Here is a 115,343-nt window from a genome sequence, read left to right as displayed (position 1 = left end):
AATTTCCTTTTCCCATTTCTTTTATATGCTCCGCTGCATATTTAATAGGCTGTGATATTTTATCAGATATAAATATACATACTAATACTGCAACTATGGAAAATATAATAGTGAAAATTAAAGTTATGAGACCTATACTATTTGCAGATCTTGTAAGCTCTGCCTTTTCTACAAAAGATATGTAATACCATCCTAATTTTTCATTAGAGGATTTTTTTACATTTATAAAATATTCTTTTCCATTACCCATTTTTGTACTAAAACTATTATTTTTATATTTTGATAAATTATTTAAATTCTCTACTTTAAGCTCCTTTATATTCTTGGAAACAAGACTTTCATCTTTACCGCTAGCTATTATTGTTCCTTTTTCATCCGTTACAATAAGATAACCATTTTCACCTATTTTAGTATTTTTACTCATTTCAGATAATTTTTTTAAGTTTATATCAAAGGTCATAACTCCTTTAAAATTGGAATTTAAATCTTTAACTGGATTTAGAACTGACATTACCATAGATCCTGATGAGGTTTTATAAACATCTGTAAAAGAAACCTTGTCCTTATTTTTCTTAGATTCATTGTACCAATCTCTTGTTCTAGGATCATATCCCTTTTTTCTTGAAATTGCTGGATACTGCATATATCCTCCATTGCTTTCTGAAGATATAGAAAGAGTTTCTATCCCATCGTGAGTTTTTGTAAAATTTTCGAACTCCTTATATAAAGAAGCTTCAAAACTTCCATTTTTTAGAGGAGTCATAGGTATTTCGTTTGATTGATATTTCTTATCAAGATATGAAGTTACTTGCTTATCTAAATTATTTAGTCCTTTAGAAAACATATTTATATTTTCCTCAAAGGCTACAATATAATTATTAAAGCTAGTATCCACTTGGGTAATTTGCTTTTCTATAGATTGAGCATAGTCTTCTTTTGTTTGATTGTATACTTTAGTGTAAACTATAGAGCCTAGTAAAACTAAGGATACTAAAATCAATGATACAAAAGAAATTATAAGTTTACTTTTTATACTAGAATTTTTTTTCATTGTACTGATACTCCTTTTTTATTTTGTCTATTTATACAGTAATTAATCGTAATTTTAATAGGTTAATTTATATGTATTAAATTTCTTTACAATAAATTAAAAAATAAAAACTATATTTAGTTGAATTTTACCTAAATATAGTGTTCCATTCTTTAATTAGTTCATTTAATAAAAAACTTACTCTTTTCATATTACAAATAAAAGAAACTTTTATTAAATGCATCTATCTTTTTTAAAAAAATATAAGGATTTCTTTTTATAATATCTAACTTTTTACCTTAATATTTCCTTAACTCTACCAACAATACCACTCTCAAGCATAACTTTAATACCACGAGGATGAATAGCTGACTTTGTAAGAAGCTTTTCAACCACACCTTCTGTTAATTTTCCAGAACGCTGATCTTGTTTTTGAACAACTCTCACTTTTGTACCTGGTCTTATATTTTCTCTTATAGTTCCATTCATATTATTACTCTCCTTCTTTACTTATAATAGGATAGCTACCTACTTACAGTATCTTGTGCTCTTTAAATTCACTATGCTCATTAACTGACACAATGTAATATAAATATATTTGTTGATTCTTTATAGATAATTTTTAACTTCAATTATAAATTAAAAAGCTAGAAATTGAAATAGTTATATTCCTAATTTTCTAGCCTTTACCTATTTAATTATTAAATTTTTAATAGATTTATCAAAATATTTTATCAAAATCCGTATATTGAAATACATTACATTCCAGACATTTTGTTACATTCTTCTGCGCAGGTAGTACATTCTTGTGCACATTTTTGACAATGTTCATCTTGAACCATTTTACACTCCTGAGCGCATTTATCACAAATAGTAGCACAAAGTTTACAATGATCCTTTGCAAATTGCCCATTCATTGCCATAAGTCCTACTGACATTTCGCACATTTTTGCACATTCCATAAGGATTTTTATACAATTTTTTCTTGGATTAGCATCTTGTTCATTTAGGCAAGCATTTAAGCATTCATAACATGCTTGAGCACATCTGCTACAGGCATATATACATGCTTGATATGGGTCCGCTGCTGTACTTACTATTGCCACATTAAACACTTCCTTCAATATATTTTTTATCTAAAATATATTATCACCGAAAAATATATTTATATTCTAAAACTATAAAATACTAAAAAACATAAAAGATACTTTTTAATAAAAAGATTTATTTAATACTTTTTCAATAAATATCCTTACAAGCTCTGGGTCAAATTGAGTGCCTGAATTTATTTTTAGTTCTTCTATAGCAATCTCCTCTTGTAAAGCATTACGATAACTTCTTTGACTAGTCATGGCATCATAAGCATCAACTATAGTTATTATTCTTGATTGAAGTGGTATCTCTTCCCCCTTTAGACCTTTAGGATATCCCTTCCCATCCCATCTTTCATGATGATACAATACATACTCTGCTATCTCTAACATATCATTTACTGTATTAAGTATTCTATATCCTATTTCTGGATGTCGTTTTATTTCTTGCCATTCATCCTCTGTAAGTTCTTCACGCTTGTTTAGTATATTTTCTTCTATAGCTATTTTCCCTATATCATGGAGTAAACCAATAGTTTTTAGTTCCTCTGTCTCACTTTCAGTTAACCCTAAAGCATGCCCCATATCCTGGCATAACATTGAAACTCTATGAGAGTGTTCCTCTTCTCTTTTATTTTTTTCATGAAGAGTATTAATTATAGCACCTATAGTTTTTCCTCTCATACTTGGGCTCTCAAAAAGCTTTTTCTTATACATATAATCTTCAGCTTTCTTTAAAATTTCTTCAATCTTTTCTCCTTCTTTCTTCTTAGTTCCATATCCAAAGGAGATGGATATGTTAACAGCACTTACTGTCTCCTTTAAAGCTAAAGCATTAATATTTTTAACAATTTGTTCTGTTTCATATATATCTGTTTTAGGCAGCAAAATTACAAATTCATCCCCGCCAAGTCTAGCAATAATATCATTAGATCTACATCCCTTTTTTATAACTTCTGATACTTTTTCTAATAGCTCATCTCCTGCAGCATGCCCAAAAGAATCATTTACAAGTTTTAGGCCATTAACATCTGCCATAACAATAGTCAAAGGTAAATTTTTTCCCACATCTAGTCTCTTTAACTCTTTTTCAAAAAACCTTCTATTATATAATCCTGTTAGTTGATCATGATAGCTTAAATATTCTAATTTATTTTCCATTTCTTTTCTTTCACGAATATCTCTGCATAGAGAATGAAAAACTTTTTTCCCATTATGTAATATAGTTGTCATCATAACCTCTACTGGCAATAAGGTACCATCAACTCTTTTGAACCACCATTCAAATTTATGTTTCCTATTTTTCATAGTAATCTTATATACCTGAAGAGCTTTTTCTTTAGAAGATTCTCCATTAGGCTGCTTCTCTGGCGAAAACTGAACTGGATTTTTATGAAGTATAGATGACTTTGAATCATAGCCTAATAATTCGATCATAGCTAGATTACAATCAATAATCTCATTATCCAGAGTTATAAGTATAGGATCTGAGGAGCTTTCAAAAATATTTCTAAAATTATATTCACTAGTCTTTAAAGCTTTCTCTGCAAGTTTCCTTTCAGTAATATCCGTTAAAATTGCTGCGAATTGTAATTTTTTAGGCCTATACACTATTGCTTCATAATATTTATCTTTTTCTTTTATATAACGTTGATAATGCACAGATTGTCCTGTTATTGCCACTCGTTGGATTTTTTTAATCAGACTCTTTTCCATATTAGGGAATATCTCATAAAGAGTTTTACCTAATATGTTTTCCTTTTTTAATCCTGTTAATCTCTCATAACTTGCATTTGAATCTAAAAGTTTATAGTTTATAATTTTTCCTTCCTCATTATCACTACCTTGAAAAAGCACTAATCCTTGCTGCATTTCACTTACAAGGGTTTTATACCTTTCTTCACTAATCTTAAACTCTAATTCACTTTGTTTTTTTAAAGTAATATCTCTAGAGATCGCTAATATTTCTTTTTCATTATTTTTTACCATTCTAAGTTCAAAATACAGTTCTTTATTAGAAATTTTAAGTTTGTACTCAAAGCTCTCTAACCCCCCATGTTTAAGTACTAATTTTATTTTTTCATAGGCTACTTTTGATATCTCTTTAGGAAGAACTTCCCAAAGTGATTTTCCAATAAAATTTTCCCTAGGCATTAACAAAAGACTTTCATCATTTACCACACAATCTATAAAGTATCCCTCATTATTAACTACAAATAATAAATCCGGTATTGCTTTTATAATAGCTTTATTTTTTTTTTCTGCTAAATAAACTTTTTTTAGAATACTTCTTATTACTAAATAAAGAATTGGTGCAGTTATAATAACATATAACCAACCTTTATATGTACTTATAATTATCAACATTTCTCTATCATTAACAAATTTCTTTATAATTTTATCTGAAAAATAAATCCAAATAAATCCACTAATTACATACATTAAACATATTTTAATAGATTCATATTTAAATGTATTCTTTTTTTTAGTTTCTAAAATTAATTGAATTTTTTTTATTATTGCTGCAAGCATGACACGCCTCCATTACTATTGTGTTTCATTAGCTTCCATTGAATTTATTATTCTTAATATTCATAATTCCATTTTATTACATATTCATAAATTACAAATAAAATAAATTTATATACTTTGTATCCTTAAATTACAAATAAAACAAATTTATATACTTTATATCCTTAAATTACAAATAACATTTATCTTTTATTTTATACTAATTTCGATTAAATTCAACAATAATTTATTAAAATACTAATTATATTTTTTATTTTCTATACCTATATCAAACTTTAGTAAGCTAAAGATAATCAACTATTATTGCAAATAGTTAAAATTAATATGTAAAATAAAAATATTTCTTAGTATAAAGATTACTATAATCTAGTGTTGCCTTGTTATTATATTCTACTCTGTTAATATTTAAAAATATAGAAACTATTGATAATAATATGATAGATGTGACTAATTTTTGTATAAAAAAGATAGTAACAAACTTAGCCATTCCCTTTTAAATCCTATTAAAAGGGAATGGCTAAAATTTATGCTTTTTTCGCATCAAAATACATGTTTAATTATTTCTTATGTTTAACTCTATTTTTGCATTTTATTTTTTTATAACATTTTTTAAAACCCCATACTTTAGTCTTTGTAAAACTCTTGTCTTCAGTCAAATTTTTATAACTCCTTATTAATTGCCCTTATTAATACTAATGCAATCATGTTTTTCAGGTAAAAGAAATTGAATATATCTAATTAATACATATAGTGTTATGGCAACAGCTAATACTTCCTGTAATTTCACTAAATATTTTAATAAAGGAATAGCTTGTCCAGACTTAGTTAAAAATCCATTTGTAAGTTTTATTGATATTCCGCTTATTACAAGTGGAAATGTAAATCCTGAATAACTTGGATAAAACTTTAATTTTAAAAGCTTAAATAACATAATAATAACTGCTATATACATAATAATGGATAACACCATTAAAAACCAAGCCATTGTCATGTTTTTTGTTTGAAATGATTTCATATATCCTGCTAATAATAAACTTGCAGGTGCTGCAAATATTGCGATAGTTGGCAATGTTTGCTCTGGCATTCCCTTTACTTTTACAACCCTATAGATAACTATTGGTAAAAGTATTAAATAAGTTACAAGCCCAAACCAAAAGGCTATTCTTCCTACATTTCCCATCTTATAAACTGGTGCTGTTACACTTGTAACTACTATACCAACATAAACTATAAACCAAGATGGGAATACTTGTTTAATCTTAAAATTAAAAACAAATTTCTTTGTAAACCATAATATTAATATAATATGTAAAACAATTCCTATAATCCACATTATATAAGCAAAGGATGCTGCATATGGAGTACAATAAGTTGATAATAACATAATTCCCATTGACAATGTTGGGAATACACTAGCTACCACTGGATTATCCAAACTTTCTGCTACACCTTTGGGATACTTCACAATCTTTACGAGCATTAAAATAAGTAATATAGCTGATATTATTCCAAATATACTACGATATATTTCTCCATAGGATTGAACAAGATTTCCTGTCGCTGCCAACCCTAACATAAGTCCCACAATAGGAACTGGATATTTCTTTAAAAATTCGTTCAATTAAGATCGCCTCCTTGTATTTTAAAGTTTTTATAAGTTTATTAAATGCACATAAAAGTATATCATAGCTCTAAATATGATTCTTTAGTTATTTGTTTTTTTTATAATTAATCATTTAATTATAATATTTATTTATTGGTAAGTTTAAAATACATAACTTATAATAAAAGTTGCGTATTTAATTTAAATTATAATATTAGTAAGTTTTTATAAGTATGTAGGAGGAATATGTGATGGATTTAATTAACACAAAAGAATTTACAAAAGAAGAACTTCTTGATAAAGTACAAGCTGTAGCTGAAAATTACTTTAGAAGCGGTACTTTTTTTTGCAGTGAGGCAGTAGTTCAAACAATTAATGAAGTATTAGGGAAACCATATGATGAAAGCATAGTTAAAATGGCAAGTGGATTTCCTATAGGCCTTGGTAAATCAGGATGTCTATGTGGTGCAGTATCAGGTGGACAAATGGCTCTAGGTATGATATATGGTAGAGTTGAAGGTGAGTCTATGGATGAAAAGATGTTTAAAAAATCTAGCAGCCTTCATGACTATATCAAAAATGAATACAAATCAACTTGTTGTAGAGTAATAACAAGAGAATGGGCTGGAGATAACTTTAAAAGTCCAGAAAGAAAAAATCACTGCATAACAATCACTGGAAAAGTTGCAAGATGGGTTGCAAATGAACTTATTGAAGACGAACATATTAAAGTAAAATAATAATATAAATTTCCAAATATACAAGCACTTATAAATTGTGAATAGCTTACATAGAATATAACTATCTTTACTTATTCTTATATTTTATGTATATTTTCTAAAACTAGCACCAATAATATACATGAGTAAGGAAAACAATAGAAAGAACTTTAATTTTAGCTATATGTTAAATTAGAGTTCTTTTTTTATTATGTTTTTAGTGAACTAACTTTTTTCTTTAAAATGAAAAAGCACTATATAATCCATAGTACTTTAAGTAATGATTTCTATTTCTTTTTTCATTTGGCTGTTAACGTATTGTAAGTGAGATAACATAGCTTTTTCAGCAGCTATTGGATCATGATCCTTTAATGCTGACAAAATATCCCTGTGCTGCTTTATAAGCATATCCGTATTTTCCTTTTTTGTTATTACATTCTTTCTTATGTCTTTAATAAAAGCTTCAATTAAAAATGATATAGCATTTAATATGCTTAGTATAAGAAAATTTTTAGAAGCTTGGGCTATCTTATAATGAAAAGCTATATCTACATCTACTAACTGATATTTAAAATCTGATTTTAAAGAATCTTCAACAAGAAGTTCCATTTCTTCTAATTCCTCATCAGTTATTCTTTCAGCAGCTAATACAACAGATCCTCTTTCAATAATTTGCCTAAGTTCTAATATTTCATCTGGATTACTTTCTTTTAATAAAAATATAGTGGACAATGGTTTTAATAAGTTATTTTCAAAACTACTTTTTACAAAGTTTCCGTCCCCTTGTCTTGATTCTATAAGTCCCATAATTTCTAACTCTCTAAGGGCTTCTCTTATAGAAGTTCTACTAATTTGTAGGCTTTCTGCCATTTCCCTCTCAGAAGGAAGTTTATCTCCCTTTTTAAAAGTACCTTCAACAATCATTTCTTTAATTTGTTCTATAGCTTTTTCGTAAACTCTTGTATTTTTTATAGGACTAAACATAATTATTCATCCCTTCTTAAAAGTAAAAATATAATAAGTTTTTTATAAACTTAACTATTGTATATTAAAATTTACATAACATTAACCTTGGTTACTACTTATTTGTGAACATATTCACAAAAATTCTAATATATTATAAAAATATAAACTTTATTTCAATCAAATATTAATTACTTTCATTAAGATTATACTCTAAGTTTCAATTTTATGTCAAGTATGACCAATTTCTTAACATTATTGTATATAACAAAATATTTTTAGAATTACGGCTACCATACAAATATATAAGTATATAATATTTAAGAAAATTAACCAATACTAATTACTATTTTTTATATTTAGCTGTAAATCATTATAATATCATATAATGTTAATTAATTAACTATCCTGGCAATCTATAATATTATATGATATTATAAACATGTGATTATTGGTACTACCACTAAACCAAAATACCATTAATCCACTAAAACTAATTTATATTAACTTAAAATTTTTAGGGGGTAATTTAAAATGATAAAAAAAAGAAATACTACTAAAATATCCGTTATAGGAGCAGGTTCAGTAGGTGCCACCACTGCTTATGCATTAATGCTATCAGGTGTTGCTACAGAAATAGTATTAGTAGATGTTAATAAAGCAAAAACTGAAGGGGAAGCTATGGATTTATCCCATGGAGCAGATTTTGTAAAACCTGTAAATATACTAAGTGGAGATTATAAAGATACTGAAGGTTCAGATATTGTTGTTATTACAGCTGGTGCAGCACAAAAAGTAGGTGAAACAAGACTTCAACTTATAAATAAAAATATTAATATATTTAAAGCAATAATTCCGGAAGTGGTAAAATATAATAAAGATGCTATTTTATTAGTAGTTTCAAATCCTGTAGATGTATTAAGTTATGTAACTTATAAACTATCAGGCTTCCCTAAAGAAAGAGTTATAGGTTCAGGTACAGTCTTAGATACATCAAGACTTAAACACGAAATAGGGAAAAGATATAATATAGATCCAAGAAACGTAAATACTTATATAATGGGGGAACATGGAGATTCAGAAATCGCCACTTGGAGTGTAACTAATATTCAAAATATCAAAATTGATGAATATGCTAATAAAGAAAATCTTGAATATAATAATAACTTTAGAAAAGAAGTTTATGAAAATGTTAAAAATGCTGCTTACGAAGTTATAAATAGAAAAGGTGCTACTTTCTATGCTATAGCTTTAGCAGTAACACGTATTGTAAAAGCTATATTAGGAGATGAAAAAACTATATTACCAGTTTCTACTTTAGTAGAAAATTACTATGGAATTGAAGATGTTTACTTAGGAATGCCATGTATCGTAGGTGGATCAGGTGTTGAAAAAGCATTAAGTATAGATTTAAGTAAAACAGAAGCAGATAAACTAATTAAATCTGCCAATACTTTAAAAGATACTTTAACTAATGCATCTGGTCTATAGTTTTTACATAAGATAAATATTAGTATTAAAATTACCCTATAGATAGGTTTTAATATATTCCCCTTTAAGATAGACAGATTTTTATTTTTTAGTATGTGTATCTTAAAGAGACTATATCATTATCCACTCTATAGGGTAAATTTTTAGAATTTATGATTTTTTATTATAATTTCTTCATTCTTTTATATTATCCAAAATAAGTACTATAACTGTTAATTTTTATGCCTATTTTCCAAAAGCTTTTTTAGCTTCATCTAACTCTTGTCTTGCTTTCTTTTCTGCATCACCTAAAGCTTGTTTTGAATCTTTCTTTCCATCTATTATCTCATCTAAAGCTTTAGCCATATTATCATGTATAGCATATCCATTTAATACTTTAGGATCACAGTAACCATAATCAAATTCTTTAACGGCTTCTCCCTTTGCTGGATTTTCTTTTTCTACATAATCTTTAAATTCTTTTGAATCTGCAACAGATTTTCTAAGTGGTAAATAACCTGACTTAGTAGCCCACTTTGTTTGACTTTCTTTTTCCATAAAGAATTTTAAATATTCAAAGGCTGCTAGTTTCTCTTCTGATGAAGGAGTATTAAATATTGCTACATCTGTACCTGAAAATAATGCTGCTTTTTTCTTTCCTTCTGGTAGCACTGCAGTTTTAAAGTTTATATTGTTTCCTTTACAAGCCTTTATTATATCTGGTAAGGCTGATATTGAAGAAATTCCCATAGCTGCTTCTCCTCTACTAAAAGCACCAGTCATATATTTTTCTTCAGTGGCTATTTTAGCATTACCTGATTTAACTAATCCTGATAAAAAATCAAAGGCTTCTACTCCCTCTTTTGAATTGAAAAGAAGTTTATCATTGGCTTCATCTATTAAATGTCCACCTGCTTGTTCTACCCAAAAACTTGAATCTATTCCTACAGATGAATTTAATCCTAAGCCGTATATATCATTTTTCCCATCACCATTAGTATCTACAGTTAATTTTTTAGAAGCTTCCTTTAACTCATCCCAATTAGTTGGAACTTTTACATTATATTTTTTTAGCAACTCTTCATTGTAAAAAAGAAGATATGTACCTTTATTAAATGGAAGTGAATAATGTTTATCATTCCACATGCCATTATCTCTTACAAATTCTGGAATATCATTCCATACATCCTTTTTAAATCCTATTTTTTCATTTTCAATATAAGGATTTAAATTTTCTACTAAATCATTCATAACATAAGCTGTCAATCTATTTGGATATATCATAGTTAATGCTGGTAATTTTTTAGATTTAGCAGCACCATCTAATTTTGAAAATAATTCTTTATAATGACCTTGGTATACTAATTTTACTGTTATCTTATCCTTATTTTTTTTATTAAATTCCTCTGTTATATCTTTTAGTGCAGCTTCGTTCTCACCATTCATAGCATGCCAAAATTCAATTGTAACAGGTTCTTTTATCTCTGTTGCTATTGTGGTTTTTGACTCTTCCTTTTTTGATGCATCTTCCTTATTGCTACCACAGGCTGCTAACCCAAAGGTTAATGTAACTACTGTGATAAGAGCTGTTAATTTTTTAAATTTCATTTTATCCCCTCCAACTTATTTATATTAAATTTATTTAAAAACAAATTATCCCTTTATTCCAGATTTGGTCATACCAGATATTATATATTTTTGTAGTACAAAATAAACTATAAGTATTGGAATTATTATCATAGTAGCTGCAGCCATTAATAAATGATAGTCCGCTCCAGCCTCTGATGTAAATGTCATAAGCCCTACTGGAAGTGTTCTCATATTTGGTATATTAGTTACAATAAGTGGCCATAAAAATTCATTCCAGCTGTTTATAATTCTAAGTAATGCTATAGTTATTAAAGCTGGCTTTGATAAAGGAACCATTATGGTCCACAAGAATTTAAAATCACTGCACCCATCTATTTTTGCTGCTCTATAAAGAGGTTCTGGTATAGTAAAGAAAAATTGTCTTAATAAAAATATAGAAAATACACTTACAATCCAGGGTATTATTAAGGCTTCATAGCTATTCATCCAACCTACCTTGGATATAGTTATGTAATTAGGTATTAATATAACCTCTCCTGGTATCATCATAGTTCCAATAAATATAGAAAATATTACATCCCTGCCCCAAAACTTAACTTTTGAAAAAGCAAATGCTGCTAAAATAGTAGTAATAAGAGTTCCTAAAGTTATACCTAAAGTTATAAACACACTATTTAAAAAATATTTTAGTAAAGGTATTTTACTTTGAACCTCTCCATAATTTTTCCACATTATTTTAGATGGTATCAATTTAGGTGGCATTAAAAATATTTCATTAAAGGGCTTTAATGATGTACTTATCATCCACAGGAAAGGTAACAAAGTAATAATACATCCTAATACTAATATAATATAAATCAAAGATTTCTTTAAAATATTTTTTGTCATAATATAATCTCCTTGCATAATATGCTCTAGATAATTTAATGATATTCTACTTTTTTCTTTCCTATATAAAATTGAATAAAATTAAATAGGCTTATTATTATAAAAAGAACAAATACTGCAGCAGATGCAATGCCATATTGATACTGATTATAAAATTTGTTGTATATGTAATATACCATAGTAAGACAGCTATTCAATGGTCCAGGTTGCTTATCAAACAAGGCAAATATTTCTCCAAAAATCTTAAAAGAGCTTATCAAAGTCATTATGCATACAAAAAATATAGTTGGTGATAAAAGCGGTACAGTTATATTTTTGATCCTTTCCCACTTATTAGCTCCATCTAATTTAGCTGCTAAATTATACTGCTCATCTATATTTTGAAGTCCTGCTAAAAATATGACTATATTATAACCAAGACTTTTCCATACACTTAATATAATTAAACTAGGCATAGCCCATTTAGGATCTGAAAGCCACTTAACAGGAGATAATCCTATTGCTTGTAATAGATAATTTATAATTCCATGATCTGCATGATACATCCATCTCCAAACCATAGATATGGCTACTGTTGATGTTATAAAGGGTATAAAATATACAGTTCTAAAAAAACCTCTAAATTTTATATTTGAATTTAGTAAAATAGCAATTATCAATGATAAAATAATAGATATAGGCATAACATAAAGCACATATATAAAAGTATTTTTCATAGCTGTTAAAAATTCTTTATCACTAAATATGTAATAAAAATTATCTAATCCCCTAGCATAAACTATATCCTTATAGTAGTTATAACGAGTATAAAAACTCATATCAAAGGATTTTATTATAGGATAAATATTAAAAATTAAGAGTAGTACAAAAGCTGGTGCTATATACATAATACCTTTTACAAAGGATTTTAAATTTTTATTATTATTCACTTTCTTCACCTTTAATTAATAGATTTTTTTCATCTTCAAAACTAAAAAAATGTATCTTATATTTTTTTATATTTAGATATACTGTTTTCTCATTTTTATTTAAATTTTCATAGGGTATTATGCATCTTATATAATCATTACCTACTTTTACTTTTATTATAGTATCTCTTCCTATCATTTCTGCCATTTCTATAGTGCCTTTTATAGTAGACCTATCCTTTTCTCCTAGTATAAAATCTTCACATCTTATGGCAATTTTATATGTACCATCTTCTATATTTTTATCTTTAATAAAATCATCTAAATGTAATATAGTTTTACCTTCAAAAACTTTTAAAAAATTACTATTTTTATCTACTTCACCATCTAAAATATTTATAGGAGGATTTCCTAAAAATTTAGCCACAAATAAATTATTAGGTTTTATATATAGGTTTTCTGGTTTATCATATTGTTGAAGTTCCCCTTTTTTTAATAAGGCAATTTTATCTGACATTGTCATAGCCTCTTCTTGATCATGGGTAACAAATATAGTAGTTATATTTAATTCTTTTTGTATTCTCCTTATTTCTTCCCTCATTTCAATCCTAAGCCTGGCATCTAAATTAGACAAAGGTTCATCTAACAATAGTATTTCTGGCTCTTTAACCAAAGCTCTTGCTATAGCCACTCTTTGTTGTTGTCCCCCTGATAGTTGTGAAGGTTTTCTTTCTAACAAATCTTCTATCTTAACCAATTTAGCTATACTTTCTACTTTTTCCTTTGCTTCTTTAGATTTAATCTTTTTCATTTTTAAAGGAAATTCTATATTCTTATATACAGTCATATGAGGATATAGAGCATAATTTTGAAAAACCATGCCTATATTTCTTTTTTCTGGCTCTAAATTATCTATAATCCTATCATTAAAATATATATTCCCTTTAGTAGGCTTGTACAATCCAGCTATAGTATATAATGTAGTGCTTTTACCACATCCACTTGGCCCTAATAATGTTACAATAGTCCCTTCCTCTATATCTAAATTTAAATTCTTTACAGCAGTAACCTCTTTGAATTTTATGGTAAGATTTTCAATTTTCAAATTCATTTTAACACCGTCCTACAGAAAGAGTTCATATATACCCTCTATATTTTTTTCGTCTAATCCTATGATATTAATATTTAACTGTTTTTCTTCTAATATTTTTTTTATTTCTTCCATAAATATTCCTCTTTCATTTACCCTTTTTATGGTTCCTATAATGCTTTGTAGCTCGTTATTAGACGAAAGTTCTCCTCCCCATTTACCTACACAGGTTTTATTTACACCACAGGTTGGACTTCCTTCTATTCCTACAATCCCTAAAATTTCATAATCATTATTAATATACTCTTCCATTTGCTCTAAATATATCGAAAATAATTCTCTACAATGTTTTCTAAAATGGGGGGTATCAAATTGATCTTTTACATGTCCCCATCTTTTAATCCCATAGCAAGTTAATTCAGGACAGGGAAGTTGAATAATTGATATATTATTATCCATAAGTAACTTTAGTAAATTTTTTATTTTCTCATCTTTTTCTCTATTCTTTTCTTCTCCATAATATTTCACTTTAGAACTTTTATTTAATATACAATGAGATAAAAATATTATTTTTTCTTTTTCCATTATATCTCCTTCTTATCCATATATACTATTTTGTATAAAAAATTACTAATATTCCATTTTAAATCAAACTTCATTATATAATAGTGGCATTTTCTAATCAAATAGATAAAATTTATAATTTTGTTTATAACTATTTGTTTTATTTATACTATTAAATGTTATTAAATTTCATATAAAAATAAATTATATAAGTTATATCTCGTATAACATAACAAAGGCTCTCTCAAAATAAAATAGATTTAATTTTAACACCTCAAATATAAAAAATTCAATCTATAAACTAACTCATTTCCTAATTTTTTATATTTGTTATATTAAAATTAAATCTATTTCTAGTCATCATTTTGTATAATTAATAAACTATCTATAAAAACCAGCCTTTAATATATCCACGTATTCTTCTATCTCTTTTCTAATATTATCCTTATTTATTTGTAATAGTGGCTTATTTATATTAAGAACTATATATTCTTCACCATATTTCTCTAATGTCCACATTAGTATTTTTAAACACTTCTGTATATCAATATTCTCTTTAAATTTGGAATAATCTATATTGGATAAAAAATTTTCATAGGCTTCTTTTGTTTCCTTTGATTGGATTTTTTCTAAAGTAGATTTTATATCTTTAGGCATATTCAATATAGATTTTATAAATAGCATAAATATACTAGGATACTTTTCTATAAGGTTCATTTTTATCATAGTCCATTTTTTTACTCGTTCTAGAATATCCCTTTCCTCTGTATCTACCTTCATATATAACTCTTCTTTCAAAAACTTAAAATAATAGTTATATACATATATAAATAATCCCTTTTTATTACAAAAGTAATGAAACAAAAGCCCCTTTGATACGCCTGCTTTTTCTACTATTTTATTTGTAGAAGCCTTTTCATATCCCCTTGTAGCAAACTCTTCTAAAGCAGCTTTTAGTATAGCTTCTTTTTTATCTTCCGGTATATTCTTTAAATTGTCATCCATAAAATCTTCTCCTATTCAGCCTTCATAAAATCTACCATAGATATAGTTAGAATTTTTTTCTTAGATAATATTTTTGATATTTCATAGGTTAAATATATTATTACAAAACCTATTATAGTATACTTTAATGAAATATTCATAGGTATTGAAAAATTAATATCCTTTGCTACCTTTTTCATAAGCTGTCCCATAGAAATTTTTAATATAGGTATAGAAAATAAATAACCTATTATAACAGGAATTTTTCCTGTATTTAATATTAAAGAATTTATTTCTTGCTCTTTATATCCTAATATTTTTAGCATAGATATATTACCTTTGTTTTCTTCTACGATTATAGAAGTTATAACATATATTACGATTAAAGCGATTATAATCGCAAAAACTGCCATAATAGTAAGGGAATATTTCATAGGCTCTGTCATAGATTTAAAGGCTTCTTCAATTTCTTTTTTACTTTCTACCTTAAATATTAAGTTTTCATCTATATCTAATTTTTCTTTTGAATATAATCCTATATAACTATTTTTTTCATAATTCATCATAGTATTAAATTCATCAAGAGGTATATATATACTTTTAGTAACATAATTATCTGCTATTTCATCTATATTTATAAAAAATCCTTTATCCTTATAAGTATTATATATTTTTATTCTATCCCCTTTATCAATATTTAATTTTTCTGCTAATGCTTTAGTTATTATAATTTTATTGAACTGTATTTTTTCTCCTTTCGAATCCTTTAAATTTATAAGTTGTGTATCTTTTTCTATACCATATATAGGTATAGGTTCTTTGTCATTATCTACTTTAAAAGAGGATAGATTATATTTTTCCCCAGTATAGTTTTTTTCACTTTGAATATTTTTCAAAATATAATTATACTCATATTGGTTTATATTTCTTTGAGCCTTTAGTAAAGAATCCATGGAATCTTTACTCATAAACCCCATAAGCAAAAACATGGAAGCTATTATTATACCCACTAATAATATAATAGTTCTTCCCACATTTCTTGTAATCTCTCTTATTTTAAACTTATTTTCAAATTTAAATCTATAAAGTTTTAAGCTTTTTTCTAATTTGTTTACTTTCCCTTTATTTTTGAAACCTTTCATAAGATTAACAGGAGACATTTTTAAAACTTTTAATAGTACAATAAGTGAGGTTGAACTCAAGAAGAATAAGGGTATTATTAGACTTAAAATAATATAACTTACACTATAATTTTCTTTTATTAAAGGTATATTGAAATAACTTAGCATAAACTGGCTTAGAGGTTTCGAAAAAAATAGCCCCAATATGGTACCTATTACTCCTCCTATAATAGCAATTATAATAGGATAATTCATATAATGCTTTAATATTTCACCTTTCTTATAACCTAAGGCATATAAAGTCCCTATCTGTTTTAAATCTATTTTTATCATTCTCCATATCACTATGGATAAAAGAACAGAGGTTAACAAAATTATAACCATAGGAAGAGTTATCGCCATGATTATAGAACTATCTAACTTAGTTTTTACAAAGGAATATCTTACATTATTTTCCCTTTCTATGTAGGATAATATATTATAGTTTTTTTCTATATATTTTCTAAATTGCTTTTCATTATTTTCTTTAAACACTGTGTGGTAAAAGGTTTTTATTCCCTTTAACTCTTCCATATTATTCTCTGACATAGAAGCTATGCCAAAATTTTTAGCGTTCCATATAAGATCTGTTTCAGATTTTAGAGGATAAATATAATCTGGCAATGCAAAAAATCCAACTACTTTAAACTCTTTTCCTTGTATTTTTATTTTATCTTTTAATTTTATATTTTTCTCCTTTGAAAAGGATGGATCTAAGAGTATCTCATTTTTATTTATTATATCTCTTCCCTGTATAATATAAGACTTATTTATTTTAGATGTTTTACTAAATATTCTTAAGGTAGTATTATCATCCAAGCTATAATCCATTTCATACCTTTTTTCAAGGTATATATTAAATTTTTCTTCTAATTTTTCTATATTATCTATAGATTTATTAACCATGATTTTAGCAGAATCTAAATTATAATCCTCAACAAACTCTTTAAAATTTTTATCTATATTTCTAAAAGCCACATTAAAAGAGGAAAAGAGTATACAACTTAGTAAAACTAATAAAGTACACCCTATATAAGAACCTCTATTGGATTTTATAACTCTTTTAATTCTTTTAGATAGAATCATCTACCACACCACCTTTTCCGCTGGAATTTTTTCTTTATTATTTATAAATTCAGAAATTCCTCCATCTCTAATCTTTATTATCTTGTCACTTATAGAAGCTATAGGTTCATTGTGAGTTACTATTAAAATTGTAGTCTTAAATTCCTTATTTATTTCCTCTAATAATTTTAGTATTTCCTTTGATGTTGTATAATCTAAAGCACCTGTAGGTTCATCACATAAAAGTAATTCTGGATTTTTTATAATAGCTCTAGCTATGGAAACCCTTTGTTGTTCTCCCCCACTTAATTCCTGTGGAAACTTATCTTTCTTATCATATAAATGAACTTTCTCTAATATTTCTTTAATATCCCTAGGATTATGGCTTATATTAGAGGCTACTTCTATATTTTCCCATACCGTAAGATTTGGTATTAAATTATAAAATTGAAACACAAATCCTAATTTTTCTCTTCTATATAAAGTAAGCTCCTGATCTTTAAGATCACTTATAATATTATCCTTTAAAATAAACTGACCCTTATCTGCCTTATCTATGCCACCTATTATATTTAATAAAGTAGATTTTCCTGACCCAGAAGGTCCCAAAATGGTAACAATATTCCCCTTTTCTATTTCTAAATTTATATCTTTAAGCACCCAAAATTCTCTACCTGCTATATTAAATTTTTTCCCTATATTCTTTAATGAAAGATACATAACTAACATCTCCCCTTTTTATTTTAACTACATATTACCACCTATTGACCACGGGGTCAATATTTTTTAGTTTTAATACAAATACATTAATTTAATAATTTTTAGTGATAAAACAAATTTAGTTCTCCTTAGAATTCAGAAAATATAAAATATAATGAAATTATTTCTAAAATACATTATAATAAAGTCTAAGCAATAAACATTTCAAAAAATAAATACTAAGGACTTTTACATAATCCTTAAGAAAATTTCATAGGAAGGTGAAATAAATGAACAAAGGTAAAGAAAAAATATACAATATTTTAGATGAGCTAAATATTAAATATATTAAGCATGAACATGAGGCAGTTTATACAATAAAAGAGGTAAATAATTTGCAATTAGATATAGAAGGGCAACATTGCAAAAACTTATTTCTTAGAAATAGAAAAGGAAATATACATTACCTTCTTATTTTGTGTGATGAAAAAATGGCAGATTTAAAGGCTTTGGCAAAGGAAATAGGAAGCACACCTCTTTCCATGGCATCAGAAGAAAGGCTTTATAAACATTTAGGGCTTACTCCTGGAAGTGTTACTCCATTTGGGCTTATGAATAATTCTGATAAAAAAGTAAAGGTACTTCTAGATAAGGATTTAAAGCATGATGGTAAAATTAATTTTCATCCTAATACAAATACAGCTACTCTTACTATTGATTATGAGGATTTTTATAAATTTTTACAATGGACTGGAAATGAAATTAAAGAGGTAAATATTTAAAAATAGAAGTGCTCTTAAAAAAAGTAACAAAGCAAGAACCTTAACAAATTGAAAACAATTTGTTAAGGTTCAAAGGTTTTAACCACTTCCTCTAACATATTTCTTATTTTAATATTCTGAGGACAGGCTTCTTCACATTTTCCACATTTCCTACAGTTTGAAGATTTTTCATTTTTATTTAAGTAACTTACATATTTTTTCTTTTGTTTTTTCACATCACTATAAATTGAAGCCATATTTAAGTACTTAAAGTTTTTAGGTATATTTACTCCAAAGGGACATGGCATACAGTATCTACAATTTGTACAATCAACCTTTATTCTACTTATATATATTTCTTTAACTTTATCAATTAATTCAAGCTCTTTTTCTGTTAAAGAATTTGCATATCCGTTGTTAGATTCTTTTATGTTTTCTTCTATGTGAGCCATTTTTTCCATACCACTTAAAACTACAGTTATTTCTGGATAATTCCATAAGAATCTAAATCCCCACTGAGCAGGACTTCTCTTAATACGAGCTTTATTCCATAGTTTCTTAACATCATCTGGAACTACTCTTGCTAAGTTTCCACCTCTTAAAGGTTCCATTATTACAACTGCAAGACCTTTTTGTGAAGCATATTTAAGCCCTTTTGTACCTGCTTGATAATTTTCATCTATAAAATTATATTGAATTTGACAAAAACTCCAATCATAAGCGTCTACTATTTCCTTAAACAAAGATAATTCATCATGAAAAGAAAAACCTGCATATTTTATTCTTCCATCTTCTATAGCTTTATCTAAAAACTCAAATACATTATGCTTCTTTAAATTTTCCCAATCTTCCTTATTGAGAGCATGCAAAAGATAAAAATCTATATGATCTGTTTGTAATTTTTCTAACTGCTCATTTAAATATTTATCCATATCCTCTCTACTTTTTATAAGCCAGGAAGGAAGTTTAGTAGCTAATTTTATCCTTTCTCTATATCCATCTTTAAGAGCCTTTCCTACTAAAAATTCACTGGCACCTTCATGATATGGATAAGCTGTATCTATATAGTTAACCCCTTTATCAATAGCATATCTTATTTGTCTTATAGCTTTCTTCTCATCAATTTTAGCTGGATCATCATCTATTACTGGAAGTCTCATACATCCAAATCCTAATATAGAAACCTCTTCATCGGTTTTTCCAAATTTTCTATATAACATTTTCATCCCCCTTTAGATTTTTTCAACTTGTCTATTAAAAATATATATTCTATATTATTAACATTATTACATTTTTAAGTTTTATTTTGAATTTAATATCCATTGGCAATATTACAAGATTATAATTACTATCATAAAAACTATATATAAAATTTCATCTATTATTAAACCCCATGCTGTTGGTACAGTAAATAGTGCATTTAATATAAGAAAGATAAAAAATACACTTCATAAGCACACTAATTGGTTTATGAAGTGTATTTTTGTCATTAAAATTAAATTTAATCTATTTTGAAACACCCTATTAGGTCTATTTTATTCTTCTAAAATCTCTATACCAACCATATTCATAAGATATTTAGCATTAGTCGTGGTAGACTGTCCTTTTTTTATTTTATAGTCAAAATATATTTCATTGTTCTTATAGTATTCTGAGAAATGATAATTTTTTATTCTTTCATCTTTATCTAAAACACAAAGTTCTAAATCATGAGTAGTTAATCCCCCTATTATCCAAGATTTATTTAGGTTAAACAATACATTTTTGGCTCCTATATATCTATCTTTAGAGTTTGTTCCTCTAAATATTTCATCTATTAGAAAAATCATAGGGCTCTTATTTTTTGAATGGTTAATTATATTTTTAATTTTTATAAGCTCTCTATAAAATGTAGATATACCACCCTTTAAATCGTCTGTTATTCTCATAGAAGTATATATGTCCATAAGGGAAGAGCTCATTTCTTCTGCACACACTGGTGCCCCACTATAAGCTAAAACTAAATTAATTCCTAGCGTTCTTAAAAAAGTAGTTTTTCCCGACATATTAGATCCAGTTATAAGGAGAATATTATTTTTCATAGTTAAATCATTGCATACTCTATCCTTTATATTAATTAAAGGATGCCCTATGTTTTTACATTCTATCTTTAAATTATCACCATATTCTAATTTTAAATTAGGATAACTATCTTTTTCAGATTTAAAATTCTCCTTATGTAAACTATTAGACTGAGTATTTTTATTTAAACTTGTTTTTTTATCGGAATCATATATATTAGGAAAAGAAATTTTGTTATTTATATGAGTTAAAACAGCTAAACTTGCAAAACTTTCTATTTCTCCTATGCCATTTAGCCATTTTTCTATTTTATCGCCATATTTTAATTTCCAAGACTCTAGGGAAAAAACACATTGGTAATCCCAAAGGAAAAATATATTTAAGACTATATATAAAATACCATTGTACCTTAAATTAACCTTCTCCGAAATTATATTTAATTCCTTTATAGCTTTAATAGAACTTTCTTTTTCATTAAAAAGTACTTTCTTTATGCTCTTTAATTTTTCACACTCTACTTCTTCCTTTTCTATTAACTTTAACACCTTACTATAGGTTTGAAAATTATATTTAAGTTTATCTATAGATTGCAGGATAGCATTAATTTTTAAAGCTTTTAACATCCATATTAAGCATTGAACAATACCTAAAACTCCTACTAAAGTATATAGATTCTTAAGCTTTAATATAATTATACCTAGTGATAAAGGCACTGTAATTAATGGCATTATGTACAATATATTTTTTATTACTTTACTTTTTATTAAAATACCATTTTCCCTTATATATTTCATAAGTTTTTCTGTGCTTTTTAGCTTTTCTTTATATTTTCCTGTTGTATATTCTAAGTTTTGGCAAAACTCTAATTTTTCTCCTAACTCCTTTACAGCTCTTTGGTTTAAAATTATTTCATCTTTATTTTTATTTGGCTCTAATAATAATTTTGCTAAATTATCTCTACCATCCTTGGTGTTAGTTGTGTTTATAAGTTGAAAAAGTGATTCTTTTCCCACTATATCCAAATCTCCTGAATAAGGATGATCTTCTGAAATAAATTCTTCTCCTCTATCCTGAAATTCTATCCATTGTCCATTGATTCTATCTACATATTTTTTATTTATATTTATCATTTCTTTGGAAAATTTAAGTTTATTCTTTATATTGCTATGCTTTATTATTAAAGCTATAAACATACATGCCATTAAAATGGATAACCCTAAATATTTACTATAAACACTTGAATTTAAAGCTTTATAAATAAAATATATAAGCCCTATCATAGATATCAATCTTAAAGTCCCCAATATACTATAGATATTGCTATACTCTTTAATATTTTTTCCCTGCTCTTTTATTTTAGTTAAAAATTTATCCTGTAGCATTTAAATCCCTCCTTTGTCATTAATATTATTTATTATTTTTAACTCTTGTATCACAAATTACATTTGATCTTATATTTTTTATTTTATTTACCCCATTTACAGTAAAATTAAATATTTCCTTTAGGAAATCTTCTCTTTTAAATTTTCCTTTTTCCATATCATATAATTTCTTTTCTAATTTTCCTGTATAATCTGTATCTAAAAGTTCTCTTATAGGAAAGGTTTCTATTAATTTAGTACCTTTATCTGTTATTAATAAGGATTTCCCCTTAGGAGTTATATAGCCTGCATATTTTAACTTGTTTATAGTTTCTGCTCTAGTAGCTGCTGTTCCTATGGAATATCCATATAATATGTTTGATTCTTCCTCATTATCTTCATTTTGTTTTGTGTTTTTACCACAGGTTTCCATAGCTTTAAGCAAAGTTTTTTCTGTATGATGAGCAGGTGGTTTAGTCTTTTTTGATATTATTTTTAAACTTTTCATTTCTACTTCATCATCTTTTTCTATAGGTGGTAAAAGTTCATCTTTCTTCTTTTCTTTATATAACTTTAGCCAACCTTTAGCTTTAAGTATTTTGCCCTTTGTCTTAAATAATCTTTCATAATTTTCTCCTAGTACAGTAGTTACTATTTCTGTATTTTCATACTGTGCTTCTTTCATAAATTGAGATATAAATCTATTTTTAACTGCATCATATACTAATCTTTCATCTGGAGTTAAATTTTTAGGTATTATGTAGGTTGGCATTATAGCACTGTGGCTTTCTACCTTAGCATTGTTAAACACCTTTTTTGAAGTGTTAAAAACTATTTCCTCTTTAAAAGGTAAATCATTTTTTAAAACCTCTAATACTTTTTTTGCTTTATCCTTAATACTTTCTTCTAAGGCTGTACTTTCAGTTCTTGGATAGGTTATATATTTTTTTTCATAAAGACTTTGGGATACCTTTAAAACTTTATCTGCAGTAAAACCTTTATATTTACTTGTAATATATCCTTGAAGATTACTTAAATTAAATAAACTTGGTGGATTTTCCTTTTTAATTTCTACAGTTTTTTCTGTTACTAATCCATTTTTGTCCTTTATTTCAGCTTTAAGCTTTTCCATAATTTTTTTATTTGGGAATTTTTCTTTTTTGCCATAAAAGAATTTACCTTTATATTCGCCTTTTTCATTTTTAAAAGTGGCTTCTAATTCATAAAACTCTTCTACCTTAAAATTTTTAATTTCCATTTCTCTGTCATATATAATCTTTAAAGTTGGCATTAATACTCTACCTATATTAAGAAGATTTCCTTTTCCTCTTGTATATTTCATAGTGGCTATAGATGTAAAATTTATACCTATAACCCAATCTGCTAATTGTCTACTTACTCCTGCATCTTGTAAGTTTATCATTTCTTCGTTCTTTTTCAAATCCTTAAGACCTTTTTTTATTTCTGTAGGTGTCCATTCATTTATAAGTATTCTATATATAGGTTTATTTGCTTTTAAATAATTAAATATTAAAAGTGCTATAAGTTCCCCTTCTCTATCATAGTCAGTAGCAGATATTATTTCTTCTACCTCTTCTCTATTTATAAGTTCCTTTATTATTTCAAGTTGTTTTTTTGCTCCTGGATCTACCACATTTCTATTCTTACCATCATTTTTTATTTTATATTTAAACTCTTTAGGTATATATGGAAAATTTTCAAAACTCCAAAGAGCTAATTTAGGATCGTAATCCTTGCAATCATATAAGGTTAATAAATGACCAAAGGCCCAGGTAACTATATATCCATTACCTTCTAAGTATCCGTTTTCCCTAGTTTTACACCCTAGTGCCTCTCCTATATTTCTAGCTACAGAGGGCTTTTCTGCTAATAATAATTTGCTCATTTTCTCACCATCACTATAATTTATTCGTTTTAATTATTCATTTAATGATTATATCATATTTTAGTAGAATTATTCTGTAAAAATAGGGTATAATTCATTCTTTTTAACTATATTAAATCTCAAAAATAGGAGACAGCTCTTTCTTTTTAGTTAAATTCAAACTTAAAAAATTTTGAATGTTTTCCTCTTTTTTTAAATTATCTTAACTAAAAATTTTAGAACTTTCTGCTCCTTTTCACTTTAAAGAAGTTACCATTATTAAATTAAGTCTTAGAATATTTCTTTATTAATTACAAAAGCTAACATATATATTGAAATCTATATATTACGAGTTAAAGAAAGGATAGATATTAATGAACAAATCATGTAATACCTGTGAAAATTTCGAAGGGGTTTTTAAATCTTATTGGTTAGACTCTACTCCAGAAACAGACTATCCTGTTTTAAATGAAGATATCACTGTGGATATAACTGTTATCGGTGCTGGTATAGTAGGAATTACTACTTCTCTTCTTCTAAAAAAAGAAGGTTTTAAAGTTGCACTGATAGATGCAGATAAAATATGCCAAGGTACTTCTGGCCATACTACGGCCAAAATAACCTCTCAACATCATTTAATATACGATAAGTTAATTACTGAAATGGGAATAGAAAAAGCACAAAAGTATGCAGATGCCAATGAATTTGCAATAAATTTCATAGAGAATATAGTTAATGAATATTCTATAGACTGTGATTTTCACAGACTCCCTGCTTATATTTATACTGAAGATGAAAACTTTGTATCTTCAATAAAAAAAGAAGCAGAGGCAGCTTTAAGCTTAGGATTAAAAGCAAAATTTTTAGATAGTATTCCTATTTCTTTGCCTGTAAAAGCTGCTTTATGTTTTGAAAATCAAGCTCAATTTCATCCACGAAAATATTTATTAGACCTAGCCAATAAAATACCTGGAGATGGAAGTCATATATTTGAAAATACAAAAATAGTAGACATTGATAGCGATAATAGCTGCGTATGTACTACTGATAATGAGAAGAAAATATCTTCTTCGAAAATTATTGTAGCTTCACACTTTCCTTGCTATGATGCTTTAGGATTATACTTTGCAAGACTTTCTCCAAAAAAATCTTATGTTTTAGCTGTAGAAACAAAGGAAGACTTTCCCAAAGGTGTGTTTATAAATGCTGAAGAACCTGGACGCTCTCTTCGTTGTCAAAATTATAAGGGCAGCAAAATTGTTCTTGTAGGCGGCGAGGGCCATAAGACAGCTCATGGAGAAAATACGTTAACTCATTATAAAAATTTAAAGTCCTTTGCAGAAAAAACTTTTAGTATAGATAATATATTATACTATTGGTCAACTCAAGATTACATGACTTTAGATGGAGTGCCTTACATAGGACATTTAACCTCTTCTACTAAAAATATTTATGTAGCTACGGGTTTTGGAGAATGGGGAATGACAAATGGTACTGCTGCTGCAATATTACTAAAGGATCTCATTACTAATAAAGAAAATTCCTGGAAGGATTTATATAATCCATCAAGACCTATGACCTCCAGTTCCATTAAAAACTTATTTACTTTAAATATAGATGTAGCCAAAGAACTTGTTAAAGGTAAGCTACAAGGTGCACCTAATACATTAGACCTTAATAATGACGAAGGAAAAGTTGTTACAATTGATGGACGAAAGTATGGAGCTTATAAAGATAATGCCGATACTATTCATTTAGTAGATAATACTTGTACTCACCTAGGTTGCGAACTCAAGTGGAATGATGCAGAAAAATCTTGGGATTGCCCTTGTCATGGCTCTAGATTTAGCTATGAAGGTGATATTATTGAAGGGCCTGCTATTAATAAATTAAATCATTATAAAGAAAATCCTAATAAAATTGATCCAAATATTTTATAATATTATAAAATAAAGATGGAGAGCTATTTTTCATAATAGAACTCCATCTAAACCTTAGAATCATTTAATAATTACTTAATTTATTCTATTGTTATACTATAGCAAGTTGATTTTTGCTTTTTCACAATCCTCTATCATTAAATCTGGCCATATGGATGCTTGAACTTCCCCTATATGTGCTTTTCTTAAAAAATACATACATATTCTTGACTGTCCAATTCCACCACCAACGGTATATGGCAATTTACCCTCTAAAAGCAATCTATGAAATTCTAGATTTTTTCTATCTTCACAACCTGCTATTTTAAGTTGTTTTTCTAGAGATTCTTCATCTACTCTTATACCCATAGAAGATAATTCAAAGGCTCTTTCTAATACTGGATTCCAAAATAATATATCTCCGTTCAATGTCCAGTCATCATAATCTGGAGCTCTTCCATCATGCTTTTCTCCTGAGGCTAAAACTCCCCCTATTTCCATTAAAAATACTGCTCCCTTTTCTTTAGTTATAGCATCTTCTCTTTCCTTTGAATCTAAATCCGGATAAGTATCTTCGAGTTCTTGAGAAGTTATAAAACATATTTCCTCTGGTAATATTTCATTGAATCCCTCATATTGGCTACAAATCTCTCTCTCTGTTTCCTTAAATACACTATATATTTTGTTAACTATAGACTTTAAAGTTTCTTTGTTTCTATCTTCTTTTTTAATAACTTTTTCCCAATCCCATTGATCCACATATATAGAATGAAGGTTATCTAAATCCTCATCTCTTCTTATGGCATTCATATCTGTATAAAGACCTTCACCAACTTTAAAATCATATCTGTGTAAAGCCATTCTTTTCCACTTAGCTAAAGAATGTACTATTTCTATCATTTCTTCCTTTAGATCTTTCATATCAAAAGCTACTGGTCTTTCTACTCCATTTAAGTTATCATTCATACCTGTATTTTTTCTTACAAATAAAGGTGCTGAAACTCTTGTAAGGTTCAACTTTTCTGCTAAAGTTCTTTCAAAAAAATCTTTAACCTTTTTTATTGCAACCTCTGTTTCTCTTATTCCTAATGTGGATTCATATCCTTCAGGTATCATTAATCTATCTTTAAATTTTATCATATGTTTCCCTCCTAAAACTTTCTTCAAAATTATTTTACATAAACCCTATAGTCTTATATCTAGGATTAAATAATTACCTATTAGTACTAACATTATGATTATTATATCCAAAATCAATTTATTAATTATATATTAGATATTATCGTAATTTTATCATTAAGTCAATATATTTTTTAATAAAATATCAATTTTTTATAGTATTTGTTTAATACTTTAGTAATTATCACCCTTTAGTTTTTAAAATATTAATTTGCTATGTTTTAAAATAATGTTTACATAAATAAAGGATGAAGAATTTCACTTGAATTCTCCATCCTTATATTTATTTTACATATTAAATATACATCTTATTCCATTTTCACCATAACATTTCCCACAGGATATACATTTAGCTTTTCTATTTTCATCTTTTTCAAATTTATTTATTAAATCTGGTTCCCTTATAAAAGGTCTAGCCATTGAAAAATATTCTATCTTACTATTGTTTAATATTTGATCCATATTATTATAACTTCTATTCATACCAACTAAAATTATAGGAGTATCTACTTGTTCTGCTATTTTGGAAGCATACTCTTTATATATAGATTCCTTTTTATTAGTTTCTGTCCAAATTGTTCCTCCACCGCTGATTTCTATAGAATCTATACCTTTCTTAGAAAGTTCCCTGCAAACAAATTCACATTCCTTAAAGGTTGCTCCTCCTTCTTCAAAATCAGAACAATTAATTTTTATGGATATATGAAAATCCTCTCCTACTGTTTTTCTTATCTTATCATAAACTTCTAGTATTAATGCACCTCTCTTTTCCACTGAACCACCGTATTTATCCTTTCTTTTATTAAAAAGAGGACTTAATGTTCTACTTAAAAAATATCCATGTGCTCCATGAATTTGAATTCCATCAAAACCTGACTCTTTAGCCCTTTTAGCTGCCTCAGCAAAAGATTTTACTATAGCCTTTATATCATCTTCTGGCATATTTTCACTTAATCCGTAAAATTCACTACCGGTTTCATTATTAATATAATTTTCTCCTAAGACTATTTGCATTAATACTTTAGCTCCATATTTATGAATTATATCTGTCAAAAGCTTATGTTCTTTAATAAAGCTATCATCATAAATTCCAAGGATTCTAAGACTTGGCTTATCATAATCAAATATAGTAGTGTAACTAGTTATTATTAATCCAACTCCACCCTTTGCTAATTCTTCATATAAATTAAGTAATCTCTCCGTGATATGTCCTTCTTCTGTGGCCATGCCCTCCCAGGTGGCTGAACGAACAAATCTATTTTTAAGTTCCATTGTTTTTATGCAGGTTTTATCAAATAAACTTTTCATAAAAGTTCCCCCTGTTTTATTTCAATTCTATATTATTATATTAGCATAGTTTGATTTAATGTTGAACTTTCAGCAAAGGAGTTAAAACAGATTTTTTAACTATCTCTTATATATTACTTTAAATATATTAACTCTTCCTCTATTTTTTAAAAGATTCTATTGTTAAAATTTATTTATTGTACCCAATATTAGAAATTATGATTATGATTAGCCTGTTTTCATATACAAAAATCTTAAATTATATTAATATTAATGAACTTAATTTTTACTTACTTATTAAAATAAAATAGCTTCTTAAAACAAACATACAGAATATATTAAATAAGATTTTCAGATACTAAAAAATCAATAAAATTATTGATTTTTAGTATCTTGTTTTCAGTATTTTATGATATAATATTTTATACTTGCTATTCATTATTAAATGAAATGAAAAATCATTTATATAAATATATTGAAAAATTAGATAAATATAACTAATATTAGAAAGGTAAGGTATATAATATGAATAAATTTAAAATAGAAAATCCTAAAAATCATGAATTGAATGTTATATGTGTTAAAGCTACAGCATCTGAAGCTGTTATTTCTAATGAACATCATCATAGTCATAGTGGAGTATATGAAGGTGAGAGAAAAGATGGGAAAATGCATGGTTTTGGTACATATACTTACACTAACGGAACTAAATATGTAGGTTACTGGAAAGAAAACATGATGCATGGTGAAGGTGTTTTAATTTGGGCTTCTGGTGAAAAATATACTGGTAGTTGGAAAGATGATGAAAAACATGGATATGGCATATATACTTGGCCTGATGGAGAAAGTTATGTTGGATATTGGGAAAATGATTTAAAATCCGGTCAGTGTATTTATACTTGGTCCGATGGTGATGTTTATACTGGTGATTGGATTTGTGATTTTCGTCATGGACATGGAGTTTATGTTTGCAACCATGGAGATAAATATATTGGTCAATGGGTAAATGATTTAAGACATGGAAAAGGTATGTACATTCACTCTAATGGTGAAATTTTCATTGGTGAATATAAAAATGATGAGAGAGTTGAAAATTCTAATATTTAAGAATCATTTAATTACATAATTTTTGCTATTTTAGACTATAAAAATAGTTTTACTTTTAACAAGTTATACACTTTTTTCTTAATATAAATTTATCATAAAAGATAAAAATAACTTTAAAATCCACTAAAAATAAGATACCTCTAAACTATAACAGTTCAGAGGTATCTTTGTATTTAACAATAGGAATTGTGATTATCCTAAAATATTTAGCCTAGAATAAAGGGGTTTTTGTTCCCTTTGTTTTCTCTTTTATAAATGTTTTAACCTCATTGCTAGTTAAAGCTTCTTCTACTTCCTTTGCCCATTCTTTGTCTTCTTTAAGTACTAAGACAATACCCTCTTCTTGAGCAAAAGCTAAAGCTTTTTCTGAATCCTTACCCGCTTTAAGCATAACATCCGCCATAACTATAGCCATATCAGTATCGTTTAATGCATTTGCTAAATTTAATCTTTCCATTTCGACAAATTTTAAATTATGTTTATTTTCAACAATATCTAAAGTGTTTGGTACTTCTACACCTTTTTTAAGTTTAATTATTCCTTCTTTATCTAATAATTTTAATGCTAAAGCTCTATTAGTATTATCATTAGATACTGCAACAGTCATTTTATCCTTAATATCATTTATTTTCTTAATTTTATTAGAATATAATCCTATTTGGAATGCAAAAACTGGCTTACCATATGCTTTTAATTTTGTTCCTCTATCCTTGTTGAAATTGTCCATATAATCTTGATATTGATAAAAGTTACCATCTATACTTCCATCATTAACTGCCATATTAGGTGTTATTGCATCATCAAATACTTTTACTTTCATTTCATATTTGCTACTTTTTTTGTTAAATACTTTTTGAGCTTCCTCTAAAACATCCTTTGATATAACTGATGTTCCTATAGTTATTACCTTTTTATCTCCTGATGTTTCAGTGGCTTTTTCCTTATCTTTAGATGAACTGTTTCCACAGGCTACCATTCCCAATGTTAATGTTATAGCTGCTAAAATACTGACTATTTTCTTCCCTTTCATTTTTAAATCCTCCTTAAATATGTAAAATTTATTAAATTATATGGACTGTTACTTTCTATGTATATATTTATTTAAAAATATAGTTAAGTTAACTATAGCTTTAAATTTTTTTAAATAGATTATTATGTATTTATTTTAATTTTTTATATATAATATTTCCCATAAATTGTATAATCCCAACTATTATTACTAATAAAACTAAAGTGGTATACATTATAGTATCATTAAAACTTTGGTACCCATAAGTAAGTCCAACGGCTCCCAAGCCTCCAGCTCCTACTGCTCCTGCCATAGCTGTTAATCCTAATATTGTTATTGTAGCTAAAGTTAAATTTAAATTTATAGATGGAATAGCTTCCTTTACCATTACTTTAAATATTATTTGAATATTTGAAGCTCCAAAGGATTTAGCTGCTTCTATTAAACTTGGATTTACTTCCTTTAAACTACTTTCTATTAATCTGGCTATAAAGGGTGCTGAAGCTATAATTAAGGGAACTATGGCTGCATCCTTTCCTATGGATGTTCCTACAACACTTCTTGTAAAAGGTATTATAGCTACTGCAAGAATAATAAAGGGTACTGATCTTAATACATTAATTATGGCACTTAATATACCATAAATTATTTTATTTGGCTTAATGCCTTTTTCATCTGTTACTACTAATACTATAGCTAATATAAACCCAATTACAGCAGATAAAATAGTTGCTATTATTATCATATATATGGTTTCCCATAAACTAGGAAGAATTATTTGTTTCATCAAAGTTGTAATCTCATTCACTCTATACTTCCCTCCACTCAATATGCTTTTCATTTAAGTAATTTATAATCTTTGATTTATCATCATTTTTTATATTTATAATAAAAGACCCTAATATTTTGTCTCTATACTTATCTGTTCCACCCCATATTAAAGAATATTTAACCTTTGTATCTATAGCCAAACTAGATAAAAGGGAACCCTTTTGAATGTTCTCTCTTTCTATTATTTCTATATTTATCCCTTTTTTTGGTATTACATTGTCTTTTAATTCCCCTAAGAGTTCTTCTAAAACTTTAGGCTTGTCCAAGAAAATATCCTCTACTTTTCCTTTTGCCTCTAAATTGCCCTTACTTAATATGGCCATTTTATTACACACCTGCTTTACTACATCCATTTGATGAGTAACTACTACAATAGTTATACCTAATTCTTTATTTATCTTCTTAAGCAATTCTAAAATAGAATTTGTTATACTAGGATCTAAAGCTGATGTAGCTTCATCACATAATAATATTTGTGGATCTAAGGTAAGAGCTCTTGCTATAGCAACTCTTTGTTTTTGTCCACCACTTAATTCTCTAGGTTTAGACTTTATCTTATCTCCTAATTCTACTAATTCCAATAATTCCTTTACTTTTTTATCTATATCTTGCTTTTTATATCCCCAACACTCCATAGGTAATGCTACATTTTCATATACAGTTTTTCTTTCAAGTAAAGAAAACTGTTGAAATATCATTCCTATATTTTTTCTAAAGGCTCTAAGTTCTTTTTCATTTAATTTTTTTACTTCTACATCATTTACTTTCAGACTTCCAGCTTCATAAGATTCAAGTCCATTTATACATCTTAAAAGCGTAGATTTTCCTGCTCCACTAACTCCTAAAAGGCCATATATATCTCCCTTATCTATTTCCACATTTATATCACGTAAAACTTCTGTATCACCATAAAATTTTTGTAAATTTGATATTTCTATCATTAATATTACATCTCCTCTTAAGTTAAATTCCTCTACCTATTCTAATACCCTTACTATACTTTTTAGTGGCTTCTATCATAGCCCTTATATTCTCCACTGGAGCTCCACCAGGTATATCACAACCAGATCCAACTACATATCCTTTAGGGCTGTCCGCAGCCTTTTCTATGCATAGTTTAACAGTATTGTATACATCTTCTACAGTTCCATTCCTTATGACAGAAACAGGATCCACATTTCCTACTATACATACTTTATCCCCTAGCAAATCTTTAAGTTCCCCTATATCCTCACAATTATCCACACTGAAAGTTGATATATTCATTCTACTCAAATTATTCCATATATGCTTTGTTTTTCCACATATATGCAAAGATGGTTTTTTACCTGTTATCTTATATATTCCATCTATGGTTTTTCTAAGATAAGGCTCCACAAATTTTTCAAACTGTTTACCACTTATTAAATTACCGCAGGACAAAGGATCACCTATGCCACATACTAATCCATATTCCTCATAGGCTGCCTTAATAAAAGCTAAATTACATTCAGTCATAAAATCTAATAATTTATGTATACCTTCTTTATTCTTAACAAAATCCCTCATAAGGTTATTTGTTCCCCTAACTGCAGAAGCTGCGCTAATAGGTCCTGAAACCCCACTACCTATATTTACTTCATTACCTAACTCTTTTTTTATTTTACCTAATGCTTTTAATATTATTGGTAACCTTCCATCCTTATAAGGATTTACTACCTCCATATTATCTAACATTTTATAATCCTTTAATACTGGATCAATTAAATAGGAGGCTCTATCACTAGGATAACCCATCTTACTACCAAGAGCTTCTCCCATACCTCTTAAGGTTACATTAATTCCTGCACTTTCTGCTCCTAGCTCTCTTACTTTAAATTTTTCTGCCTGTAGCATTTTATCCGCATCAAAATAATATTCCTTAGTACTTATACCCGCATATACCGCAGCTGTTTCCTCAAACATAATAACACAGGGCAATCTATCTACTTCTTCTCCTTTAAAATAAGCTTCTGATCTTTCCTTTGCGGTCATTTCATCTTTAAAAGTATCCATGGTTAACATACCTTTCTTTCAAATTTTATATATTAAATTTCTATTCTTTTTTTACTTATTTTATATTTATTTTTAATATATTTATATTTTAAAGTAGAATTTTTATTTTTTTAATTTAATATAATACTAAATTCGCCATTGTTCCTTCCATTTTTGTATTTTAGCATTGGAATAATAAATTTTCTACAATTATATAAAATTCTAATAGATGAATATTTTCCTATAAAAAATTCGTATAACACTCTTATTAAAGTGCAAAAGAAACTAAACAGAATACAGAGTATGACTTTTTAAATTATATATTCTCCACTATTTTTCTTTCAGTAGGAAATTATTATACCAACCTTTAAAGGTACTAAAACAAGAAATACTTTTAGTCAATAGATAGCTATAATGAGAATTTTTTATTATATTGAATTTGTTTACTAACGCAAATAGATTTAGGTGTAAATTTAATTCATATAAACATTATGAAAAATATAGTTCTTTGACATGCTACCGCATTAATTTTCTATCGAAAATTTTTTTTAAGTCCTTATTTGAAAAAATATAAATAACTAAAAATTTTTTATATACGTATAATGTATAAATATCTTAAAAAGGAAAATATAATTGTGTATTTTACAGAACGTAGTGGAGTAAAATCTTCCTTTTGTACCTCTTTACCACATAGGAAATTATTTTTAAAGAGTTATTCTAGCTTCCCGTGGTTTAAAAAATAGGGATATGTGGTGTAAAAGGCATTTGAACAAGATTAGAGATTCTTAGTTGTTTTTTCAAAATATATGTATGTTCCAAATTATTGTCTGAGTGTTCAGCGAGTTATAATTTGGAACCATATATTTTAAGAAAAAACAAGTTAGAATCTCTTATTGAAGTGAGTTGCCTTTCTAGCCACATATCCCTTTTTTAAACCATGGGTAGTATAACTTCCCTCTAAGTCGTAATTTCCTTATTTTACGTTTCTTTTTTTAGCTGCATCTACCATTGCCCTTACATTTTCTATAGGACTTTTGGTTCCTATGCCACAGGCTGGTGATAGTATATCCACTCCTAAATTCATGCAAGCATTAGCTAGTTTTTCTACCTCTTCTTTCGTACTATTTTGTATAGTTAATGTACTTACATTTCCCATTACAGCTTTATTTTGTACATTCTTAAGAACTTGAGTTACACTACTTATAGAATCAAAACTTACCACATCACTATGCAAATCATTTAATTCTTTGTATATACTTTTTAATCTTCCACAGATATGTATTATTGTTCCATCTGTGTAGTCTTTAAGTTCATCTACTATTCTATTTAGATAAGGTATTACAAATTCTTTAAACAATCTTGGTCCCAGAATTTCTCCTGTACCGCTTGGATCTGATATAGTTATAACATTAGCTCCTGCTAAAAGTTGAGCTTTTCCAAATTCTATTAAATTTTCTGTTACAAAATTTATAAATTTATGAGCTTCATCTTTTTTTCTAACTAATTCTTTATAAAAATACATAGGCTCCATTAAAGATGATGCTACACTTATAGGTCCTGTTAAATTTGCCATTATGGGTACTGGTAAATTTCTATCTTTTATAATTTTTATAGCATCTAAAACTACTTTTTCTCTTCCCTCATTTAAATTTACTTTTTTTAATTGTCTCCACTGCTCTACGGATTCTATGGGATACTTTATAACTCTAGGTTCAGTAGTTTTATCTCCTAAATCCACTGTAGCTCCCATAGCTTCTGCTTCTATGGTCATACAGAAAGGTACTCCAAAGTTTTCAAATCCTCCCTGTTCATACATTGATATAGCTAAATTAGCCATAATCTCTGGATTCACATGAGCTTCTGGCCATTTAAATCCGCTTATATCCATTAAATCTTCTATTATCATATTCATCATTCCGCCTGGACATATGCAGGGAGGCCTATCTACCTCTTTACTTTTCAATACTAAATTTAATCTTTCTTTTGGTGTTAACATTTGCTGCACCTCGTATGTTTTAAATTTTCCTTACATTAATTAAATATATTCTATAAAAACTTATTTATTGTTCTAAGTATAATTTTTACTAACATTTAACTTTTTCTGCTATTATTTTTTTAGCATATTTTGCTGCTTTTGAAGCATCTGTTGTATACACATCCGCTCCTATCTTATCTGCAAAATTTTGAGATATAGGACCTCCTCCTATCATTACCGTTACTTTTTCTCTTATTCCTTCTTCTTTTAATAATTTTATAACTTCTTCCATACCATCCATAGTTGTAGTCATAAGGGTAGACATACAAATTATATCTGCTTCTATTTCTTTAGCTTTATCTACGAAATCTCTTGGTGGCACGTCTCTTCCTAAGTCCACCACTTCAAATCCTTCTGTTTCCATCATTATTTTAACTAAATTTTTCCCTATGTCATGGGTATCTCCTTGTATTACTCCTATAACTATTTTATGCTTTTTCCCTAAATCATTCTTCTTTAAATGGGGTTTTAAAATTTCTAATCCTGAGTACATGGCATCAGAACACATCAATAATTCTGGAATATAATATTCTCCTTCTTCATATAGTTCACCTGCTCTATTCATCCCATTGGCAAGGCCCTTATCTATAGCTTCATAGGCACTAATATCTTTTTCTATACATTCCTTAGCTAGTTCTACTGTTTCCTCTTCTTCCATTTCTACTACTGATTCTGATAATTTTTTTATTAATTCTTCTGATACATTACTCATTTACTTTTCCTCCTTAATATTTTTATTATAATTATAATTTTATTTCCCAAACTACGGATTTGTTCATTGGTTTAGCGGTCTTTCTTAAACAATTATGACCTAATATTTTTACATCTTTATTTTCTTTTATAATATAGTTTAGTGCCTGACCATAAGTGATTCCTTCTGGTACTTCTATAGGATTTGACTTTATAAATCCTGCTCTATCTAATGAAGATGAAGTTATACCACAAAGATGAATTATAGAATCTTCTAGGTAATTTTTAGCTTCTTTTAAAACATTGTAGGTATATTTTCCACCTAATTCTTTATACATTTTTGGTCCTAATATATCTAAAGTTCCAGCAGAATCTCCAAAGGATATTATATCTACTCCTCTTTTTACTCCTTCCTTTATAAATTCCACTGAGCTCTTTTCTACTATTTCCATAAGTCTTTCTACTTCATCTTTATTTTTTCTTACTGCCTTATAAAAAATTCTTGGATCAATTAAAGAACTTATTATAGTAAAAGGTCCCTGTACATCCATTATTACAGTTTCTCCTTCTTTCTTTAATATCTCAACAGATTTTAAAACCTCTCCCATTCTTTTAGTTTCAAAATCTATTTCCTTTAATCCCTTAATATCCTCAATACTTTTAAAAGTATAAGTTGAAACTCTAGGGCCAGCCTTTTCATCTCCTAAATTTATTTCCCCTCCTAATGCTTCCGCTTCCACTGTCATACAAAAAGGTACTATAGAAAAAAGATCCTCATTATATTCTCTTATACTCTTAGAAAGTACTGCCATATCTTTTGCATTTTTATGTACATCAGGAAATTTTACTCCTGCCATTTTTACTGCTTCTTTAGGTATCTCTTCTCCTGTATCTAAAACACATTTAAAGTTCACATCATAATCCATTATCATTACTCCTTAAAAAATATTTATATCTTTTTTATTTTATATTTTTCTCTGAACAAAGATTTTATCTCATTTTTACATAGACCTTGTCCTATTATACAAATCTTTAATTCTTCTCTGCCTTTAACTGTTTCTATGTTATGAACCTTTTTAGTACAATTGATTTGAATTATTTCTTCTTTCCCTTTTAAAAACCCTTTTATTCTTATTACATTCCCATATTCCCTAGTAAATAACTTACTAATAATCTCATTTATTTCCTTCATTTCAAATATTTTATTAGTTTTTACCCCTAAACTCTCAAATCCATCCTCTGTAGATATCACAACCTCTACAGGCTCTCTTTCCATATCCTTTAATAAATCTTCATCTAAAAAATTTAGTATATATTCCTTATTAAATTCTTCAAAGGGCAATGTTATTATATGGGCTTTTTCATTAAACTCCCTTAAGGATTCTTTTACTTCTTTTAGAGTACTTTTATCAACTATTTGAGTTTTACTCACTATTAATGTTTTTGCATTTTTTACTTGATCCATATAAAATTCTCCAAAGGCATCCTTTTCCTCTAAATAGCTTGTACCATCTACTACAGTTATTACTGAGTTAATATTAATCCTGTCTTTAAAATTATCCTTTTCTAATATATCTAAAAGTTGACTTAGGGAACTTATCCCTGTAGGTTCTATTATTATTCTATCCGGTTTGTATTCTTCTATTACCTTTTGTAGAGAATCCTCAAAGTCTTGTTTCATCATGCAACAAATACATCCACTTCTTAATTCAAATACATCAAAATCCTCTTTTTTTATTAAGTCTCCATCTATAGCTACTTCCCCAAATTCATTTTCTATTATTATTACTTTTTCTTCCTTCACATTTCCCAAAATCTTTTTTATTAAAGTAGTTTTTCCCGCTCCTAAAAAACCTGAAATTAAATTTACTTTTATCATTTTAATCACTCCATTAAGATTTACCTAATGCTACAATTTTAATTATATTTTGTTTTTATTAGTAAAACACTATAAATTCTAAAATATCATTAAAAACTTAGAGCCTTTACAAAATAATCTTGAAAATCCTCCCTGGTGGAAAGTTCTATAACTTTTATGCTTTCTCTTATATCTACCATCTCTTTTGAAATATCCTTATTTAGTAAAGATAATCTTGCTCCTTCTATGGAGGAGTTTCCTACAAAAGTTATTTTACCTTTAAAACCTTTCGGTATTATTCCTAATATTTTTATACTTTCTGGATTTATATGATATCCAAAGGCTCCTGCAATTACTGCCTCTTCTATATCCTCAATATTAGCATCTATTTCTTTTAAGAGCATAGTAACTCCTGAAGATATTGCGCCTTTAGCCAGCTGCATTTGTCTTATATCATTTTGAGATATATAAACATTCTCTGTTATATAAAACTTCTTATCTTTTAATCTTTCTTTTAAATTATCTGGCATATTTTTATTAAATCTTCCACTAGTCATAACTACTTTACTTTTTATTAATGCTGCCATAACATCCATAAGTCCACTACCACAAATACTTTTAGCCTCTTCATTGCCAATAGTTGAATATTTAATGTTATATTCTTCATCTATAGAAAAACTATCTATAGCTCCTTCTTCAGCTCTTGAACCACAGGAGATATTCATCCCCTCAAAGGCAGGTCCAGCTGCGGTAGATGAAGCTGACATACTTCCCTTATAAATAGCTGCTAATTCACCATTAGTTCCTATATCTATAAATACGGCTGGATGTTTTTTATTTTGAAAATCTATAGCCACAATACCCGCCACAATATCGGCCCCTACATAGGAAGATAATGATGGTAATAATATAACATTTCCTTCCTCATTTATTTTTATATCCATATCCTTAGCTTTTATTTCTAATTGGTCTAAAAATATAGATCTATAGGGTGCTTTGGCTATGGTATTTGGACTAACTCCTGTGAAAAGATGAAGCATGGTAGTATTAGCTGCTATAGCTATTTCATATACACTTTTTCTTTTATAATTCTTACCTATTAATTCTTGTACCATGGAATCTATTTTTTTTCTTATACATTTAGATAAAACTTCTATGCCATCTTTATTTTCCATGCAATAAGTTATTCTAGATAATACATCTCCTCCGTATTCCGTCTGAGGATTTAAATCTGATATTTTATTTAAAATTTGTCCATTTTCTAAATTTAAAAGATAAGCAGATAAACCTGTAGTTCCTATATCCACAGCTACAGCTAAGACTTTATCCTCTTTATGTATTATATCTATCAGTTCTTCTTTATAAATTACCCCACAAAATTCTTTTTCCTTACTTTTTTCTATTTCCCCTATTCTCTTTAAAACACTTAACTTTTCTATGGTAAAATCTAAAGTATTTTTATAAGGTATATTAATCTTTTCGTCTACATTTTTTAGTTCTATTTTTTTTATTTTACTATCCAATTTTGTTTCTATAGAAAAACCCTTATTAATAGTTTTTAATTTTTTATTTTTATCTTTTTCTATTAATTCTATTTGGGCATCACCCTTTACTTCACAAATACACGCAAGCCTAATATTCTCTTCTTCTGTAAATTTTTCTTCCTCTTTTGTTTTAGGCGAAAGCTTACCTCTCGCTATAACTTTACATTTACCACATTTACCTTTTCCATTACAAGGTGCTTCAATATAAAGACCTGCTTTTCTTATACATTCTATAAGTTTTGTACCGTTTTCCACTTCTATTTCCAACTGTTTCTTTATAAAAGTAATCCTAGCCATAAAATTACCTCTTTCTATATCAAATTAATTGTATTTTCTTTGCTGAAATAAAAACTACAATTATAAACAGAGTTCTTGGTTTCAGAGGGAGTTTTTACTCCCACTAAAGCTTATTAACAGAATTCTTAGGAGTTTTACTCCTTAGAAGTCGTTATCCTTTAGGAAAAATCGTTATCCAGGGACATATCCGCTCTTTACTCCCACTTTAAATAAGATGGGAGTATTAGAGCGGGTAGTCATCGGATAAAATATTTATATGAAAAATAAGGGTATGAGGACAAACACATAAAAATTTATTCATGAGTTTGTCCTTTAAATCAATTTATGTTATGCCTTTTCTACAGGTTTACTATTTTCAAAACTCCCCTTTATCGCAGGTCTACTATTTTCAAAATCCCAAGGATGTTTCTTTAAATAACCATTCCCAAAAGGAGTTAATATGAAAATTATACCAAATATAGCTAATATAAATGGATACCACATATAAGGTACAATTTGAACTGGGCTAACTGAGCCTTTAGTAAAACTACCTGCTATCAATAATTGAGCTCCATATGGTATTATTCCTTGCATTGCCATTGAAAATGTACTTAGAAGAGAAGCCGTTTTTCTTGGATCTATTTTATATTCCTTTGATATTTCCTTTGACAATTCACCACAAACAATTATAGAAACCGTATTATTTGCTGTAGCTGCATCTGTTAATGCTACAAGTGAACTTATTCCTAATTCAGCAGATTTTTTACCTTTTATCATTTTATTTATCTTGTATAAAAGCCAGTCAAGACCACCACCTTTGGATACCATATTAGCAAGTCCTCCAGTTAACAGTGATAATGAAAAAATATCAAACATCCCTGTAAATCCCCCATAAACTTCCTTTGCAAATCCTAAAATTGTGAAGTCTCCATAACCAATCCCAATAGCTCCAGAAAGTATTATTCCACCCATTAATACTGCAAATACATTTTTCCCAGCTAAGGCTGCTATTAAAACAAACATATAAGGAATTATTTTTATTAAATTAAATGAATGACTTACCATTTTTGGCGTAGTTACTGGCTTTCCAAATATAAACAAAAAAACTATTGTAACTAAAGCTGCTACCGTAGCAAAGCCAAAGTTAACTCTAAATTTATCTTTCATATCTACACCTTGAGTCCTTGTAGCAGCTATAGTTGTATCGGATATAATTGATAAATTATCTCCATATAGAGCTCCCCCAACTAATGCTCCTAGTGCCAAGGGCATATTTAATCCTGCTTTTGCTACTAACTGAGCAGCTATAGGACCTACTGCAACAACAGTTCCTACTGATGTTCCTGTTGCAATAGAAATAAATGCAGATATTAAGAATATACCTACTACAATAAATTGAGGTGGTATTAAAGTTAATCCTAAATTTACTGTAGCATCAGCTCCACCCATTGCTTTAGAAACTGATGAAAATCCACCAGCTAAAAGATATATAATGCACATTATTATTATATTCTCGTCCCCACAACCTTTAACAAAGCTGTCCATTTTTTCATCTAAAGTTCCTTGTATTAGAATAAATGCAAATATTATTCCTATTACTACTGCAATTGGAGCTGGAAATTGATAGAATGCCATTTCTACTCCCATAATAGATAATATAATTCCTGAGCATAAATACACTAACACAAAAATAGCAAAAGGTATAAGAGCCTTTCCATTTCCTTTATTTTCATTTGTATTTCCCATTTGAAACTCTCCTCATCTTAATTTAAAGTTATTTTCTAAATTCTTTATTATAGATCTATAGGATATTTTCCATAAGTTTTTCCTGCTTCCATAAACATTTCAATATTTTCTATTGGTGTGTGCATTGGAATTTGACAGCCTGTACTTAAAATATAGCCTTTCTTAGAATCATGACCTTTTTTAATACATTCTTTAACGGATTTAAAAATAGCTTCTTTATTTCCTCTGTAGACTATATCTACAGGGGGAACGTTTCCAGTAATGACTACTCTATCTCCCATTATGTTTTTAGCTTCTTCTAAATCTTCTGCATTATCAATACTAAAATTAGAAATCCCCGCATTCACAACATCTTCCCATATTTCCTTACTATTGCCACAAATATGTATAGCAGGGGCTCCACCAGTCTTCTCTTTTATTTTATTAATATTTTTCTTTAGAGCTGGTAATGAAAATTCTCTAAATTGTTTTGGACTTATAAGACTAGTAGATGAAACTGGATCTGCAAATCCAATAGATACTCCAAGCTTGGCTACTTCCTCTATGTATCTATTATTAGATTCCGCTACTATATCCATTAAAGTGTGAACTTTTTTAGGATACTTAATCATCCATTTTAATAGGTTTTCTGTTCCAACTACAGAAGCTGCAACACTAAAAGGTCCAGACATAGCAGCACCAACATCTACTTTATCCATAAGTGCATCTCTAGTAAGTCTTATTGCTTCAAGTAAAGTTGGTAGATTCCCATCTTTTAAAGGATCCACAACTTTAAGAGATTCTATTTCATCTATAGAATTAATAGCTGGCTCTATTAAATAAGAAATTCCATATTCGGGATAACCAACTTTAGCGCCCATAGCCTCAGCAACTCCTCTAAGGCTAGTAGATATACTTACACCATCATGATGAAGCCTTTTAAACAAAGCTATTTCTAAATCTGCCATAAGCTGTGCTGAATGATAATAATCTCTAGCTGTAACTCCAATAAAAGGTGCCATAGTAACTCCCATATCCGGGATACATATTATTCTGTCAATTTCCTCCCCTTTAGAAAAAGCTACGACCCTCTCTTTTGGTGTCATTTCTTCTTTGATCAATTAAAACATTCCTTTCTAAATAAAAATATTTTTCAAATTATTATCCTTAATTTCTAATTATTACTTCCAACTGTGTATTTTAGCATTACAATAATAAATTTTCTACAATTATATGGAATTCAAATAAGCTAAATTTTTTCTATAAAATTTTTATATAATACTTGTTTTTAAATAAAAAAACTTCTTTCTGGTTTTATACTTCTAATTTTCACCAGAAAGAAGTTTTTTATTTAGGGGGGATTTATCTATAAAAATATTTTAGTGTAAATTAGTATCCTTTCTTTTTTGCTTCTATACCACTTTCATTCGTTCCTGGTTCTTTTATAGTAGTATTAAGCTCATTTTTTGCCCATTGATTTTGAGTCTTATGACCATTAGCCAAATAATTTTCTTCTGTCCATTCTCTCTTTTCTTTTGGCTTCATAATAATACCTCCTGATTTATTAAGTTTACATCTTTAGTATAAGTAACTTTTAAATAAATATTTATAAAAATCATTAACAAATTTAAACTATAGCCTTTTATTCGATGACTACCCGATCTAATACTCCCATCGCACTCTGTGAAAGCTATTCACACCAAATCAAAGATTTGGACTCTCTGCTTTTCTTCAAAGTTGGAGTAAAAACTCCCTCTGAAGCTAAGAACTCTGTTTATAAAATCATCTAGATTTTAGAGCAATATTTTAGAACAATTTACAACTTTTAATTATAAGCCTATATAAAACAACAATTAATTTAAAACGCTAAAAATTTATATAGTTAATTAAAATTTCCTAAATTCTATAGGATCTTATGTATCTTCTAAAATCCCATTTTTTCAAAAATTCATCTGCCTTTTCATAACCTTCTTTATATAATTTTTCCTTAGTTTCTAAGGATATATTGAATTCTGTAGTTTTTACTCCTAAGGCTGGTATAGATATAGTCCTGATTTTGTCTTTATCCCTTAAATAACTTTCATCATAAGAATCTATAGTTGTTTCTACTACATCTACTATGTAGGATATAAAATCCTTATTTTCTATAGTTCTATTAAATTCCCCACTATTGCCTAACTTAAACCCAAATGTTGGCCATCTAGGCACGTCCTTTACATCAAATATCCATATAGGATAATTACTAGTTATTCCTCCATCTACTATATAGGCTTCTTTTTCCATATATTTAAGCTTTACTGGTGTAAAAAAGAATGGAATACTTATGCTCATTGTTACTGCTTTAGCTATTTCTAATTCCATAGGATCCATGCCATATTTTTTTATATCATCTGGCAATATAAGTAATCTTTTATTAGTAACATCTGAAGCTATTATCTTTAATGGAGACTCTTTATTTAAACTTATATGTTTAAACTTTGTTTTTCCTTTATTCTTAAACACTTCTTCAAGGTATTTTTCTATATACAGTGTACTAAAAATACCCTTTTCCAATATAAGTCCTAAAGACTTTTTGGCTAAAGGGAATTTTTTGATAGCAGTTATATTTCCAACTTTTTTATAATCTAACTCGTACATTATTTTTTTTATTTCTTTTCCTCTATAGCCTACAGCTAAAAAAGCTGCTATTATAGCTCCTGCAGATGTTCCTGCAAGCCTTTGCCACATCATTCCTTCCTCTTCTAATCTACAAATAGCTCCTGTAAAAGCTGTAGCCTTAACTCCACCACCTTGAAAAACACCGTCTGCTTTTAACAAATAAACTCACCTTAAAATATATTGCTTTATTTTATAGTATGTTTCTTAAACTCTTAATATACTTTATATAGGTACAATTTAACATATATAACTTAAACATTATAATATAACTAATACATACTACTTATAATAATTACAATGTTTACTTCTATAAAAGCCAATATTCGTATCTTAGAATAACTTTATAAACAACATGTGTTTTGTTTTAAATTATTCTTTATCTAAATTATAAAATTTACTTTATAAATAGCATATATTCTATTTCAAAAAAATTTCAGTGATTATATGATTTTTAATCTTCTATTAAATCATATAACCACTGAAAAAACTACGGTAAAATTATATTTTTAAAAACTAACTTTAAATTTGCCATCTTCGATTTTTATATCCTTTATTTTAACTTTAGTAATCCCCTTATCTATAATAATCTCATCTCCATTGCTCTGAATATTACTCATGTTTGATTTTTTTATTTCATTTAGAAGAATACTTTTAGGTACTGATACTTTTCCCATTTTTATACTATCTACTTTATAGATTATTTTATCATCCCTTGCACTTACATCTCCATAGGATGACATAAGCAAATCAATTCCATTATATCTAACTGGTATATATAAATTTAATTTATTATCCTTAGTATCAACTTTAGCAGATTTCACCAATATACTTCCTACATTTTTCTCATTTTGAAAATAAACTTTTAGCATTTCATTTACATCTTCTTCATTTACAGTTAAAGTTCCTTTGCTAAGTTCTACATTCTTTAGTTTGTCTAATATATTTTCATTCTTAATGGAATTATCACTTAAATTCTCTCCTTTGTCTCCTTGGTAAGTAGCCATCTTAAAAAATGCAAATCCTGCTATAACTATGCATATCAATACAATAAGTAGTGTCTTAAAAAAACTTTTCATAATTATATCGTCCCCTTCATCTATTACTATGTTTTAAATCCGAATTTATTTTATTATAAACTATTTTACACAATATTAAAAGCATCATTACTTTTTACAAGGACTCCATCATTAATAATTATGGACCTATCCGCAAGCAATTCTGCTTCATAAGGATTATGAGTAACCAAAAAAATACTCATTTTAAACTGCTTCTTATATTTCATAAATTCTTTATAGACTGCTTCCTTAGTAGCCTTGTCCAATGCTGAAAATGGCTCATCTAACATTAATACGTTAGGCTTTATTGCCAAAGCTCTTGCTAAAGCTACTCTCTGTTTTTCTCCACCTGATATTTCATTAGGCTTTCTATCTTTAAGATGTTCTATTTTAAATGTTTCAATTATATAATTTATATAACTTATATCATAATCCTTTTGATTCTTTACTCCAAATAATATATTATCTTCCACAGTCATGTGAGGAAACAAAGCATAATTTTGAAATAAATATCCTATATGTCTATCTTTTATTGGTAAATTTATATTTTCCGAAGAAGAAAAAACAATTTTATTATCAATCTTAATAATCCCCTTATCAGGAGTTTTGATACCTGCAATGCAATCCAAAATGGTTGTTTTTCCTGATCCTGAAGAACCTTGCAATGCGACTACTTCATTCCCTAAAGTTAAATTACAGTGTAAATCAAAATAATTTAAGCTTTTAACTATATCTAATTTTATCATTTGTCAAAACTCCTTTTAATTCCTTTTTTAAAATTGAATTAATTGACTACAAATATTATTGTAAACAATTCATCAACTTTTCTTTTCAATATTATTTAAGAGTTATGTAATTTCGTCAATTATAACTAAAAGCAGTAATCATGTTTGTTAATTATATACTAACATAATATACTGCCTCTAAGTCTTTATAAATATAATTTAATTTAGCCTTTTATAGTCCTTCTTTTTTAGCCATGAATTTAATGAAAATATTAAAACAAAGCTAAATACTACAACTACTCCTAAAAGTGTATTTGCCACTTTTGTATATCCGTTATCTACAGCAAAATATATAGCAGTAGGTATGGTCTGTGTTTTACCAGGTATGTTCCCCGCAACCATTAAAGTAGCTCCGAATTCTCCTAAAGCCCTTGCAAAGGACAATACACTTCCACTTACTATACCTGGCCATGCCAATGGAAAACTTATCTTTAAAAAAATCCTCCATTCACTTGCACCAAGTGTTCTTGCTGCATTTTCATATATATGATCAATATTCAAAAATGCTGCTTTAGCACTTTGATACATTAAAGGTATTGAAACTATTATCGCTGCAACACAAGCTGCAGCAGGAGTAAATATAATAGTTATTCCAAAGTTTTCATATAAAAATTTTCCTATAAAATGCCTCCTGCTCATTAAAATAAGCAGCCCATAACCTGTAATTGTTGGTGGAAGAACCATTGGCATAATAATTAAGCTCTCAAGTATATCTTTTCCTCTAAAATTATACTTAGTAATAACTCTAGCCAATAGTATACCAAATAAAAATGTAAAAATTGTAGATATAAAAGCTATTTTCACTGATAAAATAATTGGTTCTAATATCATAATGATTTCCTATTTTTCTATAGGATTAAATCCATATTTTATAAATATATCTTTGGCTTCTTTTGTCTGAATATATTTTGCAAACTTCTTTGCACCTTCTTTGTTTTTGCTATTTTTAACTACTGCCATTGGATAAACAATAGGATTATGAGATTTTTCATCAAAAGTATATTTTATGTAACTTTTCTTTAATACCTTAGCATCGTTATTATAAACAATTCCTGCAGCGGCTTCTCCACTTTCTACATACTTAGCCACTTGTTTTACAGATTTACCATATACAATTTTATCTTTTAAAACATCCCACAATTTATAGTATTCTATCGCTTCTTTTGCATATTTTCCTGCTGGAACAGATTCAGGTTCTCCTATAGCTAATTTAAAGTTCATATTTTTTAAATCAGATATTTTTTCAACTTTTTTGTCTCTATTTTCTTCAGATACGATTAAAACAAGTTTGTTTCCTAATAAATCTTTTCTTGTATCATTATCTATTAATTTTTCTTCCTGTAATTTATCCATATTCTTCTTAGATGCTGATATAAATAAATCCGTTGGAGCTCCTTGTTCTATTTGCTTTTGAAGTGTGCCAGAAGCATCAAAAGTTATTGAAAGCTTAGCTCCTGTTTCTTTTTCATATTTTTTCTGTATTTCTGTTAAAGCTTCTGTTAAGCTTGCAGCAGCAGATACAGTTATATCAAGATTTTCTTTAGATTCCTTCTTATTGGATGCATCTTCTTTTTTTTCCTCTACCTTAGTATTAGTACATCCAAATAAACCTAATGCTAAAATAGATACAATTAAAAAACTTAAAATTTTCTTCAAAATACTCCCTCCTTTTTTTATATATTTTAAATATAGATCATATTTCTATTTTTGTAAACTGTCCCCAAATGCCTTTTGTAAATATTTTTCTAATATAATATTAAATAATTATCTTTTACATATATTTTTTAATGTCAAATAAATTAAGTTATTTTAATAGTTGATTATCTAGAAGGTTTCTAATTATTCTCCTTAACTAAATATAATAAATTATCATCTACATTATAAAATAATGGTGCTATCAATATTTTAGGATATTTTTCTCTTAGCCTCTTAGTTTCACTTAATAAAAAACTAATTTCATTTTCTATTTCAAACATAGGAGCAAAACTCATAAAGTGTTCTTCTGCTTGCTGCATATTCCAGCCAGCATTGTCCACTAGTCCTTGAATAAATTTTTCCTTTTTATTCATTAAATTTACCATTCCACAATGGTTGTGCCCTATTAATGCTAAGGTCTTAACCCCACCTACTGCAATGGCATAAGATATTTTAAACTCACTATATCTTAGGTTCCCTCCACCAGTTCTAAGTATATATGCAAAATTATTAGGTATCTTAAGTTGTTTGCGATTATCCATACACATTCCAACTAACAATTCTGCATTATCATATTTTTCTAGTTTATAACCTAAATTATGATATTTAAAAAGTTTTTCAATAGCTGTGTTTTTATAAATAGGTAATATATCTTTAATGTTTTCTACTTTTATTAATCTATCCATATTTTATTTATGAGATATTATAATCCCATAAAATTTCACCACCTTTATTTATAATTCTAATATTTGCATTACTTAACTATCTTCATTAATTCCTAGATCTTATAAAAAATGATAGATATTAAAACACTTTAACTTTAGCTAGTGGGTTTTATATTAAGTAGTGTCCTATATTAAACTATCTAAATAAACTTATATAATAAATTAATACTTGAATCTATATCCTTTAAATATTACTTTTCATAATGTTTTTTAGGAGGCTCTAATCCTATATATTGATAGTAATAACATTTTAATCTTCCGTTATATAGTTTTCTATTTTTATCTGATTTTTTCCCAAATATTTTTTCAAAACCTTCATAAGAAGTTAATATAAAACAAGACCAATCCTGTAAACTTGAATATACTTCTCCTAGATTTTTATAAAGTTTTTCTACTTCTTTTAAAGTATTTAATCTTTCGCCATAAGGTGGATTAGTTATTATAAATCCATATTTCTTTTTTGATTTAAACTCTTCCATAGACATCTTTTGAAAAGCTATATAATCAGAAACTCCTGCTTTTTCTGCATTATCCCTAGCTGTTTTTAATATTCTTCCATTTATATCTGAAGCTAATATTCTAAAATCCTCTTTATTTATAGAGTTTCTAGCATGGCGCCTTACTTCTTCCCACATATTAAGAGGTATTATATCCCAAGCCTCTGCTGCAAAATTTCTATTTAAGCCTGGTGCTATATTTTTACCTATCAAAGCTGCTTCTATGGCAATAGTTCCAGAACCGCACATAGGGTCTGAAAGTATTCTAGAAGGTTCCCATTTACTTAAAAGCACCAAAGCTGCTGCTAATGTTTCCTTAAGGGGAGCTTCTCCTGCGTTTTCTCTATATCCTCTTTTATGAAGTCCTGGGCCTGAAGTATCCAATGTTAATGTAACTATATCCTTTAAAATACCTACCTCTATTTTATACTCTGCACCATCTTCGCTAAACCAATCCTTAACATACTCTCTTTTCATAGCCTCTATTACAGCTTTTTTTACTATAGATTGACAATCTGGCACACTATGTAGTGCGGATTTAATAGATTTTCCTGTAACATGCATAAATCCATCTTCTGAAATATATTTTCCCCAAGGTACTGATTTAGTTCCTTGAAAAAGCTCTTCAAAACTTTCCGCTTTAAATTCTGCCATTTTTATTAAAACTCTATCTGCAGTTCTAAGCCACATATTACATGTAACTATATCTCTTTCATCACCTACAAAGGTAACTTTACCATTTTCTATTGTTAAATCATCATAACCTAATTCTTTTAATTCATTAGCTACTACTTTTTCTAACCCAAAGGTTGCTGTGGCAATTAGTGTATATTCCATTTTTTCATCTCCTACTTTAAATATAATTTGTGTTTCATATACTGAATAAATTTTCTTATAACTTTATTAATCTATCATAATTGATTATATATATTGAATTTTTCCTATTTTATAGGTTTTTAAATGCACTTTCTTAATAGATTATTATCCTAAGTATTAAAAATATTTTAATAAGAAAAAATTATTTAGCCTGTAATCTAAAATATTTTATATTAGTAACTATTTACTCTAGCTCTAACATTACAGGACAATGATCTGAACCATAAACCTCATTTAATATTTCTGTATTTTCCACCCTATCTAATAGATTGTTTGAAACAAAATGGTAATCAATTCTCCATCCTGCATTTCTCTCTCTAGCTTTGAATCTATAGCTCCACCAGGAATATTTAATCTTATCTGGATTCATATTTCTAAAGGTATCTATATATCCTCTTTCTATTATTTTATCTAACCAGTCCCTTTCTATTCTTAAAAATCCTGAGGCTTTCTCATTAGCTTTAGGATTTTTAAGATCTATTTCATTATGAGCTGTATTATAATCTCCACATATAACTAGCTTTTTACCTTCCTCAACTAACTCATCACAATAATTAAATAAGGCTTCATAAAAATCTAATTTATATTGAAGTCTTTCCTCATCCCTTTGGCCATTAGGAAAATATATGTTTAAAAGTATAAAATCCTTAAATTCAGTTATAAGTATTCTTCCTTCTGAATCAAATCTTTCTATACCTATGCCATGTTTTACTGAAATAGGCTCCTCCTTAGTGTAAGTAGCTACACCACTATATCCCTTTTTATGAGCAAAACTAAAATAAGAATAATAGCCATCTATATTTTTTATATTATCTTCTAATTGATTTTCCTGCAGTTTTGTTTCTTGTATACATAATATATCAGGATTTTCTTCCCCTATCCACTCCAGAAAATTCTTTTTCGCTACCGCTCTTAAACCATTAACATTCCAAGAATAAATTCTCATAATCCTCACCTTTTCTTAAATTCATCTAAATAATGTTATTTAATAACTATTATAAATTATACCAAAAAATTTTGAAAAACACACGTAAAATAATAAAAGTGCTAGGCACTTTTGTTATTTAGAGTATAGAGTGCAGATATGATTAATCTTTTTAAAATGCCTTTTACGGCACACATGCATCTTTTTAAACAAATAGTAGAAGCTAGTATAAACTTCTTACAGATGATTTAGGAAATCCACAGTGAAATTCTTTGAAAAAAAAATATATAGCTTTTAGGCTTTTCATAAATACAAATTAGAATAATACCTTTTAAACCTATTAAAACAAAAAGTACTTTTAGAGAAAATAAATATCTAGAAAAATAATTAGAATACTTTATTTGTGGACTAATATATAAGCTAGCACTTTGCCACAGGACGTGGCATCAGTGCGTTAGTTTAGATATTAGAACACAAATATTAGTATTCTTTATTTTTTATAGCTATTTATTGACTAAAAATACTTTTTGCTTTAATTCTTAACCTTTAAAAGGTATTATACATTAAATCTTTTAACCCACATTTTTTTCTATAGGTTTAACAAATTCTTCTTTAAGATTTTCTTCTTTATTATCTTCTTCTTCTGTTCTACTTTCTTTTGGAAGTATTAAATTTAATATTATTCCTACTAGTGTTGCTAATGCAACTCCTGCTATTTCTACTTCTGAGCCTGCTAACTTAAATTTTACTGCTGCTCCACCTATTCCTAACACTATTATTACAGAGGATATTATTAGGTTTCTCTTTTTACTAAAATCTATTTTATCCTCTACAAATACTCTAAAACCTGAGGAAGCGATTATTCCAAATAAAAGTATACTTACTCCACCCATTACTGGCATTGGTATGGTAGCTATTAGTGTAGCTACAGGTCCTATAAATGAAAGTATAATAGCTATTATTGCAGCCCCCACAATTACCCATACACTGTATACTTTAGTTATAGCCATAACTCCTATGTTTTCTCCATAAGTTGTATTTGGAGGTCCTCCTATAAATCCTGCTAATAAAGTAGCTACTCCATCTCCTAGTATAGATCTATGAAGTCCAGGATCCTTTGTAAAGTCTTTCCCTACTACATTATTTGTTACATAAACATGTCCAATATGTTCTGCTAAAGTTACAAAAGCTACTGGTGCCATTAATATCATGGCATTTATGTTAAACTCTGGTTTCATAAATGGTGGAAGCTGAAATAAGGGTGCACTTGCTATTTTAGTTAAAGTTTCCTGAGATATAACCCCTAGGGATAATGCTGAAATATATCCACATATCATTGCTATAAGAATTGGTATTACTCCTAAGAATCCTTTAAAATACATAGTTCCAAGTATTCCTATTCCTAAGGTTATCATTGAAACTGTAATCCATGCCCATCTTGGTACACTTTGCATAGAATCTACTGTAAAATTAGAATTAAGACCCGCCCAATTTATTGCTACTCCTGCTAATCCTAAACCTATTACTATTACAACGGAACCAACTACAATTGGTGGTAATACTTTATTTAACCAATCTGTTCCTGTAAAACTTATTATAGCTGCTACTAATATATAAATTAAACCTGCAGTTATTATTCCTGATAACATGGCATTAGTTCCATAAGCTGATGATGCCACCGTCATGGGACCTATGAATGCAAAAGATGATCCTATATAAGCTGGTAGTTTTGCCTTTGTACAAAGTACATAAAGAAGTGTTCCTACACCACTTCCAAACAATGCAATGGAAGGACTCATACCTGTAAGCATTGGTACTAATATAGTGGCTCCCACCATTGCAAATAAATGTTGAAAACTTAATGGTATAGTTTTTAAGATAGGTAATTTTTCATTTACATCTACATATTTTTTCATATTATTTCCTCCTTTTAGTCTCTCTGGACTATTTTAAAAGACGCTATTTTTCAAATATTTTAATGGAATCTTGTCCATCAAGTTCTTTTAAATGTACTGATACTACTTCTGTTCTTGAGGTTGGAATATTTTTTCCTACAAAATCTGGTCTTATAGGTAATTCTCTATGCCCTCTATCAACTAGAACTGCCAACTGTATACCAGAAGGTCTTCCATGATGTATAGTAGCATCCATAGCTGCTCTTACTGTTCTTCCTGTAAATACTACATCATCTACTAGAATTATTTTTTTATCATTAATATGATGTTCTAAATCTAAGCTTTTTATTACTGGCTGTTCATTTTCTTTAGTTAAATCGTCTCTATATAAAGTTATATCTACAGAACCTACAGGTACTTTTATATCCTCAATATTTTCTATAGCCTTAGCTATTCTCTTAGCTAGAGGGTACCCTCTTCTTTTTATACCTACAAGAATAATATCTTCTACCCCCTTATTTTTTTCTATTATTTCATGGGCTATTCTTGTAAGACTTCTTTTAATACCTTTTTCATCTAGTATTTCAGCCTTAAGATTCATTTTTATGCCTCCTTTTTTGTAAACTGAAACTTAATTAAGTTGAGTTTTTGCCCATCTAAATTTTAGTTAAACTAATGCAAAAACTTTAAAATTCTTATTTTCCTCTTATGTAAGAAGGAATATTAGAATTGTTAATCATAGAATAAAAAAATGCCTTTACTCTGTGAGTAAAGGCATAATAGTTCCATCTAAATTTATTCATAGCCTTATGACCTCACAGGATCATTTTAAAGGTAAAATATTTCTTACTATTATACAACATTTAATTTAGTTTTTCAACAGTTTTAATTTTATCTTTTGTTTTTACTAATAATTATAAATTGTAATTTTGTCTTTTGTTTTTATGAATAAATATTAATTTTTTAATTACAATTATATTTTTCTTTTGTTATTAAAAATTTTATCTTTTGCTCTTTTATGTTTTTATCTTTTGTGACATTTATAGACATATAATATCACTTTTTTTAAATTAAATCAATTCATTTCTTAAAATTTTTATTATTTTTTTGAAATACTCTGGTAGTTGGCTTTCAAATTCTACATATTGTCCTGTAGTAGGATGAATAAAACCTAATAACTTTGCATGCAACATTTGTCCTTTTAGATTAAATCTTTGTTTTTTATAACCATAAACAGGATCTCCTACTAAAGGATGCATTATATGGCTCATATGAACTCTTATTTGATGTGTTCTTCCTGTTTCTAACTTACACTCTACTAAAGTGTGATTTTTAAATCTTTCTATAACCTTATAATGGGTTACGGCATACCTTCCATCTTTCACTACCGCCATTTTTATTCTATCTACAGGGTGTCTACCTATAGGCGCCTCTATAGTTCCCTGTCCATCCTTTATTATGCCCTCTACTAAAGCCATATATACCCTAGAAATTGAATGCTCTTTAAATTGAGCTGCTAAATTATTGTGAGATATGTCATTCTTTGCCACAACTAATATTCCTGAAGTATCTTTATCTATTCTATGAACAATACCAGGCCTTGCTACTCCATTTATACCAGATAAATCTTTACAATGACTCAAAAGAGCATTAACTAAAGTTCCAGAATATACCCCTGGTGCAGGATGTACCACCATTTCTTGGGGCTTATTTACAACTATTACATCCTTATCTTCATATATAATATCTAGCTTAATATCTTCTGGTTCTATTTGAAGCAATTTAGGTTCTGGTATATTTACTTTAATATTATCTCCAACTTTTAATTTATAGTTTCTCTTTTTTTCTTTATTATTTACTAGAACATTCCCCTCATCTATAATTCCTTGAAGATAAGATCTAGATTTATCTTCAAATATTTTGGATAAATATAAATCTAATCTTACATTATCAAATTCTTTTTCTACTTTTAAGCATATTTTTTCCATAAACTACTCTTCCTTTAATATGTATATAGCTAATAATATGGTACCTATAACTACTAATGTATCCGCTACATTAAATGTAGGGAAAAAATAAACATCTTTATAGTGTAACATTATAAAATCTACTACAAATTTATAATAAATTCTATCTATTAAATTTCCTATGGCTCCACTTATTATTAATGATAAAGATATTTTTAGTAACTTTGAAGTTGGCTTGTACTTTACAATAAAATATGCTACTCCTAAAATTACAATTACAGTTATTAAACTCAAAAATATTAATCTATTTTGAAATATCCCAAAAGCTGCTCCTCTATTTTCTAAATAAGAAAGGCTAAATAAATTTTTTATTATAACTATATCCTTACCAGAAGCTAATGTGTTTAAAGCCCATATTTTACTTATTCTATCTAAAACTATACCTAATATTAATATAATTATTCCCAAAATATCCCCCCTATTACTGTAAAACTATACTTTATCATTAAATAGAATTTTTTATAACTTTAAATTTAAAGTATCTATAAATACTTTAATATATAAGTTTATTCTTTAAAAATTATTCCAAAGTTCAGTGTTCTATTATAAACAGAGTTTTTGACTTTACCAAGGGAGTTTTTACTCCCTTAAAGCTTAGAAAATGGTTATCCAAGGACGTAGCTGCTCTTTACTCCCACTTTTAAGAAGATGAGAGTATTAGAGCAGGTAGTCATCAGATAAATAGACTCTCACTGAACCTTAGAATTACTTGATGTTTAATTTTTAATCATATAATGTACTTTTATAATACTCATTACTTATTCTTTCTACTGGTTCTACATAACCTTCTTCTTCTAAATCCTGTTCTTCTCCTACATTGTAATATTCATCCATATTTTTCATCTTATTAAAAAACTCTACACTTTGATAAGAATCTTCTGCATCAAATTCTACTTTTGTAGTTTTATCATTATATCCATATCCAAAAGGATAACCCAATACTTCTTCTTCAATAGGTCTTTGAACTTTTCTAACATTTTTTCCACTAACTTCATTTTGGCATTTAACACAAAACTCTGCATAAGGAACAAATTCTAATCTTTCCTTTGGTATATGTTTCCCACAACTCTTACAGACTCCATAACTTCCATCCTCTATATTTTTTAATGCATCATTTATTTTTTTCATTATAGATATTTCATTTTCCTTAAGAGCCAGCCCTTTTTCCTTTTCAAAAAGTTCTGATCCTGTATCTGCAGGATGGTTATCATAATTAGATAATTCCATGCTTATGGCAGAGTTAGAATCTATGGTTTCATTATCCTTCATTTCCTCTAGCAAAGAGTTTACGCCTTCTTTTTCTCTTATAAGTTTATTTTTAAAATATTCTAAAGAATTTTTATCCATAGGTTATAAACCCCTTTCTCCATAGAACTTTTACTTTCCTAATGATATTTTAAGTATATTTGCTTTATTTATTCTATGTAAAAAGCTTTTAATTAACCTAATTTTTGTTACCATTTTATATATAATAACAATTTCCTTATTATAATAACTACTGCTCTTTTAAATTAAAATTGTATATTATAATAATTTTTTTATATATAAAAAATTTAGACCTATCTAAATCAAATCGTAATCTAAATTAAATAAACTTAAAGAATTAGGAAATGATATTTCTGTGCATTCGTAATCCTTAATTAAAGTATGTTTTTTATTTCTTAAAGATAAAACTAAAAAAGCTAAAGCTATTCTGTGGTCTTTGAAACTTTCTATCTCTAAGGATTTATCTATGTAGGATTTGTTTCCTTCTATAATTAAATCTCCATTTTTATATGCAGATTTTACCCCAGCCCTTTTTAAATTTTCTATAATAGCTTCTACTCTATCACTTTCTTTAAATTTCAGTTCTTCTACAGATTTAAATATAGTTTTCCCTTCACTAAAGGCCGCTATTACAGAAAGTACTGGTATTTCATCTATTATATTAGGTATAATATGTTTTTCTACTGTAATACCCTTTAAATAGCTTTCTTTCACACATATATTTCCTACAGGTTCACCATTTAATAACTTTCCCTTTTCTATTTCTATATTTGCTCCCATATTCCTTAAAACATTTATATATTCTATTCTGCCTTCATTTAAAAGTACATTTTTTATACACAAATTAGAACCTTCTATAAGTAAACTTGCTGAAATTAAGAAGGCTGCTGAGGATATATCTCCCGGTACATATATATCTTTACTATTTAATTTAGACTTTTCTATAGTTACTTCTTTTTTAAAAGTACTTTTCTTTCTATCCTTAGAATATATATTCCTTATATTTATATAAGCATCTAAATATTTTAACATTCTCTCCGTATGATCTCTGGTAGACTTATCCTCTACTATTGTGGTTTTTCCTTTTGACATTAAACCTGCTAACAATATACAGGATTTTACTTGGGCGGATGCCACTTTCATATTATATTTTATAGAATTTAATCCATCATGCTTTAAAAACTTAAGAGGTAGTTTATTATCTTTGCTTTCTATTTTTGCTCCCATTTTTTCTAAGGGCTCTATAATTCTTTTCATAGGTCTACAGCTTAAAGAGTCATCACCTATAAATTTTGTTTCTGCCCCTATGCCACTTAAAACACCCGCCATAAGTCTTACTGTGGTTCCTGAATTTTTACCCTGTAATACTTCTGGTTTCTTATTAAAATTTTCATATCCAGGGGAATTTACCTTTAAGGTATTTCCTTCTACCTTTATATCTACTCCAAGTTTTTTCATGGAATCTAAAGTAGCCAGACAATCTAAGTTCTTGGGAAAATTATAAACTTTATATTCTCCTTTAGCTAATGCTCCTATTATTAAAGATCTATGACCTATAGATTTATCTCCTATTATTTCGTATTCTCCCGTTAAGCTTTTTTTTAAACCTTTAACCAATAAATCCATTTTTATTCACCAATTTCTTAATATTAATTTAGATTTAATATAATTTCATAATTATGTTAAGCTATTTTCAACTTATTAGTACAAATTTCAATAAAAATATTTTTACTTATAAAATTTTAGAATAATTTATTCAGTACCCTAGAAACCAAAAATCATAAAAATTCCCCTATAATATTTTATCAATATAATATTTTATCAATTTGTTTTACTTTATTGATTATTTCTTTCATCTCTTTAACATTTATAGTCTGTCTAGCATCAGATATAGCATTATCTGGATTTATATGACTTTCTATTATAAGCCCATCCGCTCCTGCTGCTATAGAAGCTAAAGCCATTGGTTTTACATATTCTCTAAAACCTGTGGCATGACTTGGATCTACTATTATAGGGACTCTATATTTATCCTTTATTACTGCTACAGTATTTAAATCTAGTGTGTTTCTTGTATAACTTTCAAAAGTTCTTATACCTCTTTCACATAATACTACATTCATATTACCTTCACTCATTATATACTCTGCTGCATAAATCCATTCATTAAGAGTAGCACTCATGCCTCTTTTTAAAAGAATAGGCTTTTTTATCTTTCCTACTTCTTTTAAAAGAGTATAGTTATACATGTTTCTTGAACCTATTTGTATCATATCAATATAATCATAAGCTTCTTCTAAATCCCTAGCATCAATTACTTCGCTTACTATGGGCATGTTAAATTTATCTCCACATTCTTTTAAAATTTTAAGTCCTTCAAATTTTAACCCTTGGAAAGAATAAGGAGAAGTTCTTGGTTTAAAGGCTCCTCCTCTTAACATATGAGCTCCTAATTTTTTAAGGCTTCCTGCTATAGCCATAACTGTTTTTTCATCTTCTACTGCACAAGGACCTGATATAATTACTTTTTCTTCTCCTCCTATAACTATATCTCCTACCTTGACTATAATATTTTTACCATTTTTTCTATCTATTAATAATTTTTCCATTAAAATATCACCTACGAAAATTTCTTTCTTTTCTCTCTTCTTTAGACTAATGTTTTATATACTATTTTAAACTTTTAGATAACTAAATATCTGATAAATTTATATATTTGTAAGCATTCCTTTTAATATGTTGGTGGAATTTTTTATAGCTATAGTCATAAAATCTTCATACTCCATATGAGCTCCTGTACTTGCATTATCTGATATGGATCTTATAACTACAAAAGGAACGTTATTTAAATAAGAAACCTGAGCTATACTTCCACCCTCCATTTCACAAGCTAGTGCATTAAACTCTTTGCACATCCATTGAACTCTTTCCTTATCATTTATGAATTGATCTCCTGTGACTATTCTTCCTACTAAACATTTATGGTCTGTTCTATTCTGGAAGGCCTTTTTAGCTTTCTCTATTAATTCAATGTCACATTTAAAATCAAATGTATCTAATCTTGGAATTTGTCCTATTGGATCTCCAAAAGCAGAAGTATCCATATCATGTTGAACTAAACTATTCGCTACTACCACATCTCCTGGTAATACATTTTCTGCTGTTCCTCCAGCTATACCTACATTTATTATTTTATCCACTTTAAAATCATCTATGAGTATCTGAGCACAAACTGCTGCATTTACTTTGCCTATACCGCATCTTACAGCTACTACATTGTTTCCCCAAAGTTTTCCAAAATTAAAAGTCATATTGGCTTTAACTTGCTTTTTTTCTAAATCTAATTCCTTTAATAATAATTCTAATTCCTCATCCATTGCACCTATAATACCTATTGTCATTTATTTTTCCTCCCTATCTATACTTTCTTTTATAGCTTTAATAATCTCATTTTCTTCCACTTCTACTTTTACCTTTACTTTACCTACTTCCTCTAGTAAAGCAAATCTAATTTTGTCTCTATTTTTTTTATCATGTCTTATAGCATACAAAAATGTTTTATAGTTGTCAACTTTATAGAAAAGTGGTAAATTTAACTTTTTATATAACTTTACTATATTATTATATATGTTTTTATCTAGATTTAGCTTTTTTTCTGACAATTTTAAAGCTACTAATATGCCTAAAGCTACTGCTTCTCCATGAGATATCTTGTAATTAGAATTAGCTTCTATGGCATGCCCTACGGTATGACCAAAATTCAAGGAATTTCTCATACCTAAATCTCTAAAATCTTCTTCTACAATAGCTGCTTTTATAGATAAACATTCCTTCACTATATGAATAAGTTTGTCTTGCTCTCTTTCTAGTATAAATTTAATATTCTTTTCTATAAAATAAGATAAATCGTTCTCCCTTATTAAAGAATATTTTATTATTTCTCCTAATCCGTTTAAAAACTCTCTTTCACTTAAGGTCTTCAAAAAACTAGTACTCACATAAACAAAGACTGGATTATAAAAGTTTCCTATTAAATTTTTTATTTCTCTATGATTATAAGCAACTTTTCCTCCTATTGAGCTATCTACTTGAGCCAATAGTGTAGTTGGTATATTTATAAATCGGATACCTCTCATATATGTAGAGGCCACAAAACCTGTAATATCTCCTACTATTCCTCCACCAAAAGCTATTAATACACTATGCCTATTAGCATTATTATCTATTAAAAAATCATATATTTTATTTACTGTATTAATATTTTTGTTTTCTTCTCCCGTATCCATGACAAATACAAAATATTTATTTTTATTTATAAATTGCTCCATCTTATGTTTATATAAGCTATATATATTTTTATCCGTTACTATAAATATACTATCTGTATCCTTTATCTTATTTTCTAAAAGTATATTGTGAAACCTATTTAAGTTATTGTTTATGTATACCCTATGCTTAAGTTCTAAACTTTCTAATATTATTTCTTTCATAACTTCACCTACTTTCATATATAAAGTAATTTGGATAAACAGAGTTCTTAGCTTTACAGGGAGTTTTTACTCCCTGTAAAGCTAAAAAATCGTTATCCAGGGACGTAGCTGCTCTTTACTCATATGGGAGTATTAGAGTGGGTAATCATCGGATAAATTTATTATACCATATAGCCAATATTTTATTAGCATATTAGGTATAATTTCACTTTTTTATTTATTAAAAATAATTTATTAATTATAAAGCTAAAAACTTTTTTCATTTATATAAATTAAAAGAGTTTTTGCTATATGCAAAAACTCTTCTATTAATCCTCTTTTATATAAAAACTCTTTATTTCATTATTATTTTTGTTTAAAGAAGAATTATCTATAGTAATATCTGAAACTTTAAAACTATGTTCCCTAGTTTCTGAATTATCTATCTCATTTACTAAAGCTCTACTATCTTGAACTTCAATCTCCTTTTCAGGCACAAATTTTTCTTCTATACCAGTACCAAGATTATAGTTTTTCATAAATTCTTTTTCCATTTCATAAAACATATCCATTTGAGTTTTCATAAATGTTTTATATCTATTTCTAAATTTATTAAATTCTTGTTTTGTATACTGGAATTCATCATTTATTTTCATAACATCTTCTTGAGATTTTTCTATAACCCTTTTAGCAGAATCATTAGCATTTTTTATTATTAAATCTGCTTCTTTTTGAGCTGTTTCCTTTGCTTGCTCTGCTGCATTTTGTGCTAACAAAAGAGTATTTTGTATAGTTTCTTCCATTTTATCATAATGGTTTAATCTCTCTTCTAATGTATTTACTCTTTCTCTTAAAGATGAATTATCTTTATATAGCTCTTCATAGTCCTCTGATATTTTATCCAAAAACTCATCTACTTCATCACAATTATATCCTCTCATGGATTTTTTGAATTGTTTATTCGTAATATCCATTGATGTTATCTTCATAGAACACACCTCAAATCAAATAAATTTTTTAAATAATATTTTAATTCTTCCTTTAGCTGTTTCTCCTATAAAAGAATCCATTTTAAATTTACCATATCCTCTTATAGTCACTATAGATCCTCCATGTATTTCTTTGTTTTTAGATTTAACTTCATCATAATCCACAAATACTTTTGAGGATCCTATTAAATCTAGCGCCTTAGTTCTTGAAATATTACATAGAGATGCCACTATAGAATCTGCTCTATTAGAAGAAACAATAATAGACTTTTCTTGAAAATTAAACTCAGGAATCACCTGAGTTTTTAAATCCATCTTTTCTATTCTACAGGGTGCTTTAGCTATATGATCTAAATTCATATATATATATTCGTATAAATCTTCATAAATAGGTACATAACAACTGTTTTGTTTTAAAACCAAATCTCCCATTTTTTCTCTCTTTATACCTAAGGATGTTAAAGCACCTAAAAAATCCTTGTGTTCTAGATTCACAAATTTAGAATTATAGTTTATTTTAACTAGAACTATTGGAAAATCTTCAGTATCATAAACATTAAATCCTATAATTTGTCTTTCTGCATCTTTAAAAACTCCAAAGATATCTATTTTCAAATTTAAAAAGTGAGCCAATTCACAAGAAACTTTACATATGTTGTTAGTACAAAAATAAGATGAAAATAGCTGTTTCCCTGTTTTTTCTGCCAAAATAGCCTTATTATATATATCTAGCAATAAACTCTTATCTTCTATATTTACTTTATTTAAAAATTTTTTTTTGTTCATTTAGAACATGCCTAAAATAATAAAAACTAAATTTCTTAAAACATCTAATAAAACAAAAGCAAATATAGGTGAAAAATCTATCATCAAATTAGGAGCTATTTTATTTTGAAAACTTCTTGCAGGTTTCATAAGTGGATCCGTAAGACTATGTATAAAATTAGTGAAAGGATCCCTTCTTCCAGGAGCTATCCAAGATAATAGTACATCAATTAAAATAGCTCCTTCTAAAAGCCTAAATAAAAGTGATACCGCTGTTGTTATAGTGTTAGATACCATATTTGCCTCCAAATTTTATTTATTCCAATTAAATATGCCCTTACTAGATATTAATTGACTTTTAAGTTCATTGGTAACTTCTACTGTTGAGGGTGCTAATATATATACAGACTTTTCTACTTCTTCTAAACTACCACCTAATGCATAGCTTGCACCACCCATAAAGTCTAGTAATCTTTGGGCTATTTTAGTTTCTAAATCAGTAGTATTTACTATTATTATTTTTCTATTCTTCAATTCATCACATATATCTACAGCTTCTTCATAACTACAGGGTTTTATTATTTTAACTTTAGCTGAAACTGCTGTATGTATACTTACTACTTTATTATTTCTCTTTGTATTTGAAGATATAAGCGGAGTTACTTCTTCCTCTACTGTTTCTTCTTGTCCTTCTACTTCTTCTAAATCCTCTTCTAAATCATCCTCTAGGCCTAAAAGTCCAGCCATTTTATCTAATATTTTACCTGACATAATGTTTACCTCCTTAATAATTACTTTATATCATAATTTCTTTTTCCAAAAATTCCTTGTCCTACTCTTATCATATTAGATCCTTCTTTTATAGCAATAGGGTAATCTCCTGTCATTCCCATAGATAAGTATTTCACTTCTATATTTTTAAAGCTTTTATTTTGTAGTGTTGAAAAGATTTCTTTCATTTGTCTAAAATATTTAGCACATTCCTCATCAGATCCTTTAGGTATTATGGCCATAAGACCCTTGGCTTTCACATTTTCACATTTTTCTATAGCATCTAGCATATTTCCTAAATCTTCTTTATATATGCCATATTTACTTTCTTCTTTTCCTATGTTTATCTGAATTAATACATTTGCTATCTTATTTTGTTTTTTATATTTATCCTCTATTTCTTCTAAAAGTCTAATACTATCTAAAGAATGTATTAAATAAACCTTTCCTACTATATACTTTATCTTATTTCTCTGAAGGTGGCCTATTAAATGCCATCTTATATCTTTTTTTTCTTTAAAATACTCTATTTTATCTACAAGCTCTTGCACCTTATTTTCTCCAAAATCTCTCAATCCAGCCTCATATGCTTCCTCTATATATTCTACTGGTTTAGTTTTGGATACCCCTATAAGAGTTACATCTTTTGGTAAACTTTTTTTTACGCTATTAATATTGCCTTCTATTTCCAAAGTCATGCCCCCTTACAGCCTTAATTATTATTTACTTTATAATATTCTCTATAAAATCTAAAAGTCCTTCAGAATTAAACACTTTTAAACTAATTATTTTTCTGTGGATTTTATATTTTTTGGTTTTTTATCATTACTATAAGCTGGTACTATTATTTTATCTTTTTCTTGTATATCCACATATATTTTTCTAAGCATTAATATTTGAAGATACCCATCATTTCTAAGCATATATTCTTTAATTGATGTTTTATCACCTATAGCCTCAATATAAAAAGGAGCTAATAATTTTATTCCCCCATTTATTCCAATAAAAGTTCCATCACAATATATATCAGAAACATTAGTTATTCTTTGACCATTTAAAGATATAGCCTCCACTTTAGCATTTTTTAAATCATTTATAACCTGTATAATATCTGTATTATGTATTAATTTAAGTTTATTTTCTTCGTAGGTTCCTCCTTCAAATAATTCCTTATCTGCATCATTTAATACTATTCTTACTCCTGGTCCTTCTACAGGTATAGTTCCTAATTGCAATTTGTTTTGAAAAATTTCCTTATTAACCTCTTCTCTTATTTCTTTGTCGTTTGACAATTGATTTTCATATTTTTCTAACTTTTCATAGTAAGCATTATATTTTTCCTTTAAGTTACTAACTTCTGCATATAATTTATTTTTTTCATTAAGTGATTCTTGATATTGTTTTACATTTAAAAAAGTTCTAGCATTTACCTTTTTAAAACTTATATTCATGGAGATTAATATTCCTACGGCTATAGAAGCTATGAATATAAATATAGTAGCTTCGTTATTTCTCATCTATTTCACCTCAGTATGAGATTTAGCTTTTTCTATAAGTATTCTTCTTATTACTCCAAAATTATCAAATATTCTGCCTCCAAAAACCACTACAGCAGCTAGATATATAGGAACCCCCATTTTATCTCCTAAATAAGCTAGTCCCGCTGCCAATACTGCATTACCAAAAAAGCCTGATATAAATATATCTGCATGGAAGTTTTTTGCAAGTGAGGCTCTTAAAGCTCCAAATACAGAATCTAAGCAAGCCAATATAGCTACTGACATATAAGGTGAAAATTTATCTGGTATATTAACTTGAAAGACTGCTCCTATTACAATACCTATTATAAGTCCCAAAAAACCTATCATATAAAAGACCTCCTAATTACTTTTAGTAGAAATTATTTTTCTTCCACAGGTTTTGCATATTCATTTTTATAAACCTTGTTATATTTTGACATTTTTATTTCATCTTTTTTTTCATACTTTATATCACATATAGCTTTAAAGTCCACAAAGACCTCTGGGAAATCTATTGTGGCATATAATAAGTCTTTGTTTCCTATGGCCTCTATAGTTATCCTTTTATTAGGAGATACTCTCTCATCATTAATCATTATATAGTTTCCAGCAATCCTTATACCCGTTCTATTAACTATTCTTATACCATTTATAGCTATAGACTCAGCCCCTGCAAACCTTAATTCATTTACTAAATAGACTAAATGCTTGTCTGTTATCTTATCACTCGGAGTAGATCCAAATATATCATTTATAGGATTTAAATATATTACTACACCTGGTCCCTTTACATCTGTATTTCCAGTTAGCAGTCTTGTGGTTTCAAGCTCTTGAAGTAAATTTTTAGTAGCATCACTTTTAGAAGAAGCCTTATTCTCATAATCTTTTAATTTTCCTTGAAGTTCATCTACTCTTTTCTCTAATTCTGTTTTTTCTTTTTTATATTGATCGATTTCTACAGTAACATCTTCACTACTTTTACTTGTTATATTTAGAGTTTTTTCTTGTTTTACTATAGATTTAAATTGATGAGATAACATAAATCCTAATATAGCACAAACCAATGCTATACTAATTTGTGAAGTCTTTTTCATTTCTTACCTCCTATTTTTCTATATAAAATACAGGATTTCCTTCATAACTCACATCTACATATCCCTTTTTTGCTTTTTTAAGTTCATCCCTTTTTAAAATATTTACAGCTGTATTTAATTTCTTTTCTATTTGGTCTGATGTGCCTATTTTTACGCATATACCCTTGGAATAAATTCTAATATCCAATAAATTTCTTAGATCTAACTGAGCAAAAACTACATCAGAGGTATTATTTTTTAATAGTACTCCAAAATCATTTAAAATTTTTACTGCTCTTTCATCCTTAGATTTTAAAGGATTTCCTATTTTAGATTCATTGAATTCAAACCCTTGTAAATTGATAAGTTTCATATTTTTAATGTCTTTTCTTTTTTCTAATAGGCATCCATTCTTAGATATAATAAAAAAGTCTTTATCCACTTTATTATAAAACAAAGCTTCTCTTTCTTTAACATATATCTGTAATTTATTAGGAAATTTTTTTGTGATTTTTACTTCTTCAATATATGGATTCAATGAAATATTCTCTATTGCATCCCTTTTGTTAGCATAAAATATATTATTCCCTGTTTTAATAGTAGAAGTATCTTTTATTAGCTCTTTAGATATATTTACATTACCTTGTACCTCAATTGATTCTATATTAAAATAAGGTATTTTAAGGCATAGGGTTACCAAGATAGATATTAAAAATATAAATAATACTACTATCCTTTTTATTCTTTTTCTCTTTTTTTTTATTTTTATATATTCGTCTGTGCTTATTAAATCTTTACTCATTATTTTACCTACCTAAATACTTAATTTATTATAACTTAAACTTAAATTTATTTTAACATTTTAATTCATTTATTTCATTAAAAAATAATTACAATATTTAAAATATATATTTTTAATATGAAAAACACTTATACATATTGTATATTAATTCTTTATAATACTATTTTAAATTTTATTAAAGAATTTTTATTTTATAACAATTCTTATAATAAAATTATAGTATACTTCTTTATATAAAGCCAGTTAACTATATCCTGATATTCTTAAATTAATATTAATTTAAGAATATATAAAAAAATAGCAACTAAATGTTGCTATTTTTTATATAGTATTTTCAGTTTGTCTAGATATATTAAGTAATATTCCCATAGCCATTAAATTAATTGCTAAAGAAGATCCTCCATAACTTATAAAAGGAAGAGGAACTCCTGTAACAGGCATGGATCCTGTTACAACAGCCATATTTATTATGGCTTGAACTGCTACTATAGATGTAATTCCCGTAGCTAAAATAGTACCGTATGTATCTTTCGCTTTTGTAGCTATAACTATTCCCCTCCATATAAATATTGAGAATAAAATAACTATAAGAATACATCCTATCAAACCTAATTCTTCACCTATTATTGAAAATATAAAATCATTGTGGGGTTCCGGTATATAGTAACATTTTTGCCTTGATCTACCTATACCTACTCCCCAGATACCTCCAGATCCTAAGGCTAATAAGGATTGAATAAGCTGATATCCAGTATTTTTAGGATCCTTCCAAGGATCTAAAAAGCTTAAAAATCTAGCCATTCTAAAGGGTTCAAAATATATACCTGCTACTCCTGCTAATCCAACTACTAGCATTACAAAAGATATATGTTTAGTTCTAGCTCCTGCTACATATAAAATGATTAAAGTAACTATCATTATAACAGCTGCTATACTAAGATTTTTTTCTGCAAATACCAAGCCTGCATAAAAGCCTGACACTAATAGATATGGAATTATACCGTAAGCAAAGCTTTTAATTTTTTCTCCTTTGGACTCTAAACTTTTTGCCATATATATAACCACTATATATTTAGCTATCTCTGATGGTTGAAGAGATGCTGGACCTAATCTTATCCATCTTCTAGCTCCTTTTACTGGCGGAAATATAAAAACCATAAGTAATAAAACTATAGTTATAAGCATTAATTTTTTAGTATGTTTTTTGTATTTATGATAATCAATTTTAATGATAAAGAGCATAGATATTATTCCTATAATGGCTGCTACTCCCTGTTTCTTTAAAAAATAAGTACTATCTTTTATATTTGGATTGAAAAAGGCACTGTAAGAACTAGCACTATAAACCATTATTACCCCTATAGATACCAATAAGGTTATGGTAACAAAAAGAGTAAAATCTATGGCGCCTAATTTAGTTTTAGTTTTTTTCATATCCCGCTAATTCCTCCTATTAGATTACTTATAGATTCAAAATAAATTCATAGCTATAATTACATTATCTAATGCTTATTATACTGCTAAGAAAGCAACTAAACATAATATTACTGTAATTATTGAAAAAACAGATACTACTTTAGTTTCATGCCATCCACTTAGTTCAAAGTGATGATGTATAGGACTCATTTTAAATACTCTTTTTCCTGTAAGCTTAAAGGATATAACCTGTATTATTACAGATAAAGTTTCTAATACATATATTCCTCCTACTATTACAACCAATATTTCCAACTTTAGTATCATGGCTACTGCGGCTACTGCTCCACCTAAAGCTAAAGAACCTGTATCTCCCATAAATACTTGTGCTGGAAAGGCATTATATCTTAAAAATCCTAAAAGGGCTCCTGCTAACACTGCACAAAATATAGCTAAAGTATAGTGACCCATTCCAAAGCTTACCAAAGCAAAGAAAGTCATAACAAGTAATGTAACAGACGTAGCTAATCCATCTAATCCATCTGTTAAATTAACGGCATTAGTGGTGGCTGCAAAATATATTATTATACCTGGTATATAAAACATTCCTAAATCCACACTTTTCCTAGTAAAAGGCATTATTATTGAAGTACCTATATTAGGATTATTGGCAGAATAATACCCAAATATACCAGATACGACTAAAATCAATAACATTTTTTGGTAAGCCCTTAGTCCTAAATTGTCTTTATGAATTATTTTCAAACCATCATCTAAAGCGCCTATTATTCCAAAAGCTATAAATGCATATAAAGCTACCATAGCTTCATCCCCTGGCTTTCTTATAGTTAACGCCATTGTTATTATAGATGATAATATAAATATCACTCCGCCCATAGTAGGAGTACCTGCTTTTTTTCTATGACTTTTTGGTCCCTCTTCTCTTATATTTTGTCCGAATTTAAATTTGTGTAATAAAGGTATTAATATTGGTCCTCCTAATATAGATATTAAAAACGCTAAAAGCACTGCATATACTATTCTATTCATAAATAATTGCTCTAACTTGTGAGCAAGTCACCTCCTATTTTTCTTGTTTTATCCTTAGTTCTTTTACTATTTCTTCTAGCTTCATAGCTCTAGATGCTTTAACTAATATTATATCACCATCTTTTATTATATTTTTTATGTATTTTGCTGCTTCTTCATTATTTAAAAAGCTTTTATAATTCTCTTTGTTTATTTCTTCAAAACCTTCCTTATAGGCTTCACTAAACTCTCCTATAGAAAATAATAAATCTATTCCCTTTTCTTTTGCATATTCAGAAACTTCTCTATGGGCTCTATACCCCTCATTTCCAAGTTCCCTCATGGAACCTAATAAAGCTATAGTTCTTTTTCCTTTTACATTTTTCATTACATCTATAGCTGCTTTCATAGAATCCGGACTTGCATTATAACAGTCATTTATTATAGTAAAGCCCTTCTCTTTAATAATGTCTAGTCTCATAGAGGTAGCTTTTAAATTTTTTATTCCAGTTTGTATATCCTCGTAGTTCATATCTAAAACTTTTCCACAAGCTATAGCTGTAAGAGAATTAAGCACATTATGCTTTCCAGGTACATTTACATTAAAGCCTTTATAGGCTGTTTCACCTTGTTCTAATACATCAAATTCTATACTTTCCTCTTCTAAATTTAAATTCTCTCCATTAAAATCAAATTTTTTCTCTGTACCTATTTTGCATACCTTATATTTATCACTTTCAAAATTTGATAGAAGATCATTGTCTCCATTTACTATTAAAATACTATCCTTACTAAAGAAATCTGTTACTTCCAATTTTGCTTTTAAAATATTTTCTCTAGATCCTAAATTCTCTATATGTGATATCCCTATATTAGTTATTATAGCTATATCTGGTTTTGCTGCTTCTGCCATATTGTGTATTTCATTAAAATGATTCATACCCATTTCTAAAACTGCTATATCATAACTTTTATCTAATTTAAAAATCATAAGAGGAAGTCCTATCTCATTATTAAAATTTCCTTCTGTTTTAAATACTTTATATTTTTCTGAAAGCACAGCCGCCACTAAATCCTTTGTAGATGTTTTTCCTGTAGATCCAGTAATAGCAACCACTTTTATATCTAGTTTACTTTTATAGTATTTAGCTAAATCTAAAAGAGCCTTATTAGTACTCTCTACCTTTATTACATAAGAAGATTTACCTATTTTTTCTTTATCAAAATTTATTTCACTTACTATGCATAAAGACGCTCCCTTTTCTATGGCCGTTTGTACAAAGTTATTTCCATTAAAATTTTCTCCTTTTAGGGCTATAAATATATCTCCCTTTTCTATTTTTCTTGTATCTGTACTTACTGAATTATATTCATCTTTTTCTCCAGTTATCACTAACTCACCATTAACTGCTTTTATTATTTCTTCTAGTTTAACATTTTCCACGCTAACACTCCCATTTCAGAGTAATAATCTTTTTACTATTATTTTCTAACCAAATGTAATTATAAATCCATCTACTTTATATTAAAAATAATTTAAATAATTATATTTAATATAATTTATATTTCTTTTATTAACTCCTCTATTACTTCTCTTTCATCAAAATGAATAGTTCTATCCTTTAATATCTGATAATCTTCATGGCCTTTTCCTGCCACTACTATAACATCATTTTCTTTGGCTATTTCCATAGCCTTTTTTATTGCATCTCGTCTTCCTTCAACCACTATATAATTATCTTTTTCTATACCTTCTAGCACATCTTTTATTATAAGGGATGGATCCTCTGTTCTTGGATTATCTGAGGTTATTATAGCTATATCACTTAAATCTGATCCTACTTTTCCCATAATAGGTCTTTTAGTTCTATCTCTATCTCCACCACATCCATATACACTTATTAATCTTCCCTTTGTGAACTCTCTAGCAGTAGCTAATATATTTTCTAATCCATCTGGTGTATGGGCATAATCTACTATAACATCATAACCTAAATCATAGTTTTTAGTTACAATTTCACATCTTCCTGGTACAGATATATCCCCTAGTGCTTCTTTTATAGTTTGTAAAGAAATCCCCTCTAAAAGGCAGGCACCAATACTTCCTAGCGCATTATATATATTATATTTTCCTGGTATATTTAAAGCTATGGTTTCTTTTTCATTTTTAAATATAGTATCAAATTCTACTCCTCTAGAATGCATGTGTAAATTTTCTGCTTTTAAGTCACAACTTTTTTCTACTCCATAGGTTACTTTATTCCCTAAAGCTTTCTTTAATACTTTTTCTCCATAACTATCATCTATATTTATCACTGAATTTTGGGCATTTTTAAATAAAATTAGTTTGGAGTTAAAATAGTTTTCAAAGGTTTTATGAAAATCCAAATGATCCTGTGTTAGATTTGTAAATATAGCCTCTTTAAATTCTACCCCATAAACTCTATCTAAATATAAAGAATGGGAAGATACTTCCATAACACAATAATCTACTTTTTCATCTACCATATCTTTAAATAATTTTTGTAGTTCTAAAGATTCTGGCGTAGTTCTATTGGATTCTATTTTTTTATTTCCTATATAATTTGCTATAGTTCCTAAAAGTCCTACTTTATAGCCTGCTTTTTCTAATATAGCTTTCATCATAAAAGTAGAAGTAGTTTTCCCATTTGTTCCTGTAATACCTATTATTTTAATATGTTTAGATGGGGTACCATAATAATTAGATGCCATTATAGCTAAGGCTTTTCTACTGTCTGGAACCTTTATTATAGTACAATCCTTGTAACAAGATAAGTCTTCTAAATCTTTCTCACAAACAATTACTTTGGCTCCATTATCATAAGCTTTTTTGGCATATTTATGACCATCTGTTGCATATCCCTCTATACAAACAAATAAATCTCCTTCTTTAACCTTTCTTGAATCATATTCTATTTTTTCTATCTCCTTTTTATCCTCTTTTACAAAAGAATATTCTAATGACTTTAGTATTAAACTTAAATCCATTGTAACACTTCCTTATCCCAATTATTGTCGCTTAATATAATAACAATAAAATCATATTTAATTTTTGTAAATAAAAAATTTTATTTTTTTATTCACATATCCTTATTTCATTATAGTTTCTTATGTAATTTTTTTAAAGTCTATTAATTAAATTATTTATGTAGAACTAACAAAATATTAGCATGCAATACACAGAATTCTGTACTACTGCATGCCAATTTTTTATTATATTAATCTCCTATTGGTTCTGCTTTTAAGTTAACCATAGTTCCTTTTTTAACTTCCTTATTTGCTTCTATACTTTGGTGAGAAATAATTCCATCACCCTGTATGTCCCCTCTTAATCCTATACTATTTAATACAGACATAGCCTGTTCTACAGTATGGCCTTTTACATTTGGAACAACTACTACTTTATTATAATTTTGATTGTTTCCTGTGTAAAGAACGATTTTACTACCTTCTTTTACAGTATACCCTGGTTTAGGATTCATATCTACTACATATTCTCCTTCGGACTGTATTTCACAATCTAATTTTAAATCCTTTAATATTTTTTGTGCTTCTTCTTTTGTCTTACCTCTAACTTCAGGAATAGTTATATCCTTTAAAAGACTTTTAGCTATATCTTCTCCTTCTGCATCACTTTTCAATGCTAAATAATTAAATATATCTTTAAATAACCCCTGTGCTGCTGGAGCTGCTATTTGACCTGCATAGTAATTTGAAGGATCCGGTTCATCAATAGAAACAAATACTGTTATTCTTGGATCATTAGCTGGTGCCATTCCTGCAAAGGAAGCTACATATTTACCAGGCATATATCCACCCTTACCAGCCTTTTGAGCTGTACCAGTTTTACCACCTATATGATAACCTGCTATATAAGCCTTTTTACCTCCCCCTTCTGCTACTACTTTTTCTAAGTAGCTTCTTAGGGTAGCCATCTTATTGTTATTTAAAACTTGCTTACTATCTATAGTGTTTTTCTTTTCTATTATTTCTTTATTTTTTTCCTCATCAAAACGACCTACTTCTTTCATAACATGAGGTTTTATAAGATTTCCTCCATTAGCCACTGCATTAAAAGCTTGGAGATATTGTACTATAGACAACGTGTTAGCTTGACCAAAGGATATTGTAGCTAAATCTATATCTGATATATTTTCTGTTTTCTTTGTTATCCCTGGTGCTTCTCCTGGAAGATCTATACCAGTTTTTTTACCGAAACCGAATTTTTGAATATATGAATTTAATTTTTCTTTACCTATCTTATGACCTAACTGTGCAAAACCTACGTTACAAGAGTTTTTAAGTATCTCCACAAAGTTTTGAGTACCATGTCCTCCACTTTTCCAGCAACGTATAGTTCTTTTCCCTATAGTTATACTTCCATTACAAGTAAACTTATCCTCGGAGGTTATTAAATTTTCTTCTAAAGCCGTAGCTGCTGTAAAGACTTTAAATACAGATCCTGGTTCAAAAGTATCATTAACCGATCTATTTCTCCAGTTTTGTTGAAGTTCTTCATAGCTTTTCCCTTCCTGCCAAGGATCATTAGGATTATAATCTGGCTTATTTGCCATAGCTAGTACTTCTCCAGTTTTAGGATCCATTACTACTACAGATACTGCCTTTGCTTTGTTATCCTTTAAAGCTTGCTCTGCTGCTTTTTCACTAAAGTGTTGTATCATTTCATCTATAGTTAATATTAAATCTTTTCCATCCTCTGGTTTAGTGTATTCTGAAATAGTATAAGGTAATTCCTTGCTTTTATTATCCGTTTCAGCAATTCTTACCCCTGGCTTACCTGATAATATATTGTTATAGTACAATTCTACCCCTGTAAGTCCCCTTCCATCGGAATTTGTATGTCCTAATACATGAGATAAAAAATTATTATTAGGGTAGTATCTTTTAGTATCTGCAGATACTAAAATTCCTCTTAAATCTAATTCCCTTACCTTGTCAGCCTTGTCCTTTTCTATTCTTCTTTTTAAAGTGGCAGAGGCTAAAGGTAATCCACTTGGAAGTTTTTTATCCAATACTTTTTCTACTTCTTTTTGTTCCATATCTAATGCTTTTGAAAGTTTTGATGCTACATCATTTTTAGACAGCTTTTTTTCTTCCATAGTACTTCTCAAAGTATTCATATCTAAATCTACTCTGTACACATTAGCACTTACTGCTAGCTCGTTGCCATTTCTGTCTAGTATTCTACCTCTTTTAGCATCAATTTTTACTTCACTTGTCCATTGATCCACAGCTTTTTTTTTCAACATTGGAGACTGACCTATCATTATAGTTCCCATTTTTATTACTAAGCCTATAAAAGCTAAAATTAAAAGAGCAAATATAAACACCATTCTTTTTCTAATTATTACTTTGTCTCTGTACTTACTATTTGACAATTATGTTACCTCCATTTAAAATAGCACTTTCTTTAAGTTAGAAAAAAACTCTAAAAAAGCATTATGCTTTTCTCCAATATGATTCTTAGAATCTTCTTTTTTAAAATTATTATAGCTTAAATCCGTATATATTGCTGAATCTTTATCAGGGGGTACCATTTTAAGGTTTTGTCCTGCTACCTTCTCTATATTGCTTAAATTGCTATGGTGAACTAATTCTACCTTCAAATTTTCACTTTCCTTTTCTACTTCTGATATCTCACTATTTACACTACTTAACTCTTTTTGCATACTATATAATATTCCATATCTAGCAACTAAAGTAACCCCTAATATAAAAGCTATTATAATATTCCTTAAAGTTTTGAATTTCTTTTTTAAAAGCTTTTGTTGTATTTTTTTATTCCTTTTGTATTGCTCTTTTTTCTCTTTTTCTTTATCTTTTTCTATCTGTGGTTCATACTGTGGTTTTAAAACTGTATTCCCACTAAATCTGTTTTTTCCTTCTAACATTACCAATTTATTCAGCCTCCTTCTGTTTTATAACTATATTTTTAAAGTATTGGATATAAAAATTTTTAAAAGCATTAAATTTATATATTTAAATTCTTCTACATACTCTAAGTTTTGCACTTCTACTTCTGGAGTTAATTTCTTTTTCTTCCTTTGAGGGTTCCATTGGTTTTTTTGTTATTATTTTTATTTGTGGTTTCTTTCCACAAACACAAATTGGAAAGCTTGGTGGGCAAGTACAAGGTTTTTCTAACTCTTTAAATTTCACCTTTACTATTCTATCCTCTAATGAGTGAAAGGTTATTATACTTAATCTTCCATCTTTATTTAGTCTATTTACACTATCTTCTATAGCTTTATTTAATATTTGAAGTTCCTTATTTACTTCTATCCTTATAGCTTGGAAGGTTCTTTTAGCAGGATGCCCTTCCCTTTGAAACTTAGCTGGAATGGCTTTTTTTATTATCTCTACTAATTCCCCTGTAGTCTCTATAGATTTTTCTGTTCTTCTTTCTACTATAAATCTAGCAATTTTTCTAGAAAATTTTTCTTCTCCATAATTTTTTAATATCTTAAATAGCTCTTCCTCTCCATAGCTATTTACTACATCGTAGGCTGAAAAATTTTCATCTCTATTCATTCTCATATCTAAAGGTGCATCTTTCATATAACTAAAGCCTCTTGAAGCTTCATCTAATTGGTAAGAAGATACCCCTAAATCCATTACTATACCATCAACTTTCTCTATATCTAGCTCTTCTAAAATACTATCTATATTATAAAAATTATTATGTACATAAATTACATTTTCGTAATCTTTTAATCTTTCTTTAGCTGCTTTAAGAGCACTTGTATCTTGATCTATACCTATTAATTTTCCCTTGTGAGATAATTTTTTTAATATTTCTTTAGAATGTCCTCCACCACCTAAGGTACAGTCCACATATATACCATCTTCCTTTATATTAAGTGAATCTATAGTCTCTTCTAATAATACAGATATATGTTTAAACTCCATGTGTATCCTCCTAATGTAATTCATTTACACTTATTTTATAATTAAAATTAAATCTAAATAGTTAAAATATAACGAATGATTATATTCCCAATTCGCTCATTTGCTCTGCTATACTATCATAATCTATATTAGAGTTATTATATTCTTCCCATTTTTCCCTACTCCAGATTTCTATTCTATTGGAAACTCCTATACTTACTATTTCCTTTTGTATTTGTCCATATTCTAAAAGGTTTTGTGGTATTAGTGTTCTCCCCTGTTTATCTAGCTCTAATTCATGAGCTCCTGAGAAAAAAAATCTTACAAAAGCTCTGGCATTTTTATTAGTTAGAGGTAAAGTTTCTAATTTTTTCTGAAGAACCTCCCACTGACTTTTAGGATATACATAAAGACAACCATCTAATCCTTTAGTCAATACAAAGTTCTTTCCTAATTCCTCTCTAAACTTTGCCGGGATTATAATTCTATTTTTTGTATCTAAACTATGATTATACTCCCCTATAAACATATCTCCACCCCAATTGGTAATTTTCACTCCACTTTAAACCACTTTAAACCACTATCAAGGTTAATATTCTATATTTTCATTAAAATTCCTTCTATTAATTTAAATATTTTTACTCCAATTTTTAAATTAATTTAAAATATTAATAAGATTAACAAAATAAGGTTTAACAGCCCTATTATTAAGTTTTCTGAAATCTAATTCGTTTTTTTAAGTAATTTCCCCTTATTTATATAAAATATAGTGATAAAAAAACAAAATTTTATTTAATATTCTATTAATTTTTAGACATATTTTGATAAAATATTTTTATATCCTATATTATATATAACTAAATAAAATAAACCTGTCATTTTCTCTATAGTAATTTTATTTTATTGTTATTTTTATTGCACTTTTAAAACTTTTTTAAATTATTTTAAAATTTATATAAACCTATCTATTTATTTACAAAAACTCTACATCCAATAAAAATATCCTCTCTATAAAACTTAATATAATGATATATTATTCTTTAAACTATATTTCTAAAATACATAATATAAATATAATCACCCTATTGTTGAAATAAACTTTAGCCTTTAGTATAATTTAATAGGAAATTATAAAAAACTAATTTTTTTACAAAATCTAGCTCTATTTATAAATTGAATATTATAACTTAAATTATTTTTTCATTTAAATTATAAGTTGTTTTATAAATTATTTAGATTTTTTTAATTACATAACGTCAATATAAAAAGAAAGGACTGTACATATATGAAATTAGGAATAGTTGGTTTACCTAACGTAGGTAAAAGTACATTATTTAATGCAATAACAAAAGCAGGAGCTGAATCTGCTAACTATCCATTCTGTACCATAGAACCAAATGTAGGAGTAGTTAGTGTACCAGATAAAAGATTAGATGTTTTAGAAAAAATGTATAACTCTAAAAAAAAGGTTCCTACTGCTATTGAGTTTTATGACATTGCTGGATTAGTTAAAGGAGCAAGTAAAGGAGAAGGACTAGGAAATAAATTCCTATCTCATATAAGAGAGGTTGAAGCTATTGTTCATGTAGTAAGATGTTTTGAAGACTCAAATATAGTACATGTAGATGGCTCTGTAGATCCTATTCGTGATATAGAAACTATTAGTTTAGAGCTTATATTTTCTGATATAGAATTAATGCAAAGAAGAATAGAGAAAAACAGTAAGTTAGCTAAGAGCGGAAACAAAGAAGCCAAAGCAGAAGAAGATCTTATGAAAAGAATAGTTGCTCATTTAGAGGAAGGTAAGCCTGTAAGAACTTTGGAACTTGAAGAAGATGAAGAAAAATTAGTTAAAGGTTATTTCCTTTTAACTTCAAAACCTGTTTTATATGCAGCTAATGTATCTGAAGATGATTTAATGTCTGGAAACCCTGAAAATGAATTTGTTAAAAAGGTTAAAGATTTTGCAAAAGCGGAAAATTCCGAAGTAATAACTTTATGTGCAAGACTTGAAGAAGAATTATCCACTTTAGAAGATGATGAAAAGACTGAAATGCTTTCTGAATATGGATTAGAAGAATCTGGACTTGATAAGCTAGTTCAATCTAGCTATAAATTATTAGGTCTTATAAGCTTTTTAACTGCAGGTCAAGTTGAAGTTAGAGCTTGGACTATAGTTAAAGGCACAAAAGCACCTAAGGCTGCTGGTAAAATTCATACTGATATTGAAAAAGGCTTTATAAGAGCAGAAGTTATATCCTACGATAAACTTATAGAATGTGGTTCTGAAGCCCACGCTAAGGAAAAAGGATTTTTTAGGCTTGAGGGAAAAGAATATGTAATGCAAGATGGAGATATTGTAAACTTTAGATTTAATGTTTAATCTATATCATTACTAAAAAATCACTATGGATTTACCATAGTGATTTTTTAGTAATATATTGTGCATATTTTTACCATTATAGTATAATATAATATATATATTATAAAGGAGATATGTTTATGTTAAATGAATTTTATACTAAAGGTGAAGAAATAGCAAATGCTATAACTCATGGTATTGGTGCTTTATTATCTATAGCTGCTTTGGTTATTTTGATTGTATTTTCAGCTAAATATGGGAACGCTTGGTATGTAACAAGTTATAGCATCTTTGGAGCATGCCTTTTTATATTATATTTGGAATCCACCTTATACCATAGTCTTCAGGGCAAAAAAGTAAAAAAATTATTTAGGATATTTGATCATTCCTCTATTTTTCTTTTAATTGCAGGTACCTATACGCCCTTTATACTTACTTCTCTTAGAGATCCTTTAGGTTGGACTATATTTGGTATAGAATGGGGGCTTACTTTAATAGGAATTATCTTAAAAGTATTTACAACTGGTAAATACGAAAAACTATCTACCGGAATATATATTTTTATGGGTTGGCTTATAATGCTTCATGCTAAAAAATTAGCTTTAGTTATCCCCAGAATATCCCTTATATATCTTATAGTAGGTGGTATTATTTATACTGTTGGAGCTTTTCTTTTTATGTTAGATGATATACCTTATAACCACTCAATATGGCATTTATTTGTAATAGGTGGAAGTGTTTTTCACTTTTTCTCACTTTTCTATATGATACCTAGATAAAATTAGATATAATAAACAAAAACACTGTGAACTATATACTTTCATAGTGTTTTTTTTAATTATAAAGTTATAAAAATTAACTCGAACAAATTAAATTTTTTTCAATATTTGTCTTGTTAACCATTGAATATTTTCTAATTCTAAAACATTATCTTTTAAGCTGTGTACATTAGGAATATAATACCCTCCTGGTATTATACTGTTATTGGAAAAAATTATGCTTACAGCTGGATTTTTTCTAAATGAAAAGTCATCGGATAATGGGTAATATTTACACATAAATTTCTTACTATTATTTTTATAAGAAGTTAAAGCAATTTGTAACAAATCAGCTAATTCATAATCTAATTCCTTTGAGTAATATACTATAGGTATATCTCCTATTCCTACACAATCAAAATTAATTATTTTCTTCTCTTTAAAATATTTGTCCTTTTCTTCCCAATACTTTGATAGTAAATTAGATCCTAGCAAACCACTCTCCTCATTATCTAAAAATACTATTTTTATTTTATCCACCTTTTTCTTCAAACTCTCATCATTTTTTAATTCATATGCAATATTTAAAAGGGTTATCACTCCACTTGAGTTATCATTGTAATTTTTTTTATTTTTTATAAGCATAGGGAAAATAATTAATATAACTACTACAATATAAGACATACTTATATTTAATGTATTTCTCATAAATCTAATTATCAATGAAATAATAATAATATATATTATGCTACCTATTATTTGCCTTGTATGACCAAAAAGTTTAAAAATAAATCCAAGGAACTTAGGCATAGTACCTGGAGTATCATAATGAGCTGTAAATATAATATCTGCATTGCCTTCTACTGTACATAAATTCCTACATTGCTTTACGTTTTTCCCTTGTATTATCTCTGTTTCATATCCTAAAGATTTTAATTCCTTATCTACAAATTCTAAAAAATTTGTTTTTTCATTGTAAGTATGTCTTATTCCAAAATCTTTAGTAATTTTATTAGAAATATAATTTAAATAGTTCATATATCCCCCATTAGCATTTTATTAAAATCTATAATTTTATAATTTGAAAAATACCATATTAATATTATGTATATCAATTGCTATGAAAATTATTATATTCATATAGATTGTATACAAATGAATTATAGCATGTTTTATCCCCTATTTAAACATGAACTAAGAAGTGATTTACATAAAATAGCAATTTTTTCTGTGCCTATATATCTTACTATCCTTAATTATCCTCTTCACACCCTTACCATATGGATAAATAATGCAAAATATACTTCTTTATATACTTGATATTAAGATTTCATAATGGTATATTTTATATACAGCTGTATATACATTTGTATATAAAATATGTATACTTTCGGAGGATTATATGAGAACAAATTTAAAAGATAAAATAGCCTATTTAAAAAGAGAAAGAAATGCCATAATACTTGCTCACTATTATCAAAAACCTGAAATTCAAGATATAGCAGATGCAGTAGGTGATTCATACTACCTAAGTAAAATAGCAAAAGATTGTAGTGAATCCACAATATTATTTTGCGGAGTAAAATTTATGGCTGAAAGTGCTAAAATTCTTTCTCCTGATAAAACCATACTTTTGCCTGTATTTGATGCTGGATGTCCAATGGCAGATATGGTATCCAAAAAAGATGTATTAAGTTTAAGGGAAAATCATCCTGACGCAAAGATAGTATGTTATATAAACTCTTCTGCTGAAGTAAAATCTGTATGTGATGTTTGCTGTACTTCATCGAATGCAATAAACATTATAAAAAACTTACAAGAGAAAAAAATAATTTTTATTCCAGACAAAAATTTAGGAGAATATGTACAATCCCAAATACCAGATAAAGAAATAATATTATGGAATGGTTTTTGCATAACTCACCACAAAGTAAGATTAGAAGAAATTGAAAAAATTAAGAGCTTACATACTAATATAAAAGTTTTGTGTCATGGAGAATGTAAAAAAGAAATTCGTCATGCTTCCGATTTGGTAGGAAGTACAGGAGATATTATAAAATTTGCAACAGAAAGCAATGATAAAAAATTTTTAATAGTTACTGAAGAAGGAATTCTTTATCAGTTAAAAATAAAAAATCCAGAAAAACAATTCTATTTTCCTGAAGAAGGAATGAACTGCGTAAACATGAAAAAAACTTCTTTAAAAAATGTTTATGATAGTCTTTTAAATTTAAATTATAAAATAGAATTAGATGAAAGTTTAAGATTAAAGGCCTATGATGCTCTTATAAATATGCATACTTTAGGAGGCAAATAATCATGAATATTTACGCTGATATCTTAATTGTTGGAAGTGGCGTAGCTGGATTATATTCAGCTTTAAATTTAAGAAAAGATTTAAAAATAGTAATAATTTCAAAAGGTAAACTTAATGAATGTAATACTACCCTAGCCCAGGGTGGAATCTCTGTAGCAAGAAATAAGGATGATATAAACGCTTTTGTAGAAGATACTTTGAAAGCAGGATCCTATGAAAATAATTTGTGTGCAGTAAAAACATTAGCAAAGGAATCTAGAGAAAATATTAACAAATTACAGGATATGGGCTTTAACTTAGATAAATACGAAGACCAATTAAGTTATACAAGAGAAGGAGCTCATAGTATAAACAGAATAGTCCATTTTAAGGATTGTACCGGTAAAAAATTAGAAGAAACCTTAATCAAGGATACACTTAAAAGAAGCAATATAACTATAATTGAAAATTGTAATCTTATAGATTTAATACAAAATGCTAATACTTGCTTTGGAGGTATATGTTTAAAAAATAAAGAACAAATAAACATATATTCAAAAGTAACATTATTGGCAACAGGAGGTATAGGCGGATTATTTAAAAACTCAACTAATGAGCCAATTATAGCTGGAGATGGTATAGCCATCGCTATAAAAAACAATATAGAAATTAAAAACTTGGATTATATACAATTTCATCCTACAGCATTTTTTAAGACCACTGTTAAGGAAAGAAAATTTTTAATTTCTGAATCAGTAAGAGGCGAAGGAGGAAAGCTTTTAAATTCTAAAGGTGAAAGATTTGTAAATGAATTACTTTCTAGAGATATAGTAACCAAATATATCCTTGAAGAGGAAAGAAAAACTAACTCTAAGAATGTATATTTAGATATTACCTTTAAACCAGAAACCTTTTTAAAAAAAAGATTCCCTACTATCTATGAAAATTGTTTAAAAAACGGCATAAACATTTGTAAAGATACTATTCCTGTATCTCCAGCACAACATTATTTCATGGGTGGGATCCAAGTAGACTTATTTGGAAGAACTTCTATGAATTGTTTATATGCTTTTGGTGAAGTAAGTTGCACTGGAGTACATGGCAGAAATAGACTAGCTAGCAACTCTTTGCTAGAAGGACTAGTATTTGCAAAACGGGGAGCTGAAAAAATAAATTTTGAAATAAATAATATTGAATTATCAAATACAAAGGCTTATATATTGGAACATAATATAGGATATTATAGTTTATTAAATAAAAAAATAATTACAAAATCTCTACTTAAGCTAAGGAGTGATTTACAAAATGAATTGGTTACTTGTTGATGAAATACTTAAATCTGCAATTAAAGAAGATATATCCTTTGAAGACATAACTACAGAATCTATAGTGAAGGAAAACAGAAAAGCAAAAGTAGATTTAATTGCAAAAGAAGATGGTATAATTGCTGGCTTAGAAGTTTTTAGAAGGGTATTTTTATTAATTGGAGATGTAGATGCTAAGTTTTATATAAAAGACGGTGATAAAGTACATAAAGATGAAAAAATAGGTGAAGTTTTCGGAAATGTAAAAACTCTCCTAACTGCAGAAAGAGTTGCTTTAAACTTCCTCCAAAGGATGAGTGGAATAGCTACTTTAACTAGACAATTTGTAGATGAATTGAAAAGCACAAAAACTAAATTACTAGATACTAGAAAAACTACTCCAAATCTTAGAATTTTTGAGAAATATGCTGTAAGGGTTGGTGGAGGTTTTAATCACAGATTTGGATTAAATGATGGAATTCTTATAAAAGATAATCATATAAATGCAGCGGGAGGAATAAAAAATGCTATAGCTTTAGCAAAAAACAATTCCCCTTTCGTAAGAAAAATAGAAGTTGAAGTTGAAAATTTAGAACAATTAGAAGGAGCTCTAGATTGTAAAGCAGATATAATTATGCTTGATAATATGTCTTTAGATATGATGAAGGAAGCCATATATATAATAGATGGAAGAGCAATAACTGAAGCTTCTGGAAATGTAACCTTAGACAAAATAAAAAATATAGCAAACTGTGGTGTAGATTATATTTCTACTGGATCACTTACTCATTCTTTTAAAGTTTTAGATTTAAGTATGAAAAATTTAACCTATTTATAGCTCCAAAATTTCATTTCCCATTTTTCTATAGTTATATTACAATAAAAATTTAAAATAATTTGTGAAAACTCTAATTTTATAAAAATTATTATTACTTTCTATGGAGTTTACACAGATTATTTTTTTGTGCATAATCCACTTCATATACTTTTATATTTTTGAACAATATTTACATTTAGTTAATAAATTATAATATATTTTTTTACAAATTTCTTCAAACAATAACAAGCATATAATATATCTACAAATATTATAAATGCTTATAATTATTTAATCTATAAATAAATTATACAGTATAGCTTGTTAAATTTTATATTTTTTCATTTGCTCCAAAACCTTGAAATAGGCTATATATATTCATATCCAAATAGATTAATAAATTAATATATTCATTTATTTGGGAACATAATTTTTTTTATTCACATATAATATACTGAATTTTAAAAATTGAAGGAATATTTACAATTTCAAAGAATAATTCGTAAATTTAAACTTAGTGTTAATAAATGGTTAATTTGTGAATTGTTCTTTATTTTGGCAATTGATATAATTAATATTGTAAATTCCATTTAACCATATAGGGGGTAAATATTTATGAAAAGTAAAAAATTATTAGCTACAGTCTTAAGTGCTGTAATCACTTTTTCAGCAGTCTCTGCAGTTTCTGCTGCACCTGTAGGAAAAGAAAGTAAAAAGGAACCAAAAACCACAACAATATCTTGGGACAAAAGTGAACAAAATACTAAAAAAGCTACTACCGATATAACTCAAAAGAAATTTAACAATTCTGATGAGATAACTAAATTCTTTGAAAAAAACATCTCTAAATTTGGTGTAAAGAAAGGTTCTCTTAAAAATACCAAAGCTGTGAAGGATGACAAAGGTAAAACTCACTATCATATGATCTATCAAGTAGAAGGCATCCCTGTATACTATGGAAGAATTGTTTTTACAACTGAAAAAGACTCATCTATGGATTCTATAAATGGTAGAATCGATACTGCTTTTGAAAATGAAAGTTGGAAAAACAAAGTTAAACTATCAAAGGATAATGCTATAGAAAAAGCTAAAAGTAGCCTAAAATATGATAATTTATCTAAATCAAATGCAGACTTATATTTGTACAATTTTGAAGGAAAGCCTTATGTAGTTTATTTAGTAAATTTAGTTACAAATGATGGAGATTGGAATGTCTTTGTTAATGCTGAAAATGGTTCTATAGTAAACAAATTTAATAACACCCCTACTTTAATTGATAATAAAGATCAAAAATTACCCAATGCTGAAGAGATTAAAAGAAGTTCTGAAAAAGCTCCTAATATAAATAGTATAATAAATGTTAATGGACAAAGTACTAAAGGCCAAGGAAAAACTAGTCTAAATGGAATAGTGGATATCGATTTAACCTATAAAGACGGAAAATATTATTTAAAAGACAGTAATAAGAACATTTATTTATATGATATAAATAACAGCTGGGCTTGTTTGTATAATTATCCTAAATCATATATATTAAGACAATCAAATCTTGTAGAAAATAACAACAATAAGTTTACAGATGATAAACATGTTGTTGCAGTAGATGGTTATGTTAATTTATCCAAAACCTATGATTATTATAAAAATAAATTCAACAGAAATAGTATAGATAACAAAGGTATGAATGTTGAAGGATTTATTCATGCTGGTAAAAATTTTAATAATGCCTTTTGGAGAGATGATCTAGGTGCTATGTTCTTTGGTGATGGAGATGGAAGAGTATTCTCTCCCCTATCAAAATCCTTAGATATTGTAGGCCATGAAGTAAGTCACGGTGTAACTAGTAAAGAATCCAAGCTTAAATATGAAAATGAATCTGGAGCCTTAAACGAATCCTTCTCTGATATTATGGGAGTAGCTATTGATGGTAAGAACTTTGAAATAGGTGAAGAATGTTATACACCAAATATTCCTGGAGATACAATGAGAGATATGAAGGATCCATCTAGAGGAGATCAACCAGCTCATATGAAAGATTTCAAATATCTTCCTAATGATGAAGACAATGATTGGGGTGGAGTTCATACAAATTCAGGTATAATAAACCATGCTGCTTATTTGATTGCAGATGGCATGGAAAAATCCGGTGAAGCAAATGGTAAAGATATTATGGCAAAATTATTTTATAGAGCTAATTGCTATCAATGGGATGAAACAACAAATTTTGCTAAATGTAGAAATGACTTAATTAAAGTTACTAAAGACCTTTATGGTGAAAATAGTAAGCATGTAAAAATTGTTGAAAATGCCTTTGATCAAGTTGGAATAACTGCTACACCTCAATTACCATTATAATTAAAAATATTTTAAGTTTATAAATATATCTATATAAACTTATAAACCTATTAATACTTTACTTAATAAATATTAATAGGTTTATAAGTAACAATTTATATTCTATTGGAGGTTAAGATATTTATGAAAAGTAAAAGATTATTAGCTACAGTGTTAAGTGCTATAATTACTTTTTCCGCAGTATCTGCAGTTTCTGCTGCACCTGTAGGAAAAGAAAGCAAAAGCGAGCCAAAAACTACAACTATATTTTGGGAAAATAACACTCACAATACTAGAAAATCTACTACTGGCATAACTCAAGAAAAATTTAACAGCTCCCAGGATATAACTAAATTCTTCGAAAAGAACATCTCTAAATTTGGTGTAAAGAAAGGTTCTCTTAAAAATACTAAAGTTGTAAAAGATGACAAAGGTAAAACTAACTATCATATGATTTATCAAGTAGATGATATTCCTGTATATTATGGAAGAATTGTTTTTACAACTAAAAAAGATTCATCTATAGACTCTATAACTGGTAAAATTGATGCCACTTTTGAAAATAACAGTTGGAAAAACAAAGTCAAACTATCAAAGGATAATGCTATAGAAAAAGCTAAAGATAGCATAAAACATGATAGTTTATCTAAAACAAATGCAGATTTATATTTATACAACTTTGAAGGAAAACCTTATGTAGCTTATTTAGTTAATTTGGTTGCAGATAATGGAGATTGGAATGTTTTTGTTAATGCTGAGGATGGTTCTATAATAAATCAATTTAACAATACCCCTACCCTAATTGAAAATAAAGATGAAAATTTACCTAATGCTGAAAAAATTAAAAAAGCTTCCAAAGAACCTGCCAATATAAATAATGTAATAAATGTTAATGGTCAAACTGTTAAAGGGCAAGGTAAAACTACTTCAGACGGAATAGTTGATATTGATTTAACCTATGGAAATGGAAAATATTATCTGAAAGATAGTAATAAAAATGTTTATCTATATGACATAAATAATAGTTGGGCTCCTACAATTGGTCTTTTTTCTAAAGATTATATATTAAGACGTTCAACCCTTGTAGAAAATAACAGCAATAAATTTACAGAGGATAAACATGTTACTGCAGTAGATGGTTATGTTAATTTATCCAAAACTTATGATTACTATAAAAATAAGTTTAATAGAAATAGTCTAGATAATAAAGGTATGAATGTTGAAGGATTCATTCACACTGGTAGAAAATTCAATAATGCCTTTTGGAGAGATGACCTTGGTTCTATGTTCTTTGGTGATGGAGATGGTAAATTATTCTCTTCCTTTGCAAGTTCTTTAGATGTTGTAGGTCATGAAGTGAGTCATGGTGTAACTAGTAAAGAATCCAATCTTAAATATGAAAAGGAGTCTGGTGCTTTAAATGAATCCTTCTCTGATATTATGGGAGTAGCTATTGAGGGTAAGAACTTCCAGTTAGGTGAAGACTGCTATACTCCAAATATTCCTGGAGATGCATTGAGAGATATGGAAGACCCATCTAAAGGAAATCAACCAGCTCATATGAAAGATTTTCAAGATCTTCCTGTTGATAAAGAGCATGATTGGGGTGGAGTTCATACAAATTCAGGTATAATAAATCATGCTGCTTATTTAATTGCAGTTGGAATGGAAAAATCCGGTGAGTCAGATAGTAAAGATATTATGGCAAATTTATTTTATAGAGCAAACTGCCATTACTGGGATGAAATAACAGATTTTGCTAAATGCAGAAATGATGTAGTTAAAGTTGCTAAGGATCTTTATGGTGAAAATAGTAAACATGTCAAAATCGTAGAAAGCGCTTTCGACCAAGTTGGAATAACTGCCACACCTCAATTACCATTATAATTAAAAATATTTTAATTATATAAATATTTTTATGTAAAATTATAAACCTATTAATATTTTACTATATAAATATTAATAGGTTTATAAGTAAAAATATATTAAAATGGGGGCTATTTATTCATGAAAAGTAAAAGATTATTAGCTACAGTGCTAAGTGCTGTAATCACTTTTTCAGCAGTTTCAGCAGTTTCAGCTGCACCTGTAGGAAAAGAAAGTAAAAGTGATCCAAAAACCACAACAATATCTTGGGACAAAGGTGAACAAAATGCTAAAAAGGCTACTACAGACATAAAGCAAAAGAAATTTAACAACGCTCAAGAAATAACTAAATTCTTTGAAAAAAACATATCTAAATTTGGGGTAAAAAAAGGTACTCTTAAGAGTACTAAAACTTTAAAAGATGACAAAGGTAAAACCCACTATCATACAATTTATGAAGTAGAAGGTATACCTGTATACTATGGAAGGATTGTCTTTACTACTGAAAAAGACTCAACTATGGATTCTATAAATGGTAGAGTTGATACTGTTTTTGAAAATGGAAATTGGAAAAACAAAATCAAACTATCAAAAGAAGATGCCATAGCAAAAGCTAAAGCTGATATTAAAAATGAAAAATCCAACAAGGAAAAGGCTGAGTTATATCTGTATAATTTCGAGGGCAAACCTTATGTAGTTTATTTAGTAAATTCAATTACAAATAGCGGTAATTGGGATATTTTTGTTAATGCTGAAGATGGTTCTATAGTAAATAAATTTAATAATACGCCTACTCTACTTGATACTAAAGCTGAGAAATTACCCAATGCTGAAAAAAATAAAGCTAAAAAGGCTAATAATGTGAATAATGTAATTGATGTACAAGGTCAAAGCGTTAAAGGAGTAGGAAGAACTAGCTTAAATGGACTAGTAAATATTGATCTCACTTATGGCAATGGAAGATATTATTTAAAAGATAATAATAGAAAAATTTATATATATGATTTAAAAAATCAAGTTGATCTGGATGACTTAAACGATTTTTATGACTCTCCAAAGGGTGGCCATAATGAAGAGCTTATGCGTAGATCTGAATTAGTATCTAATTCTAATAATAATTTTGTAGATGATAATCAAGTTAACTCTATAGATGCTTATGCAAATATGGCTAAGTCTTATGATTATTATAAAAATAAACTATCTAGAAATAGTCTTGATAATAAAGGTATGAATGTTAAGGGATTTGTTCATTTTGACAAAAATTTGGGTAACGCCTTTTGGGTTGGAGAATACGATAGTATGTTCTTTGGCGATGGTGATGGAGTGCGCTTATCTCCTCTTGCTAAAGCTTTAGATATTGTAGGCCACGAGCTAAGTCATGGTGTTACTAATAAAGCATCAAATCTTAAATATGAAAAGGAATCTGGTGCTTTAAATGAATCCTTCTCAGATATTATGGGAACAGCTATTGAGGGTAAAAACTTTGAAATAGGTGAAGATTGCTGGATACCTACTTGGTTCTATGGAGAGGTAATGAGAGATATGAAAGATCCATCTAGAGGAAGACAACCCGCTCACATGAAAAATTTTAGAAAGCTTCCTGTTGATAGAGATAATGATTGGGGTGGAGTTCATATAAATTCAGGTATAATAAACCATGCTGCTTATTTAATTGCAGATGGATTTGAAAAAATGGGTGCAAAAGATAGTAAAGATATTATGGGAAAACTATTTTATATAGCTAACTGCTATTACTGGGATCAAACAACAGATTTTGCTAAATGCAGAAATGATGTAGTTAAAGTTGCTAAAGATCTTTACGGTGACAATAGTAAAGAAGTTGAAATTGTAAAAAATGCTTTCGAGAAAGTTGGAATAACTGCTACACCTCAATTGCCATTATAATCAAATATACTTTGATTATAAAATATATTTATAAAACTATATTTACTTTATAAACATTAAAAAGTTTATAAGTAAAAATATATTAAAATGGGGGTTATTTATTCATGAAAAGTAAAAGATTATTAGCTACAGTGTTAAGTGCTGTGATCACTTTTTCAGCAGTTTCAGCAGTTTCAGCTGCACCTGTAGGAAAAGAAAGTAAAAGTGACCCAAAGACCACAACAATATCTTGGGACAAAAGTGAACAAAATACTAGAAAGGCTACCACAGACATAAAGCAAAAGAAATTTAACAACGCTGAAGAAATAACTAAATTTTTTGAGAAAAACATATCTAAATTTGGGGTAAAAAAAGGTACTCTTAAGAGTACTAAAACTTTAAAAGATGACAAAGGTAAAACTCACTATCATACAATTTATGAAGTAGAAGGAATACCTGTATACTATGGAAGAATTGTCTTTACTACTGAAAAAGACTCAACTATGGACTCTATAAATGGTAGAGTTGATACTGTTTTTGAAAATGGAAATTGGAAAAACAAAATCAAACTATCAAAAGAAGATGCCATAGAAAAAGCTAAAACTGATATTAAAGATCAAAAGTCAAATAGTGAAAAAGCTGATTTATATTTGTACAATTTTGAAGGAAAACCTTATGTAGTTTATTTAGTAAATTTAATTACAAATAGCGGCAATTGGGATGTTTTTGTTAATGCAGAAGATGGCTCTATAGTAAATAAATTTAATAATACTCCTACTTTAATTGACAATAAAGCTGAAAAATTACCCAATGCTAAAGAAATTAAAGATGGAGCTAAAAAGGCTAATAAGGCTACCAATGTAAATAGTATAGTTAATGTACAAGGTCAAAGCGTTAAAGGAGTAGGAAGAACTAGCTTAGATGGACTAGTAAATATTGATCTAACTTATGGCTATGGAAGATATTTTTTAAAAGATAATAATAGAAAAATTTATATATATGATTTAAAAAATCAAGTTAATGACACTGACTTAGAAAATTATTTGACTTGGTACCCTGGGAACCACAATGAAGCGCTAATGGGTAGATCTGAATTAGTATCTAATTCCAATAATAATTTTGTAGATAATGATAAAGTTAACTCTGTAGATGCTTATGTAAATATGGGTAAGTCTTATGATTATTATAAAAATAAATTATCTAGAAATAGTATTGATAATAAAGGTATGGATGTTAAGGGATTTGTTCATGTAGGCAAAGATTATGGTAACGCCTTTTGGTATGGAGAATACGATAGTATGTTCTTTGGCGATGGTAACGGACTATACTTCTCCCCTCTTGCTAAAGCTTTAGATGTTGTAGGCCACGAACTAAGTCATGGTGTTACTAATAAGCAATCCGATCTTAAATATGAAAAAGAATCTGGTGCTTTAAACGAATCTTTCTCAGATATTATGGGAACAGCTATTGAGGGTAAAAACTTTGAAATAGGTGAAGATTGCTGGATACCTAGTGCTCAATATGGACCGATAATGAGAGATATGAAAAATCCAGCTAGAGGAAATCAACCAGCTCATATGAAAGATTTTAGAGATCTTCCTGTTGATGAAGATCATGATTGGGGTGGAGTTCATACAAATTCAGGTATAATAAACCATGCTGCTTATTTAATTGCAGATGGATTTGAAAAAATGGGTGCAAAAGATAGTAAAGATATTATGGCAAAAATATTCTATATAGCTAACTGCTATTACTGGGATCAAATAACAGATTTTGCTAAATGCAGAAACGATGTAGTTAAAGTTACTAAAGATCTTTACGGCGACAATAGTAAAGAAATTGAAATTGTAAAAAATGCTTTCGATAAAGTTGGAATAACTGCTACACCTCAATTGCCATTATAATCAAATATACTTTGATTATAAAATATATTTATAAAACTATATAATTTTAGTATTTTACTTTATAAACATTAGTAAGTTTATAAGTAAAAATATATTAAATGGGGGTTATTTATTCATGAAAAGTAAAAAATTATTAGCTACAGTGCTAAGTGCTGTGATCACTCTTTCTACTGTTTCTGCAGTTTATGCTGCGCCTGTAGGAAAAGAAAGTAAAGTTGAACCAAAAACTACAACAATAACTTGGGAAAAAAATGAACAAAATACTAAAAAAGCTACTACTGATATAACTGAAAAGAAATTTAATAATTCTGGGGAAATAGCTAAATTCTTTGAAAAAAACATATCTAAATTTGGTGTACAAAAAGGCTCTCTTAAAAGCACCAAAACTGTAAAAGACGAAAAAGGTAAAACTAACTATCATATGATTTATGAAGTAGAAGGTATACCTGTATACTATGGAAGAATTGTCTTTACAACTGAAAAAGACTCCTCCATGGATTCTATAAATGGTAGAATTGATACTGTTTTTGAAAATGGAAATTGGAAAAACAGAATTAAACTATCAAAGGATAATGCCATAGCAAAAGCTAAAAATGATATTAAAGATGAAAAAGCAACTAGTAAAAAGGCCGATATATATCTTTATAATTTTGATGGGAAACCTTATGTAGTTTATTTAGTAGATCTAATTACAGATAATGGGAGTTGGACGGTTTTTGTTAATGCTGAAGATGGTTCTATAGTAAATAAATTCAATAACACTCCTACTTTAATTGATACTAAAGGTCAAAAATTACCCAATGCTAAAAAAATTAAAGATGAAGCTAAAAAATCTAGCAATGCAAATAATGTAATCGATGTTCAAGGCCAAACCGTTAAAGGAAAAGGTAGAACTAGTTTAGACGGGATAATAGATATTGATTTAACTTATAAAAACGGAAACTATTATTTAAAAGATAGTAGTAAGAATATTTATGTATATGATTTAAAAAATAAGGTTAGTGCTAATGACTTATCTATGTATATCAGAGATTATTACTATGGAGGACCTCATTATAAACAAAGATTACTGTCTAAATCCGAACTAGTATCTAATCAAAGTAATAATTTCGTAAATGCCAATCAAGCTAACTCTATAGACGCTTATGTAAATATGGGAAAGACCTATGATTATTATAAAAATAATTTAAACAGAAACAGCATTGATGGTAATGGTATGAATGTTAATGGATTTGTCCATATTGGTAAAAATTTTGGTAACGCTTTTTGGTTCGGACCATATGATAGTATGTTCTTTGGTGATGGTGATGGAGTATACTTCTCTTCTATAGCAAAAGCTTTAGATGTTGTGGGACATGAACTGAGCCACGGTGTAACTAATAAAGAATCTAATCTTAAATACGAGAATGAATCTGGAGCTTTAAACGAATCATTCTCAGACATTATGGGAGTAGCTGTTGAGGGTAAAAACTTTATAATAGGTGAAGATTGCTGGGTAGCTAACGGCGTAATGAGAGATATGAAGGATCCATCTAGAGGTGACCAACCAGCACACATGAAAGATTATAGATATATGCCTAACGATCAAGAAAATGACAACGGTGGAGTTCATGCAAACTCAGGTATAATAAACCATGCTGCTTATTTAGTTGCAGATGGAATAGAAAAAACTGGTGCAAAAAATAGTAAAGATATTATGGGAAAAATATTCTATACAGCTAATTGTTATAAATGGGATGAAACAACAAATTTTGCCAAATGCAGAAATGACGTAGTTCAAGTTACTAAAGAACTTTATGGCGAAAATAGCAACTATGTAAAAATTGTTGAAAAAGCTTTTGACCAAGTTGGAATAACTGCTACACCTCAATTACCATTATAATAAAAATCCTATTGAACCTATAAATATATCTATATAAAATTATAAACCTATTGATATTTTGCTATATAAATATCAATAGGTTTATAAGTAAAAATATATTAACTGGGGGTTATTTATTCATGAAAAGTAAAAAATTATTAGCTACAGTATTAAGTGCTGTAATCACTTTTTCAGCAGTTTCAGCAGTTTCAGCTGCACCTGTAGGAAAAGAAAGTAAAAGCGAGCCAAAAACCACAACAATATCCTGGGACAAAAGTGAACAAAATACTAAAAAGGCTACTACAGACATAAAGCAAAAGAAATTTAACAACGCTCAAGAAGTAACTAATTTCTTTGAAAAAAACATCTCTAAATTTGGGGTAAAAAAAGGTACTCTTAAGAGTACTAAAACTTTAAAAGATGACAAAGGTAAAACTCACTATCATACAATTTATGAAGTAGAAGGTATACCTGTATACTATGGAAGAATTGTATTTACTACTGAAAAAGACTCAACTATGAACTCTATAAATGGTAGAGTTGATACTGTTTTTGAAAATGGAAATTGGAAAAACAAAATCAAACTATCAAAAGAAGACGCCATAGCAAAAGCTAAAGGTGATATTAAAGATCAAAAATCAAATAGTGAAAAAGCTGATTTATATTTGTACAATTTTGAAGGAAAACCTTATGTAGTTTATTTGGTAAATGCAATGACAGATAGCGGTAATTGGAATATTTTTGTTAATGCTGAAGACGGCTCTATAGTAAATAAATTTGATACTACTCCTACTTTAGTTGAAAATAAAGATAAAAAATTACCTAATGCTAAAAAAATTAAAGATGAAGCTGAAAAAAATGAAGCTAAAAAGGCTAATGCTAGTAATGTAAATAGTGTAACTGATGTACAAGGCCAAAGCGTTAAAGGAATAGGAAGAACTAGCTTAGATGGACTAGTAAATCTTGATCTAACTTATGGCAATGGAAGATATTATTTAAAAGACAATAATAGAAAGATTTATCTATATGATTTAAAAAATCAAGTTAGTGGTGACGATTTGTACAGATATATTATAGAACATTATTACTATGGTGCTCCTGACTATAAACAGAGATTAATGTCTCAATCCGAACTAGTATCTAATTCAAATAATAATTTTATAAATGATAATCAAGTTAATTCTGTAGATGCTTATGTAAATACAGCTAAGACCTATGATTATTATAAAAATAAATTATCTAGAAATAGTATTGATAATAAAGGTATGAATGTTAATGGATTTGTCCATGTAGACAAAAATTTGGGTAACGCCTTTTGGTATGGACCATATGATAGTATGTTCTTTGGTGATGGTGACGGAGTACGCTTCTCTGCTCTTGCTAAATCTTTAGATGTTGTAGGACATGAACTTAGTCATGGTGTTACTAATAAACAATCTGACCTTAATTATGCAAATGAATCTGGTGCTTTAAACGAATCCTTCTCAGATATTATGGGAACAGCTGTTGAGGGTAAAAACTTTGTATTAGGTGAAGATTGCTGGATTGCTGGAGGGGTAATGAGAGATATGGAAAACCCATCTAGAGGAGGCCAACCAGCTCATATGAAAGATTATGCATATATGTCTGAAGATAACGGTGGAGTTCATAAAAATTCAGGTATAATAAACCATGCGGCTTATTTAATTGCAGATGGATTTGAAAAAATGGGAACAAAAGATAGTAAGGATATTATGGGAAAACTATTTTATATAGCTAATTGCTATTACTGGGATCAAACAACCGATTTTGCTAAATGTAGAAATGACGTAGTTAGAGTTGCTAAAGATCTTTATGGTGACAATAGTAAAGAAGTTGAAATTGTAAAAAATGCTTTTGATAAAGTTGGAGTATATGCTACACCTCAACTATCATTATAATAAAAATATTATTAAAACTGCAAAACTATAAATATAATCATATAAAAAACTAAATTTAAATAAATAAGATGATTTCTACCTAAGTAAGAAATCATCTTATTTATATATACTAATTATATTGGGGGTTAAGATATTTATGAAAAGTAAAAAATTATTAACTATACTTTTAAGTGCTATAATAACAGCTTCATCAATCTCATCAGTTTACGCTGCAGAACCCGTGGGAATAAAAAGTAAATACCAGCCAAACACCACCACTATATTTTGGGAAAAAGGTAAACAAAATAATGAAAAATCTGTCACTAATATAGCTTCAGAAAAATTCAACAATTTCGAAGAAATAAACCAGTTCTTTCAACAAAATATATCTAAGTTTGGTTTTAAAAAAGGCTCTCTTAAAAGTATGAAAACTTTAAAGGATGAAAAAGGGAAAACCCACTATCATACAATTTATGAAGTAGAAGGTATACCTGTATACTATGGAAGAATTGTTTTTACTACTGAAAAAGATTCCACTATGAATTCTATAAATGGTGGAGTAGATATTTCCTTTGAAAATGATAATTGGGAAAATAAAATTAAGCTATTAAAGAGTGATGCTATAGCGAAAGCTAAAAATAATATCAAATATGAAGAGCTACATGATTCAAAGGCAGACTTATATTTATATAATTTTGAAGGGAAGCCTTATGTAGTTTATTTAGTAGATTTAGATACGGATACGGGAAATTGGAATATTTTTGTTAATGCTGAAGATGGTTCTATAGTAAATAAATTTAATAATACCCCTACTCTAGCTAATACTAGAGATAAGAAATTGACCAGTACTAAAAAAATTAATACTAAAGTTAATAAATCAAATAATGTAGTTGATGTTCAAGGTGATACTCTTAAAGGAAAAGGTAAAAGTTCTTTAAATGGAATAGTAGATATTGATCTAACTTATAAAGATGGAAAATACTATTTAAAAAATAGCAACAAAAATATTTATGTCTATGATATAAATAATAAATATATAGGCTATACTAAATCAGATTTGTTAAGAGCTTCTAGCCTTGTAGAAAATAATAGCAGTGAATTTACAGATGATAAACATATAATTGCTGTGGATACTTATATAAACTTAGGGAAAACTTATGATTATTACAAAGATAAATTTAATAGAAATAGTATTGATAATAAAGGTATGAAGGTTGAAGCCTTTGTTGATTACAATGCAGTTGGAGATGCTGCTTGGAATGAAGAATTTAATTCCATGTTTTTTGGAAATGGTGATGGAAAAAACTTTGCTCATATGTCAAAGTCTTTAGATATAGTAGGTCATGAGTTCAGTCATGGTGTAACGCATAAAGAATCTAATCTTAAATATGAAAATGAATCTGGTGCTTTAAGTGAATCCTTTTCAGATATTATGGGAGTAGCTATTAAAGGTAAAAACTTTAAACTAGGGGAAGATTCCTGGAAACCAAATACTGAGGAAGCTGCAATAAGAGATATGCAAGATCCATCTAAAAGAGGCCAACCAGCTCATATGAAAGATTATAGATATATGCCTGCCACTCCGATGGGTGATAATGGTGGTGTTCATGTAAATTCAGGTATAACAAATCATGCAGCTTACTTAATTGCAGATGGTATAGAAAAATTAGGAGTAGAAAATAGTAAAGATATTATGGCAAAATTATTTTATACAGCTAATTGCTATGAATGGGATGAGACAACAAATTTCTCTAAATGTAGAAATGATTTAATTAAAGTTACTAAAGACCTCTATGGGGAAAATAGTAAATATGTTCAAATTGTAGAAAATGCTTTTGACAAAGTTGGAATAACTGCTACACCTCAATTACCATTATAATAAAATCCAATTAAACCTATAAATATAACTATGTAAAAACTGATTTTAAATAAATAAGATGATTTCTTATTTGCATAGAAATCATCTTATTTATATATAATAATTATATTATAATTAATAGTATAATAATTGATAATATAATTATATTGGGGGCTAAGATATTTATGAAAAGTAAAAAATTATTAACTATACTTTTAAGTACTATAATGACTTTTTCACCAGTTTCATCAATTTATGCTACAGGTCCTGTAGGGAAAAAAAGTAAAAATGAGCCAAAAACTACAACAATATTTTGGGAAAAAAGTAAACAGAACAATAAAAAATCTACCACTAATATAAATGAAAAAAAATTTAACAATTTTGAAGAAATAAACCAATTCTTTCAACAAAATATCTCTAAATTTGGATTAAAGAAAGGTTCTCTTAAAAGTACAAAAACCTTAAAAGATGAAAAAGGCAAAACTTACTATCATACAATTTACCAAATAGAAAGCATACCTGTATACTATGGAAGAATAGTTTTTACTACTGAAAAAGACTCCACTATGAGTTCTATAACCGGTAGAGTGGACACTGCTTTTGAAAATGGAAATTGGAAAAATAAAATCAAACTATCAAAGAATGCTGCTATAGAAAAAGCTAAAAATAATATTAAATATGAAGGTTTATATGAGTCAAAGGCAGATTTATATTTATATAATTTTCAAGGAAATCCTTATGTGGTTTATTTAGTAGATTTAGACACAGATACGGGAAATTGGAATGTTTTTGTTAATGCTGAAGATGGTTCTATAGTAAATAAATTTAATAATACCCCCTACTCTAATTAATACTAGAAATAAAAAATTGCCCAGTAGTAAAAAAACTAATACTAAAGCTAACAAAGGAAATAATTTAGTTGATGTTCAAGGTAATATTATTAAAGGAAAAGGTAAAAGCTCTTTAATAGGAATTTCTTTTTATGAATACTTTATACTAACGCCATTTTAAAAATGAGTATATAGGTATATTTATATAGAAAATAAATTTGCCTACATACTCAAATGAATAAGATGACTTTTGCACTGAACAAAAGTCATCTTATTTAAATTCTATTTATATTAATTATAATCTATCTATTTTATAGTCTTATACTTTTATAGTTTTATATTTCTGTATTTTTTGTATTTTTTATTATATTTTTTCAGTTCTTTTTCTATCTCTGTTATTAATTCATTAAATCTGAAACTCTTTTCTCCTAAAAGTATTTTTACTGCATCCTCTAAAGTTTCCATAGTATATATAGCAAACTCTCTTTTTTTTATGGCTTCTTCCACTTCTTTGTTTAATACTAAGTTTTCTTTATTTGATTCTGGTATTAATATCCCCTTATCCTTTATATCTTTTTTATATCTACATACTTCATAAAATCCTTCTATTTTTTCATTTACACCACCTATAGGTTGAACCTGACCAAATTGATTTATTGATCCCGTAACTGCTATACTTTGTGTTACAGGTATATTACTTAGAGCAGATAACATAGCTATGGCCTCTGCTACAGAAGCGCTATCTCCATCCACTTTTCCATATATCTGTTCAAAACTCAAATGGAAATCTACTGGCAATGTATCATATTTCCCTATTATACTATTTATATATCCCTTTAAAGTACTTATAGCTTTGTTGTGTATATTTCCACTTAAATTACTTTCCTTTTGAATATCTATAATATCTCCATTACCTTTATAACAACAGCAAGTTATTTTAATAGGTCTTCCAAAACTTGCATATCCTAAATCTATTACAGATAGACCATTTACTTGCCCAACTTTACTTCCTTTTATGTCTATAAATATTCTTTCTTTTTCATACCCTTCCATAACTTCTTTTTCTATTTCCTCTTTTTCATAAGCTACAAATTGTATATCTTCTTTTGTTATAATATCTCTATTTTCAATACTAGTTTTGTTATCAGCTTGTATTAATAATCTATCTATCTCATAATTATCAAAATAAAATTTATTTTTATTTTCAGCTTTTCTTGATAAATATTTGCATACTTCTTTTACAGCCTCTTCATTTATATTTTTCAAATTTTCATTTTCGCATATATTATATATATTTTTACAAATCCATTCTTTACTCTTACTATTTATATCCACTATTTTATTATATTCTGATTTTAACTTAAATATCTTTTTAAAATCTTCATCATAATTATAAAGTAAATTATAGGTTTCATAATCTCCTATAATTATTACCTTTAATTTAGTGTTTATCGGTTCCGGTTTTAAACCTCCTAAAGATAATAGTTCTAGATATCCTTTATTATAATCAAAATCTATCTTATCATTCATAAGAGCTTTCTTTAAATAAAAATAAGCTGAGCCATTTGTAAACAAACTATTAGCTCTTATAATTAGGCAACCCTCATTAGCTTTTAAAAGTGATCCTGCTTTAATTAAACTAGCATCTGTATAATACACCCCATTTTTATTTTCATATTCTATGCTTCCAACTAAATTATTTACTGAGGGACTTTCTTCAAATATAACTAAAGGACTCTTGTTTAAAGTATTATCCACTATTACATTTACTTTATATTTATATATACCCTGTGCTATAAATTCTTGATCTTCTTCATAGTTTGAAGTGTAATTTTCTATTAATTCATTTTCTATATTTCTGCAAACACTATTTAAAAAATCTAGGGCTTGAATACTATCCTCAAACTCCATTCTGTATTCTTCCTTTAAACTTTTCATTTCCATTTCAAAATAAGTCTTCATTATATCTTTTAGTTCTTCTAATCCTTCCATCTCCATATCAGCTAATATTTCTAAAGAAGCTTCTGCCTTTTCTTTTAATTTAGATACTTTTGCTAATATCTCTTCTTTGTCTTCTTTATTCAAATCTTCATATTCACTTTCACTTAGAGCCTCACCCTCCTTTATGGGCATAAAAACAAAGCCAGATACACCCGTTTTTATTTCAAACCCTTCTTGTTTTGACTCCTCTATAAGTTCATTTACTATTTCATGCCTTTTTCTCTCCATGCTCTCTAAAATAATTTCTTTTTCTTTATTGGAAGATTTATTATAAAAATCATATATACATTCATTATATTCTGTTTGAATATCTTCTAATTTTTCTTTTAATATTTTCCCTTTGCCATTTTCTAAATATATACTATAAGGGTATCTTTCTTCCTCTAAAACTACATAGCAAATATCCTTTGGCTTACTTTTTTTCTCTAACTTTTGACTTATAAAATTTATTATACTATCTAATTTTTCTTTAGAAAAATCATCTACTAAGTATAAATTGTATCCTGGTTTATCTATATCTAAAGCAATATTTATCTTTTCATATATAGAGTTATATTCTGGAGTATACTTTTGGGTTTTATCTATATTGATATCATTAAGTTCCACATTATATAATAAATCCTTTGACTCTATTTTTCTTAGCATGTTTCACTCCCCCTTTTAGTCATTAATATATTAATATTCATTAAGGTTTACTTTAGTAACTAAAGAGGTTTATATTTTCATAATAAAAAATATAAAATTAAGTTTCCTTGTTAATATTCCTTTATATATAGTATTACCTATATTAAATATAAGTTCTTAATACTATTTTTTCTTAAATAATAAAACTACCTATTAGAGATGATTCTTATTTTAAGAAGGCTTAATATAAATGAGAGCACATTTATATTTCATTGTTTTCCATATTAATCATCTTTTAGGTAGTTTTATTTTAAATTAATTTTTTTGCTTTTATATACAATATATAAAAGCTTTTCTACGGTTATTATCTATATTAAATTTAAAGAGAATTTCTAAATATATTACTAACAACTTTTTTATCTGCATCTATTGGGGCCATACTTAACAATAAGTCTAGGCTTGGTGTTTCAAAAGCTAACTTTGTCAATTTTTCCACATCACTTTCCTTAAATCCTAAGTCTGTTAATTTTTCTGTAATACCTATACTATATAACCATCTTTCTATACCTTTAGCTGCTATTTCAGCCTCTCCTGGATTTCCTTCCAATCCACAAACTATTGGTGATAAAATATCTGCTAAAACTTCAGATACTGATGGATATATTTCCTTTATTACAGCAGGTAATAATATTCCTAATCCTAACCCATGAGATAAATCTGGTTTTACTGCACTTAATGGATGTTCTAAAGCATGAGTAAAATGAAGCAATCCATTATCAAAACATATACCTGCAATTAAAGAAGCATATGTTAAATAATATCTAGCTGTTAAATCCCCTGGATGTTGTAATGCCTGAGGCAAATATCTAGAAACCACTCTTACTGTTTCCTTTGCTAATAATATGGTATATGGACTTGCTACTTTACTTGTGGATGCCTCTACTACGTGATTTATAGCATCCACTGATACATAGCAAGTTTGATGCACTGGTAGCTTAACCATAAGTTGTGGGTCATCTATAGCATATAGAGGATATATACAATCATAGGCTATAGCTGGCTTGTATTCTTTTTCTGGAATACTAACTACTGCAAATCTATCTCCTTCTGTACCTGTTCCATGAGTTAAATTTATTGCAATAACCGGAACTGCTTTTTCTGGAGTAAATTTAAATTCATATATATCCCTTGCGGTTTTATCTTTATATTCTAGAAGTATTGCTGCACTCTTAGCTGCATCTATAGGACTTCCTCCTCCTATGCCAATTACCGCCTTTGCACCTAATTCATTTCCCATTCTGGCAGCCTCGTCTACTTGATCTGCAGTTGGATTTGGTGTAACTTCATTATATAAAATGTAGGCTATGTTTTCCTTTTCCAAAGCTTTTTCAACATAATCCCAAGCTCCAGTTTTTTTATAAGCTCCTCTTCCAGTAACAATAAGTACCTTGTCTATACTCATTTTTTTCAAATTAGATATTATATCATATATTTTTTCTATTGCTCCTATCCCTAAATAAACAGTGGTTTTAAATCTTATCTCTCTTATCTCATTTATAGTAATTTTAGATTCCCACATTTATAAATACCCCCTTAAATATATATAAGATTCCATAAATAATGTAAATAAATCATCATATTTATATTATAGTTATTTTTTTAACGAATTACAACAGCTTTTATAACTATCCCAAAACATTATAAGGGAATTTTTTCAAATTCAAACTCTTACATCTGTTAATTCAGGGCATTTCTCTGATCATACATTATATATTTAAAATCATTATTCATATTTAATTAATATCCTTTTAACAACTTGTAGATATTTGTGATTATATTATTACATATTTTTAAGTTTAATTAATTTGGATAACCAATTTTATCCTTGTATCAATTATAATTATTTTCTTTATATTAAATTACTTATATAAAAAGCCAAATTACTTTTATTATTTAAGTAATTTGGCTTTTTATTCTTATATATATTAAAGAAGAACATATCTAAGACTTATAAGTACATATGTTATAAACACTGCTGTACCACTTAATAGAAGAGCTATAAAAACTCTACGCAAGGCGTAGTTATTACTACCCACAAAACCACATCCTATTTTTTTCTTTTCACTATACTTTATAATTATAATAATATATATATGCTTTGTAATCAAACTAAATAATTGCTAAATTTTCTTAAAATTGCACAATAAAATTGATTATATATTAATATGCTATTATTTTAACATTTTTTTCTCTGGATTTCTCCTTATTTTTATATAGAATAATATTAATATTCGTTCATTTTCTAAGCTTTCAATAACTTTTCTCTTTTTTAAAGACCAATATAAATATGAATTATAACTTTCATTAACATTTAAAATATCAAATTCCAATTTAAGACTTAATAAAAAGAAGAGGTCATCTGAAAATTAAATCTACTTTGAATCAATCTCTTCATAAGTTAATAAATTTACATCAACAGCATCTAAATCTATAGGTGCACAACTTATTTATTGTATCGTTATAATATTTATGGTAATACTATTTATAGTATTATCAATAAAATTATTATATAATTAGTAGTTTTCCTACATGCCAATGGGGTTCAAATTAAATTATTTTAAATTTACCAATACTATGTTATAATATACATAAAATTATAGCAATTATTTATTATTTTAAATACATATTAGTAAAGGAGTTATACTTATGGGTTTTAAAGAAAAACTTGGATCATACTACACAGAAGCATATCTAAAAAAATATGGAGATAGAATTACTCAAGTTCAAGGTAATGTAATTTCAGCTAAGGTTGAAAAAAAATCTATACTTTGGATTCTTAATAAAATTACAGTAATTTTACTTGTAAAACCTGAAAGAAGTAAAAATGTTATCAAATGTACTTATATAAAGAAAAAGTGGTTTAAAAAACCTGAATTTATAAATGTATCCCAGGGAAATTTTATACTTGTACAAGGTTTAAAGGGTAAAAAAGGGAAAGAAAACCGAGAATCTATTGAAATAATAAATGTTAGAAATATGACTACAAAGAAAGATTTAATACCTATGGAAGGTAATATACAAAAGGTAAAAAAAGTACAAAGAATTAAAAAATAGAACTTAGCTTTAACTAAGTTCTATTTTTCATTTATTATATGTATATGATCTATCTCCACATTTTTTAAAGCCTCAAAAACTATATGTAAGGTTTTTGAATTAATATCTTTACCATATTTATTGTAATAATTAACAGCATGTTCTTCCCTTTTTTGGGCCATTTCTAATAGTATACTATCATTATCATATTTATCATAATTTATTTTAGTAAGTTTAGGCATTTCTCTTATTCTTGCTAAATTTTTATGAACCATAGCATGACCATATTCTATATTAGCCAAAGCCTTAAATAATTTTGATACTTTTTCATTTTTAGCTAATTCTGAAGCTTTCTTATAAAAATCCCCATTAAATACTTCCAATTTTACGGCATGATCTAATATTTTAAACACTTCTCCATTTAACTCTTTCTCTTCTAGTCTATATATAAATTTTTCCTCACTTAAATATTTTATAGGGGCTCCACATATAGGACAAAATTTTATAGAATCAGTAGTATTTTTATCTAAAAAAGCTTCCTTATTTAAATTATAATTTCTTTCATTTATTTCTATACCACAAATGTTACAAAACAACTTTTGCATAACTTCCCCTCCTATGATTAATTGTTCTATATAATATGTCATAAAGCTATTAAAGATTATACACCTAGAATAAACTCCCAACTTTATTATACAGTATAACATAACTGTATTAAAAGCAAAAAAATTTTTTGCTTCTTTTAAAGATTATCCTTTTATAACTTTCTTATTTAGTATTCAGTAGAATATATTTGAAGTTTTCCTCATATTTATTTAGTGTTAGTATTTTACAGGAGTTGAAATATATTTTTTATGCTTACAAAAAGAAGTACTTTTTTTAAAGAGTCCCTTACATTAATAGTTTCTAATTTAACTACTGGGGTTTGTGCTTTTACTTTTTCTATACTTATTTCTAATAAACTTGGTGCTGAAGGTATGGGACTTTACGGACTAATTATGCCTATTTATGATTTATTCACTTGCCTTATAAACGGTGGTATGACTGCAGCTATATCTAGAAATTGTGCTATTTATTTTGGTAAAAATGATTTTGGCAATTTACATAAAACCGTAGAATCTACCCTAACCTTTGATGCTATATGGGCCATAATTGTGGTATGTTTTGTTTTTATTAATTCTTCTTACATAAGTTCTAATATAATAAAAGACACTAGATCTCTTAAGGCTTTGAGGGTTATATGCCCTGCTATGATTTTTATTGCTTTATCTGCTATATTAAAAGGATATTTTTACTCCATATCAACTGCTAAAGTACCTGCTATCATAGATATAGTAGAAAAAGGCCTTAGAATTGTTGTATTTTCCCTTATAATTTATTCCTTTAATATTTCTTCAGTATCTGGAACTGTAACTACAGCTTATACTACTCTTACTATAGGGGAACTTGTAAGTTTAATTTTTCTATATTTTTTTTATATAAAAAATAAATTGAAATTTAAATTTAGCTATAATGAATCTGAGGATAGTCTACAGCTTCTCTTTAACGTACTTATAGTATCTTTGCCCTTATGCTTAAACGGTTTTTTAACTACGGGTTTATATACATTATCAACCCTTATAATACCAAGAAGGTTACTAAGTGCTGGAATTAATTACAGAGAAGCTTTATCATTGATGGGAAAATTTTCAAACATGGCCTTGTCTATTCCTTTATTCCCTTCAATAATATTAACCTCTATTTGTACTATATTAATACCTGACTTATCTGAGAGTATGAGTAAAGGTAACTACTTTTCTATGGAAAATAGAATAGAAAAAATTATAAAAATAGCCCTAATATTAAGTTTAAGCACCTTATGCGTTTGTGCTGCTATACCTAATGAATTAGGTTTCATGTTTTTTAATAGAAAAGACCTAGGAAATTATATAAAGTTTTTATCCTTTTCTACTCCCTTTGTATATGTTTCTATTATAAGCTATGCTATATTAAACGGTATAGGGAAGCAGAAAATACTTTTAAAAAACTCAATAATTGTAGCTGTAGAGGATTTGATACTTTTATATATGCTAACAGGTTTGTCTTTTATAAATATATACGGCTATGGTATAACCTTAATAATAACCTCTATAACCTCTATAGTACTAAACTTTGAAGAAATAAAAAAACATTGTTTTATAAAAATAGACCTACATGAAAAATTCATATATGCTTTATGCACAATTTTAGTATATCTTATATTAAATCTATTAAATAATATAATATCATTACAAAATATTTATATAAGAAATATTTTAATAATACTTTCTGGATTCTTCTTAATGTTTATCCTTATAAATATTACAAATAAAAAACATTAGATTAGCAAGAAAACTCCTTGCCAATCTAATGTTTTTTATCTTATTCTTTTTCTAACAAACTTAGGTATAAACTTTATTAATTTAGAAGGCATTCTATCTAAATCTTTTTTTCTTATGCCACCTATTAATATCAATGAATAAGCATATATAAATACTCCTAGTATTACAGCTGCCAAAGTTCCAATTGCATTAGCTATATAAACTCTTTTAAGTAAAAACTCTATAAAATAACTAACTAAATTATGAAAAGGCACTATTATAAATCCCATTATTTGTGCAGCTATAAAGGGCTTTATCGCAGGAGTTATGATATTAAATTTAACCTTTAAAGATTTTTTAATCATTCTATGATTTAATATAATAGGTACCAAAAATCCAATAGCGCTACCATATATAGCACCTTTTATATTTATATTTGGTTGTGCTATTAATAAATAATTTGTGAATATTTTAAAACATATTCCAATCAGAGAATATAATGTAGCAGCATAAAGTTTCCCTATACTTTGAAGTATAGTAGTTTGTATCTGAGCTACAGCCATCAAAACTAAAACTATAACACCATATCTCATTATTTCTACACCGCCACCTATATGAAGCATTTTATATATAGGATCTGCTAAAAATCCTAATCCTACAGCAGCTGGTATTGCAATTAAAAAACAAGATCTAAAAGCATAATTTATGTTGCTTTTAACCTGTTTTTTATCCCCTTTAGCTGCAGCCCCTGCTATAACAGGAAGTACCGCCATAGATAATGAACTTATTATAGCTATAGGTACATTTATAAACTGTTGATACTTGGCTAAATATCCATAAAGTACGGTGGCATTAACTTCATTAAATCCAGCTACCATTAGTCTGGCCTTAGTGTTATATACATCTATCAAAGCTCCTGCTGAATTCATACCTACGCACAATGTTATAGGCAATCCATAATGTATAATTTTTTTCATCAAATAAACTACACTATATTTTTCATCTTTTATGTTACTTTTATCCTTTACTTTTATAGCCCCATTTTTTTTATGACAATACATCAAAAACAAAGCTGAAGCTAAAGCTCCTAATGAAGTCCCAATAGTACCTCCTGCACAACCTGCTTCCAATCCATATTTTATAAATATTGCTGCAAACAATAAGGAAAATATTACATTTATAAGCTGTTCTATAACTTGAGATATAGCAGTAGGTGTCATATTACCCATACCTTGAAAATATCCTCTATAAGCAGAAGCAACAGAGGTAAATAAAATAGATGGTGCTAAAGCCAATACTGATAATTGGGCTTTTGGGTACCCTATACGCTTAGATAGAAAACCTGATGCACAAACGGTAAACAGGGCCATTGCAAATCCTAAAAATAACAACATATATCTTGCAAGTCTAAAAGACTTTAGAGCATCTTTATAATTTTCTGTTGCTATAAGCTCTGATACAAGCTTAGATATGGCTACAGGTATACCAGAATTAGTTAAAATAAATATAAATGTAAAAATTTGATAAGCAGCCATATAAATACCATACCCTTGATCTGTAAGTATATTTATTAATGCTGGTATGTAAATTAAAGAAAAAACCTTTGCCAGCATTCCAGCTATGGATAATATGGCAAATCCTTTAGTTACTGATTGCTTTTTCATAATGTACTCCCCATCCCATACTTATATATTATTAAAACTTAAACACATCTTTTTTTATTTTCTTAAAAATCGGTGGTAAAGTTTCTGCTATGGTTTTGTTTTTCATATATTCCAAATTTCCCATAGTGTCTCTAAATATAAGTTTATAGGAATATAAATATTGATAACTTAATCCATACTTATTGTGGAAGAAACTATTTAATTTTTTATCTCCATATTTAGAATCCCCTATTATAGGATTTCCTAAATGACTTAAATGCGCTCTAAGTTGGTGGCTTCTTCCTGTTAAAAGCTCTATTTCTATGAAGGAAAAAGACCCACAGGTCTGAATAGTTTTGACCTCCATAGCTATTTTTTTAGTATTAGGTTTTGGTTCATTATATATTTTAGACATATTAGTATCTTGATTTTTAGATATATAAGCCTCATAAATACCATCTTTAATTCTCCCCTTTACTAAAGAAGAATAATATTTTTCTATTTTTCTATCTCTTATCATTTCATTTAGAGTTTTTAGTGATTCATAATTTTTACCAAATATAACTATACCAGAAGTATTTCTATCTAATCTATTGCAAGGTGCTGGTGTAAAAGTAACCTCTAGTTCTGGAGTGTAATCCCCTTTATCGTAAAGATAAGACAGCACATAGTCTGTTAAAGTAGGCTCTCCTTCTTTCTTATCTGAATGAACTAAAACTCCTGGCCACTTTTCTACCAATACCATATTTTCATCTTCATAGGTAATCTTAAGATTATTATCTATTCTAACAAACTTCTTTTTTTCTCCCTTAGATTTCACATTGAATGACTCTACTATATCTCCTTCTTCCAAGAAGTTCTTTTCCTTAGATTTTTTACCGTTAACCTTTATTTCACCTTTTCTTATAGCTTTATATATAGCACTCAAAGGTACATCCTTTAACCACTTTCTGCAAAACTTATCTAATCTTTGTCCCGCTTCATTTGCGCCTATTACTATTTTCATGAAAACACTCCTTACAGTACAACTTTATTATTTGTATATTGTGCATCCTTATAAATTCTATGTGGTTCTACTTCATATATTACCTTAAATACACATTTCCCTTATAAATTATGTAATTTTTGCTTATATTGCATATACTAACAACTTATTATATATTACTATTATATTTTTATCAAGTAAATACCCTCTTATTCCAAACTGAATACCTATTCATATCACATTAAATATAATCCACATGATGCTACTATATATTTAATGTTATAATCCATAAAATTAATATTTTGTATAAATTATCTTGAATTTACTTTTTGTGTATGATACTATACATTTATCAATCAGTTAGTTTAAACTAACTGATACTTTCTAATCGTTTAGCTACAAGGGAGGTTTTATAATTAGTCTATTATAAAAATTTTTTATATTAAAAATAACAATAAAGTATGTTAATTTGAAGGGAGCAATTTTTATGAAAAAGTTTAATACAAAAATTATCAGTGTTACACTTGCATCTTTAATATCACTTACTACAAGTGTTCCTGCTTTTGGAGCTACATACAATAAACCTCCATCATTAGAAGGAATTTCAACTATTGAAAAAATTAATTCAAACAATAAATTCGCAGAAAATTCAAGGGAGAATATAAATTTTATTGAAATAACAGATAATTATCTTGAATATACTGAACTTAGAAATGATGGAATGTATAAAATTAAAGAAAATATTAATGGCACTGATGTTTCTAGTAAAGTATATAAAATGGTTAATGGAAAAGAAATATTATATTCGAGTATTTCTTCCCATTTAGAAGGACAAGCTGTCAAAAGTACAGAATATAATTATATTAATGGTAAAACTGAAACGTCAACTCTAAAAGCAGAAATATCAGAGAATAAAACAGTTGAAGAAAACCAATTATTATCAAGAAGCACATACAAAAAATATATTCGTACAGATAGATACGGAGTAAGCTTAGTAGGTAAAAGAGTTTCAGTTGGTGCTGCAGCTGCTGCTATAGTAGCAGTTACACCTTATGTTGGAATTTCTGTAGCAGCTAAAATAATAACCACAGCTATAGTCACTGGAACTGGCGGAGGAGTTGCTTCTTTACCGAATTATTTATATGTTACAAGCAACGTATATAGAACAAAGAGTTCTGTTGGAAAATATTATACTAGATATGAAAACACTTACTATCTTGATTCAAAAAGAACTCAACGTGTAGGAAGCTGGACATTTAGTAAAAGGGGATAACAATTATGAAAAATAATATGACATCCAAGCAAATAATACTATGGACAATTCTTATAATAATCTTACAGATATTTTTAAGTTTAATTTTTTCTAAACTTTTTAAAACTAATTGGAGTTTTAAGAACACTTTTTGTAATATATCCTCTCTTGTATTTTGGATTGTATATATTATTGTAAATATAATAATATGGAAGATGACAAAAAGGTAAGGAGAAAATACTTACCTTTTCATATCTATTGTTTATTATATAAGTACTGTAATATTGCATTAGATATAACGTTATTAACAATGTATTTTTTTATTATAAATAGTAATATTTAATTTATTGCTTTTTTAACACCTTCAGTTAAACCATTTACTATTTTTACTTTATATTCTTCAGTATTTAAAAGCCTATCCTCTTTAGCATTTGACGAAAATCCCATCTCAACTAAAACTACCGGAACATTTGGCCAGTTGAACCCAGTCATATCCTCTCTCTACTACACCTCTATTGTTCATATTAGCTGATGCTACCATTTCTTTAAGAATTATATCTCCATATTTTCTGCTTAATTTATTAATTTCTGAAACATATCCCCTTTTAGATGGCATAAGCATAGAAGCTCCCTCAGCCCCTCCACCATCTTTAATCTTTTTTTCACATTATTTTCACAACCTATTTAAAATTTAATTCAACTTTTCTTACTAACCTTATATTATGAATTTAAAATATCAAAAGCAGCCCTGCAATGAAGTGCCACTCCTAATGGTAAGGAATCTTCGTCCACATCAAATAAACTACTATGGGCAGGATGCACTATGCCCTTTTCTTCATTCCTACAACCTAAATAATAGAATATTGAAGGCTTTTCCATGGAAAAATAAGCAAAACTTTCAACTCCCATGCTTGGCTCTTCTAACATCTCTATCTTATCTTCTCCTATTACACCCTTTGCAGAATTTATAAAACTATTTAGCATTTCATCATTATTATAAAGGCAAGGATAACTCTCCTCTATATCTATTTCACATTCACCTCTCATAGCTTTACATATACCATCTACTATTTCAACCAATCTTTTTTTAACATATTCTCTATGTTCAGTTTTCATAACTCTTATAATACCAGATAATACAACCTCCTCTGGTATTATATTTTGAGCTGTACCACCATGGATAGTTCCTATGGTTAACACCCCTGGATCTGTAGGAGGTAATTCTCTACTTACTATGTTTTGAAGAGCCACCACCACATTACTAGCTATAATTATAGGATCTACAGAATTATTAGGTCTAGCTCCATGGGATCCCTTTCCTTTTATTTTTATGGTAAAGGGATTTGAAGCTGCATTTACTACTCCCCTTCTTAATCCTATCTTTCCTGTTTCTATTTTTTCCTCCATATGAAGACCTATAATAGCATCTACTTCCGGTTCTTTAAGAACCCCTTCTTTTATCATAATTCTAGCTCCACCAGTAGTCTCTTCTGCAGGTTCAAATAATAATTTTATATTCCCATTTAATTTATCCTTTATAGAATTTAAAACCTTAGCAGTACCTAAAAGTATGGCAGTATGAGCATCATGTCCACATGCATGCATTTTACCTTCCATTTTTGATGAATAATTACAAATATTTTTTTCTTGAAGTGGAAGAGCATCCATATCACCTCTTATAGCTACAGTTTTAGATCCCCTCCCTCTTATTATGGCACAAACTCCTGTACCTGCTGTGTCATAAAATTCTATATCTTCGTTTTTTAAAAATTCTTTCACTTTTTCACAGGTTCTAAAAAGATCATAATCTAATTCTGGATGTTTATGAAAATCTCTTCTTAATTTTATAACTTCATTTTTTATATCTAAAGCTTCCTTTAAAAAATTTATCTCTCCCATATTTACCTCCAGTTATTTAAGTAATACAATTGAATATTTTATCTTTTATTTATAAAATATATATTTGTATTTAAACTCTGTTTATACCTATTCCCATTTTATTTCTATTGAATCTCCATCCTTTAAATCATCATAATACCCCGCACTCTTACCGTTTAAAAGAAGAACTAGCTTTCCTTTAGCTACAGATAGATCAAACTCCACATAATTAAATATATCCACAAAAATATATTTGTCTTTATCTTTAAGAATAATCTCCTCGTTATTTACTCTAACTTTTATACCTGTTTCCTTAATATTTAAATTTTCTGTTTCTATTTTTTCTTCTTTATTGTCTTCTTCATTCTCTATATATTCTTTTGTTAAAGCAGCCTCTTTTTCACCTAATGCTTCACTTTGTAAATCTTTGCTCTTTAAGTCATTATCCTTACTCTGTGTATAATTATTTTCTATTTCTTCCTGAATACTTGTTTCATCATTTGTTTTAATTATTTCTTTTTCTACCACATTTAATTCATTATTTTTTTCAGTTATTTCTTTTTCATCCGCTTTATTTTTTTCAGAATTTTCTTCTTTATTTTTTTCTATTTCATCTCTTAGTTTATATATTCTATCTCCTTCTTTTATTATGTAATCTTCCTTAAGTTCTTCTCCATTTAAATAATATTTATAGTCCTTTAAATTTTCATAATACTCCTTATAATGGCCTAGAGTTTCAGGGAAGAAAATTTTAACATTATCCCCTTCTTTAATTATATAATTTACATCTTTTTTATCACCATTTACAAAAGCTAAAGGAGTTAAATTTTCTATAATATCATTTATAAAGAAAGTTGTAGAGTATACTTTCTTTATATAATCCTTTAAGGTTGGCTTTGAATCCTCACCATTTTTAGCAAATTCAATTTCTATTTTATCTCCTTCTTTTATATTATCTTCAACAGAGGCTTTTACTCCATTAATTTTTATTAATGCATTGGTAGCTAATGTTCCAAATGCCATTCTTTTTATATTATTTAATGTAAATCTTATACTTTTACCATTCCTACCTAACAAAACCTTAGGATTTATACCTGCCTGAAGCATTACATCCATGACTGTATGTTTATGGGAATTAAAAAGACTTATTATGCTTCCATTTAACATTACGTCTATAAAATCATTTCCTAATCTTCTTATAGATATTAAACCTATTCCTAGAACTGTCACTCCTTCGCTACCAAATTTATTATTCTCAATACTACAATCTATAACCGCATCTCTATCCTTTATAGCAGCTCTTTCTAAAGGCATATTAAGTTTTTCACATAAAAATTCTTTCAAAAGGGGTGTATGAGCACCTCCTCCTACTAAAAATATAGCATTAGGTGATTTCTCTCCATTTATTTCAATTATTTTGTTTCCTATTTCCTCTGATATCTTCTTAACTACTGGTTCTATAACTTTTTTTACATCCTTTGATGGAATTTTATTAGTTAGTCCTAAAACATCTATATATTCTACGGACTCTGATTCTGAGCATTGTTTTTTTATTTTTTCTGCCGCTTCAAAATCCACTAAAAAGTTTTGAACAATAGCTTCCGTTACTTCATCACCTGCTAAAGAAACCATTCCAAAGGCTGTTATACTATCTCTGCTACATATAGCTATATCTGAAGTTCCTGCACCTACATCTATTAGAGCTAAATTTAAAAGTCTTAATTTTTTAGGAATAGCAGCCTCCATGGCAGCTATAGGCTCTAAAGTTAAGCTATCTACTATAAGCCCTACTTTTTTCATAACAGAATAAAGGCTATCTATAACATATCTTGGAAGAAAAGTTGCTATAACCTCTGCTGCTATTTTTTCTCCCTTTTGTAATAATAAGTTTCCTATAACATAATCATTTAAATAATAATTCTTAACGGTATATCCTACACAATAAAGTTTTCCACCAGATTTTTTACTTACTTCTTCCTCTGCCTTTTTTACTGATGTAAGCTCCAAACTTCTTATAGTATCCTTATCTATTTCCTTTTCATTATCCATATTTAATTCAGATTTCGCAGTATATGTTTTTAAAAATCTTCCTGCGGCTGCAATAGAAACTTTATTTAATTCTATACCTATCTTTTTTTCTAAATTTCTTTTTACTTTTATTACAGCATTAGCTACTAAAGAAACGTCATGAATTTGACCATCTATCATAGCCCTTTCTTCATGTTCTACATAACTTTCTTCTATAACATGAAATTTCTTATCTCTTACTACTCCCACTGCTCCTAAAATTGAGCGAGTTCCTATATCCAAAGCGAATACTATATTCTGTTTGTCAAGATGATTTTTCTCCATAGTATACTACCTCTTTTTCTTAATTTAAAAGCTCATATTCTTTAATTTTTAGAATATGAGCTTAATAAAATTATATAATATTATATTCAAAGATTCAACAAAAGCAACTTTTTTAAAACACCCATATGTGTACATAATAATATCCTGACTTTGCATTTAAGTTATTATTTATATAAAAAAGTACTTAAAAATATACTATATTTCTTATTGTTCTACTAAAGTTATTACACCATTATTAGCATTTATATAAGGTAAATTTTTTACAATATCACAAATACATTTTTTTGTTTCTTTACCCTTTTGTTCTATGTCCATTTCCGTTACTTTATTAAAACATAGCATATGACACCAAAAATCAACGAAATCATCTCTAGTTATAAATTCTGTTCCATTCTCTGTTTTTACTATGAATCCTGTTTTAAAACTTTCAAGAATTTCTAAATTTTCTATTTCATTATGATCTAAAATGCTGCATACGTCATCCCACATTTTTTTAAAATGAATCATGATTTTTTCCTCCTTAAACTTAAATGCTTTTAATTTTCGTCATATTTTTCAAATATAGTATACCACATTTTCCTTTTATGTCAAACATATTAAAGTCTATAAAAGCATTTAATATATATTATTATATATTTTTTTATGCATTTTTCTATTGAAAAGGTTGTAAATCCTTCGATTTAATATAAATATTCTACTTATATTTATATTATTTAATCTATGTAAGTGAAATTTTCAATAGAATTCAATTCATTTTATCAGGTTTTCCTTATATTATTATGTGTATAATATAAAATTTGTTACCTATATATTTAGAATATAAGTTTATTTATTACTAATAATATTTCTATGATACACTTTTCTTTTTAATAATATTACTCTTAGTTATAACATTTCTATCAAATTTTCTTTTAGTTCCATCTAAAAATCCTATCTCCACATAATTTTCCCCTTGATTTTCAATGATTCCTTCACCAAACACCTTATGAATAACTCTTTCTTTTCCTTTAAAATAATCATTTTCTAATAACTCTTTATCTAACTTGCATTCCTTTATAAAATTAGAGGTTTCTTTATTCTTCCCCCTTATAACCTTTGGTACAGTTAAATATAAGTTTTCTTTTGCCCTTGTAATACCT

The 115,343-nt window shown here is 27.7% G+C and carries 96 protein-coding genes and 2 pseudogenes (1 of these 98 running past the window's edge); 21 read left to right on the top strand and 77 right to left on the bottom strand.

Annotated elements, in window-relative coordinates:
• From ACYUDJ_RS00490 to ACYUDJ_RS00470, 5 genes are all read right to left on the bottom strand, one after another.
• Window positions 1-1,051, bottom strand: partial view of a methyl-accepting chemotaxis protein gene (locus ACYUDJ_RS00490; RefSeq protein WP_003486444.1) — the 5' portion only. It extends 1,022 nt beyond the left edge of the window; only the first 1,051 of its 2,073 coding nucleotides appear in the window; the start codon lies at window positions 1,049-1,051; the stop codon falls past the left edge of the window.
• Between the two features lie 273 nt (window positions 1,052-1,324).
• On the bottom strand, window positions 1,325-1,519 hold the full coding sequence (locus ACYUDJ_RS00485; RefSeq protein WP_003486445.1) for a YwbE family protein: 195 nt from the start codon (window positions 1,517-1,519) through the stop codon (window positions 1,325-1,327).
• 269 nt (window positions 1,520-1,788) lie between these two features.
• Complete coding sequence (locus ACYUDJ_RS00480; RefSeq protein ID WP_042385155.1) at window positions 1,789-2,136, bottom strand: four-helix bundle copper-binding protein; 348 nt, start codon at window positions 2,134-2,136, stop codon at window positions 1,789-1,791.
• Between the two features lie 105 nt (window positions 2,137-2,241).
• A complete protein-coding gene (locus tag ACYUDJ_RS00475) occupies window positions 2,242-4,653 on the bottom strand; it encodes an HD domain-containing phosphohydrolase (RefSeq protein ID WP_003486450.1) in 2,412 nt (803 codons plus the stop codon).
• Window positions 4,654-5,326: 673 nt separating this feature from the next.
• Window positions 5,327-6,274 (bottom strand): TDT family transporter, encoded by a 948-nt coding sequence (locus ACYUDJ_RS00470; protein WP_003486452.1) that lies wholly within the window; start codon window positions 6,272-6,274, stop codon window positions 5,327-5,329.
• Window positions 6,275-6,507: 233 nt separating this feature from the next.
• Here ACYUDJ_RS00470 and ACYUDJ_RS00465 point away from each other — a divergent pair, with 233 nt between their 5' ends.
• On the top strand, window positions 6,508-6,996 hold the full coding sequence (locus ACYUDJ_RS00465) for a C-GCAxxG-C-C family protein (RefSeq protein ID WP_042385158.1): 489 nt from the start codon (window positions 6,508-6,510) through the stop codon (window positions 6,994-6,996).
• 252 nt (window positions 6,997-7,248) lie between these two features.
• Here ACYUDJ_RS00465 and ACYUDJ_RS00460 read toward each other — a convergent pair whose 3' ends face one another.
• Window positions 7,249-7,959 (bottom strand): FadR/GntR family transcriptional regulator, encoded by a 711-nt coding sequence (locus ACYUDJ_RS00460; protein ID WP_003486455.1) that lies wholly within the window; start codon window positions 7,957-7,959, stop codon window positions 7,249-7,251.
• Window positions 7,960-8,472: 513 nt separating this feature from the next.
• On the opposite strand from ACYUDJ_RS00460, the gene ACYUDJ_RS00455 reads away from it, so the two are divergent.
• On the top strand, window positions 8,473-9,429 hold the full coding sequence (locus ACYUDJ_RS00455) for an L-lactate dehydrogenase (RefSeq protein ID WP_003486457.1): 957 nt from the start codon (window positions 8,473-8,475) through the stop codon (window positions 9,427-9,429).
• 225 nt (window positions 9,430-9,654) lie between these two features.
• Here ACYUDJ_RS00455 and ACYUDJ_RS00450 read toward each other — a convergent pair whose 3' ends face one another.
• From ACYUDJ_RS00450 to ACYUDJ_RS00415, 8 genes are all read right to left on the bottom strand, one after another.
• Window positions 9,655-11,016, bottom strand: coding sequence for an ABC transporter substrate-binding protein (locus ACYUDJ_RS00450; RefSeq protein ID WP_003486459.1), 1,362 nt, complete (start codon window positions 11,014-11,016; stop codon window positions 9,655-9,657).
• 45 nt (window positions 11,017-11,061) lie between these two features.
• Complete coding sequence (locus ACYUDJ_RS00445) at window positions 11,062-11,886, bottom strand: carbohydrate ABC transporter permease (protein ID WP_042385162.1); 825 nt, start codon at window positions 11,884-11,886, stop codon at window positions 11,062-11,064.
• Between the two features lie 35 nt (window positions 11,887-11,921).
• Window positions 11,922-12,815, bottom strand: a complete 894-nt coding sequence (locus tag ACYUDJ_RS00440) for a carbohydrate ABC transporter permease (protein WP_042385164.1) — start codon at window positions 12,813-12,815, stop codon at window positions 11,922-11,924.
• Window positions 12,808-13,905, bottom strand: coding sequence for an ABC transporter ATP-binding protein (locus tag ACYUDJ_RS00435; RefSeq protein ID WP_003486464.1), 1,098 nt, complete (start codon window positions 13,903-13,905; stop codon window positions 12,808-12,810). The genes ACYUDJ_RS00440 and ACYUDJ_RS00435 overlap by 8 nt, the downstream gene beginning before the upstream one ends.
• 12 nt (window positions 13,906-13,917) lie before the next feature.
• Complete coding sequence (locus tag ACYUDJ_RS00430) at window positions 13,918-14,469, bottom strand: CD3072 family TudS-related putative desulfidase (protein ID WP_043031852.1); 552 nt, start codon at window positions 14,467-14,469, stop codon at window positions 13,918-13,920.
• A gap of 360 nt (window positions 14,470-14,829) precedes the next feature.
• Entirely contained in the window at window positions 14,830-15,453 is a 624-nt protein-coding gene (locus tag ACYUDJ_RS00425; RefSeq protein ID WP_003486467.1) for a TetR/AcrR family transcriptional regulator, read from the bottom strand.
• An 11-nt stretch (window positions 15,454-15,464) separates the two neighbouring features.
• Window positions 15,465-17,678 carry an ABC transporter permease gene (locus ACYUDJ_RS00420; protein WP_043031851.1) on the bottom strand — a complete coding sequence of 738 codons (2,214 nt, stop codon included), beginning with the start codon at window positions 17,676-17,678 and terminating at the stop codon, window positions 15,465-15,467.
• A complete protein-coding gene (locus ACYUDJ_RS00415; RefSeq protein ID WP_042385170.1) occupies window positions 17,679-18,377 on the bottom strand; it encodes an ABC transporter ATP-binding protein in 699 nt (232 codons plus the stop codon).
• Between the two features lie 269 nt (window positions 18,378-18,646).
• Between ACYUDJ_RS00415 and ACYUDJ_RS00410 the strand changes: the two genes are divergently transcribed.
• A complete protein-coding gene (locus ACYUDJ_RS00410; RefSeq protein WP_003486470.1) occupies window positions 18,647-19,138 on the top strand; it encodes a prolyl-tRNA synthetase associated domain-containing protein in 492 nt (163 codons plus the stop codon).
• A 62-nt stretch (window positions 19,139-19,200) separates the two neighbouring features.
• Here ACYUDJ_RS00410 and ACYUDJ_RS00405 read toward each other — a convergent pair whose 3' ends face one another.
• The 3 genes from ACYUDJ_RS00405 to ACYUDJ_RS00395 form a co-directional block, all read right to left on the bottom strand.
• Window positions 19,201-20,337, bottom strand: a complete 1,137-nt coding sequence (locus ACYUDJ_RS00405) for an aldo/keto reductase (RefSeq protein WP_043031850.1) — start codon at window positions 20,335-20,337, stop codon at window positions 19,201-19,203.
• A 315-nt stretch (window positions 20,338-20,652) separates the two neighbouring features.
• Window positions 20,653-22,560, bottom strand: coding sequence for a MutS family DNA mismatch repair protein (locus ACYUDJ_RS00400; protein WP_043031849.1), 1,908 nt, complete (start codon window positions 22,558-22,560; stop codon window positions 20,653-20,655).
• A gap of 25 nt (window positions 22,561-22,585) precedes the next feature.
• Entirely contained in the window at window positions 22,586-24,445 is a 1,860-nt protein-coding gene (locus ACYUDJ_RS00395) for a type IA DNA topoisomerase (RefSeq protein WP_043031848.1), read from the bottom strand.
• 353 nt (window positions 24,446-24,798) lie between these two features.
• On the opposite strand from ACYUDJ_RS00395, the gene ACYUDJ_RS00390 reads away from it, so the two are divergent.
• Window positions 24,799-26,364 (top strand): FAD-dependent oxidoreductase, encoded by a 1,566-nt coding sequence (locus ACYUDJ_RS00390; RefSeq protein ID WP_043031847.1) that lies wholly within the window; start codon window positions 24,799-24,801, stop codon window positions 26,362-26,364.
• Window positions 26,365-26,460: 96 nt separating this feature from the next.
• Here the strand turns inward: ACYUDJ_RS00390 and asnA are convergent, their stop codons facing one another.
• Both asnA and ACYUDJ_RS00380 read right to left on the bottom strand, forming a co-directional pair.
• Window positions 26,461-27,483, bottom strand: a complete 1,023-nt coding sequence (gene asnA, locus ACYUDJ_RS00385; RefSeq protein ID WP_042385177.1) for an aspartate--ammonia ligase — start codon at window positions 27,481-27,483, stop codon at window positions 26,461-26,463.
• A gap of 327 nt (window positions 27,484-27,810) precedes the next feature.
• Window positions 27,811-28,830 carry an NADH:flavin oxidoreductase gene (locus ACYUDJ_RS00380; protein WP_043031846.1) on the bottom strand — a complete coding sequence of 340 codons (1,020 nt, stop codon included), beginning with the start codon at window positions 28,828-28,830 and terminating at the stop codon, window positions 27,811-27,813.
• Window positions 28,831-29,334: 504 nt separating this feature from the next.
• Between ACYUDJ_RS00380 and ACYUDJ_RS00375 the strand changes: the two genes are divergently transcribed.
• Window positions 29,335-29,916 carry an MORN repeat-containing protein gene (locus ACYUDJ_RS00375; RefSeq protein WP_460289481.1) on the top strand — a complete coding sequence of 194 codons (582 nt, stop codon included), beginning with the start codon at window positions 29,335-29,337 and terminating at the stop codon, window positions 29,914-29,916.
• Between the two features lie 211 nt (window positions 29,917-30,127).
• On the opposite strand, the gene ACYUDJ_RS00370 is transcribed toward ACYUDJ_RS00375, so the two are convergent.
• The 46 genes from ACYUDJ_RS00370 to mraZ all read right to left on the bottom strand — a co-directional run bounded on the left by ACYUDJ_RS00370 (window position 30,128) and on the right by mraZ (window position 76,594).
• The gene (locus ACYUDJ_RS00370) at window positions 30,128-30,946 is read right to left on the bottom strand and encodes a MetQ/NlpA family ABC transporter substrate-binding protein (protein WP_043031845.1); all 819 of its coding nucleotides are present in this window, start codon (window positions 30,944-30,946) and stop codon (window positions 30,128-30,130) included.
• 130 nt (window positions 30,947-31,076) lie between these two features.
• Window positions 31,077-31,733: a methionine ABC transporter permease gene (locus ACYUDJ_RS00365; RefSeq protein WP_080333513.1), complete on the bottom strand. Its 657-nt coding sequence runs from the start codon at window positions 31,731-31,733 to the stop codon at window positions 31,077-31,079.
• A gap of 1 nt (window position 31,734) precedes the next feature.
• On the bottom strand, window positions 31,735-32,697 hold the full coding sequence (locus ACYUDJ_RS00360) for a methionine ABC transporter ATP-binding protein (RefSeq protein ID WP_043031843.1): 963 nt from the start codon (window positions 32,695-32,697) through the stop codon (window positions 31,735-31,737).
• Window positions 32,698-32,719: 22 nt separating this feature from the next.
• The gene (locus ACYUDJ_RS00355; RefSeq protein ID WP_043031842.1) at window positions 32,720-33,790 is read right to left on the bottom strand and encodes a methylcobamide--CoM methyltransferase; all 1,071 of its coding nucleotides are present in this window, start codon (window positions 33,788-33,790) and stop codon (window positions 32,720-32,722) included.
• 952 nt (window positions 33,791-34,742) lie between these two features.
• Window positions 34,743-35,765, bottom strand: coding sequence for a methylcobamide:CoM methyltransferase MtbA (locus tag ACYUDJ_RS00350; RefSeq protein ID WP_043031841.1), 1,023 nt, complete (start codon window positions 35,763-35,765; stop codon window positions 34,743-34,745).
• Window positions 35,766-35,853: 88 nt separating this feature from the next.
• Window positions 35,854-36,516, bottom strand: coding sequence for a corrinoid protein (locus ACYUDJ_RS00345; protein WP_030034744.1), 663 nt, complete (start codon window positions 36,514-36,516; stop codon window positions 35,854-35,856).
• Between the two features lie 31 nt (window positions 36,517-36,547).
• Window positions 36,548-37,420, bottom strand: coding sequence for a methylcobamide--CoM methyltransferase (locus tag ACYUDJ_RS00340; protein ID WP_042385182.1), 873 nt, complete (start codon window positions 37,418-37,420; stop codon window positions 36,548-36,550).
• A 23-nt stretch (window positions 37,421-37,443) separates the two neighbouring features.
• Window positions 37,444-38,373, bottom strand: coding sequence for a GTP-binding protein (locus ACYUDJ_RS00335; RefSeq protein ID WP_003486492.1), 930 nt, complete (start codon window positions 38,371-38,373; stop codon window positions 37,444-37,446).
• An 89-nt stretch (window positions 38,374-38,462) separates the two neighbouring features.
• Entirely contained in the window at window positions 38,463-40,193 is a 1,731-nt protein-coding gene (locus ACYUDJ_RS00330) for an ASKHA domain-containing protein (RefSeq protein WP_003486494.1), read from the bottom strand.
• Between the two features lie 327 nt (window positions 40,194-40,520).
• Entirely contained in the window at window positions 40,521-41,918 is a 1,398-nt protein-coding gene (locus tag ACYUDJ_RS00325) for a Na+/H+ antiporter NhaC family protein (RefSeq protein ID WP_003486495.1), read from the bottom strand.
• 47 nt (window positions 41,919-41,965) lie between these two features.
• The gene (locus ACYUDJ_RS00320; protein WP_043031840.1) at window positions 41,966-43,018 is read right to left on the bottom strand and encodes a methylcobamide--CoM methyltransferase; all 1,053 of its coding nucleotides are present in this window, start codon (window positions 43,016-43,018) and stop codon (window positions 41,966-41,968) included.
• A gap of 268 nt (window positions 43,019-43,286) precedes the next feature.
• Window positions 43,287-43,442 (bottom strand): hypothetical protein, encoded by a 156-nt coding sequence (locus ACYUDJ_RS00315; RefSeq protein WP_043031839.1) that lies wholly within the window; start codon window positions 43,440-43,442, stop codon window positions 43,287-43,289.
• 351 nt (window positions 43,443-43,793) lie between these two features.
• The gene (locus ACYUDJ_RS00310) at window positions 43,794-44,714 is read right to left on the bottom strand and encodes a patatin-like phospholipase family protein (RefSeq protein ID WP_043031838.1); all 921 of its coding nucleotides are present in this window, start codon (window positions 44,712-44,714) and stop codon (window positions 43,794-43,796) included.
• A gap of 347 nt (window positions 44,715-45,061) precedes the next feature.
• Entirely contained in the window at window positions 45,062-45,631 is a 570-nt protein-coding gene (locus tag ACYUDJ_RS00305) for a hypothetical protein (protein WP_003486501.1), read from the bottom strand.
• A 65-nt stretch (window positions 45,632-45,696) separates the two neighbouring features.
• Window positions 45,697-46,356, bottom strand: coding sequence for an ATP-binding cassette domain-containing protein (locus tag ACYUDJ_RS00300; protein WP_003486503.1), 660 nt, complete (start codon window positions 46,354-46,356; stop codon window positions 45,697-45,699).
• Between the two features lie 198 nt (window positions 46,357-46,554).
• Window positions 46,555-47,226 carry a molybdate ABC transporter permease subunit gene (gene modB / locus ACYUDJ_RS00295; RefSeq protein WP_003486506.1) on the bottom strand — a complete coding sequence of 224 codons (672 nt, stop codon included), beginning with the start codon at window positions 47,224-47,226 and terminating at the stop codon, window positions 46,555-46,557.
• A 9-nt stretch (window positions 47,227-47,235) separates the two neighbouring features.
• The gene (modA, locus tag ACYUDJ_RS00290; RefSeq protein ID WP_003486508.1) at window positions 47,236-48,051 is read right to left on the bottom strand and encodes a molybdate ABC transporter substrate-binding protein; all 816 of its coding nucleotides are present in this window, start codon (window positions 48,049-48,051) and stop codon (window positions 47,236-47,238) included.
• A 179-nt stretch (window positions 48,052-48,230) separates the two neighbouring features.
• Window positions 48,231-48,776 carry a carbonic anhydrase gene (locus tag ACYUDJ_RS00285; RefSeq protein ID WP_003486510.1) on the bottom strand — a complete coding sequence of 182 codons (546 nt, stop codon included), beginning with the start codon at window positions 48,774-48,776 and terminating at the stop codon, window positions 48,231-48,233.
• 230 nt (window positions 48,777-49,006) lie between these two features.
• Window positions 49,007-50,149, bottom strand: coding sequence for a THUMP domain-containing class I SAM-dependent RNA methyltransferase (locus tag ACYUDJ_RS00280; RefSeq protein ID WP_003486512.1), 1,143 nt, complete (start codon window positions 50,147-50,149; stop codon window positions 49,007-49,009).
• Between the two features lie 223 nt (window positions 50,150-50,372).
• On the bottom strand, window positions 50,373-51,134 hold the full coding sequence (locus tag ACYUDJ_RS00275; protein ID WP_003486514.1) for an exodeoxyribonuclease III: 762 nt from the start codon (window positions 51,132-51,134) through the stop codon (window positions 50,373-50,375).
• A 551-nt stretch (window positions 51,135-51,685) separates the two neighbouring features.
• Window positions 51,686-53,029: a uracil permease gene (uraA, locus tag ACYUDJ_RS00270; protein WP_003486516.1), complete on the bottom strand. Its 1,344-nt coding sequence runs from the start codon at window positions 53,027-53,029 to the stop codon at window positions 51,686-51,688.
• A 43-nt stretch (window positions 53,030-53,072) separates the two neighbouring features.
• The gene (gene pyrR, locus ACYUDJ_RS00265) at window positions 53,073-53,609 is read right to left on the bottom strand and encodes a bifunctional pyr operon transcriptional regulator/uracil phosphoribosyltransferase PyrR (protein WP_003486519.1); all 537 of its coding nucleotides are present in this window, start codon (window positions 53,607-53,609) and stop codon (window positions 53,073-53,075) included.
• Between the two features lie 469 nt (window positions 53,610-54,078).
• Window positions 54,079-54,996: an RluA family pseudouridine synthase gene (locus ACYUDJ_RS00260; RefSeq protein WP_003486521.1), complete on the bottom strand. Its 918-nt coding sequence runs from the start codon at window positions 54,994-54,996 to the stop codon at window positions 54,079-54,081.
• Between the two features lie 3 nt (window positions 54,997-54,999).
• Window positions 55,000-55,443: a signal peptidase II gene (lspA, locus tag ACYUDJ_RS00255; RefSeq protein WP_003486524.1), complete on the bottom strand. Its 444-nt coding sequence runs from the start codon at window positions 55,441-55,443 to the stop codon at window positions 55,000-55,002.
• Window positions 55,444-55,758: 315 nt separating this feature from the next.
• Entirely contained in the window at window positions 55,759-56,382 is a 624-nt protein-coding gene (locus ACYUDJ_RS00250; RefSeq protein WP_003486525.1) for a TraR/DksA C4-type zinc finger protein, read from the bottom strand.
• A gap of 216 nt (window positions 56,383-56,598) precedes the next feature.
• The gene (gene aroA / locus ACYUDJ_RS00245) at window positions 56,599-57,927 is read right to left on the bottom strand and encodes a 3-phosphoshikimate 1-carboxyvinyltransferase (protein ID WP_003486528.1); all 1,329 of its coding nucleotides are present in this window, start codon (window positions 57,925-57,927) and stop codon (window positions 56,599-56,601) included.
• Between the two features lie 179 nt (window positions 57,928-58,106).
• A complete protein-coding gene (aroF, locus tag ACYUDJ_RS00240) occupies window positions 58,107-58,910 on the bottom strand; it encodes a 3-deoxy-7-phosphoheptulonate synthase (RefSeq protein WP_003486529.1) in 804 nt (267 codons plus the stop codon).
• 99 nt (window positions 58,911-59,009) lie between these two features.
• The gene (locus tag ACYUDJ_RS00235; RefSeq protein ID WP_003486530.1) at window positions 59,010-59,702 is read right to left on the bottom strand and encodes a 5'-methylthioadenosine/adenosylhomocysteine nucleosidase; all 693 of its coding nucleotides are present in this window, start codon (window positions 59,700-59,702) and stop codon (window positions 59,010-59,012) included.
• Complete coding sequence (gene aroB, locus ACYUDJ_RS00230) at window positions 59,703-60,791, bottom strand: 3-dehydroquinate synthase (RefSeq protein WP_042385189.1); 1,089 nt, start codon at window positions 60,789-60,791, stop codon at window positions 59,703-59,705. It abuts the gene before it with no gap.
• Between the two features lie 308 nt (window positions 60,792-61,099).
• Window positions 61,100-61,759, bottom strand: coding sequence for a DivIVA domain-containing protein (locus tag ACYUDJ_RS00225; RefSeq protein ID WP_003486536.1), 660 nt, complete (start codon window positions 61,757-61,759; stop codon window positions 61,100-61,102).
• Between the two features lie 15 nt (window positions 61,760-61,774).
• Window positions 61,775-62,545, bottom strand: a complete 771-nt coding sequence (locus tag ACYUDJ_RS00220) for a YlmH family RNA-binding protein (RefSeq protein WP_043031837.1) — start codon at window positions 62,543-62,545, stop codon at window positions 61,775-61,777.
• Window positions 62,546-62,821 carry a YggT family protein gene (locus ACYUDJ_RS00215; RefSeq protein ID WP_003486541.1) on the bottom strand — a complete coding sequence of 92 codons (276 nt, stop codon included), beginning with the start codon at window positions 62,819-62,821 and terminating at the stop codon, window positions 62,546-62,548. It lies immediately after the preceding gene.
• A 15-nt stretch (window positions 62,822-62,836) separates the two neighbouring features.
• Window positions 62,837-63,295 (bottom strand): cell division protein SepF, encoded by a 459-nt coding sequence (locus tag ACYUDJ_RS00210; protein ID WP_003486542.1) that lies wholly within the window; start codon window positions 63,293-63,295, stop codon window positions 62,837-62,839.
• A gap of 20 nt (window positions 63,296-63,315) precedes the next feature.
• Window positions 63,316-63,987: a YggS family pyridoxal phosphate-dependent enzyme gene (locus ACYUDJ_RS00205; protein WP_042385192.1), complete on the bottom strand. Its 672-nt coding sequence runs from the start codon at window positions 63,985-63,987 to the stop codon at window positions 63,316-63,318.
• Window positions 63,988-64,080: 93 nt separating this feature from the next.
• On the bottom strand, window positions 64,081-64,812 hold the full coding sequence (locus ACYUDJ_RS00200; protein ID WP_003486546.1) for a DUF881 domain-containing protein: 732 nt from the start codon (window positions 64,810-64,812) through the stop codon (window positions 64,081-64,083).
• Window positions 64,813-65,163, bottom strand: coding sequence for a small basic family protein (locus ACYUDJ_RS00195; protein WP_003486548.1), 351 nt, complete (start codon window positions 65,161-65,163; stop codon window positions 64,813-64,815).
• A gap of 32 nt (window positions 65,164-65,195) precedes the next feature.
• The gene (locus ACYUDJ_RS00190; RefSeq protein WP_003486550.1) at window positions 65,196-65,909 is read right to left on the bottom strand and encodes a DUF881 domain-containing protein; all 714 of its coding nucleotides are present in this window, start codon (window positions 65,907-65,909) and stop codon (window positions 65,196-65,198) included.
• A 10-nt stretch (window positions 65,910-65,919) separates the two neighbouring features.
• A complete protein-coding gene (locus ACYUDJ_RS00185; RefSeq protein ID WP_043031836.1) occupies window positions 65,920-66,690 on the bottom strand; it encodes a cell division protein FtsQ/DivIB in 771 nt (256 codons plus the stop codon).
• Window positions 66,691-67,011: 321 nt separating this feature from the next.
• On the bottom strand, window positions 67,012-68,124 hold the full coding sequence (spoVE, locus tag ACYUDJ_RS00180; RefSeq protein WP_003486555.1) for a stage V sporulation protein E: 1,113 nt from the start codon (window positions 68,122-68,124) through the stop codon (window positions 67,012-67,014).
• A 78-nt stretch (window positions 68,125-68,202) separates the two neighbouring features.
• On the bottom strand, window positions 68,203-69,156 hold the full coding sequence (mraY, locus tag ACYUDJ_RS00175; protein WP_003486557.1) for a phospho-N-acetylmuramoyl-pentapeptide-transferase: 954 nt from the start codon (window positions 69,154-69,156) through the stop codon (window positions 68,203-68,205).
• Window positions 69,157-69,190: 34 nt separating this feature from the next.
• Window positions 69,191-70,579 carry a UDP-N-acetylmuramoyl-tripeptide--D-alanyl-D-alanine ligase gene (locus ACYUDJ_RS00170; RefSeq protein ID WP_003486559.1) on the bottom strand — a complete coding sequence of 463 codons (1,389 nt, stop codon included), beginning with the start codon at window positions 70,577-70,579 and terminating at the stop codon, window positions 69,191-69,193.
• A 116-nt stretch (window positions 70,580-70,695) separates the two neighbouring features.
• Window positions 70,696-72,144: a UDP-N-acetylmuramoyl-L-alanyl-D-glutamate--2,6-diaminopimelate ligase gene (locus ACYUDJ_RS00165; protein WP_003486561.1), complete on the bottom strand. Its 1,449-nt coding sequence runs from the start codon at window positions 72,142-72,144 to the stop codon at window positions 70,696-70,698.
• Between the two features lie 230 nt (window positions 72,145-72,374).
• The gene (locus tag ACYUDJ_RS00160) at window positions 72,375-74,555 is read right to left on the bottom strand and encodes a stage V sporulation protein D (protein ID WP_042385197.1); all 2,181 of its coding nucleotides are present in this window, start codon (window positions 74,553-74,555) and stop codon (window positions 72,375-72,377) included.
• A gap of 15 nt (window positions 74,556-74,570) precedes the next feature.
• Window positions 74,571-75,074, bottom strand: coding sequence for a cell division protein FtsL (locus ACYUDJ_RS00155; protein WP_042385199.1), 504 nt, complete (start codon window positions 75,072-75,074; stop codon window positions 74,571-74,573).
• Window positions 75,075-75,156: 82 nt separating this feature from the next.
• The gene (gene rsmH / locus ACYUDJ_RS00150) at window positions 75,157-76,086 is read right to left on the bottom strand and encodes a 16S rRNA (cytosine(1402)-N(4))-methyltransferase RsmH (RefSeq protein ID WP_003486569.1); all 930 of its coding nucleotides are present in this window, start codon (window positions 76,084-76,086) and stop codon (window positions 75,157-75,159) included.
• A gap of 79 nt (window positions 76,087-76,165) precedes the next feature.
• The gene (gene mraZ, locus ACYUDJ_RS00145; protein ID WP_030034702.1) at window positions 76,166-76,594 is read right to left on the bottom strand and encodes a division/cell wall cluster transcriptional repressor MraZ; all 429 of its coding nucleotides are present in this window, start codon (window positions 76,592-76,594) and stop codon (window positions 76,166-76,168) included.
• A 756-nt stretch (window positions 76,595-77,350) separates the two neighbouring features.
• On the opposite strand from mraZ, the gene ychF reads away from it, so the two are divergent.
• Both ychF and trhA read left to right on the top strand, forming a co-directional pair.
• On the top strand, window positions 77,351-78,448 hold the full coding sequence (ychF, locus tag ACYUDJ_RS00140; protein ID WP_003486574.1) for a redox-regulated ATPase YchF: 1,098 nt from the start codon (window positions 77,351-77,353) through the stop codon (window positions 78,446-78,448).
• A 119-nt stretch (window positions 78,449-78,567) separates the two neighbouring features.
• Window positions 78,568-79,206 carry a PAQR family membrane homeostasis protein TrhA gene (trhA, locus tag ACYUDJ_RS00135; RefSeq protein ID WP_003486575.1) on the top strand — a complete coding sequence of 213 codons (639 nt, stop codon included), beginning with the start codon at window positions 78,568-78,570 and terminating at the stop codon, window positions 79,204-79,206.
• 90 nt (window positions 79,207-79,296) lie between these two features.
• Here trhA and ACYUDJ_RS00130 read toward each other — a convergent pair whose 3' ends face one another.
• Window positions 79,297-80,223 carry a M28 family peptidase gene (locus ACYUDJ_RS00130; RefSeq protein ID WP_003486578.1) on the bottom strand — a complete coding sequence of 309 codons (927 nt, stop codon included), beginning with the start codon at window positions 80,221-80,223 and terminating at the stop codon, window positions 79,297-79,299.
• Window positions 80,224-80,587: 364 nt separating this feature from the next.
• On the opposite strand from ACYUDJ_RS00130, the gene nadA reads away from it, so the two are divergent.
• The 11 genes and pseudogenes from nadA to ACYUDJ_RS00075 all read left to right on the top strand — a co-directional run.
• The gene (gene nadA, locus ACYUDJ_RS00125; RefSeq protein ID WP_003486579.1) at window positions 80,588-81,502 is read left to right on the top strand and encodes a quinolinate synthase NadA; all 915 of its coding nucleotides are present in this window, start codon (window positions 80,588-80,590) and stop codon (window positions 81,500-81,502) included.
• Between the two features lie 2 nt (window positions 81,503-81,504).
• A complete protein-coding gene (locus ACYUDJ_RS00120) occupies window positions 81,505-82,806 on the top strand; it encodes an L-aspartate oxidase (protein ID WP_003486580.1) in 1,302 nt (433 codons plus the stop codon).
• Complete coding sequence (gene nadC, locus ACYUDJ_RS00115; protein WP_003486583.1) at window positions 82,787-83,623, top strand: carboxylating nicotinate-nucleotide diphosphorylase; 837 nt, start codon at window positions 82,787-82,789, stop codon at window positions 83,621-83,623. Before ACYUDJ_RS00120 ends, nadC begins: the two co-directional genes overlap by 20 nt.
• A gap of 594 nt (window positions 83,624-84,217) precedes the next feature.
• Complete coding sequence (locus tag ACYUDJ_RS00110; protein WP_460289479.1) at window positions 84,218-85,957, top strand: M4 family metallopeptidase; 1,740 nt, start codon at window positions 84,218-84,220, stop codon at window positions 85,955-85,957.
• 123 nt (window positions 85,958-86,080) lie between these two features.
• On the top strand, window positions 86,081-87,823 hold the full coding sequence (locus ACYUDJ_RS00105) for a M4 family metallopeptidase (protein ID WP_003486587.1): 1,743 nt from the start codon (window positions 86,081-86,083) through the stop codon (window positions 87,821-87,823).
• A gap of 120 nt (window positions 87,824-87,943) precedes the next feature.
• On the top strand, window positions 87,944-89,707 hold the full coding sequence (locus tag ACYUDJ_RS00100; RefSeq protein WP_043031835.1) for a M4 family metallopeptidase: 1,764 nt from the start codon (window positions 87,944-87,946) through the stop codon (window positions 89,705-89,707).
• A gap of 104 nt (window positions 89,708-89,811) precedes the next feature.
• Window positions 89,812-91,590, top strand: a complete 1,779-nt coding sequence (locus ACYUDJ_RS00095; protein WP_003486591.1) for a M4 family metallopeptidase — start codon at window positions 89,812-89,814, stop codon at window positions 91,588-91,590.
• A 115-nt stretch (window positions 91,591-91,705) separates the two neighbouring features.
• Window positions 91,706-93,472, top strand: a complete 1,767-nt coding sequence (locus ACYUDJ_RS00090) for a M4 family metallopeptidase (protein ID WP_003486593.1) — start codon at window positions 91,706-91,708, stop codon at window positions 93,470-93,472.
• 119 nt (window positions 93,473-93,591) lie between these two features.
• Window positions 93,592-95,370 (top strand): M4 family metallopeptidase, encoded by a 1,779-nt coding sequence (locus tag ACYUDJ_RS00085; RefSeq protein ID WP_003486595.1) that lies wholly within the window; start codon window positions 93,592-93,594, stop codon window positions 95,368-95,370.
• 136 nt (window positions 95,371-95,506) lie between these two features.
• Window positions 95,507-97,228 carry a M4 family metallopeptidase gene (locus ACYUDJ_RS00080; RefSeq protein WP_043031834.1) on the top strand — a complete coding sequence of 574 codons (1,722 nt, stop codon included), beginning with the start codon at window positions 95,507-95,509 and terminating at the stop codon, window positions 97,226-97,228.
• A gap of 164 nt (window positions 97,229-97,392) precedes the next feature.
• A pseudogene (locus tag ACYUDJ_RS00075) lies at window positions 97,393-98,182 on the top strand (PepSY domain-containing protein); the annotation flags it as partial.
• Window positions 98,183-98,364: 182 nt separating this feature from the next.
• Here the strand turns inward: ACYUDJ_RS00075 and ACYUDJ_RS00070 are convergent.
• Both ACYUDJ_RS00070 and ACYUDJ_RS00065 read right to left on the bottom strand, forming a co-directional pair.
• Window positions 98,365-100,683 carry an AAA family ATPase gene (locus ACYUDJ_RS00070; RefSeq protein ID WP_043031833.1) on the bottom strand — a complete coding sequence of 773 codons (2,319 nt, stop codon included), beginning with the start codon at window positions 100,681-100,683 and terminating at the stop codon, window positions 98,365-98,367.
• A gap of 358 nt (window positions 100,684-101,041) precedes the next feature.
• Window positions 101,042-102,241, bottom strand: coding sequence for an iron-containing alcohol dehydrogenase (locus tag ACYUDJ_RS00065; protein ID WP_043031832.1), 1,200 nt, complete (start codon window positions 102,239-102,241; stop codon window positions 101,042-101,044).
• Window positions 102,242-103,368: 1,127 nt separating this feature from the next.
• Between ACYUDJ_RS00065 and ACYUDJ_RS00060 the strand changes: the two genes are divergently transcribed.
• Window positions 103,369-103,776 carry a hypothetical protein gene (locus ACYUDJ_RS00060; protein ID WP_003486607.1) on the top strand — a complete coding sequence of 136 codons (408 nt, stop codon included), beginning with the start codon at window positions 103,369-103,371 and terminating at the stop codon, window positions 103,774-103,776.
• Between the two features lie 20 nt (window positions 103,777-103,796).
• Here the strand turns inward: ACYUDJ_RS00060 and ACYUDJ_RS00055 are convergent, their stop codons facing one another.
• Window positions 103,797-104,360 (bottom strand): ferritin family protein, encoded by a 564-nt coding sequence (locus ACYUDJ_RS00055; RefSeq protein ID WP_042385202.1) that lies wholly within the window; start codon window positions 104,358-104,360, stop codon window positions 103,797-103,799.
• 249 nt (window positions 104,361-104,609) lie between these two features.
• Here ACYUDJ_RS00055 and spoVB point away from each other — a divergent pair, with 249 nt between their 5' ends.
• A complete protein-coding gene (gene spoVB / locus ACYUDJ_RS00050) occupies window positions 104,610-106,115 on the top strand; it encodes a stage V sporulation protein B (protein WP_003486610.1) in 1,506 nt (501 codons plus the stop codon).
• A gap of 35 nt (window positions 106,116-106,150) precedes the next feature.
• On the opposite strand, the gene ACYUDJ_RS00045 is transcribed toward spoVB, so the two are convergent.
• Window positions 106,151-107,758: a putative polysaccharide biosynthesis protein gene (locus tag ACYUDJ_RS00045; RefSeq protein ID WP_003486612.1), complete on the bottom strand. Its 1,608-nt coding sequence runs from the start codon at window positions 107,756-107,758 to the stop codon at window positions 106,151-106,153.
• A gap of 31 nt (window positions 107,759-107,789) precedes the next feature.
• Window positions 107,790-108,743, bottom strand: a complete 954-nt coding sequence (locus ACYUDJ_RS00040) for an RluA family pseudouridine synthase (RefSeq protein ID WP_003486616.1) — start codon at window positions 108,741-108,743, stop codon at window positions 107,790-107,792.
• A 448-nt stretch (window positions 108,744-109,191) separates the two neighbouring features.
• On the opposite strand from ACYUDJ_RS00040, the gene ACYUDJ_RS00035 reads away from it, so the two are divergent.
• Window positions 109,192-109,995, top strand: a complete 804-nt coding sequence (locus ACYUDJ_RS00035) for a hypothetical protein (RefSeq protein WP_139814317.1) — start codon at window positions 109,192-109,194, stop codon at window positions 109,993-109,995.
• A gap of 318 nt (window positions 109,996-110,313) precedes the next feature.
• On the opposite strand, the gene ACYUDJ_RS00030 is transcribed toward ACYUDJ_RS00035, so the two are convergent.
• The 6 genes and pseudogenes from ACYUDJ_RS00030 to ACYUDJ_RS00005 form a co-directional block, all read right to left on the bottom strand.
• Complete coding sequence (locus ACYUDJ_RS00030; RefSeq protein ID WP_231701362.1) at window positions 110,314-110,421, bottom strand: hypothetical protein; 108 nt, start codon at window positions 110,419-110,421, stop codon at window positions 110,314-110,316.
• A 1-nt stretch (window position 110,422) separates the two neighbouring features.
• The gene (locus ACYUDJ_RS00025) at window positions 110,423-110,590 is read right to left on the bottom strand and encodes a hypothetical protein (protein WP_242651484.1); all 168 of its coding nucleotides are present in this window, start codon (window positions 110,588-110,590) and stop codon (window positions 110,423-110,425) included.
• 104 nt (window positions 110,591-110,694) lie between these two features.
• Window positions 110,695-111,873: a M20 metallopeptidase family protein gene (locus ACYUDJ_RS00020; protein ID WP_003486622.1), complete on the bottom strand. Its 1,179-nt coding sequence runs from the start codon at window positions 111,871-111,873 to the stop codon at window positions 110,695-110,697.
• A gap of 87 nt (window positions 111,874-111,960) precedes the next feature.
• Window positions 111,961-114,204 carry a cell division protein FtsA gene (locus tag ACYUDJ_RS00015; protein ID WP_003486623.1) on the bottom strand — a complete coding sequence of 748 codons (2,244 nt, stop codon included), beginning with the start codon at window positions 114,202-114,204 and terminating at the stop codon, window positions 111,961-111,963.
• Window positions 114,205-114,408: 204 nt separating this feature from the next.
• Window positions 114,409-114,711, bottom strand: a complete 303-nt coding sequence (locus tag ACYUDJ_RS00010; RefSeq protein WP_003486626.1) for a hypothetical protein — start codon at window positions 114,709-114,711, stop codon at window positions 114,409-114,411.
• Between the two features lie 340 nt (window positions 114,712-115,051).
• Window positions 115,052-115,343 (bottom strand): annotated as a pseudogene (locus ACYUDJ_RS00005) (ATP-dependent helicase); the annotation flags it as partial.

Source organism: Clostridium sp. CTA-6, assembly GCF_054768115.1.
This window is presented reverse-complemented; position numbering and strand designations above follow the sequence as displayed.

Excerpts from the sequence above, each read along its gene's own strand:
- ACYUDJ_RS00485 (WP_003486445.1), bottom strand. The coding sequence starts at position 1,519 with ATGAATGGAACTATAAGAGAAAATATAAGACCAGGTACAAAAGTGAGA.
- ACYUDJ_RS00475 (WP_003486450.1), bottom strand. The coding sequence starts at position 4,653 with ATGCTTGCAGCAATAATAAAAAAAATTCAATTAATTTTAGAAACTAAA.
- ACYUDJ_RS00465 (WP_042385158.1), top strand. The coding sequence starts at position 6,508 with ATGGATTTAATTAACACAAAAGAATTTACAAAAGAAGAACTTCTTGAT.
- ACYUDJ_RS00460 (WP_003486455.1), bottom strand. The coding sequence starts at position 7,959 with ATGTTTAGTCCTATAAAAAATACAAGAGTTTACGAAAAAGCTATAGAA.
- ACYUDJ_RS00455 (WP_003486457.1), top strand. The coding sequence starts at position 8,473 with ATGATAAAAAAAAGAAATACTACTAAAATATCCGTTATAGGAGCAGGT.
- ACYUDJ_RS00450 (WP_003486459.1), bottom strand. The coding sequence starts at position 11,016 with ATGAAATTTAAAAAATTAACAGCTCTTATCACAGTAGTTACATTAACC.
- ACYUDJ_RS00445 (WP_042385162.1), bottom strand. The coding sequence starts at position 11,886 with ATGACAAAAAATATTTTAAAGAAATCTTTGATTTATATTATATTAGTA.
- ACYUDJ_RS00435 (WP_003486464.1), bottom strand. The coding sequence starts at position 13,905 with ATGAATTTGAAAATTGAAAATCTTACCATAAAATTCAAAGAGGTTACT.
- ACYUDJ_RS00430 (WP_043031852.1), bottom strand. The coding sequence starts at position 14,469 with ATGGAAAAAGAAAAAATAATATTTTTATCTCATTGTATATTAAATAAA.
- ACYUDJ_RS00425 (WP_003486467.1), bottom strand. The coding sequence starts at position 15,453 with ATGGATGACAATTTAAAGAATATACCGGAAGATAAAAAAGAAGCTATA.
- ACYUDJ_RS00420 (WP_043031851.1), bottom strand. The coding sequence starts at position 17,678 with ATGATTCTATCTAAAAGAATTAAAAGAGTTATAAAATCCAATAGAGGT.
- ACYUDJ_RS00415 (WP_042385170.1), bottom strand. The coding sequence starts at position 18,377 with ATGTATCTTTCATTAAAGAATATAGGGAAAAAATTTAATATAGCAGGT.
- ACYUDJ_RS00410 (WP_003486470.1), top strand. The coding sequence starts at position 18,647 with ATGAACAAAGGTAAAGAAAAAATATACAATATTTTAGATGAGCTAAAT.
- ACYUDJ_RS00405 (WP_043031850.1), bottom strand. The coding sequence starts at position 20,337 with ATGTTATATAGAAAATTTGGAAAAACCGATGAAGAGGTTTCTATATTA.
- ACYUDJ_RS00400 (WP_043031849.1), bottom strand. The coding sequence starts at position 22,560 with ATGCTACAGGATAAATTTTTAACTAAAATAAAAGAGCAGGGAAAAAAT.
- ACYUDJ_RS00395 (WP_043031848.1), bottom strand. The coding sequence starts at position 24,445 with ATGAGCAAATTATTATTAGCAGAAAAGCCCTCTGTAGCTAGAAATATA.
- ACYUDJ_RS00390 (WP_043031847.1), top strand. The coding sequence starts at position 24,799 with ATGAACAAATCATGTAATACCTGTGAAAATTTCGAAGGGGTTTTTAAA.
- asnA (WP_042385177.1), bottom strand. The coding sequence starts at position 27,483 with ATGATAAAATTTAAAGATAGATTAATGATACCTGAAGGATATGAATCC.
- ACYUDJ_RS00380 (WP_043031846.1), bottom strand. The coding sequence starts at position 28,830 with ATGAAAAGTTTATTTGATAAAACCTGCATAAAAACAATGGAACTTAAA.
- ACYUDJ_RS00375 (WP_460289481.1), top strand. The coding sequence starts at position 29,335 with ATGAATAAATTTAAAATAGAAAATCCTAAAAATCATGAATTGAATGTT.
- ACYUDJ_RS00370 (WP_043031845.1), bottom strand. The coding sequence starts at position 30,946 with ATGAAAGGGAAGAAAATAGTCAGTATTTTAGCAGCTATAACATTAACA.
- ACYUDJ_RS00360 (WP_043031843.1), bottom strand. The coding sequence starts at position 32,697 with ATGATAGAAATATCAAATTTACAAAAATTTTATGGTGATACAGAAGTT.
- ACYUDJ_RS00355 (WP_043031842.1), bottom strand. The coding sequence starts at position 33,790 with ATGGATACTTTTAAAGATGAAATGACCGCAAAGGAAAGATCAGAAGCT.
- ACYUDJ_RS00350 (WP_043031841.1), bottom strand. The coding sequence starts at position 35,765 with ATGTTAACACCAAAAGAAAGATTAAATTTAGTATTGAAAAGTAAAGAG.
- ACYUDJ_RS00345 (WP_030034744.1), bottom strand. The coding sequence starts at position 36,516 with ATGAGTAATGTATCAGAAGAATTAATAAAAAAATTATCAGAATCAGTA.
- ACYUDJ_RS00340 (WP_042385182.1), bottom strand. The coding sequence starts at position 37,420 with ATGGATTATGATGTGAACTTTAAATGTGTTTTAGATACAGGAGAAGAG.
- ACYUDJ_RS00335 (WP_003486492.1), bottom strand. The coding sequence starts at position 38,373 with ATGATAAAAGTAAATTTAATTTCAGGTTTTTTAGGAGCGGGAAAAACT.
- ACYUDJ_RS00330 (WP_003486494.1), bottom strand. The coding sequence starts at position 40,193 with ATGGCTAGGATTACTTTTATAAAGAAACAGTTGGAAATAGAAGTGGAA.
- ACYUDJ_RS00325 (WP_003486495.1), bottom strand. The coding sequence starts at position 41,918 with ATGGGAAATACAAATGAAAATAAAGGAAATGGAAAGGCTCTTATACCT.
- ACYUDJ_RS00315 (WP_043031839.1), bottom strand. The coding sequence starts at position 43,442 with ATGAAGCCAAAAGAAAAGAGAGAATGGACAGAAGAAAATTATTTGGCT.
- ACYUDJ_RS00305 (WP_003486501.1), bottom strand. The coding sequence starts at position 45,631 with ATGAAAAGTTTTTTTAAGACACTACTTATTGTATTGATATGCATAGTT.
- ACYUDJ_RS00300 (WP_003486503.1), bottom strand. The coding sequence starts at position 46,356 with ATGATAAAATTAGATATAGTTAAAAGCTTAAATTATTTTGATTTACAC.
- modB (WP_003486506.1), bottom strand. The coding sequence starts at position 47,226 with ATGATATTAGAACCAATTATTTTATCAGTGAAAATAGCTTTTATATCT.
- ACYUDJ_RS00285 (WP_003486510.1), bottom strand. The coding sequence starts at position 48,776 with ATGGATAGATTAATAAAAGTAGAAAACATTAAAGATATATTACCTATT.
- ACYUDJ_RS00280 (WP_003486512.1), bottom strand. The coding sequence starts at position 50,149 with ATGGAATATACACTAATTGCCACAGCAACCTTTGGGTTAGAAAAAGTA.
- ACYUDJ_RS00275 (WP_003486514.1), bottom strand. The coding sequence starts at position 51,134 with ATGAGAATTTATTCTTGGAATGTTAATGGTTTAAGAGCGGTAGCGAAA.
- uraA (WP_003486516.1), bottom strand. The coding sequence starts at position 53,029 with ATGAAAAAATATGTAGATGTAAATGAAAAATTACCTATCTTAAAAACT.
- pyrR (WP_003486519.1), bottom strand. The coding sequence starts at position 53,609 with ATGAATCTTAAGGCTGAAATACTAGATGAAAAAGGTATTAAAAGAAGT.
- ACYUDJ_RS00260 (WP_003486521.1), bottom strand. The coding sequence starts at position 54,996 with ATGGAAAAAATATGCTTAAAAGTAGAAAAAGAATTTGATAATGTAAGA.
- ACYUDJ_RS00250 (WP_003486525.1), bottom strand. The coding sequence starts at position 56,382 with ATGGATAAAAATTCTTTAGAATATTTTAAAAATAAACTTATAAGAGAA.
- aroA (WP_003486528.1), bottom strand. The coding sequence starts at position 57,927 with ATGGATTTATTGGTTAAAGGTTTAAAAAAAAGCTTAACGGGAGAATAC.
- aroF (WP_003486529.1), bottom strand. The coding sequence starts at position 58,910 with ATGGAAAAATTATTAATAGATAGAAAAAATGGTAAAAATATTATAGTC.
- ACYUDJ_RS00235 (WP_003486530.1), bottom strand. The coding sequence starts at position 59,702 with ATGACAATAGGTATTATAGGTGCAATGGATGAGGAATTAGAATTATTA.
- aroB (WP_042385189.1), bottom strand. The coding sequence starts at position 60,791 with ATGAAAGAAATAATATTAGAAAGTTTAGAACTTAAGCATAGGGTATAC.
- ACYUDJ_RS00225 (WP_003486536.1), bottom strand. The coding sequence starts at position 61,759 with ATGAAGATAACATCAATGGATATTACGAATAAACAATTCAAAAAATCC.
- ACYUDJ_RS00220 (WP_043031837.1), bottom strand. The coding sequence starts at position 62,545 with ATGAACAAAAAAAAATTTTTAAATAAAGTAAATATAGAAGATAAGAGT.
- ACYUDJ_RS00215 (WP_003486541.1), bottom strand. The coding sequence starts at position 62,821 with ATGGTATCTAACACTATAACAACAGCGGTATCACTTTTATTTAGGCTT.
- ACYUDJ_RS00210 (WP_003486542.1), bottom strand. The coding sequence starts at position 63,295 with ATGTCAGGTAAAATATTAGATAAAATGGCTGGACTTTTAGGCCTAGAG.
- ACYUDJ_RS00200 (WP_003486546.1), bottom strand. The coding sequence starts at position 64,812 with ATGAGAAATAACGAAGCTACTATATTTATATTCATAGCTTCTATAGCC.
- ACYUDJ_RS00195 (WP_003486548.1), bottom strand. The coding sequence starts at position 65,163 with ATGATAGGTTTTTTGGGACTTATAATAGGTATTGTAATAGGAGCAGTC.
- ACYUDJ_RS00190 (WP_003486550.1), bottom strand. The coding sequence starts at position 65,909 with ATGAAAAAGACTTCACAAATTAGTATAGCATTGGTTTGTGCTATATTA.
- ACYUDJ_RS00185 (WP_043031836.1), bottom strand. The coding sequence starts at position 66,690 with ATGAGTAAAGATTTAATAAGCACAGACGAATATATAAAAATAAAAAAA.
- spoVE (WP_003486555.1), bottom strand. The coding sequence starts at position 68,124 with ATGAAAAAAACTAAAACTAAATTAGGCGCCATAGATTTTACTCTTTTT.
- mraY (WP_003486557.1), bottom strand. The coding sequence starts at position 69,156 with ATGAATAGAATAGTATATGCAGTGCTTTTAGCGTTTTTAATATCTATA.
- ACYUDJ_RS00165 (WP_003486561.1), bottom strand. The coding sequence starts at position 72,144 with ATGGATTTAAGTTTAATACTAAAGTCATTAGAATATTCTTTTGTAAAA.
- rsmH (WP_003486569.1), bottom strand. The coding sequence starts at position 76,086 with ATGGAGTTTAAACATATATCTGTATTATTAGAAGAGACTATAGATTCA.
- mraZ (WP_030034702.1), bottom strand. The coding sequence starts at position 76,594 with ATGTTTATAGGGGAGTATAATCATAGTTTAGATACAAAAAATAGAATT.
- ychF (WP_003486574.1), top strand. The coding sequence starts at position 77,351 with ATGAAATTAGGAATAGTTGGTTTACCTAACGTAGGTAAAAGTACATTA.
- trhA (WP_003486575.1), top strand. The coding sequence starts at position 78,568 with ATGTTAAATGAATTTTATACTAAAGGTGAAGAAATAGCAAATGCTATA.
- ACYUDJ_RS00130 (WP_003486578.1), bottom strand. The coding sequence starts at position 80,223 with ATGAACTATTTAAATTATATTTCTAATAAAATTACTAAAGATTTTGGA.
- nadA (WP_003486579.1), top strand. The coding sequence starts at position 80,588 with ATGAGAACAAATTTAAAAGATAAAATAGCCTATTTAAAAAGAGAAAGA.
- ACYUDJ_RS00120 (WP_003486580.1), top strand. The coding sequence starts at position 81,505 with ATGAATATTTACGCTGATATCTTAATTGTTGGAAGTGGCGTAGCTGGA.
- nadC (WP_003486583.1), top strand. The coding sequence starts at position 82,787 with ATGAATTGGTTACTTGTTGATGAAATACTTAAATCTGCAATTAAAGAA.
- ACYUDJ_RS00110 (WP_460289479.1), top strand. The coding sequence starts at position 84,218 with ATGAAAAGTAAAAAATTATTAGCTACAGTCTTAAGTGCTGTAATCACT.
- ACYUDJ_RS00105 (WP_003486587.1), top strand. The coding sequence starts at position 86,081 with ATGAAAAGTAAAAGATTATTAGCTACAGTGTTAAGTGCTATAATTACT.
- ACYUDJ_RS00100 (WP_043031835.1), top strand. The coding sequence starts at position 87,944 with ATGAAAAGTAAAAGATTATTAGCTACAGTGCTAAGTGCTGTAATCACT.
- ACYUDJ_RS00095 (WP_003486591.1), top strand. The coding sequence starts at position 89,812 with ATGAAAAGTAAAAGATTATTAGCTACAGTGTTAAGTGCTGTGATCACT.
- ACYUDJ_RS00090 (WP_003486593.1), top strand. The coding sequence starts at position 91,706 with ATGAAAAGTAAAAAATTATTAGCTACAGTGCTAAGTGCTGTGATCACT.
- ACYUDJ_RS00085 (WP_003486595.1), top strand. The coding sequence starts at position 93,592 with ATGAAAAGTAAAAAATTATTAGCTACAGTATTAAGTGCTGTAATCACT.
- ACYUDJ_RS00080 (WP_043031834.1), top strand. The coding sequence starts at position 95,507 with ATGAAAAGTAAAAAATTATTAACTATACTTTTAAGTGCTATAATAACA.
- ACYUDJ_RS00070 (WP_043031833.1), bottom strand. The coding sequence starts at position 100,683 with ATGCTAAGAAAAATAGAGTCAAAGGATTTATTATATAATGTGGAACTT.
- ACYUDJ_RS00065 (WP_043031832.1), bottom strand. The coding sequence starts at position 102,241 with ATGTGGGAATCTAAAATTACTATAAATGAGATAAGAGAGATAAGATTT.
- ACYUDJ_RS00060 (WP_003486607.1), top strand. The coding sequence starts at position 103,369 with ATGGGTTTTAAAGAAAAACTTGGATCATACTACACAGAAGCATATCTA.
- ACYUDJ_RS00055 (WP_042385202.1), bottom strand. The coding sequence starts at position 104,360 with ATGCAAAAGTTGTTTTGTAACATTTGTGGTATAGAAATAAATGAAAGA.
- spoVB (WP_003486610.1), top strand. The coding sequence starts at position 104,610 with ATGCTTACAAAAAGAAGTACTTTTTTTAAAGAGTCCCTTACATTAATA.
- ACYUDJ_RS00045 (WP_003486612.1), bottom strand. The coding sequence starts at position 107,758 with ATGAAAAAGCAATCAGTAACTAAAGGATTTGCCATATTATCCATAGCT.
- ACYUDJ_RS00040 (WP_003486616.1), bottom strand. The coding sequence starts at position 108,743 with ATGAAAATAGTAATAGGCGCAAATGAAGCGGGACAAAGATTAGATAAG.
- ACYUDJ_RS00030 (WP_231701362.1), bottom strand. The coding sequence starts at position 110,421 with ATGGGATTTTCGTCAAATGCTAAAGAGGATAGGCTTTTAAATACTGAA.
- ACYUDJ_RS00025 (WP_242651484.1), bottom strand. The coding sequence starts at position 110,590 with ATGCCATCTAAAAGGGGATATGTTTCAGAAATTAATAAATTAAGCAGA.
- ACYUDJ_RS00020 (WP_003486622.1), bottom strand. The coding sequence starts at position 111,873 with ATGGGAGAGATAAATTTTTTAAAGGAAGCTTTAGATATAAAAAATGAA.
- ACYUDJ_RS00015 (WP_003486623.1), bottom strand. The coding sequence starts at position 114,204 with ATGGAGAAAAATCATCTTGACAAACAGAATATAGTATTCGCTTTGGAT.
- ACYUDJ_RS00010 (WP_003486626.1), bottom strand. The coding sequence starts at position 114,711 with ATGATTCATTTTAAAAAAATGTGGGATGACGTATGCAGCATTTTAGAT.